At 41.5% G+C, this 115343-nt stretch carries 96 protein-coding genes, 2 tRNA genes and 4 pseudogenes (2 of these 102 cut by a window edge); 57 read left to right on the top strand and 45 right to left on the bottom strand.

All coding sequences use genetic code 11. From position 1 onward, the window contains the following. The 3 genes from NSTC731_RS30835 to NSTC731_RS30825 all read right to left on the bottom strand — a co-directional run. A protein-coding gene (locus NSTC731_RS30835; RefSeq protein WP_445628267.1) for a collagen-like protein crosses the window boundary here: on the bottom strand, nt 1–71 show its beginning. 1336 nt of this gene lie to the left of the window's left edge; the window shows 71 of its 1407 coding nt (coding positions 1–71); the start codon lies at nt 69–71; its stop codon lies beyond the left edge, outside the window. A gap of 111 nt (nt 72–182) precedes the next feature. Further along, a complete protein-coding gene (locus NSTC731_RS30830) occupies nt 183–866 on the bottom strand; it encodes a methyltransferase family protein (RefSeq protein ID WP_445628266.1) in 684 nt (227 codons plus the stop codon). Between the two features lie 287 nt (nt 867–1153). Then, a complete protein-coding gene (locus NSTC731_RS30825; protein WP_445628265.1) occupies nt 1154–1654 on the bottom strand; it encodes a hypothetical protein in 501 nt (166 codons plus the stop codon). Nucleotides 1655–1764: 110 nt separating this feature from the next. Here NSTC731_RS30825 and NSTC731_RS30820 point away from each other — a divergent pair, with 110 nt between their 5' ends. Beyond that, nucleotides 1765–1962 carry a hypothetical protein gene (locus NSTC731_RS30820; RefSeq protein WP_445628264.1) on the top strand — a complete coding sequence of 66 codons (198 nt, stop codon included), beginning with the start codon at nt 1765–1767 and terminating at the stop codon, nt 1960–1962. A gap of 60 nt (nt 1963–2022) precedes the next feature. Here NSTC731_RS30820 and NSTC731_RS30815 read toward each other — a convergent pair whose 3' ends face one another. Beyond that, a complete protein-coding gene (locus tag NSTC731_RS30815; protein ID WP_445628263.1) occupies nt 2023–2910 on the bottom strand; it encodes a pirin family protein in 888 nt (295 codons plus the stop codon). A gap of 178 nt (nt 2911–3088) precedes the next feature. On the opposite strand from NSTC731_RS30815, the gene NSTC731_RS30810 reads away from it, so the two are divergent. Beyond that, nucleotides 3089–3541, top strand: coding sequence for a rhodanese-like domain-containing protein (locus NSTC731_RS30810; RefSeq protein ID WP_445628262.1), 453 nt, complete (start codon nt 3089–3091; stop codon nt 3539–3541). 244 nt (nt 3542–3785) lie between these two features. Then, a complete protein-coding gene (locus NSTC731_RS30805; RefSeq protein ID WP_445628261.1) occupies nt 3786–4541 on the top strand; it encodes a TIGR04283 family arsenosugar biosynthesis glycosyltransferase in 756 nt (251 codons plus the stop codon). On the opposite strand, the gene NSTC731_RS30800 is transcribed toward NSTC731_RS30805, so the two are convergent. Next, nucleotides 4526–5227 carry a DUF547 domain-containing protein gene (locus NSTC731_RS30800; RefSeq protein WP_445628260.1) on the bottom strand — a complete coding sequence of 234 codons (702 nt, stop codon included), beginning with the start codon at nt 5225–5227 and terminating at the stop codon, nt 4526–4528. The genes NSTC731_RS30805 and NSTC731_RS30800 overlap by 16 nt on opposite strands. 228 nt (nt 5228–5455) lie before the next feature. Between NSTC731_RS30800 and NSTC731_RS30795 the strand changes: the two genes are divergently transcribed. Both NSTC731_RS30795 and NSTC731_RS30790 read left to right on the top strand, forming a co-directional pair. Continuing rightward, nucleotides 5456–5845, top strand: coding sequence for a hypothetical protein (locus tag NSTC731_RS30795; RefSeq protein ID WP_445628259.1), 390 nt, complete (start codon nt 5456–5458; stop codon nt 5843–5845). 272 nt (nt 5846–6117) lie between these two features. Continuing rightward, nucleotides 6118–7227, top strand: coding sequence for a DNA-methyltransferase (locus tag NSTC731_RS30790; protein ID WP_445628258.1), 1110 nt, complete (start codon nt 6118–6120; stop codon nt 7225–7227). A gap of 11 nt (nt 7228–7238) precedes the next feature. Here NSTC731_RS30790 and NSTC731_RS30785 read toward each other — a convergent pair whose 3' ends face one another. Continuing rightward, nucleotides 7239–7865 (bottom strand): BglII/BstYI family type II restriction endonuclease, encoded by a 627-nt coding sequence (locus NSTC731_RS30785; protein ID WP_445632215.1) that lies wholly within the window; start codon nt 7863–7865, stop codon nt 7239–7241. Between the two features lie 44 nt (nt 7866–7909). Further along, nucleotides 7910–8158 carry a helix-turn-helix domain-containing protein gene (locus tag NSTC731_RS30780; protein ID WP_099103407.1) on the bottom strand — a complete coding sequence of 83 codons (249 nt, stop codon included), beginning with the start codon at nt 8156–8158 and terminating at the stop codon, nt 7910–7912. A 184-nt stretch (nt 8159–8342) separates the two neighbouring features. Between NSTC731_RS30780 and cobJ the strand changes: the two genes are divergently transcribed. Next, complete coding sequence (gene cobJ, locus NSTC731_RS30775; protein ID WP_445628257.1) at nt 8343–10076, top strand: precorrin-3B C(17)-methyltransferase; 1734 nt, start codon at nt 8343–8345, stop codon at nt 10074–10076. A 521-nt stretch (nt 10077–10597) separates the two neighbouring features. After that, nucleotides 10598–11644 carry a glycosyltransferase family 2 protein gene (locus NSTC731_RS30770; RefSeq protein WP_445628256.1) on the top strand — a complete coding sequence of 349 codons (1047 nt, stop codon included), beginning with the start codon at nt 10598–10600 and terminating at the stop codon, nt 11642–11644. A gap of 288 nt (nt 11645–11932) precedes the next feature. On the opposite strand, the gene NSTC731_RS30765 is transcribed toward NSTC731_RS30770, so the two are convergent. Further along, nucleotides 11933–12295 carry a ribosomal maturation YjgA family protein gene (locus NSTC731_RS30765; RefSeq protein ID WP_445628255.1) on the bottom strand — a complete coding sequence of 121 codons (363 nt, stop codon included), beginning with the start codon at nt 12293–12295 and terminating at the stop codon, nt 11933–11935. Between the two features lie 866 nt (nt 12296–13161). Here NSTC731_RS30765 and NSTC731_RS30760 point away from each other — a divergent pair. Next, complete coding sequence (locus NSTC731_RS30760) at nt 13162–13518, top strand: hypothetical protein (RefSeq protein WP_445628254.1); 357 nt, start codon at nt 13162–13164, stop codon at nt 13516–13518. A gap of 267 nt (nt 13519–13785) precedes the next feature. Here the strand turns inward: NSTC731_RS30760 and NSTC731_RS30755 are convergent, their stop codons facing one another. Next, nucleotides 13786–14133, bottom strand: coding sequence for a cupin domain-containing protein (locus NSTC731_RS30755; protein ID WP_445628253.1), 348 nt, complete (start codon nt 14131–14133; stop codon nt 13786–13788). After that, nucleotides 14130–17024 (bottom strand): glycerol-3-phosphate acyltransferase, encoded by a 2895-nt coding sequence (locus tag NSTC731_RS30750; protein ID WP_445628252.1) that lies wholly within the window; start codon nt 17022–17024, stop codon nt 14130–14132. Before NSTC731_RS30750 ends, NSTC731_RS30755 begins: the two co-directional genes overlap by 4 nt. A 570-nt stretch (nt 17025–17594) precedes the next feature. Here NSTC731_RS30750 and NSTC731_RS30745 point away from each other — a divergent pair. After that, the gene (locus NSTC731_RS30745; protein ID WP_445628251.1) at nt 17595–18560 is read left to right on the top strand and encodes an SGNH/GDSL hydrolase family protein; all 966 of its coding nucleotides are present in this window, start codon (nt 17595–17597) and stop codon (nt 18558–18560) included. Nucleotides 18561–18739: 179 nt separating this feature from the next. On the opposite strand, the gene NSTC731_RS30740 is transcribed toward NSTC731_RS30745, so the two are convergent. From NSTC731_RS30740 to NSTC731_RS30720, 5 genes are all read right to left on the bottom strand, one after another. Further along, complete coding sequence (locus tag NSTC731_RS30740) at nt 18740–19633, bottom strand: lysophospholipid acyltransferase family protein (protein WP_445628250.1); 894 nt, start codon at nt 19631–19633, stop codon at nt 18740–18742. A 76-nt stretch (nt 19634–19709) separates the two neighbouring features. Next, nucleotides 19710–20333 carry a class I SAM-dependent methyltransferase gene (locus NSTC731_RS30735; RefSeq protein ID WP_445628249.1) on the bottom strand — a complete coding sequence of 208 codons (624 nt, stop codon included), beginning with the start codon at nt 20331–20333 and terminating at the stop codon, nt 19710–19712. Nucleotides 20334–20380: 47 nt separating this feature from the next. Then, nucleotides 20381–20875, bottom strand: coding sequence for an anthrone oxygenase family protein (locus tag NSTC731_RS30730; RefSeq protein ID WP_445628248.1), 495 nt, complete (start codon nt 20873–20875; stop codon nt 20381–20383). A 319-nt stretch (nt 20876–21194) separates the two neighbouring features. Then, nucleotides 21195–22871, bottom strand: coding sequence for an alpha-amylase family glycosyl hydrolase (locus NSTC731_RS30725; protein WP_445628247.1), 1677 nt, complete (start codon nt 22869–22871; stop codon nt 21195–21197). A gap of 684 nt (nt 22872–23555) precedes the next feature. Next, nucleotides 23556–23987: a nucleoside deaminase gene (locus NSTC731_RS30720; RefSeq protein WP_445628246.1), complete on the bottom strand. Its 432-nt coding sequence runs from the start codon at nt 23985–23987 to the stop codon at nt 23556–23558. A 14-nt stretch (nt 23988–24001) separates the two neighbouring features. Here NSTC731_RS30720 and NSTC731_RS30715 point away from each other — a divergent pair, with 14 nt between their 5' ends. Further along, nucleotides 24002–24925 (top strand): nucleoside hydrolase, encoded by a 924-nt coding sequence (locus NSTC731_RS30715; RefSeq protein WP_445628245.1) that lies wholly within the window; start codon nt 24002–24004, stop codon nt 24923–24925. A gap of 75 nt (nt 24926–25000) precedes the next feature. Here NSTC731_RS30715 and NSTC731_RS30710 read toward each other — a convergent pair whose 3' ends face one another. Beyond that, on the bottom strand, nt 25001–26440 hold the full coding sequence (locus NSTC731_RS30710) for a toll/interleukin-1 receptor domain-containing protein (RefSeq protein ID WP_445628244.1): 1440 nt from the start codon (nt 26438–26440) through the stop codon (nt 25001–25003). Between the two features lie 22 nt (nt 26441–26462). Beyond that, complete coding sequence (locus NSTC731_RS30705) at nt 26463–27014, bottom strand: NUDIX hydrolase (protein WP_445628243.1); 552 nt, start codon at nt 27012–27014, stop codon at nt 26463–26465. Between the two features lie 131 nt (nt 27015–27145). On the opposite strand from NSTC731_RS30705, the gene NSTC731_RS30700 reads away from it, so the two are divergent. The 4 genes and pseudogenes from NSTC731_RS30700 to NSTC731_RS30685 form a co-directional block, all read left to right on the top strand. Continuing rightward, complete coding sequence (locus NSTC731_RS30700) at nt 27146–28198, top strand: dipeptide epimerase (protein ID WP_445628242.1); 1053 nt, start codon at nt 27146–27148, stop codon at nt 28196–28198. After that, nucleotides 28182–29228, top strand: coding sequence for a DUF1611 domain-containing protein (locus tag NSTC731_RS30695; protein ID WP_445628241.1), 1047 nt, complete (start codon nt 28182–28184; stop codon nt 29226–29228). The genes NSTC731_RS30700 and NSTC731_RS30695 overlap by 17 nt, the downstream gene beginning before the upstream one ends. An 89-nt stretch (nt 29229–29317) precedes the next feature. Next, nucleotides 29318–29467, top strand: coding sequence for a hypothetical protein (locus NSTC731_RS30690; RefSeq protein WP_445628240.1), 150 nt, complete (start codon nt 29318–29320; stop codon nt 29465–29467). Nucleotides 29468–29625: 158 nt separating this feature from the next. Further along, nucleotides 29626–29916: pseudogene (locus NSTC731_RS30685) on the top strand (Uma2 family endonuclease); the annotation flags it as partial. A gap of 38 nt (nt 29917–29954) precedes the next feature. Here NSTC731_RS30685 and NSTC731_RS30680 read toward each other — a convergent pair. Next, nucleotides 29955–30155, bottom strand: a complete 201-nt coding sequence (locus NSTC731_RS30680; RefSeq protein WP_445628239.1) for a hypothetical protein — start codon at nt 30153–30155, stop codon at nt 29955–29957. A 377-nt stretch (nt 30156–30532) separates the two neighbouring features. Here NSTC731_RS30680 and mnmE point away from each other — a divergent pair, with 377 nt between their 5' ends. The 5 genes and pseudogenes from mnmE (at nt 30533) to NSTC731_RS30655 (ending at nt 33801) form a co-directional block, all read left to right on the top strand. Beyond that, on the top strand, nt 30533–31975 hold the full coding sequence (gene mnmE / locus NSTC731_RS30675; RefSeq protein ID WP_445628238.1) for a tRNA uridine-5-carboxymethylaminomethyl(34) synthesis GTPase MnmE: 1443 nt from the start codon (nt 30533–30535) through the stop codon (nt 31973–31975). Between the two features lie 57 nt (nt 31976–32032). Further along, nucleotides 32033–32539 carry a GNAT family N-acetyltransferase gene (locus NSTC731_RS30670; RefSeq protein WP_445628237.1) on the top strand — a complete coding sequence of 169 codons (507 nt, stop codon included), beginning with the start codon at nt 32033–32035 and terminating at the stop codon, nt 32537–32539. 137 nt (nt 32540–32676) lie between these two features. Next, complete coding sequence (locus NSTC731_RS30665; RefSeq protein ID WP_445628236.1) at nt 32677–32919, top strand: hypothetical protein; 243 nt, start codon at nt 32677–32679, stop codon at nt 32917–32919. 148 nt (nt 32920–33067) lie between these two features. Then, a pseudogene (locus tag NSTC731_RS30660) lies at nt 33068–33484 on the top strand (XisH family protein). After that, on the top strand, nt 33472–33801 hold the full coding sequence (locus tag NSTC731_RS30655; protein ID WP_445628235.1) for a XisI protein: 330 nt from the start codon (nt 33472–33474) through the stop codon (nt 33799–33801). Before NSTC731_RS30660 ends, NSTC731_RS30655 begins: the two are co-directional and overlap by 13 nt. A gap of 75 nt (nt 33802–33876) precedes the next feature. Here the strand turns inward: NSTC731_RS30655 and NSTC731_RS30650 are convergent, their stop codons facing one another. From NSTC731_RS30650 to NSTC731_RS30640, 3 genes are all read right to left on the bottom strand, one after another. Beyond that, nucleotides 33877–35379, bottom strand: a complete 1503-nt coding sequence (locus NSTC731_RS30650) for a DICT sensory domain-containing protein (protein WP_445628234.1) — start codon at nt 35377–35379, stop codon at nt 33877–33879. 223 nt (nt 35380–35602) lie between these two features. Further along, a complete protein-coding gene (locus tag NSTC731_RS30645; RefSeq protein ID WP_445628233.1) occupies nt 35603–37105 on the bottom strand; it encodes a UDP-N-acetylmuramoyl-L-alanyl-D-glutamate--2,6-diaminopimelate ligase in 1503 nt (500 codons plus the stop codon). Between the two features lie 53 nt (nt 37106–37158). Beyond that, complete coding sequence (locus tag NSTC731_RS30640) at nt 37159–37431, bottom strand: glutaredoxin family protein (protein ID WP_445628232.1); 273 nt, start codon at nt 37429–37431, stop codon at nt 37159–37161. Between the two features lie 185 nt (nt 37432–37616). On the opposite strand from NSTC731_RS30640, the gene NSTC731_RS30635 reads away from it, so the two are divergent. From NSTC731_RS30635 to psb35, 11 genes are all read left to right on the top strand, one after another. After that, a complete protein-coding gene (locus NSTC731_RS30635) occupies nt 37617–38630 on the top strand; it encodes a homogentisate phytyltransferase (protein WP_445628231.1) in 1014 nt (337 codons plus the stop codon). 3 nt (nt 38631–38633) lie between these two features. Next, a complete protein-coding gene (locus NSTC731_RS30630; protein WP_335059250.1) occupies nt 38634–39107 on the top strand; it encodes a tetratricopeptide repeat protein in 474 nt (157 codons plus the stop codon). 563 nt (nt 39108–39670) lie between these two features. Continuing rightward, the gene (locus tag NSTC731_RS30625; protein ID WP_445628230.1) at nt 39671–41824 is read left to right on the top strand and encodes an ATP-binding protein; all 2154 of its coding nucleotides are present in this window, start codon (nt 39671–39673) and stop codon (nt 41822–41824) included. 467 nt (nt 41825–42291) lie between these two features. After that, nucleotides 42292–43521, top strand: a complete 1230-nt coding sequence (locus NSTC731_RS30620) for a tetratricopeptide repeat protein (RefSeq protein ID WP_445628229.1) — start codon at nt 42292–42294, stop codon at nt 43519–43521. Between the two features lie 74 nt (nt 43522–43595). Then, on the top strand, nt 43596–45185 hold the full coding sequence (cobA, locus tag NSTC731_RS30615; RefSeq protein ID WP_445628228.1) for a uroporphyrinogen-III C-methyltransferase: 1590 nt from the start codon (nt 43596–43598) through the stop codon (nt 45183–45185). 82 nt (nt 45186–45267) lie between these two features. Continuing rightward, nucleotides 45268–45864 (top strand): dephospho-CoA kinase, encoded by a 597-nt coding sequence (gene coaE, locus NSTC731_RS30610; protein WP_445628227.1) that lies wholly within the window; start codon nt 45268–45270, stop codon nt 45862–45864. Nucleotides 45865–46232: 368 nt separating this feature from the next. Further along, nucleotides 46233–46538: a hypothetical protein gene (locus NSTC731_RS30605; protein ID WP_445628226.1), complete on the top strand. Its 306-nt coding sequence runs from the start codon at nt 46233–46235 to the stop codon at nt 46536–46538. A 579-nt stretch (nt 46539–47117) separates the two neighbouring features. Further along, a complete protein-coding gene (locus tag NSTC731_RS30600) occupies nt 47118–48272 on the top strand; it encodes a KamA family radical SAM protein (protein WP_445628225.1) in 1155 nt (384 codons plus the stop codon). A 112-nt stretch (nt 48273–48384) separates the two neighbouring features. Further along, a complete protein-coding gene (locus tag NSTC731_RS30595; RefSeq protein ID WP_445628224.1) occupies nt 48385–48771 on the top strand; it encodes an SET domain-containing protein in 387 nt (128 codons plus the stop codon). Nucleotides 48772–48861: 90 nt separating this feature from the next. Then, a complete protein-coding gene (locus NSTC731_RS30590; RefSeq protein WP_445628223.1) occupies nt 48862–49851 on the top strand; it encodes a D-alanine--D-alanine ligase family protein in 990 nt (329 codons plus the stop codon). 476 nt (nt 49852–50327) lie between these two features. Then, a complete protein-coding gene (gene psb35, locus NSTC731_RS30585) occupies nt 50328–50555 on the top strand; it encodes a photosystem II assembly protein Psb35 (protein ID WP_445628222.1) in 228 nt (75 codons plus the stop codon). A gap of 126 nt (nt 50556–50681) precedes the next feature. Here the strand turns inward: psb35 and NSTC731_RS30580 are convergent, their stop codons facing one another. After that, nucleotides 50682–51122 (bottom strand): Crp/Fnr family transcriptional regulator, encoded by a 441-nt coding sequence (locus NSTC731_RS30580; RefSeq protein WP_322696418.1) that lies wholly within the window; start codon nt 51120–51122, stop codon nt 50682–50684. Between the two features lie 683 nt (nt 51123–51805). Here NSTC731_RS30580 and NSTC731_RS30575 point away from each other — a divergent pair. Both NSTC731_RS30575 and NSTC731_RS30570 read left to right on the top strand, forming a co-directional pair. Next, the gene (locus NSTC731_RS30575; protein WP_445628221.1) at nt 51806–52480 is read left to right on the top strand and encodes a cadmium resistance transporter; all 675 of its coding nucleotides are present in this window, start codon (nt 51806–51808) and stop codon (nt 52478–52480) included. Nucleotides 52481–52724: 244 nt separating this feature from the next. Continuing rightward, a complete protein-coding gene (locus tag NSTC731_RS30570) occupies nt 52725–53384 on the top strand; it encodes a pentapeptide repeat-containing protein (protein WP_445628220.1) in 660 nt (219 codons plus the stop codon). Between the two features lie 511 nt (nt 53385–53895). On the opposite strand, the gene NSTC731_RS30565 is transcribed toward NSTC731_RS30570, so the two are convergent. Continuing rightward, the gene (locus tag NSTC731_RS30565) at nt 53896–55581 is read right to left on the bottom strand and encodes a SulP family inorganic anion transporter (protein WP_445628219.1); all 1686 of its coding nucleotides are present in this window, start codon (nt 55579–55581) and stop codon (nt 53896–53898) included. 340 nt (nt 55582–55921) lie between these two features. Between NSTC731_RS30565 and NSTC731_RS30560 the strand changes: the two genes are divergently transcribed. From NSTC731_RS30560 to NSTC731_RS30520, 9 genes and pseudogenes are all read left to right on the top strand, one after another. Then, complete coding sequence (locus NSTC731_RS30560; RefSeq protein WP_069074678.1) at nt 55922–56122, top strand: hypothetical protein; 201 nt, start codon at nt 55922–55924, stop codon at nt 56120–56122. Continuing rightward, nucleotides 56122–56371, top strand: a pseudogene (locus tag NSTC731_RS30555) (ParE family toxin-like protein). Before NSTC731_RS30560 ends, NSTC731_RS30555 begins: the two are co-directional and overlap by 1 nt. A gap of 254 nt (nt 56372–56625) precedes the next feature. Beyond that, a complete protein-coding gene (locus NSTC731_RS30550) occupies nt 56626–56832 on the top strand; it encodes a type II toxin-antitoxin system HicB family antitoxin (protein ID WP_445628218.1) in 207 nt (68 codons plus the stop codon). A gap of 112 nt (nt 56833–56944) precedes the next feature. Then, the gene (locus tag NSTC731_RS30545; RefSeq protein WP_445628217.1) at nt 56945–57541 is read left to right on the top strand and encodes a hypothetical protein; all 597 of its coding nucleotides are present in this window, start codon (nt 56945–56947) and stop codon (nt 57539–57541) included. Then, the gene (locus NSTC731_RS30540) at nt 57525–59264 is read left to right on the top strand and encodes a DnaJ domain-containing protein (RefSeq protein ID WP_445628216.1); all 1740 of its coding nucleotides are present in this window, start codon (nt 57525–57527) and stop codon (nt 59262–59264) included. The genes NSTC731_RS30545 and NSTC731_RS30540 overlap by 17 nt, the downstream gene beginning before the upstream one ends. 57 nt (nt 59265–59321) lie before the next feature. After that, nucleotides 59322–60006: pseudogene (locus NSTC731_RS30535) on the top strand (Uma2 family endonuclease). 663 nt (nt 60007–60669) lie between these two features. Continuing rightward, entirely contained in the window at nt 60670–62121 is a 1452-nt protein-coding gene (locus NSTC731_RS30530) for a glycoside hydrolase 100 family protein (protein WP_445632214.1), read from the top strand. Between the two features lie 140 nt (nt 62122–62261). After that, entirely contained in the window at nt 62262–63809 is a 1548-nt protein-coding gene (gene rsmB, locus NSTC731_RS30525; RefSeq protein ID WP_445628215.1) for a 16S rRNA (cytosine(967)-C(5))-methyltransferase RsmB, read from the top strand. A gap of 57 nt (nt 63810–63866) precedes the next feature. Continuing rightward, nucleotides 63867–64289, top strand: a complete 423-nt coding sequence (locus NSTC731_RS30520; protein ID WP_194043291.1) for a tellurite resistance TerB family protein — start codon at nt 63867–63869, stop codon at nt 64287–64289. Between the two features lie 117 nt (nt 64290–64406). On the opposite strand, the gene NSTC731_RS30515 is transcribed toward NSTC731_RS30520, so the two are convergent. Further along, nucleotides 64407–65942 carry a cobyrinate a,c-diamide synthase gene (locus NSTC731_RS30515; RefSeq protein ID WP_445628214.1) on the bottom strand — a complete coding sequence of 512 codons (1536 nt, stop codon included), beginning with the start codon at nt 65940–65942 and terminating at the stop codon, nt 64407–64409. A gap of 236 nt (nt 65943–66178) precedes the next feature. Between NSTC731_RS30515 and NSTC731_RS30510 the strand changes: the two genes are divergently transcribed. The 3 genes from NSTC731_RS30510 to NSTC731_RS30500 all read left to right on the top strand — a co-directional run bounded on the left by NSTC731_RS30510 (nt 66179) and on the right by NSTC731_RS30500 (nt 68540). After that, nucleotides 66179–66814 (top strand): glutathione S-transferase family protein, encoded by a 636-nt coding sequence (locus NSTC731_RS30510; RefSeq protein ID WP_445628213.1) that lies wholly within the window; start codon nt 66179–66181, stop codon nt 66812–66814. 782 nt (nt 66815–67596) lie between these two features. Then, complete coding sequence (locus NSTC731_RS30505; RefSeq protein ID WP_445628212.1) at nt 67597–67986, top strand: helix-turn-helix domain-containing protein; 390 nt, start codon at nt 67597–67599, stop codon at nt 67984–67986. After that, the gene (locus tag NSTC731_RS30500; RefSeq protein WP_445632213.1) at nt 67983–68540 is read left to right on the top strand and encodes a transposase; all 558 of its coding nucleotides are present in this window, start codon (nt 67983–67985) and stop codon (nt 68538–68540) included. Before NSTC731_RS30505 ends, NSTC731_RS30500 begins: the two co-directional genes overlap by 4 nt. 589 nt (nt 68541–69129) lie before the next feature. Here NSTC731_RS30500 and opcA read toward each other — a convergent pair. The 5 genes from opcA to NSTC731_RS30475 form a co-directional block, all read right to left on the bottom strand. Continuing rightward, complete coding sequence (opcA, locus tag NSTC731_RS30495) at nt 69130–70512, bottom strand: glucose-6-phosphate dehydrogenase assembly protein OpcA (protein ID WP_445628211.1); 1383 nt, start codon at nt 70510–70512, stop codon at nt 69130–69132. 169 nt (nt 70513–70681) lie between these two features. Beyond that, nucleotides 70682–72211: a glucose-6-phosphate dehydrogenase gene (zwf, locus tag NSTC731_RS30490; protein ID WP_445628210.1), complete on the bottom strand. Its 1530-nt coding sequence runs from the start codon at nt 72209–72211 to the stop codon at nt 70682–70684. Nucleotides 72212–72517: 306 nt separating this feature from the next. Beyond that, nucleotides 72518–73663, bottom strand: a complete 1146-nt coding sequence (tal, locus tag NSTC731_RS30485) for a transaldolase (RefSeq protein ID WP_445628209.1) — start codon at nt 73661–73663, stop codon at nt 72518–72520. A gap of 287 nt (nt 73664–73950) precedes the next feature. Then, entirely contained in the window at nt 73951–75000 is a 1050-nt protein-coding gene (fbp, locus tag NSTC731_RS30480; protein WP_194043026.1) for a class 1 fructose-bisphosphatase, read from the bottom strand. A gap of 589 nt (nt 75001–75589) precedes the next feature. Then, complete coding sequence (locus NSTC731_RS30475; RefSeq protein WP_322674816.1) at nt 75590–75853, bottom strand: hypothetical protein; 264 nt, start codon at nt 75851–75853, stop codon at nt 75590–75592. A 288-nt stretch (nt 75854–76141) separates the two neighbouring features. On the opposite strand from NSTC731_RS30475, the gene NSTC731_RS30470 reads away from it, so the two are divergent. Beyond that, nucleotides 76142–76630, top strand: a complete 489-nt coding sequence (locus NSTC731_RS30470; RefSeq protein WP_445628208.1) for a DUF1499 domain-containing protein — start codon at nt 76142–76144, stop codon at nt 76628–76630. A 324-nt stretch (nt 76631–76954) separates the two neighbouring features. After that, nucleotides 76955–77026: transfer RNA gene (locus NSTC731_RS30465), tRNA-Val, on the top strand. 286 nt (nt 77027–77312) lie between these two features. Here the strand turns inward: NSTC731_RS30465 and NSTC731_RS30460 are convergent. From NSTC731_RS30460 to NSTC731_RS30450, 3 genes are all read right to left on the bottom strand, one after another. Further along, nucleotides 77313–78719: a lysophospholipid acyltransferase family protein gene (locus tag NSTC731_RS30460; protein ID WP_445628207.1), complete on the bottom strand. Its 1407-nt coding sequence runs from the start codon at nt 78717–78719 to the stop codon at nt 77313–77315. A gap of 167 nt (nt 78720–78886) precedes the next feature. After that, the gene (locus NSTC731_RS30455) at nt 78887–79333 is read right to left on the bottom strand and encodes a DUF2127 domain-containing protein (RefSeq protein ID WP_445628206.1); all 447 of its coding nucleotides are present in this window, start codon (nt 79331–79333) and stop codon (nt 78887–78889) included. A gap of 277 nt (nt 79334–79610) precedes the next feature. After that, nucleotides 79611–79683: transfer RNA gene (locus NSTC731_RS30450), tRNA-Ala, on the bottom strand. Between the two features lie 68 nt (nt 79684–79751). On the opposite strand from NSTC731_RS30450, the gene trhO reads away from it, so the two are divergent. Further along, nucleotides 79752–80666: an oxygen-dependent tRNA uridine(34) hydroxylase TrhO gene (trhO, locus tag NSTC731_RS30445; RefSeq protein ID WP_445628205.1), complete on the top strand. Its 915-nt coding sequence runs from the start codon at nt 79752–79754 to the stop codon at nt 80664–80666. A gap of 15 nt (nt 80667–80681) precedes the next feature. On the opposite strand, the gene NSTC731_RS30440 is transcribed toward trhO, so the two are convergent. From NSTC731_RS30440 to psbA, 3 genes are all read right to left on the bottom strand, one after another. Then, entirely contained in the window at nt 80682–82181 is a 1500-nt protein-coding gene (locus tag NSTC731_RS30440) for an ATP-binding protein (protein WP_445628204.1), read from the bottom strand. A gap of 7 nt (nt 82182–82188) precedes the next feature. Continuing rightward, nucleotides 82189–84516: a PAS domain S-box protein gene (locus tag NSTC731_RS30435; RefSeq protein ID WP_445628203.1), complete on the bottom strand. Its 2328-nt coding sequence runs from the start codon at nt 84514–84516 to the stop codon at nt 82189–82191. Nucleotides 84517–85192: 676 nt separating this feature from the next. Beyond that, nucleotides 85193–86275, bottom strand: coding sequence for a photosystem II q(b) protein (gene psbA, locus NSTC731_RS30430; RefSeq protein WP_445628202.1), 1083 nt, complete (start codon nt 86273–86275; stop codon nt 85193–85195). Between the two features lie 1179 nt (nt 86276–87454). Between psbA and NSTC731_RS30425 the strand changes: the two genes are divergently transcribed. After that, nucleotides 87455–87826 (top strand): DUF2237 family protein, encoded by a 372-nt coding sequence (locus NSTC731_RS30425; protein ID WP_322666773.1) that lies wholly within the window; start codon nt 87455–87457, stop codon nt 87824–87826. Between the two features lie 132 nt (nt 87827–87958). Here the strand turns inward: NSTC731_RS30425 and NSTC731_RS30420 are convergent, their stop codons facing one another. From NSTC731_RS30420 to NSTC731_RS30400, 5 genes are all read right to left on the bottom strand, one after another. After that, entirely contained in the window at nt 87959–90112 is a 2154-nt protein-coding gene (locus NSTC731_RS30420) for a hybrid sensor histidine kinase/response regulator (RefSeq protein WP_445628201.1), read from the bottom strand. Between the two features lie 4 nt (nt 90113–90116). Further along, the gene (locus NSTC731_RS30415) at nt 90117–90689 is read right to left on the bottom strand and encodes a chemotaxis protein CheB (protein WP_445628200.1); all 573 of its coding nucleotides are present in this window, start codon (nt 90687–90689) and stop codon (nt 90117–90119) included. A gap of 64 nt (nt 90690–90753) precedes the next feature. Continuing rightward, nucleotides 90754–91617, bottom strand: coding sequence for a metal ABC transporter permease (locus NSTC731_RS30410; RefSeq protein WP_445628199.1), 864 nt, complete (start codon nt 91615–91617; stop codon nt 90754–90756). Nucleotides 91618–91662: 45 nt separating this feature from the next. Continuing rightward, on the bottom strand, nt 91663–92442 hold the full coding sequence (locus NSTC731_RS30405; RefSeq protein ID WP_445628198.1) for a metal ABC transporter ATP-binding protein: 780 nt from the start codon (nt 92440–92442) through the stop codon (nt 91663–91665). A 150-nt stretch (nt 92443–92592) separates the two neighbouring features. After that, complete coding sequence (locus NSTC731_RS30400) at nt 92593–93588, bottom strand: metal ABC transporter substrate-binding protein (protein WP_445628197.1); 996 nt, start codon at nt 93586–93588, stop codon at nt 92593–92595. A gap of 260 nt (nt 93589–93848) precedes the next feature. Between NSTC731_RS30400 and NSTC731_RS30395 the strand changes: the two genes are divergently transcribed. From NSTC731_RS30395 to NSTC731_RS30370, 6 genes are all read left to right on the top strand, one after another. Further along, nucleotides 93849–95071, top strand: a protein-coding gene (locus NSTC731_RS30395) for an ISAzo13 family transposase (protein WP_445632172.1) whose coding sequence is annotated in 2 segments (ribosomal slippage) — nt 93849–94329 and nt 94329–95071 — 1224 coding nt in all. Because the reading frame shifts where the segments join, the coding sequence is not laid out codon by codon here. Between the two features lie 899 nt (nt 95072–95970). Continuing rightward, the gene (locus NSTC731_RS30390) at nt 95971–96471 is read left to right on the top strand and encodes a DUF2231 domain-containing protein (protein ID WP_322681949.1); all 501 of its coding nucleotides are present in this window, start codon (nt 95971–95973) and stop codon (nt 96469–96471) included. Beyond that, nucleotides 96468–97085, top strand: coding sequence for a DUF2231 domain-containing protein (locus NSTC731_RS30385; RefSeq protein WP_445628196.1), 618 nt, complete (start codon nt 96468–96470; stop codon nt 97083–97085). Before NSTC731_RS30390 ends, NSTC731_RS30385 begins: the two co-directional genes overlap by 4 nt. Before the next feature lie 139 nt (nt 97086–97224). Further along, on the top strand, nt 97225–98139 hold the full coding sequence (locus NSTC731_RS30380) for a cytochrome c oxidase subunit II (protein ID WP_445632212.1): 915 nt from the start codon (nt 97225–97227) through the stop codon (nt 98137–98139). A gap of 13 nt (nt 98140–98152) precedes the next feature. Continuing rightward, nucleotides 98153–99814, top strand: coding sequence for a cytochrome c oxidase subunit I (gene ctaD, locus NSTC731_RS30375; protein WP_445628195.1), 1662 nt, complete (start codon nt 98153–98155; stop codon nt 99812–99814). A gap of 117 nt (nt 99815–99931) precedes the next feature. Beyond that, nucleotides 99932–100534, top strand: coding sequence for a cytochrome c oxidase subunit 3 (locus tag NSTC731_RS30370; protein WP_445628194.1), 603 nt, complete (start codon nt 99932–99934; stop codon nt 100532–100534). Nucleotides 100535–100649: 115 nt separating this feature from the next. Here the strand turns inward: NSTC731_RS30370 and NSTC731_RS30365 are convergent, their stop codons facing one another. Together NSTC731_RS30365 and NSTC731_RS30360 are read right to left on the bottom strand one after the other, a co-directional pair. Next, nucleotides 100650–101246 carry a hypothetical protein gene (locus NSTC731_RS30365; RefSeq protein ID WP_445628193.1) on the bottom strand — a complete coding sequence of 199 codons (597 nt, stop codon included), beginning with the start codon at nt 101244–101246 and terminating at the stop codon, nt 100650–100652. 202 nt (nt 101247–101448) lie between these two features. Next, entirely contained in the window at nt 101449–102801 is a 1353-nt protein-coding gene (locus NSTC731_RS30360; protein WP_445628192.1) for a helix-hairpin-helix domain-containing protein, read from the bottom strand. Nucleotides 102802–103290: 489 nt separating this feature from the next. On the opposite strand from NSTC731_RS30360, the gene gatA reads away from it, so the two are divergent. Then, a complete protein-coding gene (gene gatA, locus NSTC731_RS30355) occupies nt 103291–104751 on the top strand; it encodes an Asp-tRNA(Asn)/Glu-tRNA(Gln) amidotransferase subunit GatA (RefSeq protein WP_445628191.1) in 1461 nt (486 codons plus the stop codon). Between the two features lie 172 nt (nt 104752–104923). Here the strand turns inward: gatA and NSTC731_RS30350 are convergent, their stop codons facing one another. Further along, on the bottom strand, nt 104924–105385 hold the full coding sequence (locus NSTC731_RS30350) for a helix-turn-helix domain-containing protein (protein WP_445628190.1): 462 nt from the start codon (nt 105383–105385) through the stop codon (nt 104924–104926). Between the two features lie 293 nt (nt 105386–105678). After that, nucleotides 105679–111147: a Calx-beta domain-containing protein gene (locus NSTC731_RS30345; protein WP_445628189.1), complete on the bottom strand. Its 5469-nt coding sequence runs from the start codon at nt 111145–111147 to the stop codon at nt 105679–105681. 509 nt (nt 111148–111656) lie between these two features. Between NSTC731_RS30345 and NSTC731_RS30340 the strand changes: the two genes are divergently transcribed. Next, nucleotides 111657–112784, top strand: a complete 1128-nt coding sequence (locus NSTC731_RS30340) for an acyltransferase family protein (protein ID WP_445628188.1) — start codon at nt 111657–111659, stop codon at nt 112782–112784. Between the two features lie 264 nt (nt 112785–113048). Then, nucleotides 113049–113753 (top strand): CAP domain-containing protein, encoded by a 705-nt coding sequence (locus NSTC731_RS30335; RefSeq protein WP_445628187.1) that lies wholly within the window; start codon nt 113049–113051, stop codon nt 113751–113753. 347 nt (nt 113754–114100) lie between these two features. On the opposite strand, the gene NSTC731_RS30330 is transcribed toward NSTC731_RS30335, so the two are convergent. Beyond that, nucleotides 114101–115343, bottom strand: partial view of a carotenoid oxygenase family protein gene (locus NSTC731_RS30330; protein ID WP_445628186.1) — the 3' portion only. It continues 140 nt past the right edge of the window; only the last 1243 of its 1383 coding nucleotides appear in the window; the start codon falls outside the window, past its right edge — the gene reads right to left on this strand; the stop codon is at nt 114101–114103.

The following is a 115343-nucleotide window of genomic DNA, read 5'->3' as shown; positions in this document are numbered from 1 at the left end:
GCAGGCAAAAAGCTAGTAAATAAGCAGAATGTCAGCAGTAGTGGCAGTTTACTCCTAAAACCATTGTGCATCTATTTACACCTAAAACTTTAGTTGAATTATCTACTGCTGACGCTGACTTTCAACAATTTGCTCCCTCTTGTCCAGTGACTTTACACTCACGATGCACCTTAAATTCTGAGTTACCAGAGGTACGGTAACAGCCTGTATCGAACTTTTTCGGTGTAAGCGTCGTAGTCCTTGAGTTCTTGCTTCAAAAATTGTTCTTCAAAGGCAATCCGCACAACTAGTAAACTAATGGGAACGATCGCTAGCAATGCCGCAGCGTAAGACTCCAGCCACAGAGACATCCCAATCATGTCCAGAGTTACCCCTGCATACATCGGATGCCGTACAATGCTATAGACTCCCGTATCGATGACCGTTTGTTGCCTATCTACCTGATGCTTCACCACAGGGATCGCGAATGTATTAGCTTTGAAGGAAGCAGAGATAATCCACCAACCTGCAATAAAAAAGATCAATCCCACAGCCGAAGCGATCGCTCCTGGCTTCACCAGCAGCTGAAATCGAAACACATCTAAAGGAATGAAGGCAACCAAACCGAGGAACGCGATCAGCAACAAACTGGTGATAATCTTGTCGGTAAGTGGTTGTTCCTTTTGGATAGGAGGCTTGAACCGTTCATCGAGCAAGTCTTGATTCTCTCGGAAAACACCAATCATCGTGGCGATCGTCGCAATTTCGACAACGCCGAGGAATAACCAAGCACGCCACCAGTCGAATGTTCCTGCTGGCAAGAATAGTAAACCACCAAAGATAGCAATGTTCCAAACAATTGCGATCAGTACCTTTAAAATAAACATCTCTGATTTACCTAATGGCTAGGCTTTTACTTTCTATTTTTAGCAATTGGATTTGCGATCGCTACAGTCACCTACAAGTGATTCTAGCAATGCCCGAGCTAGTGGGCTATTTCCCAATACGGTTCGGTTAAAGGGGAATTAAAAACCTTTAACCGCAAACCCATTTCCCTTTTCCCCAAACCCTATTCTGAGTTCAAAATGCTTATCCGAACCCTATTGGGCTATCTCCTTGATTTGTGAGGTTAACTTGCAAGTGCTATCTAAAATAATCACCAACTTGAACTTTCTTACAAGTGATTAGAATGAACAATCTTTCGTTTTGCTGTTTCAACCAGCACAGAAATTACTAGCGAACTGAAGCCAATTATTTTGAGCAAGGCATTGACTGCATGTGTATACTCCCATTGGTTACGATATCGCGTCCAGTTTGACGGGACGCGATTAGTCAGCCACGTTGCAAATTCCGCGTTCATGGGGGCTACAAATATTACCCAACTCACAAGAGCCAGCACTAAAAAAATCGCTCCTACTAACGTCCAATAAAATGTTGAGCCACGTTTACGGACGAGGAACGCCAACACAATTGCTGCTAGAACTGAGCCAATTTCAAATGCGGCGCCAACTGAGCCAAAATACCGATAAACATTTTCAAAAACGGTCACTTTTACCCAGAGTTGTTGGTCAAATTGTATTCTTCGCGGTAGTTCTAGCAAATGAGCCATAGACAAGCCTAGACTGAAGGAAGCCAGCATCATTGTGATAAATCGCCACAATTGTATAAGTGTCATTTGGCTTTGCCTCACAGCAGTTGCTACCATGTTTCACCATATAATATGCAGATGAAACTCTATACACCTATCAAGTGGTATAACTGTCAATACTACTCAGGTTTTGGATTTTGAACTCAGAATTGGGGAAAGGGGAAAAGGTTAAAGGGGAAAGGTTAAAGCTTTTTTCTTTGCCTTTTCCCCAAAACCCGACAAGTATTGAAACCACATCTGTTGTAGAAGCGCAAGGTCTTGCGCCCCTACTGTATGGTCTTTTACTTGAAAATAGCTGTAACTATCTCAAAGCGATCGCCCATAAGAGTAACTAGCAACTTGGGTTAAAATCGGCCATTTTAAAGCAAGATAGTAAATGTCCAAGTGTGACACACTTATGAAAAAGGATTAGCTTCTGTCACCACTTCTGGCAGTGGAATAAACTCTGTTTCATCTGGCACGCTAGCAAAACGAGAGTCGCGCCAATCAGCTTTAGCTTGCTCTATTCGCTCTGGTCGGCTAGAGACAAAATTCCACCATTTGTAGCGTGTACCTAACGGCTCACCGCCAATAACAATACATCGAGCAGCAGTTGTAGCAGAAACTTCAACCCGATCGCCTGGCTCTAGAATAGCGAGACGATATTGCTCCATCGGTTCATCATTAATCCTCAATCCCTCTGTGACACTATATACTGCCCTTTGTGAATAATCTGTAGGGATAGTAAAGTGGGTGTTAGCAGACAACACCGCATCTAAATAGAGAATAGGTGAGAGAACTTTCACTGGTGAGGTGTAGCCAAATGCTTGCCCAGCAATAAGTTTGATGATAACGCCATTCTCTTCCCAGGTGGGAAGGATTTCAGCCGGATAGTGAATGAAAGTTGGCTCGGTTTCTTCGTGTTCAACAGGCAGGGCAACCCAGGTTTGAATGCCATGAATAGTAGCTTCTTGGCGACGGTCAAAGTCAGGCGAGCGTTCTGAATGGACAATCCCTTTTCCCGCCGTCATCCAGTTAACTGCACCTGGTTGGATTTCCTGTACAGTACCCAAACTATCGCGATGCATCAAAGCACCATCAAATAAATAAGTTACCGTTGCCAGATTAATATGAGGATGTGGTCGGACATCGATGCCTTGATTGGGGGGCATAATGGACGGGCCAAGATGATCGAAAAAAATAAACGGCCCAACCGTTTGGCGATTAGGATATGGCAAACTGCGGCGGGCAGAAAAACCACCCAGATTTTTAACTTCAGGTTCAATCAGTTGAAGAATTGCCATAAATCATCGCAGGTGATTAGTAAATGCTGTAATTATTATAAGTATATTTACTTGGAAATCGGCTAATCTTGATAAGTTATCTGTTTGTTTTGTAGACTTGAGTTTTTCCGATTAAGTATTTAAACATTAAACATAGCCCCCGTCAGTATTGTTTCTCAACCAGAGAGTCTTTTGACAAGTGCGATCGCTCACATTTAACTTTCTTAAACTTCTGATTGGATTTCAGTTTCCTACTATTGAGGAAATTAATTGTAACCAATTAGCTCAATTACTATTAGATTCTGCAAAACCCCGTCCATTATTACTAGATGCACGGAGTCAAGCTGAGTATGCAGTAAGCCATATCGAAACAGCAGTACGCATAGATCCTCTCACAGATGACTTAACAGCAGTTGCAACAGTTTCCCAAGATAGACCAATTGTTGTGTACTGTGCTGTTGGCTACCGGAGCGCAAAATTAGCCCAAAAACTGGATGAAGCCGGGATTAAGTGCATTTATAACTTGAGTGGTGGAATTTTTCAGTGGGCAAACGAAGGCAGGCCGATCTTTCAAAATGGTCATCCAACAAAGGTTGTACATCCTTACAATGCAATCTGGGGAAAACTGCTAAAAGCTACTTACCATGCTTAGAAGTGTTGACCTTTGGACTAAGAGGTTCTTTGAAAAGTAGTTAGCTGTGATTTTAGGCACTTGTTGATCCCCCCTAACCCCCCTTTTTAAGGGGGGAACCAGAATTAAAGTCCCCCTTTTTAAGGGGGATTTAGGGGGATCTAGAACCTTTTGCTAGCAACAAGAGGACTTTTCAAACATCCTCTAACAGCTTGTCAACATTAAGCAAGTAGAATAAAAGCAACGATAAAACTACTTATACTGCATGTCTCAAGTTTCGATTGTCATTCCTACTTTAAACGAAGCAGTTAGCTTAGAGCGGACATTGCGGCAATTGACTTTACTTAATCCGCCTGCTTTTGAAGTGATAGTAGTAGATGGTGGCAGTGATGATGAGACAGTGGCAGTTGCAAAACAATGCTTTAGGTCATTCAATCAGTCGCTAGGCGTACAAGTTATTTCATCTGAGCGACGTGGGCGTTCTATTCAGATGAATTACGGAGCATCGGCTGCAACTGGAGATATTCTTTGCTTTCTTCATGCAGATACTTGGGTGCCGGATGACCTAATCGCTGTAATCGAGCAAACTCTAGCAGAGTCAACCATTGCCTGTGGGGGGTTCATTTCTCTGATGAGTGGATCTCAAACGACTCGCTGGGGCATCTCTCTACATAATTATTTAAAAACCTTCTATGCACCACTGCTATTTAAGCCTCACCTGTTTTTTCGAGGATTGCGCCTGTTGTTCGGAGATCAGGTAATGTTTTGTCGTCGCACTGACTTTTGGGATTGCGGCGGATTTGATGAAGCATTACCGATTATGGAAGATGGAGATTTATGCCTGAGATTGGTTAAAAAAGGACGTATTTATCTAGTGAACCGCATTGTTCACTCTTCCGATCGCCGCGTCGCAAAATGGGGTAGCTGGAAAGCAAACGCAATCTACCTTTATATCGGTTTTTTGTGGGGCATTGGCGTTGATGCAAATTATCTCAAACAATTTTATCAAGATATTCGCTGATTCAGACTCCAGTCATAGTAGAGATAGGAAATCGGCGTTGAGGCATTTATTGGCAGGTCTATTTCTAGGTAGGAGCGGATATATTCTGGAATAGAGGATTTGACCTTAAGAAAATCTTGACGATACCATTTAAAGATTTTGCTACAGTAGAGCGTTTTACTATCTGAGTCATAACGGACTTTTTCAGGATTGTTAATAAAGCGACGGGTATCTTCATCTAACTGCTGAGTAACTTGTTGAGGAAAATAAGCTCCAGCCCGCAGTAACGGGCAACCAACCGAAGCGCAGACAATTGCAAAATGAATTCGTGGCTCCTGCAATTGATTCCGCAGAATTTGGTTCTCTATTTGGGCTAAACTGTAATGCTTGTCAAATATATAATAAGCACGACGTTGGAAGAACCACAAAAAAGCCAACCAGTTGGGAATGCCTAAGATGCGCGGACGAATTGATTCAAGCGGGTATCTTTCTAAAATTGTCGAAATGGTGAACGCATTGTAAAGGTTGATCCACAATGCCAATTGCTCAGAAGTGTTGCTATTAGATGTAAAAGCCAGATTTTTTTGACTCGACAACCAATCTGCGATCGCTTCAGGTTGCTCAGTTTTCCAAGCAATATAGTTTACACGACCTTGGCGATCGACATACTGACGCAACAACCTGTCCCAAGGTTCAAAATCAATCATTATTGCTGTGTTTATATGTTGTCCGTTGTTTTTACTTATACCTATACCAATTAAATCCTCAAAATAGAATGAAATAGCCCCAATTTAAAGCTAAAAGAATTTTTTGGTTTCGCGATCGCAACGTAGAGTTGAATTTGTACAAGTATTTATTTAACGAATTATAACAATACTATCTTTGGCAACTTGAAATCAGCGATACACTGAGAAAAATTCCTTGAGGAAGCGTTGATGGCACGGTCAAACGGGGTTACAAGTGAAACGTCTGTAGAGGAATTGCCTACAGCTTCAGACAAAAATACGATCGCAATTGAAAATCCGCCTGAACCAGTGGAGGATGCCCAGGATATTGATGACATATTGAACTCACTAAAAACCTTACTGAGTTCTCTAGAAAAGCTCCAAAAAGTCCGGCAGGAAGTGGGCGATATCAAACCGTTGATTGGGCGGATGCTTGATGGAGAACTAGTTGCTGGTGAAGAACTGGAGCAACTCAAGACAGGTGTGAGCGGTCTTTCTCGCCTTGTTCGTGCTTATAATGACCATCAAGTAGCGTTGGCTAAAGCACAACCTGCTAGAGACTTGCTAGATCAAGTGCTGAAAGAACGTAAAGCTAATTGAGTTGGGATTGGGGATTGGGAAAGAAATTCTTTAGATATTTGGTTGGAGTCCCAATCTCTAATTTAATAAGCGATCGCACTTTTTTGAGAGAATTAGGAGTGCGATCGCCTTTACATCGCCTTTTGGTATGTCTACGGTAGCAAGGTAAAGCCCTAAAGGAAGTATGCTACTATACTCTACTTATTATTGATATTTTTCTTAATAATTTGCTAATAACCTAAAATAGGTTATGATGACAAAAGCCTAGTATTACTTGCGAGGTAGGTATCGTAATGAAGATTAATAGAGAGAATCTACCCTTAGACCAGATTCTCTTAGAGGATAGCTTACAACTGCTGAGTAATCTGCCAGATGAATGTGTTGACTTAGTTATATCTTCTCCACCTTATAATCTAGGCAAAGAATACGAATCAAGACAGGCTCTTGAGATTTATTTGGCAGAACAAACAGCCGTTCTGCTTGAGTGTAGCCGGATTCTCAAAAATACAGGTTCGCTATTTTGGCAAGTTGGTGCTTTTTCTGACCGAGGAATGCTAATTCCTTTGGATATTCGCTTTTTTCCGATTTTAGAGTCATGCAGATTAATTCCTCGCAACCGGATTATATGGGCTAGGCAACATGGTCTTCATGCCCAAAAAAAGTTTTCTTGTAGACATGAAACTATTCTTTGGTTTACTAAATCAGATAACTATAAATTTAATCTAGATGCTATTAGAGTTCCCCAAAAGTATCAAAATAAGAAACATTATCGGGGAAATCGGAAGGGGGAACTTTCATGCAATCCAGACGGAAAAAATCCTGGTGATATTTGGCTATTTCGGAATGTGAAACACAACCATGAAGAACAAACTATACATCCCTGTCAATTTCCAGAAGACTTGGTAGCTAGAATTATCTTAGCTACAACTAACAAAAATGATCTTGTTCTAGATCCATTTATGGGATCTGGTACTGCGGCAGTGGTTGCCAGAAACCATGAACGCCATTTTATCGGCTCAGAAATTGAACCAAAGTATCATCAAGTTGCGTTGCGTCGTCTCAGTGGTAATCCAGATAAAAATGGTTGTTTTCCAAATTTAAAAACATTACGCGATTATGTTGAAAAAACTGGTCAATCTATTGATAAATTTAAATTTGATGTGCAAGTAGGAAATAAAGCTTCAGAACGCAGCAAAGCAAAAATTTCTCCAGAAGAGTATCACTTGCAAGAAATGGAAGATAGATTAATCTATGAAGAATCTGCTTTTGCAGCTAATCTAAGAGGTGAAGAGATTCCAATAGATCCAAAGCTTAATGGTAACGGTCAAAAGACCTCTTTGCAAAATCCAATATTAAAAAAAATAGAAGAAGTAGAACAAACTGAACTGAGATTATGGAGTTAATAGAGAAATTATTACAATAAGCGAAGCAGACAACGACTACGGGCTGAACGTCCAGCAATGATTTGGCATTGGCGACTAACTCTAGTATTCACAGTTCTAGAATATCTTTTAGATGAATACTCAGTCCAGATGATGGGTACTATTGTATTTTGTTGTTCAAATAATCCAACCAATCTGATTGGTACATCAAAAACTTGGTATTTAGTCAAAGCTTTTAACTGATTAAGAGCTTGCTCGTAATAAAGAGTGCTATTAGAAGCAGGAAACATCAGAGCCTTTGTTACTATAATTACCAAATTAGTCGGGTATCCAACAAATTCAGTTTTAGCTTTGAAAAACAATTCTGAACGCAAAGTGTTATTGAGTAAATAGGCATAGTGAGAAAATTGAATTTCAATGATGATGCCAGATTTGGCCAAATCAACATCTGTACCTAAAAATTTATAAGGTGCTGGAATGAAAATATTTGATTGCCAACCATCATGAATAAAAGCAGCTTTAATATATTCGTTCGTACCTACTGGATCAAATATTGTATTACCCTGAATTCCAGCTTGATCTGAAGCCTTGATGTGCAAAGGCATTCTAGTAAGAGTATTACTAATCTCATGCCATTCGTTCTGGTATTGGGTATTAATGATTGTATCTGCTGCGTTAAAGTCAACATACTGAATAATGATTATTATGTCTCCTTTTGGTATTTCAACAGTTCTTTAATAAAAGCAAGCGGATCGATTTCCAGAACTTGGGCAACTTGTAAAAATTCAATCACGTCAAGACGACGTTCTCCACGTTCATACTTTGATACATAAGATTGTGGAAGCTCTAGCTTGGCTGACAACTCTGTTTGAGTAAGCTTGGCAGCTTTCCGAGCTTCTATAAGTAACTGGCGAAACCGATTGTAATCTTCACTGAAAACTGATTTAGGCACCTTAGCTCGCCTTTTTTCTGGCGATGGTTTGTTCGATCTCGATAAAAGTTAGTAGATATTGCTAAACTCTGTTAAATTCTAAAACCTAATATGGGATAAACCCAAAATAGGTTTAAAAAAGCTACTATATGACTAAATCTGTGGTTTCATTTGAAGGATATCAAATTTTGCAAGATATCTACTTATGATAATGAATGTTGCACCCGCCATTTTAATACTAGGTCAAAATAGCGTGACAGTAGCACGCAAAATAATCACTGTCCTACCAGGGGCAACGCTATACGGTTTAGAGGGTCGCACATCTGGGGTTGATATTAGCTTTACGAATTTTGGCGAGACGCTGCGCGAGTTATTTGTGCAGGGAAGGCCGTTGATTGGCATTTGTGCTGCCGGCATTTTAATTAGGACGTTAGCTCCAGTAATCTCGGATAAACGACAGGAACCACCAGTGCTAGCTGTGGCTGAAGATGGTAGTGCTGTTGTCCCTCTTTTGGGCGGACTTGGTGGAGTAAACGATTTAGCGCGTCGCATTGCCGAAGCCTTTGATGTCAAACCAGCAATTACGACCACAGGCGATTTGCGTTTAGGCACAACGCTGTTATCTCCTCCCCCTGGATACCATTTAGCAAACCCAGACGATGCGAAGAAATTTATTTCAGATGTGCTAGCTGGGGCGCAAGTTAATCTCGAAGGAATAGCACCTTGGTTAAGCGATAGTAAATTACCGATAGATCCCAAGGGAGATTTGACCATCCAAGTTACAGAACATTTGGTGGCTCCTACAGCCAACTGCCTTGTCTACCATCCAGCAACGATCGCGATCGCAATTAGTGGCATGATTGATGATGCAGTAGCTTTAGTACCACAGCTACTAGCTGATGCCAAACTAGAAAAAGCATCAGTCGCCGGGATATTTGCACCCATCACCGCCGCAGTCGATCCCGCAATCCACGCCGTAGCTAGCGCCTTGAAAGTGCCCACCCGCTTTTTTACCCCAAATCAGCTAGAAAGTCTACTTTCACAAGGTTATAGCCCCGCCCAAGCCGCAGCGATCGCCGCCACAGGTACATCCCCTTTATCTTCTCCTTCTGCTAACATTGCGATCGCTATTGCCCCTCAAGTAATTGACCCCAATACCATCGGTCAGCCACGCGGACGGTTAGCGATTATTGGCACGGGCCCTGGTGGTTCGCCGTGGATGTCTCCCGAAGTGAAGGAGATACTCAAGTCGGCAACTGACCTAGTGGGTTATAAAACTTATTTAGATTTAATTGGTTCTCTGGCTGATGGCAAGCAACGGCATGAATCTGACAACCGCGAAGAAGAAGCACGAGCCAAGATGGCCCTTGATTTGGCTGCATCTGGGCGATATGTAGCTGTAGTTTCATCTGGCGATCCCGGTATCTATGCAATGGCAACAGCGGTTTTTGAGGTATGCGATCGCTATGCTAAACCCGAATGGGACAGTATCGACATTCATGTGGCCCCAGGCATCTCTGCAATGCAGGCAGCAGCAGCAGCCATTGGTGCGCCCCTTGGGCATGACTTCTGTGCTATTTCCCTTTCTGATATCTTGAAACCTTGGTCTGCGATCGCCCAACGAATTACGGCTGCTGCTGAGGCTGATTTCGTTATTGCTTTCTACAATCCTGTTTCCAAAGAGCGTACTTGGCAACTGGCAGAAGCGAGAAATATTTTGCTGCGACATCGAACACCAGATACACCAGTAGTATTGGCCCGGAATCTCGGCCGCCCAGGACAAACGGTAAAAGCGATCGCACTTGAGCAGTTAACGCCAGCAAGCGCTGATATGCGGACAATTATTCTCGTTGGTTCCACAAAAACCCGAACTATCAAGCGCCGTGATGGTAATATCTGGGTTTATACGCCGCGTCGCTATACACACAAGAAAATCTGAGGAACATGCATAAAAGTTCCCAAAAACGTGCAACAGCAACTGGTACATCATCAAAATTTTGAATTTTTACAACAGCAGTCACAGTTGTGCTACTATACAACTCGTGTATGTAGTTCATACAAACAAAAATTCCAATAAGTCTCACTTATCTGGAATATAAATAAGTAAAAATCATTGATGATTACGCTATGAAAAAATAAATTATTATCAAACAAAATACATTTCTCAAAATTCATAATTTATTCTGAATTCTGGACAATTAGCAAAGAAATCATCAGCTTTAAGAACCTCACAAAACAAGAAAATTTGGTGATATAAGAATTCATTAATGGGTCTAAGTTCCCGATTGAGAGCGAAGCTCCTTCTCTACCAAAGGCTTCTCTTGCAGTGACGCTAACGCTAACGCTAAGGAATCCTTAAGTGTCTTGATTTTGACTTCTGAATTTTTACTTCAACAAATTTTCATTGGAATTTTAACATTCTAATCTAAACATATAGCGATTAGTCAGGAGTTTAGTTTGATGAATCCTAAAGTCTCTGTAATTATCCCTGCCTACAATACTGAAGTTTATATTAAGGAGGCAATAGAGTCAGTCTTAAATCAAACACTCGCTGAACTTGAAGTTATCGTTGTCGATGATGGGTCAACTGATAAAACTGTAGAAGTTGCCAAGAGTTTTACCGATGAACGTCTCAAAGTGATAGTTAATCCACAAAACCTTGGGGTTTCTGCTGCGCGTAATCTTGCTATCAAAGCAGCCCAAGGAGAATGGATTGCTGTTCTGGATTCAGATGACTGGTATGCTCATGAAAGATTAGAAAAGCTTGTGTTGCTGGCAGAACAAGCAAATGCAGATATGATTGCAGACGATGTTTATTTTATCAAAGATGGTGCAACATCTCCTTGGAGTACATTGATTCAAGAAAGTGGAGAACATATAGATAAAATTCTCCAAATTGATATCGTTTATTTCGTAGAGACAGATGTCTATGGAAAACCAGGGCTACATCTTGGTTTAAGTAAGCCTATGTTCAAACGAGAATTTTTGGTTAAACACAGCATTGAGTACGATGAAACCCTAAGCATAGCTGAGGACTTTTGGCTTGACATGAAATGCTTAATTAATGGCGCTCGCTTTTTTCTAGTGCCAGAAGCCTATTATTTCTACCGTTCACGCACTTCTTCTCTTGTACGTGAAAGCCGATTAAAACGTCTAAATCAATCTTGCATAGCTACTTATTCTTTCATGCAGCAAAAAGTTGTGAAAAAAAATCTAGCTTTAATGCGTGCTCTGTCTTATAATCTTGCAGTTTATAACAAAAATTTAGCTTACAATCAAGTTTTATTGCCTCTCAAACAAGGAAATTGGTTATTAGCGTTGAGAGAATTCCGAAAAAATCCGATCATTTTTTATGATTTTCTTTCTAGATTTAACGATATTATCAAACGTCGATTTCAATACTATGTGATGGGTAATAAATTAGTTTTTGAAATGCCTTATAATCTTCAAGTAAAACGAAGAAAACTAATGCATCCCAGTTTATATTCTCCCAAAAATAATAAATAAGTAAAACCAAAATATTGTTATAAAAATATGAGAGAAGTGAGTAATCGGACAACCCTGTGATTGGAAAGATGATAAAGCTGTACGTCTTCACAACTTGGTTGCGATGCCTACGGCGGGCTGCGCCTACGCAGCCTCATTCCAAGAAAATAATCTTGTAATCTAATTGGGTTAACAGCCAAATCATAGCTCTTATACTGACTTGTATTGGAGATAGATATGATGGAATTTAGAATATTTTTCGTGAATTTACTCCCCCTATTGAACGCCGCAAAATACTCGATCGAGTAATCATGTTCTATTTTCCAACCATAGGACTATTATGATACCTATTGCATAAGCAATAATATCTTTCCAATCAAATACACTTCCCAAAGCAACAGCCAAAACCTTGTATTTGTGTAATCCTAAATTATTTACAAAATTAAAATATTGCAGAATCTCGATTGCACAAGCAAAGGCAAAAACTGATAAAGCGACTATGGATGAATGTATATTCCAAAAAGCTTTGACAAAGCAATAAATTAATATAACTACTAAAACATCACCGATAAAAGGACGAATAAAACTATCATTTATAAAAACTGCAATACATACCTCTATTAAAAATAGTAAAAGTGTGAGATAAAAATATTTTTTATTGAAGATAAACATGGCAATCAATAGCGCTCAAAAAATACCTACTTTGACTATCAACCTCTTTAATTTTTGATAAAGTCTGTTGAAAATCCTATTATAGGACTTACGCAAGTGTCACAGAAAAATCGGATTTGTAGTTTGTAGTAAGCGGCTCTAGCCCTTATTTTGAGTATTAAAGTCCTCGTATAACAATAAACTTCTCTGTTTTGCCTTCCCTTTAGCAACTTCTGCTTTAACACTTTTGTGTTTCGCGCAGCCTGTAGCAACTTTCGTCTTCTCTGTAAGAGCTTCTGTCTTCACGTTTCGGTGTTTCGCGCAGCCTGTAACAACTTCCGTCTTCTCTGTAAGAGCTTCTGCCTTCACGTTTCGGTGTTTCGCGCAGCCTGTAAGAGCTTCTGCCTTCACGTTTCGGTGTTTCGCGCAGCCTGTAAGAGCTTCTGCCTTCGCGTTTCCGTGTTTTGCGCAGCTTGTAGCAACTTCTACTTTGACTGAAGCGTCCGCCCACCGTTAAAACGGCAGTCTAATAACCCAAGTCCATTAAAATGGACTGTAATCTTCAGTCCTCTGAGTGAGGACTTTTGCTATGAGACAGGGATTTTAATCCCTAGCGGACGTTCGGTTTCACGTTAATTTGACACCAATGGCGAGACGCCCACCTTACAAGAAAAGTTGTATATTTTTTTATTTGTCAGCCCCTAACGCCAAAAAATCCAACATCGGGGTAAGGGATAAAGGTAAATTCAAACCTTTTCCCTTTCCCCTTTAACCGAAAAGTATTGTCTTTACATCTGAATTTTGGGCTATTCCTGATACACATTTACTTGCACTGTAAGATTTAATCGGATAATCTGAGCAATCGAGATTGTTTTTCAAGAAAACCAATGAACAAATTCATACTGAGTTTGCTTTCTTCTCCAGTGCTGATTAGCTCTCTTCTCTCTATGGGAGTAATGCTGAATCACGCACAAGCTATGGAGCCAGAACCAGGAGTCAAAAGCACAGATCGTCTATCTTGTATACGCAATAAACATAAAGTGGGTTTAGTATGTGCCAGGGCTTCTGTATTGGCTCAAATTCCTAACTATCAACGTGAAATAGAGTTTTCTCAAGAAGATGCTCCCATGCTGGAGTTTAATGATGAAGAAAGCAATGTGGCAATCGACTTATTTGGTTGTGATTGTCCTGCTTGTATAAATTCTTTGCGTCAGATGCGCGGGGCGACACCCTTGGTATATTAACGTGAGTTCGATGAACCTCTCCCGGACAGCCTCCCTCTCCCACGGCGAAAGGGATGAGCAACGAGAAATTAGGGTTTTGACTTTCCTCTCCGTGTCCAAGAGGGGTCAATACGGTTCGGATAAGCATTTTTCACTTTCCTTGTGGTCTGGGGAAAGGATAAGGAGTAAAGGGGAAAGGATGTATTCAAAACCTTTCCCCTTTCCCCTTTCACCTTTCCCCATTTCCCGACCTCTTGCAAAAGGCACAAATGCCAAGAGGTCTAATGATTAGCTCGATTTTTCGACTCGCAAACCAAAGTATGTCAAAACAAGTTCGGTTGAGCCACTATTGACAACTTCGTGTACTTCTCCCGGTTCAATGGCTACGCAGTTTCCCGGAAGCAAGGGGTATTCTGTATCATCAATGTGAATTACTCCTGAACCAGCTTCTACAAAGAATACCTCGCACATATCTTGATGCGCGTGTGCTGGTGCGGTTTGTCCAGGAGCAAAACGTGCTTGAGAAAAGTTAGTTAGGTGAGGTAAATCGCCGAAGCGTAACATCACTTTTTTCTTGATTTCGGCATTGTGAGAAACCGATTCTTCAGGCAAGTCTTTCAGGGAAGTGGTAATCATTCGGGTCTTAAATCGTTAGATAATTCCACAATACCCCTAGACCCATCAATCCTGACTCGTTGACCATCTTGCAAGATCCATGTAGCACCGCGAACATCCATGACGGCGGGAATTCCATACTCACGAGCAACGATCGCACCGTGAGAAAGTCTTCCTCCAGCTTCGGCAATTAATCCTCCAGCCCTTAATAATAATGGTGCCCAGCCGGAATCTGTATAAGGTACTACCAGAATCGTATCTCGATCGACTTCTGGGACTTCTTGTAAATTTCGCAACACTTTCACCCTACCTTCGGCTTGCCCGTGACTGGCTCCAATACCTTGTAAAATTTGGTCAGAGTAGAGTTCAGAGGGAGCTAAGGGGTGAGGAGGTGTATTGCCGTAGACTAAAACAGGTACTTGAATAATCTCGCTATCTTGCAGGAATTGCGATCGCCTAAATTCCACTAACTCATTTAACTGTTCGATTAAGCTGGAATCTTCATCTCCAATTAAACGCCGCACTTCATCAAAATTGAGAAAAAAGATATCGCCTGTTTGCCTAAGTAAACCAGACTCTAACCAAATTTTCTCTAAAGCCACAAAACTCCAACGCAATTCAGCTAAAAGCCGGGAATAAACTTCGGTGACTCGTCCTTTGATATCCACGCGGCGTTGCACAAAAGAGCGTTTGCGCTTACTGGCAAAGATACTATTAATTGCGTCTTTAGCACCTGCTTGTGGTTCGTTCCCCTGCATTAACTGCACAAACATTTGCTGAATCATTTGGGGATTTTCCCGCCAAGTGGGAACGGAGATATCGGTTCCTACTTCGCTTAAGTAGCCGTAATCTTGCAGCAATTCGTTAAATTCTTGGAGGATCTTTTCTCCTTCGGGGGTTTGCTTTAATTGCTCAAATACTTGCTGTGGCTCAAACTCAACCAATATCTGCTTGGCATCTGTTGCGATCGCACTGAGCGATCGCAATGCCGCTACTTCTGGGGTGACGCTATGATCGATTTGCCCATCTTTTACCCGAAAAATCGCCTGTCTCAGAGCGGCACTCAAGGGAGCTAAAATGCTGTAATACGTTCCATAACGCAGCAACTCCAGAATAAAATCAACTCTTGCCAACAACGCGGGTGGTTCCAAGCTATCGATATCTGACTGCGCCAACTGCGACAACCCAGGAATGAATCGTTTGTGATAATCTTCCTTGAAGTCCTTTTCTAAACTTAATTCCCGCTTCAGCAACTTTCCTAGTCCTGGCAAATTTTCCCAAGTTGACTGCAAGGAAGGTTTACTTAATTTAGCTCCTCTGGTTAAAAATTCCAGACTTTCCGGCGGTAGTCCCATTCTGAGAAAAATATCTCCTAAGAGGGACGCATTAAAGTAGGCTCTGGAATAGTGCAGAGTTGCTGTTTTGGTGAAATCTAACCCCAAAGCGCGATCGCCTAAAACTAAAGTAAAAAATTCTCCCCAAACTCCACAAGTTAAAGGACGATTGATTGACCACGTTAAGGGGTGAATTACTCCAGGAATCACTTCCGCAGCGATTTTGCGTGTCCAGATGGGCAACAGAGTGGTGATTGGTCGAGATTGCAACACCCAAAGCGTTTGCCCATCATAACTCCACTCGATATCTTGAGGAGTGCCATGATAACGTTTTTCGAGTCGGTAAGTAAGGTAAGCAACTTGCTTAATTAATGATTGCGGGACTCGTCCTTGACCCTCTAATTGTACAGAGTAAGAATTTTCTGTTTCAACGACAAAAGCGCGATATTGTTCTGGTGTGATTTTTCCCGAAACGACTTGCGTCGCGCTGCCTGGAAGGGCTTCAATGATGATTGCATCGCCTTGCTGGGTAATGGGATCGCGGCTGAAAGCAACACCAGAATATACACTCTGGACTTGTTGCTGAATCAACACAGCCATTGCTGTATCATTTAAGCCGCGATCGCGTCGATATTGGACAGCGGAGGGATGATTGTAGGAAGCTTGAACTTGAGCGATCGCTTCTTGTAATGCCTCTTGGCTAGTAACATTTACAACTGTTTCATACTGTCCAGCAGCAGAAGCGTATTCTGAGTCTTCTCCAATAGCGGAGGAACGCACCACCAAAGGAGATAATTCTGATGGCTGGAGAAATTCTGTTAACCCTTCTGGATTGTCGATAGGTGCTAGCACCCATCCTTTCGGCACTGGATAGCCCCAGCGCTTAATTTGAGATAATGTTGCTGCCTTTTCTCCGACAATGGCAGCATTCAACTCTTCATCTAGAGAAACCATTGTGCGTTCGCCGCGTAAAAACTCCAACATCGCAAGAGATTCTGTTTGTGCCTCTTGGGCTGGCAGTTTCATATCATCAGCAATTTTGGTGTAAATCCAGCCCATTAAACCAGCTAAGGCCACAGCAGCAAGTATTCTGGGAATATCGCTAAAGTGCAGAAGTGCCACAAACAAAGGAAAAAGTAGCAAAACCCCAAATTTGACTAACTTTCTTGATTGCAGAATTGTAAAAGTAATACCTGCGAAGAAAGATACAAATATCGCTACCAGTGGATCGTGTACGACAAATCCCCAGACAACATTTGTCGTACCTGCTCCTCTGCCTATCCAATATCTACCGATTACCAGAGCGATTAGGGCAAGCAATTCCCAAGACGATCCATCTGGGAAGAAAATGCGGGTGAGTAAGACTGCCGCAACTCCTTTAAATGCTTCTGACAAGACTGCCAGAATTCCGACAATTTTACCCCCATGATAAAAGGCAGCTGATACACTAATATTTCCTGTACCAACTTGTGATAACTGCTTCCGTTTGAGGGCGTAAGTTATCCATGCAATCAGGGGTAATCCGCCCAAAAGGGGGCAGACAATTAAAATAACTAAGATACCCCAAGGTTCAAACATTCTGGATTTTGGATTTTAGATTTAAATTTTCCATCTAAAACCTCAAATCTAAAATCTAAAGTTTTTCTGAAATTTTTGATGGTTATTAGGGGGGTTTATTTATTAGTTGCTAAATGGACACTTGGCTAAGACGGAAACCGTTTAAGACAAGTGTCCTTCTAGACTACTAATGGTTTTAGTTTAGCGCATAGGCAGCTTGCAGCGCCCAGATTACGAGAGCAGCGATCGATCCCAGAAGCAACACGGTAGAGATAGTGACTACTTTAGGGGAATCTGCACCCTTAAATTTCATAATTCCGCGATTTAAGTCGGACACAGCTTTGTAATCCTCTGTTGTTGGAGCATGAAATATTTGTCCGTTTTGATTGTAGTCCTTCTATTTGCGGATGATGTTAAATTCACTTTAAAAATTTAGAAGTGGGGAGTGGGGATAAGGGGATAAGGGGACAAGGGGGACAAGGAGACAAGGGGACAATGAAAATAACATTGCCCAATGCCCAATGCCCAATGCCCAATCCCCAATCCCCCAGTATCATTGAAAAGCAACTCAGTATCAGAGGGTGTGAGTAGGTGAAAATAGCACTGAGCGTAATTTTGGCGGTGGTTGTGGGATTGTTTGTGGTAATTGAGGTTGGATTGCGATCGCTGTTTGGTTTTGGTAATCCCCTGATTTATATTGGCGATGAGCAAATTGGTTATTTGTTGGCTCCTAACCAACGTACTCGTCGTTTTGGGAATCGCATTGAAATTAATGAATATTCTATGCGAGGTAGTCCGATAAAAAAGATACCTGCACCTTCTGGGCTGCGAATTCTCCTCTTAGGTGATTCTATTGCTAATGGTGGCTGGTGGACAGATCAGACTAATACAATATCTAGTTTGATGATCCGTTCTCTAGCATCATCCACTAATAGTAATTATCAGGAAGTAGAAGTGCTAAATGCTTCCGCTAACTCTTGGGGGCCAAGAAATGAATTAGCTTATTTGGAGAAGTTTGGCAATTTTAACGCGCAAGCAGTGGTGTTATTAATTAATACTGATGATTTGTTTGCAACTCCTCCGACTTCATTACCAGTAGGACGCGATCGCAATTATCCAGATCGTAAACCTCCTCTGGCATTAGTGGAAGTGTGGCAGCGTTATATCGTCAAGCAAAAGCCGATTCCAGAACTGCAAGCCGTGCAAAATGAATCAGGCGATCGCGTGGGGATTAATTTGGAAGCGATCGCTAAAATTCAAGCCTTGACTCGCCAATCCAACAGCAAATTTCTGCTGGTGATGACTCCTTTACTACGAGAAATTGGTGAACCAGGCCCCCGCGATTACGAAATTAAAGCACGTCAGCGCTTGAGCGATTTTACCAAAGCACAGCAAATTAACTATATAGACTTTTTACCGAATTTTAATTCAACTACCAACCCCCAAGGTTTGTTTCACGACCACATTCACCTCAACTTGCAAGGAAATAAATTTGTCAGTGAAGTTATGGAGCGATCGCTTTTGGAAATACTGGGTGAGAAGTCACTTCATCACTAATATTCGTGTTTTAAAGCTCATCTATATTGAAACCTAGAGTTTTTTAAAAAATATTAAAAGATATATTTATGTAGGTTGGGTGGAGTGAAACGCAACCCAACATTACCACCTTATTTATATTAGGTTACGCTATCGCTGCACCCAACCTACAAAACTACGGTTTTCAAGGTAGACGAGGTTTAATTAGATTTCTGAGTATCTCTAACCAAATTATTTAACTCTTCCTGCATTTGACTTTGAACTATTTCATAACAAGCATTCACATAGTTACGATCTCTAGCTGCATCTTGACCATATCTTTCAAAAATAATTGGATGACAGATACGAGTGTGAATTTGCACAGGTAAAGGAATATTTGGCAGAGGGCCAATAGACAAGCCCCAAGGCAAACCTAAGTAAATTGGGAAAACACCAGGGTCTAATTCATATAACCACGGCAATCCCCACTGATGCAATTGTTTGACGAAATCATAGCAATCACATAATACGATCAAGCTATCATGAGCGCCTACGGAAATTACAGGAATAATTGGAACTTCTTGTTTTAAAGCTAGCTTGACAAACCCTTGATGACCGGCAAAATGAATTTTATAACGTTGGCTATGAGGACGAAACATATCATATTGTCCACCAGGATATACCAGAACGCTAGCACCTCGATCGAAAGCCGCGCTAGCCATTTTGGGATGTGCAACAATTGCTCCGAATTTCTGAGCTAATCCTGCTATTTCTGGACTCACTTTCCAAGCGTAAGGGTGCATTAGACCATACACCAAACGCTCGGTTCCAAATCTCGAAAACCAATCGTACATCATCATTATTAAATCTGGAGAAGCCATTCCCCCATTGTGAGAGCCAACCAGTAGTACTTTCCCTGTTGTTGGGATGTGATGCCATCCATCAGTTTTTACTTGAAAGTAATAACGGTAAAACCATGACCATATAGGCATCAATGATTCAATAAACTGAGGATCTCGCTGTGTTAATGAGTGATGAATCTTTTTCGAGAATTCTGATGTTAAAGTATTGTCAGCGCTGACAGAAATATTCTCTACCTGTTTTGGAAATTCCATAATTAATCGCTCATCTTCCATTAATCTTGCAAGTATCTCTGCAATTACTCTAAATTTCAATGCACCAAAATTGTCTTCACTTTTTCAGCAAGATTGATACAAGCCTTGGTGGTTTATTTTTATCTTGTTCATGGCACCATTCTTTGAAGTCTTCAAGTTGGAAGCCATGAACTTTTGCTGTGTTAAAAAAGTCTGATAAATGATGCACAAATGCCGGAATTTCAACGGACTCTTGCTGTCTTTGAAAATTAGCTTTTGTTCCTTGATATTGCTTGAATGGATGAAGCTCACAGATGAAAAAGTGTCCTCCTTTGACTAATACACGAGATGCTTCTGAAAATATCAAGCTGAGGTCTTCGATGTGTTCTAAAACCAGATTACAAGTAACTAAATCGGCAGACTCATTATCACAAGTCCATTGCTTGGTAATGTCTTCGGTAATAAACACTACATTCGCAGACCTCACTTTCTCTTTTGCCTTTTCGATCATCTGTGCTGAAAAATCGATCGCACAAACTTTCAGAGCAATCTGTGAAAGCAAAAGCGTATTTTTACCTGTGCCACAGCCAATTTCTACGACTGATTTACACTTCAAACCCATCAAGGTTTCTCTGGTGACGATTCGATCGAGATCGCGCGTCAGATTTTCGTCAGCATCGTATGTGGCTGACCAATTATCGTATGCTGCTTGAATACTCATATAGCTTCATTTTGCCAAGCAAAGGGTATCATACATATTCATCATTTCTATTTCACCGTGCGATCGCATAGTCCAAGTACAAGTGCTGCTGCCAGTGCTGCTATTGTGCGAACGTGGTTCCAGAACGTCCAATTGGTAAGATATCTAGCCCATAGGTTCGCGCCTTCAGTACTATCCGGTTTGGCGATCGCTAAGGCATCATTCAGCGGCACATTGAAGGCGATCGTCACTAGAACGGTGCCAATGAGATACAGGAGGCTACCGATAAGCAAATAGGCAGCACCAGGTTGATGCCACTTTAACACCGAGGAAATCGCTAAAAAAATGCAAGCCACAGCCGTTCCGAAGAGTGCCAACATAAACAACGGATTGATCGCACTGATATTGATGGATTGCATGGCGATAATGCCTTCCTTTGGCTGGAGTCGTGCAAGGGCATTCATGACAAAAGTCGAGAAGGCAAAGAAGACGCCAGCCACCAGCCCGCAGCCTAGTGCTGTCAAAAGCGTCAAAGAGAAGCGTAAATTATCAAAAATTACCATAAAGCCTCCTGTTAATTACTGCCCAATGCCTTATTCACAGATGGTGTTATGTCACACACAATACGCTTGGGTTAAGGGTTATTGGTGTAGATGATAGGTCTTTCAAGACGCGATAAATCGCGTCTCTACAATCTGGGTTTTGGGCCGATCCGATCGGACACGATATTATTTTATTTGCTGTTGCTCCCATCGCTAGTCTTATTACTGTGTTGCGACGCAAGCAGTTTGTTTGACGAGCGATGGCTGCGCCAACACCTCCGGTGAACGCACTGCTTGCATGTATTTACAACCTTTTGACATTAACGAGCTACAGACGACATTACTGTGAATTTGAAACAAATATTTTAGCTGTATAGCTTGGTAAGTCAGTAACTAAACCATCCTCTCCAGGTTTCACTTCTTGATTGCTAACCCAATCTCGCCAATACTCAGCAGTTGGGAAGTCTGAAATTTTATATTGATTTAGATTTTGGTCGGAGAAATTTACCACGACAATGATATGAGAATTCTGCTCATCCCAACGGGTGTAAGCCAGCACTTTATTATCTGCATTTTCGTAGAAAAACTTAATATTATCACTTTGCAAAGCTGGATTTTGCTGGCGTAGAGCAATCAACTTTTGATAATACTCAAATAAATCATGATTCTGAGCGTTTGACAATAAAGACCAATTAATCTTTTGCGGTTTGGTCACATCTTCGCTTTTTTGCTGATATTCGCCAAACTCTTCTCCCATCCACAGCATCGGTATACCCATCGCTGTCATTAACACAGCAGCAGCTAACTTAGCTCGTTCAAATGCGGCGGCGTCAAAGATGCCGCAATTGCCTAATTCTCGTAATACACGTTCGCGATCGTGGGTTGCCAAATAATTAATTACATTGGTAGCGATCGCATAACCCTGCTGTTTGGGATCTAAAATCTGCTTGAGTTGTTCTAATTCAAATGATTTCCCACAAATATATGGAATTATAAAGTAGCGAAAACTTTCATGCCAACAAGCATCTAATGGGCCATCTGGCTTGACTACAGTGTTTGTATCGGGAATGTGTTCAGCAATGTTGTAAAACTCTTTAGGTGCAGCATAACTTTTCGCTTCCTTAGTCAGCCAGTTGAAAAATTCAAAGTTAGCCAATTGCCGCACGGCATCAAAGCGAATTCCATCAATGTGATATTCCTGAATCCAAAATTTTACCACATCGCCGATGTATTCCCATGCAGGTTTAATATTTAAGTTTTTGTCGTAATTATCATAGTTAAACTCTGGTCCCCAATAATTATTTGGGTCTTCAGGATAATGTTTGTGTTCGTAGTACCAGTAATTTCGGTCAATTAGTATTAAAGGGCATTCTTCATCTGTATGGTTATAAATTCCATCCATAAAAACGCGAATGCCTCTACCATGACACTCGTCAATCAACCGCTTTAAATCTTCTGTTGAACCGTAACTAGATTCTGTAGCAAAGAAGTGGCGAATTTTATAGCCCCAGTTATAATCACCAGGGTACTCATTAACTGGCATTAATTCAATTGCATTAATTCCCAATTCGCAAAGATAATCTAACTTAGCAATTATCCCTAAATATTTGCCTTGCTCGTTAGAATCAACTTCATCACCAGTAAAATCGGCAACGTGCATTTCATATATAACTAATTCTCGGTTATCAGGCAACGGCGTTTCATCATTTTGCCAAAGGTAATTATCAACAATGCGTTGCCCATCTTGAATGCGTACTATGCCGTATTTTTCTGTTTCATTAACATCTGTCGCTTTGGGGTCAATGATATCTATCCATTGATCAAGTGCAAAATTTGGGCTTTTGGTTTGAATGCGAAATTTATATTGATAAACACCGTCTTCCAATTGGATTTTCGTGCGAAAATAACCATCTTCATCTTTTGACATGGGAATTTCTTTCCAATCTGAAAAAGACCCAATTAAAGCTGCTCCTTTGTTGCGAGGAGCAAATAATGAAAATTCAGTTAAATTTGCCATTTTCACACTTTTAAATTTTAGCTAATTACAGTAACTAAAATTATTGTGTAATATAAAATAATCAGCAGCTTCTTTCTTAAGTATTATCAATATTTTCCTAATCTGCTGAACTTCGGACAGATATTGCGATCGCTATGATTTTAAGGGTGCAATAGCTATCTAAATCATAACTAATTATGCGGACATGATATGATAGTTTTGCTCAATTGCCTCTGGGGTTTATTTCTCAAATTTGATTCCATACCTTCTGGAATTAAATGTCTATTTCAAGACAGTAAACGCAGTGACTATTTCCTGGCATCACATTACTCTTTATACTAGCTGATTTTAAAATATCTATCCTTAAAAGATGGATAGTGGGTAGTAGGAAGCAGGGGAGCATACTTCGACTCATTTCGGCTACGCGGTAGTTGAGCGCAGTCGAAACTCAATGACCAACGCTCAGTAACCGGGGGAGCAGAGGAGGATAGATAATTAATGACCAATACAACTCTTAGAGAGGCTGCACTTCGACTACGCTCAGTGACCACGCCAACGACTACGCGGTAGTTGAATCTCGACTTCGCTCGATTACCGCGCAGTCGAAACTCAGTACAAGTGACCAATGACCAATGACCAATGACAAATACTTCGACTCCCTTCGACTACGCTCAGGACAAGTCGCTCAGTACAAGTGACAAATGACTATTTACCAATATCTTCATTCCAAAGTTCGGGGTTAGTTTCAATAAACTCACTCATCATTTGTTCGCATTCGTCAAGATTAAGATCGATAACGTCCACACCGTGAGATACCATAAATTCTTTAGCACCAGGAAAAGTTCTAGATTCTCCAGCGATGACTTTTTTAATACCAAATTGTACCACTGCCCCAGCGCATAGGTAACACGGCATTAAAGTTGAATAGAGTGTTGTCCCTCTATAACTGCCAACTCTCCCAGCATTGCGGAGACAATCGATTTCGGCGTGGGTAACAGGATCGCCATCTTGCACGCGTTTATTGTGTCCTCTGCCGAGAATTTTGCCATCCTTGACAAGAACCGAACCAATAGGAATTCCCCCTTCTTGTCTGCCTTGTTTTGCTTCTTGAATTGCAGCTTTCATAAACTCATCCATATAGTTCTCCTTTTATGACAAAACAACTTGTATTAATGGATCACGATGGCGGTGTAGATGATTATCTGGCAACTATGCTGCTGTTGACGATGGATAGTATTGAACTCCTTGGTGTTGTTGTCACTCCAGCAGATTGCTACGTTCAACCGGCTGTTAGCGCCACACGTAAAATTATAGATTTGATGGGATTTTCTCATATCCCGGTAGCAAAAAGCACTGTGCGCGGGATCAATCCATTTCCTACTCTCTATCGCCGTGATTCGTTTATCGTTGACCATCTCCCCATTCTCAATCAAAGGGAAACCATTACTACGCCATTGGTTGCCGAAACAGGTCAAGATTTCATGATACAGGTGTTACGCGGCGCATCAAGTCCCGTAACGTTGATGGTCACTGGGCCGTTGACAACGGTAGCAGTGGCTTTAGACAAAGCACCAGACATTGAAGCCAAGATTCACAAAATTGTGTGGATGGGGGGTGCGTTAAATGTTGGTGGGAATGTGGAAAAAAGTCTGGAACCTGGACAAGATGGTTCTGCCGAATGGAATGTTTATTGGGATGCGGTTTCAGCAGCGCGGGTATGGCAAACCAAAATTGAAATTATTATGTGTCCTTTGGATTTAACTAACAATGTCCCGGTCACATCGGAGCTAGTATACAAAATGGGACGACAACGCCACTATCCCATCTCTGATTTAGCCGGACAATGTTATGCACTAGTTATTCCTCAAGATTATTATTTTTGGGATGTGTTGGCAACGGCTTATCTAGGACATCCAGAATTTTATCAATTGCGCGAATGGGAAACAGAAATTATCACCACTGGTATTAGTCAAGGGCGGACTAAAGTAGTTCCTGGTGGTCGGAAAATCTATGCAATGGATAAGGTAGATAAAGAGGCTTTTTATGATTATATTTTGCGGCAATGGGCAAGATAAAAAACTGAAAATAATCGCCTACCAACAACGAGCTTTTAATAGTGCACTTCAAGTGAATTGTTCGATTACTGTCTGCTATTTAGGTGTCGCTATCAAGTAAAGAAGTTTGTCATTAAAATGGAGATTCTGCAATTCAGGAGGTGGGGGAACAGGCGGTGGCCCTTCTATGATTACAGGAATAATTTCGGGGGAACGCAATCCATCAGAACCTTGTCTCTCAAGAGCATACAAGACTTCTTTAAGTACCCACGGTGATTCTTTCGCAGCAGTAGACCAAAATAGTAGAAACAAATCGCACTCATCAATGTTGCGATAAAGTTCTTGCTCCCAGCGATCGCCAGGTTCTAAATTAAGGATATCTTGAAAAACTGTAATACCACTTACAGCTAGTCCCTGCACCCTTTTAAGAACTTCTATCCGATCTTTAGAAGAGTAAGATACGAATGCTTTTCTATAATGTCGAGCAACTTCTCCTACTAGATGAGGGTCTTTGGATGTAGAAGATGCAGAAGGAATAATCGATAACTTGAATTTTAGATGACCAAGGGGAATTGTATTTTGACTTACAGTAACAGTTCCAATGACTGTTTTCTGAGTGATATCAGCAGGAACCGTGACCCCAAATTGAATAGAATCTGCTCTACCATTCCAACTCAACTTTTGAACTGGCTCATCTACTTCTAGTTTTGGAATGGACAGGTTAAAAGTTAATTCACTTCCCCGTTGAATAGGTAATCCTAAACTTCTTGCTCCTAACTGTTTAGCATCAGGATCAAATTGTTGAGCATTCTGTTTGGCAAATTCAACTTGTTCAGGAAGATGAACAAATACTTGGACGAGGAACATATCGTTTGGAGTTACAGAAGAAGGACTGAACACACTGCAATCCACCAAATCTTTCGTTATATCAGCAGGTTGTGGAGATCGTTCTTGAATAGTTGGGGTTTTTTGTAGTTGCGCTTTTAACTGCTTAATAACTTCTTCTTCATCCTTGATATCGCTACTATCCCAACCCAACTCATTTACTGGAACATTACTATTTGCTCCTACCTTTAACTCAATGGGTTTACTATCCAAATCGTCACCCAAAAATTTCAAGGCTTTACGAATATTTTCTAAGTTGATATTAGCCGATAACAGCTTCTTCCAAAAACTTGTAGAGCCTTGAGTCTCTACCAAGTCTGTCAGGCTTTTAGGTCTAGCTTGTTGGCTTGTAGGTCTAGGTTGGTATAGTAACACGTCTGGTGGTGCATCAGATGTCACGGGTTTTGGAGTGTATTCAGATAAATCCTGTAAAACAGATATTTTAATATACTTCTTACGGATAAACCATGTATCTTTCCCATTGATAGAGTTTTTCAAGATAATTCTGTAATATTCTTCCTCCTCAACATAAGAAATAACCTCTAATGTACTTTTGACTTGAATGAGAAGTTTTTCATCTTCAGCTAGTTCCGCTAACTCACTTGGACGAACTTTCAGGAAAGTATCAGCAGTTACTGTAAAGATAAACATAATAATTACTTTTAGATGATTATTAATAATTTAGCAAGTTTAAACCTAATAAGAGAGCCGCAATAGTTCCGGCAACAGAAATTTCACCTTGGGCAATTTTATCTAAAACTGATTCTACAGGAATAAGTACAACTTCAATCTCTTCTGTAATATCTAGTTGCTGCTCTCCGTCTTTGCTCACATTTTCTGCTAAAAATAAATGTATTTGATTGGTATCTTTGCTCGGCTTATCGTATAAAGTTCCAATTTTTTTAAATTCTTGGGGAATATAACCAGTCTCTTCTCTCAGTTCTCTAATCGCCGCTACCTCTGCACTTTCTTTTGTAGGATCGAAATTCCCTGCTGGCAGTTCCAAGAAAAATTCACCTACGGCGTGTCTATATTGCCGGACAAAAATAATTTCTTTATTACTCGTGATAGGTAAAACCATCGCAACGTCAGGCTTAATACTGACAAAATAATCATCTATAATTTTACCATTCGGTAATTCTATTTCATCTTGCCTTACCTGACACCAAAGATTATCTAAAACCATTTTTGATTTTAAAATCTTCCATTTTTTTAAGTTGTTCATAAACTAAGTAACAAATAAAATGTATGTATAAAAAGTTTGCAATGAATGTAAAAAAGTATAACAGATGTATCCGATAATTTAAATTTTGAACTTACACTGGCTTTTGCAATAACATAATATGCAGAATAAGTATGCAAATAAATGTAAATTTATTTACAGTAAACAAGAGATTTCCCTTGACCATTAGTCGGGGTACAACGGCACAAACAACGAATGTGTGGGTGAAGATTTTATATGATGATATCGTAGGCTGGGGGGAAGCATCGCCGTTTGGTGTGGGTAATCATCGGCAATCAACTGATGCAATCAAAGATACTCTAGAGCAAGTTGTGCCTCTGTTACAAGCATTCAGTCCCTTACAACGTCAGGAAATTGAGCAAGTTTTAACACAAAACCAAATTCCTTCTGCTGCAAGAGCTGCCTTGGATATGGCAATGCATGACTGGTTGGGTAAGCGCGTAGGTTTACCTTTGTGGCAACTTTGGGGACTCGATCGCAATCAAATAGTCCCGACTTCAGTCACAATTGGGATTAATTCAGCTGAAGGCGCTAGGGCGAGAGCGCGAGACTGGTTACAATTTACAGATGTCCGTCTTTTTAAGGTGAAGCTAGGTAGCCCAGATGGCATAGATGCAGATCAAAAAATGCTCTTAGCAGTACGAGAAGAAGCGCCAGAACTAAAGTTTTTTGTTGACGCCAACGGGGGTTGGAGTTTAGAAGATGCGATCGCCATGTGCAATTGGCTGGCTGATTTGGGTATAAAGTATGTAGAACAGCCATTGCCACGGGGAGAAGAAAAAAGTTTAGCAAAACTCAAACAACACTCTCCTTTACCTATCTTTGTCGATGAAAGTTGTTTCACCAGCGCTGATATTCCCAATTTGGCAAATTACGTGGATGGCATTAATATCAAACTAATGAAATCAGGGGGGCTAACAGAGGCAATGCGAATGGTACATACAGCACGAGCATATCGCTTGCAAGTAATGTTCGGTTGCTATTCTGACAGTTCGCTAGCTAATACAGCAGCATTACAGCTAGCACCACTAGCTGATTATTTAGATTTAGACAGTCACCTGAACTTAATTGATGACCCTTTTACAGGTGCATTACTAAAACAAGGAAAAGTTTTGCCAAACGATTTACCAGGTTTGGGAGTACAACACAGTGCGTTTACCATTTAATCAACGAGTAGCTATCTTGCTACATGAAGGGACTATTGGGACTCATGGCAAAACAGGGCTAGCAATTTTACGTTACAGTGAAGCCCCAATTGTAGCCGTAATCGATCGCGAGTGTGCTGGTAAATCCCTACCAGAATTAACAGGTATCAAGCGTGATGTGCCGATTGTGGCATCGGTAGCCGCAGCCCTAGAGTACAAACCGGAAGTTTTAGTAATTGGTATTGCTCCAGGAGGTGGTGCTGTACCAGATGATTACTGGCTAGAAATCAAAGACGCTTTAGAAGCGGGAATGTCTTTGGTGAATGGTTTACATACATCAATGGCAAGTATCCCAGAATTAAATGCACTGCTCAAACCAGGGCAACTAATTTGGGATGTCCGAAAAGAACCATCTAATATCAGCGTTGCTAGTGGAATGGCACGTACTCTTCCGTGCCGGCGGGTGTTGACAGTGGGAACCGACATGGCGATTGGTAAAATGTCAACTAGCCTAGAGTTACATTGGGCGTCAAAATTGCGGGGCTGGCGTTCTAAATTCCTCGCCACAGGGCAAACTGGGATGATGTTAGAAGGAGACGGTGTGCCTTTAGATGCCGTGCGGGTAGACTTTGCCGCCGGTGCTGTGGAACAGATTGTTATGCGCTATGGCAAAAACTACGACATCTTGCACATTGAAGGACAAGGTTCGCTGCTACACCCTGGTTCAACAGCAACTCTACCCCTAATCCGTGGTTCGCAACCAACCCAACTGCTGTTAGTACATCGGGCGGGACAAGTCCATGTCCGCAATCATCCCCATGTCATCATTCCACCTTTACCAGAGGTGATTCGGCTGTATGAAGCTGTTGCTAATGCTGGTGGTGCTTTTGGAAGTGTATCTGTAGCGGGTATAGCATTGAACACAGCCCATTTAGATGAATCTGCGGCTCAGGAAAGCATCGCTCAAACAATAGCAGAAACGGGGCTACCTTGCACCGATGTAGTCCGCTTTGATGCGAATGTGCTTTTAGATGCGGTGATGAATAATTAACGTGAGTTCGACGAGTGCTATTTTGACCTCTCCCCCAGTCGGGTAAAACTAAAGCTAAAACCTTAGTAAATCAGGTTTGGGGGGAGGTTTTGAGAATTTATGCAATAAATATATTAAATTCGGGCGATCGTTTGTTGAATTCGGGCGATCGTTTGTTGAATTCGGGCGGTCGTTTGTTGAATTCGGGCGATCGTTTGTTGAATTCGGGCGATCGTTTGTTGAATTCGGGCAATGGTTAGGGTGGGGTAAAACCCAGATTATTGAACAACTTCAGACTTGTGTGTACACCGTAGCGCCTTTTAGGAGAGGGAGGCTGTCCGGGAGAGGTCTGTGGAACTCACGTAATAATTAGGTGCTGTGGAATGCTTTAACCCTAACCAGTTTTGAATTTTAAATAGATATATTTCGCACACCAGATTACTTCTGGTTTGACCCAGAAACGTTAGAATTTTCAGGGTTCCATTTGCTGGATGGTAAATATCAACCGCTAGAACAAAATCCCCAAGGCTGGTTATGGAGTCAACAGCTAGGTTTATATTTAGGGGTTGTTCAAGAAAAATTACGCTTTTACACTCGTGAAGGAGAACTGATTCCCACACCGGAAGAAGTGGCACAACACCAGAAACAACGTAGCGATCGCTTGGCAGCAAAACTGCGAGAATTAAATATAGATCCAGATACAATTTAACTTCCACGCTGTTTTGCTTGTGTCTGTTGCCCCAAATACTATGGATCTTCAGGCAATACCCATTTTGGCGGTTCCGTCATTTTTTTCCGCAGACGTTCTTGTGCCAACTCCAGCATTTTCTCTAAGGGAGTCTCTTCAATAAATTTTGCGGCTGACTCTTTAAACTCGGTATTGGGGCATTTATCCCCTAAAACACACCCATTAACACAGGCTACAGCGCAGTTAATCTTTTGCTCCACAGTACATTCCTCTCTCTAAAAGTTATAAGTTATAAGTTGTGAGTTATGATTTTCATCTCTAACTCTTCACTGATAACTCTTTACTATCAGGCATGACCTACAGGTAAATTTTACCTTGCCAGTTGGTATCTCATTAGTCTAAATACTCACTATTTAGAAAGTTATGAGTTATGAGTTATGGTTTTTACTCCTAATACCAAGCGTGAAAAATGATTGCGACAGATGGAAAACTGAAACATTTATCCAATGGATGTTTCACAATCCAAAATCGTTCGACTGAGCGACTTGCCTTGAGCGAAGTCGAAAGGAGCCGAAGTCTAAAATCTAAAATCCAAAATGGTATAACTCCTCACTTCTCACTTTTATAAAGGGCGCTCATGTCAGAACTGTTTGCTACTACTGGAACTATAGCCGCGATCGCCACTGCTGTTGTCCCCCAACAGGGTAGTGTTGGGATTGTGCGGGTATCCGGTTCTCAAGCAATGGCAATCGCCCAAAGTCTCTTTCATGCACCAGGGCGACAAGTTTGGGAAAGTCACCGGATTCTCTACGGTTACATTCGCCATCCCCAGACGCAACAAATAGTGGATGAAGCTTTGTTGCTGATTATGAAAGCACCCCGTTCTTATACCCGTGAAGATGTTGTAGAATTCCATTGCCACGGGGGAATTATCGCAGTGCAGCAGGTATTACAACTGTGTTTGGAAAATGGCGCTAGACTAGCGCAACCGGGAGAATTTACTCTCCGCGCCTTTTTGAATGGACGATTGGATTTAACTCAAGCCGAAGGTATTGCTGATTTAGTCGGAGCTAAATCGCCCCAAGCGGCTCAAAGTGCTTTAGCTGGTTTACAAGGAAAATTAGCTCATCCGATTCGGCAGTTACGCGCTAACTGTTTAGATATCTTGGCAGAAATTGAAGCTCGGATTGATTTTGAGGAAGACTTACCGCCGTTGGATGATAAAGGGATTATATCAGAAATTGATAAAATTGCCGCAGAAATAACTAGGTTATTGGAAACCAAAGACAAAGGTGAGTTGCTACGCACTGGTTTAAAAGTGGCAATTGTCGGGCGTCCGAATGTGGGTAAGTCGAGTTTATTGAACGCTTGGAGCCGCAGCGATCGCGCCATTGTGACTGATTTACCTGGTACAACCCGCGATGTTGTCGAATCTCAGTTAGTTGTTGGGGGAATTCCCATACAAGTGCTAGATACAGCCGGGATTCGGGAAACAACAGACCAAGTGGAAAAAATTGGCGTCGAGCGATCGCGCCGTGCCGCAAATGCAGCTGATTTAGTCTTGCTGACCATCGATGCTTCCGCAGGCTGGACAGAAGGTGATGAAGAAATTTATCAAAAGGTACAACACCGTCCGTTGATTATAGTAATTAACAAAATCGATTTAGTAGAAGAAAGCGATCGGAAAATTTTTCAATCAAAAATCCCAAATTGTTCGACTGAGCGACTTGCCTTGAGCGAAGTCGAGAGGAGCCGAAGTCCAAAATCTAAAATTGTCACAGCCGCAGCCCAAAATCAAGGAATCGATGCTTTAGAAACAGCAATTTTAGAAATAGTTCAATCTGGAAAAGTGCAAGCTGCTGATATGGATTTAGCTATTAATCAAAGGCAAGCAGCAGCCTTAACTCAAGCTAAAATGTCTTTGGAACAGGTACAAGCAACAATTACCCAGCAGTTACCTCTTGATTTTTGGACAATTGACTTACGAGGTGCGATTCAAGCTTTAGGAGAAATCACTGGAGAAGAAGTAACAGAATCAGTTTTAGAGAGGATTTTTAGTAGATTTTGTATTGGTAAATAAACTCAAAAATTATATTTTTAATTTTTTTGTATAATTTAACCTACTATTGATAACTAAATGTACATCTCAATTCGTCAAGCAACCATACAAGATACGGCGATCGTTTCGGATGTGTTATTAGAAGCAGCTTTGTGGCTCCAGCAGAATGGTAGGCCTCTGTGGCATGAGAGTGAGGTTTCGCCAGAAAGTATCTCTAAAGATGTTGCTAACGGCTTATTTTTTATTGCTGACTGTGCAGGTGAACCAGTTGGTACAATCAAGTTTCAACTAGAAGATTTACTTTTCTGGCCCGATATTTCTCAGGAAGAGTCAGCATTTGTACATCGTCTTGCAGTTCGACGGCATTACTCTGGCGGTAAAGTCTCTTCAGCACTTCTAGCTTGGGCTGTTGAACAAGCACAAAAACTTGGTAGACATTATTTACGTTTAGATTGTGATGCTTCACGTCCACGCCTTAGAGCAGTATATGAAAGTTTTGGTTTCCGTCATCACAGTGACAAACAAGTTGGTGCTTATTTTGTCTCTCGCTACGAATATAAAATATCTCCACAAGCTATCTTCTAATTTTTGAACCAATTAAAGAAGAGGTTTTGCTATAGAAAGAATAAACTACCGTGAATTAGTGCAGACAATCCTGAAACGTCATTCAATTCACCACTCAAATGATGATATAGAAGTACAGTTAATTTACGATCTAGAGCGTGACAATTATATTTATAATGCTTGATAAAATTCCAGTTCAAGTTCTTGGTTGTCTTAGACCAAGCATAATCACGGTTATCGCCTTTCCTGGTGCAGGAATGTTAGATGGTGGGTTACTCATGGAGTTACCAACCGAAATAATTCCAGTAGAGCTACGAATGCCAAATAGTGAATTTATAGTAGTTCGCAATAAACAAAGTGGAGAGTTTACACAGGTGTTGCCAAAAGACTCATCCAAATAACATTATGTCTTTTATCAATAAGATTAATTCTGTAAACGCATTGATTTGGAGAGCTAATCTAGGTAAAATTCCAGTACTATTTGCTTTGATAGAATTTTTATAAGTGCTGCCAATAAAAACTGCCAGTGAATATATTTATAATTAAACTATGTCAGCTAAAGATATTTTTCATCTTGCTGTTTGTTCAGCTTTAAAAAAGGATGGGTGGACTATTACCCATGACCCTCTATAAGTTAAAGTTGATGAAATTGAATTTTATGTAGACTTAGGGGCAGAAAGAATCTTAGCAGCTCAAAAAGCTGGTCAAAAAATCGCAGTTGAGATTAAATCTTTTATAGGTGCATCGGAAATTAGTGATTTTTATGTCGCTCTAGGTCAGACGCTCACCTACCGTTCAGCATTACGGAAAAAGTATCCTGAACGAATTCTATACTTAGCTATCTCTGAAGATGTTTATCAAGACTTTTTTATTCGGGCATTTATTCAAGAAATAATTGCTGAACATCGGCTGAAGCTTCTGATTTTTGAACCAATTAAAGAAGAGGTTTTACTATGGAAAGAATAAACTACCGTGAATTAGTGCAGACAATCCTGAAACGTCATTCAATTCACCACTCAAATGATGATACAGAAGTACAGTTAATTTTTGATACAGAACGCGACCATTATCAAGTTCTTCATTTGGGATGGGAAGAACTGAGGCGAGTTTATGGTTGCATCATTCATATTGATATTAAGGACGGCAAAATTTGGATTCAGCGCGATGGAACTGAGATCGGAGTAGCAAATGAGTTAGTAACTGCTGGAGTGCCAAAACAAGATATTATTTTGGGTTTTCATGCTCCTTACAAGCGGAAGTTTACTGAGTTTGCAGCAGGTTAAGCAAAAGAACTGTAGGAGTTATAAGTGATGAGTGATGAGTTATGAATTTTTAACTCATCACTTATAACTCATAACTCATAACTCATTTTCTGTCGCGATCGCTCTTGGGATATTACCAGCAGTTGCCAGTTGCACTGTAAAGGTAGAACCTTCAGATAATTTACTTTTTACAGAAATAGATCCACCACAGCGCAGCAGCAATTGCTGTACTATCGTTAACCCTAATCCAGCACCACCATAATCTTCGGTTGCTCCTGTACGCACGCGATAAAAGCGATCGAAGATTTTGGGAATTTCGTTTTCCGCAATACCGATACCTGTGTCGCGGAATTCTAATTGGACATAATCGCCTTGATTACGGGCACGCACCCATACTTGACCTCCATTAGGGGTAAACTTAAGACTGTTGTGCAGTAGATTAATTACAATTTGTCTTAGCTTACCAGTCATGCACCAAACAGATGGGAGTTCAGTCGGTACGGTGTAGGCTAGCATAATTCCTTTTTCTTGGGCTACAGGTTGGTAGGTACTGACTACTCCAGGTACTATATCTGAGAGACGCACCAACTCCAAAGTCGTCCCGTCCAAATTTTGTTCTAGCTGCACCAGTTCCAAAAAACCAGTAATCAGGGAGTTTTGCCGATCGCATTGGGTATTTAACATCTGTAAATAACGTTGCCGTTGCGGGGGTTTAAGATTAGGGGAATTTAATAATGAAAGTGCTGTTTTCATGTGCGTCAAAGGTATACGCAGTTCCTGACAGACATTTTTCAGGTATTCATCTTTGAGTTGCTCTTTGTTGTGCAGTTCTTGATTTTGTTGCTCTAACTTATTAGTGCGTACTGTGATGATTTGACGATTAATTTCATCTTGTCGGAGGAGTTGTTTTGCCAACAGTTGATTCATTAGTATAGGTTGGGGCACGGTTGGACAAATAAAATCAGTAGGTATTGAAGATGATTCTGGTGCAATCGCTTGTTGGATACTATTTAATACTTGCTGAATTACTCTCCCCTCAACAGTAGTTACAATCAGCAACGGCTGGTTTTTATTAGTATTTACCTTCCCCAATGTCTTATTTTTACGTTTTTTAAGTGGTCGATGAGCCAAAATTAAACTGCAAAACTGTGGCGATAACACCATCAGAAAGTTTTCCCGTCGCATTTGGCTATCTGGTGGTAGGTGAACGGGGACATAATGAGATGATGGGGATGAGGGAGATGAGGAAGAGGGGGAAGACTTGGGAGAGCCTTGTCCCCCTGCTTCCCTTGTCCCCTTGTCCCCCTGCTCCCCTGCTTCCCCTGCTTCCCTTTTCCTACCCTCGTCAATCTGGCAACTATAAATGAGACTAGACGCACCTACCGAGGATTGATAACGCGCTAATTCTGATTGCCAAATTTTATCTGGTGGTAGCTTCACCCAGAGAGTGGCTGCAATTTGCTGCTCAATGAGTAAGTCAATTTGCGCTCTCACCAGTGATAGCAGAGTAGCAGGACTGAGGGACAATGGTTTAGGAGGCGTTTGCACTCCCATAACCAGTTGATAAACAGACAGATCCTTAACCAGAGAAACATTCATGAGTTAAGCACAACTTGGATGAAGCAAGAAATAATTCTGTCTTCGATTTTCACCTTTATATGTGCATTTTTTACAAAATCACCACGGAAAGAAACATTAACTATAAAAAACTCCACTCACGAGGGAGCAGGGGAGCAGGGGAGCAGGGGAGCAGGGAAGAAGTTGCAGTAAGTTTTTCCCCTCTGCCCCTTTGCACCTCTGCCTTTTTTGCCTAATGCCCAAATTAAGCTTGTACGTTAAGTCTTTCGTATAAAGCGTCGCGGGCGTGTTCTCGGTCGTCAAAATGTATTTTTTCGGTGCCGAGAATTTGGTAATCTTCGTGACCTTTACCAGCAAGCAATACTCCATCACCGGATTGTGCTTGTAAAATAGCGGTACGAATTGCGATCGCCCGATCGCAAATCACTGTTGGCTGCACTGTGTCAGCGATTCCCGCCAAAATATCTTGCAAAATCCTTTCTGGGTCTTCAGTTCGAGGATTATCTGATGTCACCACTGCCACATCAGCTAACTCAGCAGCGATTTTACCCATTTTTGGGCGCTTGGTGCGATCGCGATCGCCTCCACAACCAAATACGCAAATCACTTTCCCAGGTATAAACGGACGTGCAGCTTTCAGTAAATTTTCCAAGCTATCAGGCGTGTGGGCATAATCCACAATCACGCTAATATCTTGCTCAGTATTAATTTGTACCCGTTCCATCCGTCCGGGAACTCCGGGAAACTCAGGTATCACAGCTGCCACTAACTGCAAATCTAGCCCTAAGTGCAAAACTGCTCCGACGGCTGCTAAAAGATTTTCTAAATTATATTGTCCGACTAGGGGCGATCGAAAAGCCACGTCACCTTTTGGTGTGTGTAATGTCCCACTAACACCATTTGGCTGGTAACTTAAATCGCTCATCCATAAATCAGCGCTGTTATCGTTGACGCTGTAACTCCAAACCCGTTCGGAATCCAATGACGCAATTAACCGCTTTCCGTAGGAATCATCAGCATTAATTATTGCCCGTCCCTTGAGATAAGTAGGGCTAAATAACAACGCTTTGGCAGCAAAGTAATCTTCCATATCGCTGTGATAGTCGAGATGGTCTTGAGTAAGATTACTAAATACCGCCACTTCAAATTCACAACCCAACACTCTACCTTGAGCTAAAGCGTGAGAACTGACTTCCATCACCCCGAACTCACTACCAGCCTTCACCGCCTCTGCAAGTTGCTGTTGTAGTTCTACAGCAAAGGGCGTAGTGTGGGCAGCAGTTTGCTCAAAACCTGCCCAACGAGTGTAGAGAGTTCCCATCAAAGCTGTAGCTAAATTAGCTTTGGTGAGGAGAAATTCAATCAGATGAGTAGTTGTAGTTTTGCCATTTGTACCAGTTACGCCTACCAGCTTGAGTTTTCGCCCCGGATAACCGTAAAAAGCACTGGCTATTTGGGCACAAGCTTGAGTAATATTACTTGCACTAATGACCACAGCCTGATTTGTGGGAGGATTTTTTTGTGCAGCTTCAGGAGAAACGATCGCCGCTACAGCCCCCGATGCGATCGCACTTTGCCAAAATTCCCCACCATCAACCCGCGTTCCTGGCATCCCAATAAACAAATCACCCACACGACAAGCATGGGAATTCGTCTTTAAACCCCTAACTTCCACATCCTCTAAAGTTGGATAACTAGGCAATTGCTCAACACTGTCTACCGCTGTTAGTAATTCCCGCAATTTCATTTTGTGAACCTCGTCACGTTCTCGATCTTGCGCTTATTCTGCATTATTTTTTTCTAATTGGCTAAATATTTACGCAACATTTGCTCTAACTGCTGCACGCTAGCACGAGGAGAAGGACGCGGCAATGGTTTCTCACTTCCCTCTGCGTCTCTGTGGTTCGATAAATAAAGCACCGGCACTTCATACTCATACGCAGCAAACCAATCTTCACGAGTCGTAATATCCCTAACTTCCAACTCGAAACTGAGATTTTGGATTTGTTCTAGCTTTTCTTGCAAGCCTTCACATAAATGACAGCCGGGTTTACTGTATAAAATTAATCGCATTCTTGATATGAGTTGGCGCAAGAAGTTATAAGTTTAGAATAACGTAGACGCTTCGCCTTGTCGCAGGCTACCGCAGAGGGCACAAAGGAGAAGGGTGAAAGCTCTTTGATTCATGAAAGAAGTCTAATGACCAAATTCTGTGACAATGATTAACAACCAACCAGAATACTGTATTTAAGCTACTCATGAGCCAAAGTTCTCAAAACAGCCCTTTACCAGGCAAACCTGCTCAATCATATTTCCAGTGGTTATACGCCTTCTGGAAATTCTCTCGTCCTCACACAATTATTGGTACAAGTCTGAGTGTTTTGGGTTTATATTTAATTGCCATTGCCATCAGTAGAGACGCGATTAATCATATCTCTACAGACGCGATTCATCGCGTCTCTACAAACGTGATGAATCTTGTCTCTACGTATTCCCTATTCCCTGTTTTTGGTGCATGGATTGGTTGTCTGTGTGGCAATGTTTATATTGTGGGGCTGAATCAATTAGAAGATGTAGAAATTGACAAGATTAATAAGCCTCATTTACCCTTAGCGTCTGGTGAGTTTTCCCAGCAAACTGGGCAATTAATTGTCGCTTCTACTGGGATTTTGGCGCTGGTTGTGGCGTGGCTAACTGGCCCGTTTTTATTGGGCATGGTAGCAATTAGTTTGGCCATTGGTACTGCTTATTCTTTACCACCAATTCGCTTAAAACAGTTTCCCATTTGGGCGGCGCTGTGTATTTTTTCGGTGCGCGGTACGATTGTTAACTTAGGTTTATATCTGCATTACAGTTGGGCGTTGCAACAAAGCCAAACAATTCCGCCTGTGGTGTGGGTGCTGACGTTATTTATTTTGGTGTTTACCTTTGCGATCGCTATCTTTAAAGATATCCCCGATATGGAAGGCGATCGCCTCTACAATATTACTACTTTCACCATCAAACTCGGGCCACAAGCTGTGTTCAATCTGTCTCTTTGGGTAATAACTGCCTGTTATTTGGGAATAATTCTGGTTGGGGTGCTAAACGTCGCCTCAGTTAACGCCATATTTTTAGTAGTTACTCATTTGGGACTGTTGGCTTGGCTGTGGTTGCGGAGTTTGACGGTAGACTTACAAGAGAAAAGTGCGATCGCTCAATTCTATCAATTTATCTGGAAACTCTTTTTTATGGAATATCTGATTTTTCCTATCGCCTGTCTTTTGGCTTAAACAATGCTAGAAACCTTTCCCACTAGTTCGATTATCGCTGCTGTTGTAGTTGTTCTGAGTCTGTCCATCCTTGGCTATTTTGCCTGGAAAACTTTGATTACCTCAGACTTGTTTCAAAAAGGTATCAATCTTGCCCAAGCAAAAGATTACCAAGGTGCAGAAGCGGCCTTTCGCAAAGTAATTTCCATCAACTCTACTAATGACGTAGTGCGCTTGTTTTTGGGAGATGTTTTAAACCAGCAAGGACAAGTAGAAGAAGCAACAGAATTATTTCGGGAAGTAATTCGCCGCAGTCCGAAAAATCCTGATGCTTACTTGCGTCTGGCAAATATCCTCATGCAGCAAGAGCGGGAAGAAGAAGCTAAAACTAACCTGCAACAAGCTAAAGATTTATTACAAAAACAGCGCCAACCCGAAAAAGCTAAAAAAATCACTCAACTGTTAGATAAAATGAGTGCTAAGTCAAGCGAATCTTAAGTTCAATGAGAATTGCAGAGATTAAGTTTTCCTGTTGTGTCTCCTAATTTTTGCCATTCCCATCATTATGGTGAGAATGGTTTTTATTTGGTAATTCACTGTTGTATACCATAATTATGTCTGCAATTTCCACAAGTTTGACCGCTCTCTTCATAGCCGTTACAATTGCGATCGGATGCGCTTCAAGCTCCATAATCACAATTAATTCATTTAGGCTTTAGAAGAGAAAATATTAGTAATTTTAAATGATTGATTTTTGCAAAACAGCGATGATACTAACAGCCTTTTTGTTTTCTAAAGACATATTGTAGTCTTTTTACCTTAAGCAGTGCAGAAATTAGATACACTGGATCGCTAATATTTGAGTAAGTATCTAGGCATAATAAATTTAAAGTTTGTAGTAAGGACTTTAGTCTTAATAATCCTTGCTCTGAGCGATAAACCACTCACTAAAAAATAGAAGTTTATTGTATATTTAATTATGGCTACCTACTTACTAGAATATTATTAAGTAAGGGTAGATATTTAGTAGTAGATTTTATAGATTAAACAATCTAGTCTTTATGTCAAATATAATATCAGAATTGTGGGCTAGCTTTTTGACATCAGAATCATTTATTCCACATGGACATTGCTATCTATGGCAAACGAATTTAGTTTGGTTACACATATTATCTGACGCATTCATTGCACTAGCTTATTACTCGATTCCAGCTACACTCTTCTACTTTGTCCGCAAGCGACAAGATTTGCCCTTTGACTGGATTTTTTTGCTGTTTTGTGGATTTATCGTAGCTTGCGGCACTACTCATTTAATGGATATTTGGACACTTTGGCATCCAACTTATTGGGTGTCGGGGTTTCTCAAAGCAGTAACTGCCACAATATCTGTAATTACAGCATTAGAGCTTATGCCTTTAGTTCCTCAAGCATTGGCACTTCCTAGCCCTACTCAATTAGAACAAACAAATCAAGAACTTCAAACACAAATCAGCGAACGCTTATGGGTAGAAGAGGAACTGCGAAAATACCAGAATCATCTTGAAGAAATGGTTACTGTTCGCACCAATGAAATTACTCAGACTAACGAACAATTACAACAAGAAATTCTTGAACGCCAACGCATCTTAGAAATTCTCCGACAAAGCGAAGAACGTTACCGTTACTTAGCTGAGGCAATTCCTCAGCTTGTATGGACAACTAAACCTAACGGTGAATGCGATTATTTTAATCAAAATTGGTGCGAATACACTGGGCTAACATTAGAGCAATCTTTGGGTTCTGGTTGGTTGGCTGCATTGCATCCAGATGATGTTCAAAGAGCTGATAAAGTGTGGTCTGATGCTGTCAAAAATAGCACTATATATAACAATGAATATCGCTTTAAACGAGCTGCTGATGGCTCTTATCGTTGGCAGCTAGCGCGAGGTTTACCACTCAAAGATGAGCAAGGTTTTGTAGTCAAGTGGTTTGGAACCTGTACGGATATCCACGAACAAAAACAAATACTTGAAGAACGAGCGCACCTACTGGAATTAGAACAAGTAGCACGAGCAAAAGCAGAAACAGCCAATCGAATTAAAGATGAATTTTTAGCCGTCCTTTCTCACGAACTACGCACTCCACTCAACGCAATTCTTGGCTGGTCAAGGTTGTTGCAAACCCGCAGATTAGACCAAACAAAGACATCTGAAGCCCTAGCCACAATCGAGCGAAATGCTACCTTACAAGTTCAACTCATTGAGGACTTGCTGGATATTTCCAGAATTTTACAAGGTAAACTGACGCTGAATATCACAAAGATTAATCTCAAGTCCACGGTATTGTCGGCATTACAGACAATGCAGTTAGCAGCAGAAACAAAGTTGATTGAGGTGAATACAGTATTGGAACCGGGTGTGGGACAAATTATGGGCGACTCGACTCGTTTGCAGCAAGTCGTCTGGAATCTCCTTTCTAACGCAATCAAATTTACACCCAGAGGAGGAAAGGTAGAAGTGCGACTCCAAGAGACTGATGGCTATGCTCAAATAATCGTTAGCGATACGGGTAAGGGAATTAGCGCTGACTTTTTGCCATTCGTATTTGATTACTTCCGCCAAGCAGATAGCACCTCTACGAGAAATTTTGGTGGATTAGGACTGGGATTAGCAATTGTGCGTAATATCATCGAAATGCATGGCGGCATCGTCAAAGCAGATAGCCACGGTGAAGGTCAAGGGGCAATATTTACTGTTAGCTTACCGCTTCTGCCAGATGAAAGTTCAAGGCTGACGGATGGACAAAATTACCCTGCATTCTTAGCTTCTAACTCCTCAACTCTGAATGGCATCAAGGTTTTAGTTGTTGATGATGATACTGATTCACGAGATTTTGTTGCTTTTGTATTAGAGCAAGATGGGGCTTTTGTGATGGCAGTATCTTCTGCTGAAGAAGCATTACAAACTTTAGCAGATGTCAAGCTAGATGTGTTGGTAAGCGATATTAGTATGCCCGATATGGATGGTTATATGTTAATACATGAAGTGAGAACTCGGACACCAGAACACGGTGGGCAAATTCCAGCAATTGCCTTGACTGCCTTTGCGAGAAACGATGACCGCGAAAAAGCCCTAAAAGCTGGGTTTCAGATGCATTTATCTAAACCTCTTAACCCAGAAAAATTAATTGCAGCCATTGTTAAATTGATGGAAACAAAAGTGTCAATAATTACTTAAAAACAACTTTTTAGTTTTAATAAAGCACTATCTATAGTGGGGAAAAGGGTAAGGGTTAAAAGGTAAAGGTATGAAATTTTCCCTTACTTTTTAACACGCACCTCAACATCTTGGCATTTGTTACTTTTGCAAGATGTCTATTGTGTACAAATAGACATTAGACCTCTTGGCATTTGTGCTTTTTGCACTTTCGTGGGAAAAGGTTTTGGTTAAAGGGGAAGGGAAAATACAAAACCTTTACCCTTTCCCCCTTTCCCTTTTACCGACAAATGCCAAGAAGTCTATTTATATGAGATTACACTTGTATCAAGTTAGCTTAATCACTTATAATTCCTGCTATAACTCCGCCAAAGCTACGCTTTTGCTTCCCGAATAGTAAGTAAGGAAGGGCTGAGATGGGGGATTTTGATGATGGCAATTAACCGAACTTGATATTAGATGTAAACCAAGCAGGTAAGGTAAGAAAAATGCTGAAAAACAAGAATCTACTGGTAGCAGCTATTATCTGCTTGTGTTTGAGTAATGGGAATACTGCCTTTGGTCAAAATGTTGGCGTGATTTTAGCAAAAATTCACAACTATACTCAGTCCGCAGTTATTCGCAACAAAAACGCAGTTGCTAACTTCGAGCAAGGAAACAATCTCTATAAACAGGGAGATTTGAAAGGAGCGGAGGCGGCTTTTCGGAAGGCAATTGAACTCGAACCCAATTTTGCACAAGCTTATATTGCCTTGGGAAATACTCTCGACGATCGAGGTAAACCACAAGAAGCGATCGCTCAATACAATAAAGCCATTAGCCTCGATCCTCAAGACTCTAGAGCATATTTTAATCTAGGTTTGACTTTAGCAAGACTGAATCAGTTAGAACCTGCGATCGCCCAATATCAGAAAGCCATCAGCCTTGAACCCAAGTATGCCGAAGCTCACTATAACTTAGGAAATGCTCTCTACGCTCAAGGCAAGTTAAAAGAAGCAGTTACCGAATATACAGCAGCTATTAGCCTCAAACCAGACTATGCGCCGACTTACACCCGTTTAGGAAATGTTCTCTACGATCGAGGTGAGCTAGCAGAAGCAGTTACTCAGTATAAAAAATCTATTAGCTTCGATCCTAACTATGCAGACGCTCACTATTACTTAGGAAACGCCTTATACGCTCAAGGAAAGCCAGCAGAAGCAATCGGCAACTATACCGAAGCCATTCGCCTAGCTCCGAAAAATCCAGCAGGTTATAATGCCTTGGGAAATACTCTGTACGCTCAAGGCAAACTAGAAGAAGCGATCGCACATTACAAAAAAGCCATCAGCTTCGCTCCCAACTATGCAGACGCTCACTATAATTTAGCAAGTGCTTTTTACGCTCAAGGCAAGCTCACAGAAGCAATCGCTGGCTATACCGAAGCGATTCGTCTCGATCCCAAACACGCACAAGCTTACACAGGTTTGGGAAATGCAATGGACGATCGAGGTAAACCTCAAGAAGCGATCGCACATTACAAAAAAGCCATTAGCCTCGTCCCCAACGATGCATTCACTTACTATAATTTGGGAATCACTTTAGGAAGACAACAACAGTCAAAAGAAGCGATCGTTAATCTCAAAAAAGCCAGAGAATTATTCCAAGCTGAGAAAAACAAGGAGATGGTTGAGCAAGTCGATCGGCTAATCCAAAAAATTAATACCCAGACGAATTGAATAAAGGGCATGGGGCATGGGGCATGGGGTATGGGGCATGGGGCATGGGGAGAATAACTACTGACAAATGACAAATGACAAATGACAAAGGCAAAGTCTACCTCGTAGGTGCTGGGCCTGGAGATGTAGCATACCTAACAGTAAAAGCTTACAATCTCTTAGCTGCTGCTCAGGTGTTAGTTTACGATGCTTTAGTAGATGCTCAATTATTGCAGTGCGTACCAGATGATTGCCTGAAGTTGGATGTCGGAAAACGCGGTGGCAAACCCAGTACAAGCCAAGCCCAGATTAACAAGTTACTGGTAAAACACTGTCTCTTAGGAAAACAAGTTATACGGCTAAAATCAGGCGATCCGTTGATTTTTGGGCGTTGCAGTTCCGAAATTGAAGCGTTGAAAGCATCCGGTTGTGATTTTGAACTAGTACCAGGAATTTCCTCAGCCCTCGCCGCACCTTTATTGGCAGGAATTCCCCTAACAGATCCGGTGTTAAGCCGCACTTTTGCAGTACTTACAGCTCACGAACCAGAGGTTTTAGATTGGGAAGCGCTGTCACGCTTAGAGACACTGGTAATTTTGATGGGAGGGCGACATCTACGAGAGATTGTAGATCGACTGGTGCAGCATGGGCGATCGCACTTAACACCCATTGCCATCATCCGTTGGGCAGGAACTCCCGAACAACAAATTTGGACGGCGCAACTGGGCAATATTCTAGAACTTACCGCCGGATTATCCCTTTCCCCGGCGGTAATTGTGATTGGCGAAGTTGTTGGGCTACGCAAGTACTTACAACCTGAGAAAATAGATTGTCAGGTTTCTACTACAGGCAAAACTTTTAGCCCCCCTGCTATGTCAAGCAATTTCCCCCTATCTCCCCTTACTGGTAAAATGATCTTGGTAACACGTTCAATTGGGCAATCGAGTCAATTTAGCGATCGCCTCATTGCATCAGGTGCAACAGTCATCGAAATGCCTACCTTAGAAATCGGCCCCCCCTCCAGTTGGGAAGCTTTGGATTGTGCGATCGCTCATTTATCTGACTTCGACTGGTTAATTCTTACTTCTACCAATGGCATAGACTACTTTTTTGAAAGGCTAACTACCCAAGGTAAAGATAGCCGTGCCTTAGCTGGCATCAAAATTGCCGTCGTTGGTGAGAAAACAGCCCAAAGTCTCAAACAACGCTCTCTGCAAGCAGATTTTATTCCCCCCAACTTTGTTGCCGATTCTTTAGTGGAAAATTTCCCAGATAAATTAGATGGTAAAAAGGTGTTATTTCCCAGAGTTGAAAGCGGCGGCAGAGAAGTTTTAGTTAAGGAATTAACTCTCAAGGGAGCAAAGGTGATAGAAGTTGCGGCATATCAATCTTGTTGTCCTAGTAGTATTCCACCTGCGGCAAAGTTAGCTCTCCAAAACCGCAAGGTAGATGCAATCACCTTTGCCAGTTCTAAAACTGTACAATTTTTCTGTCAACTTACTAATAGTATATTTTCCAACAACTCTAATGCTAGCCAATTATTAGAGGGAGTTTGTATTGCCTCTATCGGCCCCCAAACCTCTAAAACTTGCCATGATTTATTCGGACGTGTGGATGTAGAAGCCGAAGAATACACTTTAGATGGTTTAACCCAAGCACTGATCGCATGGGCGACAAATTCGTAGATGAGGAAGCAGGGGGCAGGGGGCAGGGGGCAGGGGGCAGGGAGAGAATAACTAATGACAAATGACTAATGACAAATGACTAATGACAAAACGTATAATCGGCTTAACTGGTGGTATCGCCACAGGCAAAACCACTGTCACTAATTATTTAGCTAGCACTTATAACTTGCCGATTTTGGATGCAGATATTTATGCTAGAGAGGCAGTATCTTTAGGTTCGCCGATTTTGGGTGCGATCGCCGGGCGTTATGGCGAACAAATTTTACTACCAGATGGCAGCCTCAACCGCCAAAAGCTAGGTGAAATTATCTTTAATCGTCAAGATGAACGCAACTGGATAGACAATTTGATTCATCCTGATGTACGCGATCGCTTTCTCAAAGCCATTGCTCAGTCTTCGTCACAAATACTGGTGTTAGTAGTGCCTCTATTATTTGAAGCTGGGATGACTGATTTGGTAACAGAAATCTGGGTAGTGCGTTGTTCTCAAGAGCAACAACTACAAAGATTGATACAACGAAACCATTTAAATACAGAACAGGCACGAGCCAGGATTAACAGCCAATTATCCATTGAAGAAAAAGTGGCTCATGCAGATGTCGTTTTAGATAACTCTTCTACCCTAGAAGTACTACTGAAGCAGATAGATGTAGCTCTAGCTACGACAAGTAGTGACTAAATTAGATTAATATTAAAATATATACATATATGACATTTTCAAGACATAAAAAGCTTATTAATTAATACTAGATAGTTAAGCAAAAAACTTATATAGGACTCATATTTTATTTCTGAAAAAACTCAGTACACCCCTAAATCCCTTTTTTCCTGTTCCCCGTTCCCTATTTCCTGTTCCCTCCCTACGCAAATATGTTCATTAATCAAATCGGATTCTTATATTTCACCAAATATTGTCCAACAGTTAGGTGATTTTACAGTTGAATCTGCGGTTAATAGTACTGTAAATTTAAAAGAATGGCTTTTAAATAAATTATAAGTTCTATTTTTGAAATGTTTTTAAGTGCCTTCTCTTCAATCATAACAGGTATGAATTTAAGTTCTAGTTTTTTAAATAAATTAGCTCTGGTTATCTCTCCAGTCACAGAATTAAAACAAAAAAATAAAATCCATGATTACAGACAACAAGTTTGTGGAGGCGACTACATATTTGAGCGTCTCAATGAAGGAACAATCGGCTACATGACTGGAGTAGGGAAAAGCGTTAAAGCTTGCGATCGCATTATTTTACGAGAAGGTTGTGAATCTTATCAATATCAAGTTGAAGAAATTGATTATTACTCCGCTCCATCTGATATGTGGATAGCTTTACTCAAGCAAATACCGAATGACTAAATATTAAAGTTAACCGATTGCTTCAATTCTAGACTTCAATACAGTTCAGAATTTCGAGTATATAGGACTCATATTTGATTGGGTGAAAAAACTCAGTACACCTTAGAAAGCTTTCTTTCCTGTTCCCTGCCTATCGCGCTTGCGCTGCGCTTCTCTGCGAGACGCTTTGCGAACGCGCACCACACAAGTAAATTTTCCGAATCAAACCGGATTTCTATATTATCTTCTTGGCACAATCGCGATCGCCCAACAGTAATCAAATGTGACGTAGCTGGCTGCACGATCTACACAAGTTGTAGATTGAGCGATCGTAGCGATCGCAGCAGCAATATATTTAGTATATAATAATACTTATTGTGAACTTGAAAGTAATTTTTTTTATTTTATCTAAAAATCTAAGTAAACATACTAATACACTGTGAGATAAATTTGCTTACCTTTAACAAGGGACTTGAGTAGGGGAAATTCATGAATTGCCCTTACTTGTCTGCTTGCTTAATTGAGATGGTAGCTCGATTTGCGCCGCACTCTATTAGGCTGTGATTGGTTTATTATTCTCAGCTTAATTTCGGTCTAATCATGATCAAAAACATTACTCTAGATCCTCTAGTAACTGATATTCGGTGTGAAGAAATTTGTCAGATTTTGGGAGAGACTTACAACCAGGAACACTGGAATGATTGGCGCTGGCAAATGCGGCATCGGTTGACTAAGCTGGAACACTTTCAGAAGTTATTCAGGCTTAGTGCTACTGAAGAACAGGGACTTTTAATTGCACCAGAGAAGTTTGCTGTAGCGGTAACTCCATATTTTGCATCACTACTCGATCCAGAAGATCCCCTTTGTCCACTACGGTTACAAGTGATACCACGGCAAGAAGAACTAATAGTTAGTCCAGCAGACATGGTAGATCCATGCGGTGAGGATGGCGACACTCCAGTACCAGGACTCGTACACCGCTATCCTGACCGAGTATTGCTGCTTGCCTTAGACAGCTGCGCTGCTTATTGTCGTTACTGCACCCGCTCTCGTTTGGTGAGCCAAGGTGAGATGTACCCAGTAACGCGGCGGTTGGATGCGATCGCCGCTTACCTGGAGGAACACACCGAGATCCGTGATGTGCTAATTTCCGGTGGCGATCCTCTATTGATGGCTGATGAACCTTTAGACAATTTGCTGAGGCGGCTGCGTGCTATTAAGCATATTGAATTTATCCGCATTGGTTCCCGCGTGCCGAGTTTTTTACCGCAGCGAATTACACCAGAACTGGTTGCCTTGCTACGTAAACATCGTGTGTGGCTATCTTTGCACTTTTGTCATGTGCAGGAACTTACCCCAGAAGTGGCACAAGCTTGCGATCGCCTCGCTGATGGCGGCATTCCTTTAGGTAGTCAAACCGTGCTGTTAAAAGGTGTGAATGATTCTGAAAAAGCCCTGAAGAATCTGTTTCACGGTCTTCTCAAGCTGCGTGTGCGACCTTATTATCTTTATCAATGCGACCCAGTTGTTGGTACTGCACATCTGCGAACGAGTGTGCAAACTGGGCTTGATTTAATTTCTAAATTACGCGGTCATACTACTGGTTACGCTGTACCAACTTATGTAATTGATGCCCCTGGTGGTGGTGGCAAAGTCCCAATTCAAGCTGAGACTCTAGTTGCTTATGAGAATGGTACAGCTACAGTGCAAAATTGGGCAGGTAAAACGTACACCTATGTAGATCCAGTAAAGTAGGTTTAACCTTATATAGAAGTTGCTTGCCATCATTAAAAAGGGTCAGTTGGAATAGGTTCTGTTGAGTTCTTGGCAAACCAAAAAACTAAGTAATTGCAGGAGATTAGTTGGAATGTTGATTGTTGGTAATACAAACCTAAAAGGTCGAGGTGTCTTCGCACAGAAGCACTTTTTGAAAGGAGAACTCATTGAGAGAGTGCCAGTTGTGGTTATACCCGCAGAACAGGTTGAATTCCTAGATAAAACAATTTTGGGCAACTATTACTACGATTGGGAAGATAAAGCTGCGGCGATCGCTCTAGGTTTATCTTCCTTAATCAACCATTCCTACAATCCCAATACTTATTATGTGAAAAAATTCGCTGACCGAGAGTTGGATCTGATTGCCTACCGAGATATAGAAGTGGGAGAAGAAATTACTGCTAACTACAACGGTTCTCCTGATGATAAATCTCCTATATGGTTTGATGTTGTTGATGAGATATTTTCACTTAATTAAGGATTTAATAATCGGAATTCCTTAATTAAGATATTTGATTTGTACGTTAAAGCTAACAGAGAAAGTTTTCTCACTGGGAATTATCGGGCTATGGGGTTATTCATTGGTCTGTGTTATGACCTGAAGGCAGATTACCTTCAGGCTGGTTTCAATGCTTCTGAGGTGATGGAGTTCGACGATGAAGAAACTATCATCGGGCTGGAAACTGCACTATTGCAGTTAGGTCATCAGGTTGAACGTGTCGGTAATGGTAAAGAACTTGCTCGGCGTTTAGCAAAAGGCGATCGCTGGGATCTGGTTTTCAATATTGCTGAGGGTTTAAAGGGTCGTTCTCGCGAAGCTCAAGTCCCGGCAATCTGCGAATTATTCGCTCAAGCTTACACCTTTTCCGATCCGCTTACCTGCGCCCTGACGTTAGACAAGGCACTAACTAAGAGAGTAGTGCGCGATCGCGGTTTGCCGACAGCCCCCTTTCAGGTCGTGAATACTACCGCAGAGGCAACGGCTGTGTCGCTGCCAATGCCACTTTTCCTTAAACCTATGGCGGAAGGCAGTTCTAAAGGGGTAACTGGGCGTTCTCTTGTCAAAGAACATCAGGAGCTAGTAAATGCTTATCAAGTGTTACACGAACTTTTTGAGCAACCAATACTCGTGGAAACCTTTCTTCCTGGTAGAGAAGTAACAGTAGGCATTATTGGCAACGATAGCAACTCACGGGTAGTAGGTGTGATGGAAGTAATTTTTACAGGCCAAGTGGAAGCTTTCGCCTACACCACCCTCAATAAAGATGAGTATTTGGAACGGGTATCTTATCGTTTGCTCATAGATCCCGAACCACTGGCAGCACAGGCAAGGCAACTGGCGCTGGATGCATACCATACTCTTGGTTGCCGTGATGCTGCCCGCGTGGATCTGCGCTGCGATCCTAGCGGTGTGTTGCAGTTTATGGAGGTTAACCCATTGCCAGGGCTACATCATATCCGCTCAGACTTGCCAATGATAGGACGTTTGGGTGGTATGACATATACAGAAATCATTGCTGAAATAGTCGAGTCTGCATGGCAAAGATATAAATGTTGAACAAAAGGCAGGGGAAAGGCTGACAGGTACAACTAGTAGTTCGCTCTCGTGAACTTGGCAAGAAAAAGGGGAAGGTGGGTTCGCTCTAGGGATAAGGGGCGGGGGAACGCGGAAATCCCTTACCATGAATTCCCTTTCACTTTTCCCCAGCCCTCACAAGCGCATTTTTGGGTTGGCAGACCACTAGGTGCAACAAACCTACACCTGCAATACTTTTCGGATAAGCCTAACAATCTCTCTTTTGGTCTGGGAAAAGGTTAAAGGGCAAAGGGGAAAAGGTAAATTCAAACCCTTTCCCTTTCCCTTTTCCCCCAAAACCCGAAAAGCATTGCCTACACCTGTCAGCGACTTCCCCCTCCCCTCTGCCTTTTTTATGCAATATGAAGTTGCTCAAACTAAACTACAGAGGGATGTTAGGTGATACGCTCATCTTATAGGGTGTTCAATAGTGTTACCTGACTGTGGAGAATATACTCATGAATTTATTATTTATGCAAACAGCAGCACCAGCTATAGATGCTGCCCCTCATTTTCCTGTTGCTTTTACCTTGGTGTATGTCGTTGGTTTTGTTGCTGCTGTCACCATTGGCTCAATAGCTTGGTACAACTCAAAACGCCCCGCAGGTTGGGAAAGCAAAGAACGTCCTGATTTTGTGCCTAAAGTTGAAAAAGAAGAAACTCCGGGTCTGGGTGAACCTAAATAATAAGCAGTGATGAGTGCTGAGTTTAATAATTAAACTTACAGCAGTTTTCATTTATTTTGAACCACATTTTACATTATTTAGAAGCCTTGTAGAGACGTAGCAGTGCTACGTCTCTACATTTGCCTATTAACTCCGCAAAGAGCTTACATTCATATCGTCGTTCAATCTGCGAATCAAACGGGATAACTCACGAATGATATTCACCGCAATTTCGGGAGTTTCTTCGATCGCATCATATAGTTGCTCTTGCGTCAGTTCTAAAAATTCACAAGGTTCCAGAGTCGTGGCAGTGGCAGATCGAGGTTGAGTATCGAATACTGCCATCTCACCAAAATATTTTCCCTGTTCCACCTCTGCCAACTGTTTATTCCCAATGTGAACTTTAACTCGACCGGAGACGACAATATAGAGCGATCGCCCTTCTTCTCCTTGTCGAAAGATGGTGTAATTAGCTGGGAATGACAATTCGTTCATCACTGAAGTGAGCCGCACAATAAAATCATCCCGCAATTCCTTAAAAATCGGGACTCGCCGGACAAATAATAAACGGTCAACACTGGTTAGCATAATTACAAGTTAAAAATTCAACATTACTGAACATCTCAAAACTGAAGTCAGAGGGCGATTAGTCATATTACCGATGTTGAATGCTAGCCGTCAAGGATATCCGAGCCTTTATCATCTGACAAGGGTTCTCTTCAATCAGAGCGATTGCATAGAAGTTTCTCAAACAATAGCTCAGTATTCAATACTACTCGTTTTGTGCATTTTGAACTCAGATTTAGTTTAGGGAAAAGGTTATACCATTTTAGATTTTGGATTTTGGATTGGGAATTGCCTTGGTACGTCTGGCTTGATGTGAATCCATCTGTCGCAATCATTTTTCAAATTGGTATTAGAGGTTTTTCTTTCCGTTTTTCTCTCATGAGTGTCAATGGGTACAAAGCCCGAAACATCTAGTAATTTTGTCAATCACTTTTATTTATCATTTTAAAAAACAAGAGTATTTGCTCTTATTTGGCTGCAAGCCATAATATTGACTTCATGAGCTCCCAAGGTACCTTGCTGAGAAAAAAATCACCAATTTGATTGGAGGCAATGCCTCTAAAAATTGGGTCATTGGCTGATAAATAACGAATATCGCTCGGTTGTCGTTAGAAAAACAGTCACAAAATCTCCTAACCTGCCCTCACATCGAGAAGCAGAGAGGATTAAGACAAACAGCATTAGAATTACTGTGAGCAACAATTATGGCTTGGCTAATTAGTACATTATTGATTGGAATTTCTGCCGCTTTTGCAACTACCTTTGATGACAACTTATATTTGACAGCTTTTTTCGGGAAAGTCAATCGTAGCTTTCGTCCTAAGCATATTGTTATCGGTGAATTCCTGGGATTTACTACCTTAGTGTTTGCTAGTCTGCCTGGTTTCTTTGGCGGTCTGATTATTCCAACCACCTGGATTGGTTTGCTAGGTTTGCTTCCCGTCGCCATTGGTATCAGTAATCTCATCAGTCGAGAAGAGGAAGGAGAGACAGTGCAAGCTGTGTCAGTTGACTTAACCTCTCCGGTAAAATCTGCACGCCAGAAGAAATCACTATTAGCAACCATCCGCGATCCGCAAACTTACCGTGTTTCTGCTGTCACCATTGCCAATGGAGGAAACAACATTGGAATTTATGTACCATTGTTTGCCAGTAGCAATCTTCCAAGTTTGGGTGTAATTCTGTGTGTTTGCTATTGCACTGTTGGGGTGTGGTGTTTCCTCTCTTACAACCTGACTCGTAATCCTCTGATGACTCCCGTTTTAACTCGCTATGGTCGCAAAATCTTCCCCTTTGTCTTAATTTACTTAGGACTGTCTATCTTAATTAAAAGTGAAACATATCGTCTTTTACCTAGTCTGGCAATGCTTGGGAATTAGGTATCAGGCGATCGCTTCCCCTTGAGTGGACGCTCCACGCGATCGCAATTCTTGATGATGTCAGCAAACAAATCAGCAATCGTTTCCCATCCAAAAAGATTTTTTAATCACTTGAATTTATCAATATGAATAACAATAATATTTGCTCTTATCATTCAACTTATCTAAAGTGAGAATAAAGCACATTATCGATGGCTCTTATAAAAGCAAGTCCACCAATAGGAATCAGATTATGAAGTTCCCAATGAATCAATCCAACTCTAAAAAATTAACTCAGTGGCTCGTAAAAGCAGTGTTTCTGGTAGTTGTAGCGGGATTTACTCTGCTTATCCAGCCCAGCGCTAGAGCACAAACACTAGCTCCATCCATACCTACGGAATCTGAACTAGCTCCAGTTGAATCATCAATGGAGCCTGTAACACCAGCAGCTGTATCACCAATGGAGCCTGTAACACCACCAGTAATATCTCCGGTTGTACCGCCAATAGTGTCTGTAGCAGATAACGTTAGACATTTATTACAAACCAATGAATGTGTCGGTTGTAACCTTGCTGGAGCAATCTTAAAGGATGTAAACTTGCAAGCAGCAAACTTGGAAGGTGCTAACTTACAAAATGCAGACTTAGAAAGAGCTAACTTGCAGCAAACAAACTTACAAAGGGCTAACTTTCAAGGAGCAGATTTAGGCAAGGTAAACCTTTGGGGAGCAAACCTGGCGGGAGCAAACCTATTTGATGCAGACTTAGAGAAAGCCAACCTACTGGGAGCAAACCTGCAAACCGCTAACCTACAAAACGCAGACTTTGAGAAGACAAATCTGACAAATGCAAACATCCAGGGAGCTAACCTGATGGGCGTTGATTTGGAAGATGCAATCAGACCGGAAGGATTTGCTATTCGGTAATTAAACTGAAGTTCTCCGTGCGAGTTGAATAAAAAATATCAAAAGCCTGATTCAGCAATGAATACAGGCTTTAATTAATTCGTAATTCCTAATAAATAGACTTCTTGGCATTTGTAGGGAATTGGGTTTGGGGGAAAAGGAAAAGGATTAACAATTCAAAATTCAAAACTTGTACTGAGCTTGTCGAAGTATTCAAAATTCAAAATTAAAGACATTTCAGATGGGGATTTAAACCCTTGAACTTACGATAAAAAACCTTTCCCCTTTAACCTTTCCCCTTTTCCCGCCTCTTGCAAAAGTAACTTTTGCAAGAGGTCTAATGTAGATGCAAAGGGGCTTGCCGTTGGTTAGTACAGAGACGCAGAGAACGCAGAGAGAAGAGAAATAGAGAGGATGTTTAAAAAGTTTTTTTGGTAACATCAAACCCTTTTCTCAGAAGGAAAGAGGTTTCGAGAGGGCTTTCTAGGATATTTTGTGACTTTTCAAACATTCTCTGAATGGCAAAATATTTTCAGTCAATTAATTCCAGTAATTCTTTTGTTTTCAAATCAGCTGCTACAGGTTGAGAACATGCAATCTGAGGAGAGATAGAGCAAATCGCCTCTGTGGTTGTTTCAAAACAATTTGACAAACCAATTGTATTTAACAATCCTGTACGTTCCAGTAGTTGTTGGACTTCAGGTTGTAAACCTGTGAGAATTAAGCGGCAATTGTGCCGTTCCAAGTCATGATAAATATCCTCTAAGGCTACTAATCCAGTTGTGTCCATATTTGGTACAAACCGCAACCGGAGAATTAAATACTTGACTTCCGGTTCATCGCGGAGGAAAGTAGCAAACCGTTCAGCAGCACCAAAAAATACGGGGCCATCTACCCGATAAACGGCAATTTCTTTACCTAATTCCAGAGGCGTACCAGGGGGAAATACTTCGGTTTCAGGTATTTTGGCTAGGCTCAATTCGCTCATGCGTTTGATGAACAAGGCTCCAGCTGCAATCAATCCCACTTCGACAGCGAGAACTAAGTCAAACAAGATTGTCACTAGCCAGGTGAGAATCATTACCGCAAAGTCGGAGTAGGTAGCACGCATCAATAAACCAATAGCTTCCCACTCAACCATTCGCAGGCTAACCACCATCAAAATCCCAGCCAGTGCTGCTAAAGGAATCTGTGCTGCTAAGGGTGCTAAAGTTAAAACAATTATGGCTAAGACAACACCGTGAATTACGCCAGATAGTCGGGTTTTGCCGCCAGAACGGACATTTACAGCAGTTCGAGCGATCGCACCTGTGGCAGGAATACCACCAAAAAATGGCACAATCATATTAGCCAAACCTTGACCAATTAATTCGCGATCGCTATTATGTTTCTCGCTGACTGTCATCCCATCAGCCACTACCGCCGATAGCAACGATTCAATACTCCCCAGTGCAGCTAAAGCTAAAGCCGGGTTAATTAGTTCTCGAATCAGACTAAAATCATTCCAGTGGGGAATACCTTGAGGCATCGGTAAAGATTGAGGAATCGTGCCAATTGTTGGTACATTTAAATGGAAAACAGAAGCGATCGCAGTTGCTAACACCAGTCCCACTAAAGAACCTGGTATTGTTGTATTAATCCTCGGCCACAAAAGATTGGTGGCAATCACCACAACTGCCAAGTCAACTGCTGCCCAATTTAGAGCTTCTACATGAGTTAGACTTTGCCAAAGTCCGGGCAAAAAATGTTCGCTACGTGATAATTTTAAACCGAAGAAATTATTTAACTGACCACAAAAAATAATCACGGCAATACCATTAGTAAAACCTGCCGTCACCGGATAAGGAATAAATTTTACTAACTGTCCAAGTTTGGCAACCCCCAAGGCAATTTGGATAATTCCAGCCATCACCCCAGCAATCCAAACTTTCTCAAGCCCGTACTTGGCGACAATTCCCACCAAAACTACAGCCATTGCACCTGTTGGGCCTGTAATCTGTACTGACGAACCACCAAAAATTGCGGCGACAATTCCCGCCACAATCGCGGTGTAAAGTCCCGCCTTTGGTTCCACACCACTGGCTACCGCAAAGGCTAAAGCTAAAGGCAATGCTACCACTGCTGCTGTTAGTCCTCCCGTAAAGTCGCCACGCAGTCCACCAAACAAGCGATTCAGACGTAAAAGCTGTGGTTCTTTGAAGATATTAGATGTTGCCATATCGTCATTTTCAATTCTTATACACAATTTGTTGAAGCACACACAAATGTTATTCCATCTTTTCGGTAGATTTCATCAGGGTTGTCGAAAATCCCGCAATTGTGTATGGGTTTTGGTTCAAGTTCGCCTATTTGCTGATTAATAAAAGCGCAGGTTTGCTTGACATATTGGGTATAGTGTGTGTATGAAGGTTGGCGATCGCTACCTAAAGTCTCAGTTACAGAGATACCTTAATCGAAACACAGGCGAATTTAAGATCGGGATGCAAAGCATACAAGCACGGTCGAGATCATTAGTCGAGAAAGCTATAATTTGCTTGGAATAAAGGTGATGTATCCTTATGCTGACGCTTGAGCAAATTGAGTCCGCGATTCTTCAACTGCCACCCAACGAGTATGAGAAGCTCATTCAATGGTTTGCTGATTTAGACTATCAACGGTGGGATGAACAATTGGAGAAAGACATTGCTGATGGCAAACTGGAAGCTTTTGCACAAGAAGCGATTGCTGAGTTCGAGGCGGGGAACTATCGAACAATTTGATGCATTACACAACTCATCGATTTTGGGAACGTTACAATGTTCCGCCTGAAGAGGTTCAGCAAATAGCCGATCAGTGTTACGAACCACTCAAGTCTGAATCCCTCCCATCCATCACTGCATTTTAAGAAGGTTGGTAAATACTGGTCAGTCCGCGCAGGGCGAAACTATAGGGCATTGGGTGTAGAAGTTAAGGATGGTATTTTGTGGTTTTGGATCGGGACTCACGCAGAGTACAACAAGCTTAATTGAGATGTAACGCTCTTCCATCACTCTGGTCAAAGAAAATTATAATTTATATGAGTACAAATTTGGTAAATACCAATGTTGCAATCCATCAAAGGAGTGTATAGGAACGGTAATATACAACTTTCAGAATTACCATCTGATGTATCAGAAAGCCGTGTCATTGTAACTTTTTTAGAACCCAAACAAGCTCCAATCCAAAAGCAGATAATGCGGTTTGGTATGTTTTCTGGAAATAAACAATCAACAGAAAAAACGCTATGAACTTTATGATAGAGATTGAACAAGAAGAGGATGGACGCTTGATAGCAGAAGTGATTGATTTTCCTGGTGTACTGGCTTATGGGCAGACACGAGAAGAAGCGGTTGCTAGAGTTCAAGCATTAGCTCTGCGTATCTTGGCAGATAAATTGGAACATAGAGAAGTAACTCCAGAGCTAGTAAGTGTTGTAGCTGCTTTACAATAGGATATTGCTACTTCATAATATTTAATTAGTACAATTTTCTGTTAAGTGTTTTTTCGGAACTCACGTTGATTGATTGAGCAGTAAAATATACTAATAATTTTATTGCTTATATATGGAAACTTATCCTCCCATAGAATTGGTAAATACAAAACTCAATCCTTCTGAACTACACTATCATTCTTATACAATTAGTCCCTTAAGACAGTTATTCAATAGTTATTATCGCTTTGTAGAATATTATACTTTGCATTTTACAAGTGAAAGGATAATAATAGAACCTTATATAAATTATGATATTTTAATTAGATTTTATAAACTTTACGGTTATTTACCATTACCAGAAAACTTATTATCAATCGTAAATAAAAGCCGAATTAATAAAGCTAAAAATAGTGTAGAACTAATTAAATACAAGTCGATTTCTTTGCTTTATACAATGATTGAGAGTATTGATATTATTAAAGTCAATGGTAATAAACCAGTTAAAATAAGATTAAAAGAATTAGAAGATAATTACGAAATTAAAGCTTTTAAAATGCTTGATTTTGATGTTTTTGATATGTATAAAGTTCAGAAATTAACCTTTGAATCTTTTAAAAATATTTTTGATACTCCTGATTATAATAATGCTAATTCTGATTTTTCATTTGGAGCATCTTTGTTTGTAAAAGTTTTCTCTAAAGAAATTTCAAGTGACACAAAACTCTAAAACAGGCGCAGCATTTATTGCAGGCGGAACCATAACAGGTGCTGGTATTTCCGCAACAGTAGGCGGGATGGGACTAGCAGGCGGATTTGGTGCAATCGGTATTGGTGCAACTCCTGTAGTCGGTGCTGGCGCTGTAGCTGGTGCAGCTGCTTATGGCGCTTTTAAAGCGATCGCAGAAAAAGATGCTGTTGCGATCACTACAATGGGAATTGGCGCAGTCGGCGGTGCTGGTGTTTATAGCGTCGTCGGTGGTATGGGTTTAGTCGCACCGAAAGTAGGGCTAGCATTTGGGATTGGTGCAGCACCGATGGCAGGAATTGGTGCAGTAGTCGGACTCGCCGCCTATGGTATTGCCAAACTTTTAGATGAATCGGAAATTAGCGAAACTCCAGCACAGCTTTTTGCGCGGATGGAAGAGAAAGTTTTACAGATGGGCTACTATTCCGAAGCAGTGATGGAATTAGAAGCATTTTTATCGGGTGACGATCTCAACCAAAAATTTGCTGTTTTGGAAATTGAAGATGAGTTGCAAGCACTTAAGACTGAATTAAAGAAAAAATCAGAATTTGCTATGCCTAAAGCTTCTACTCCCAATATTGAAGCAGAAAAAATATCTCCGACAACCCAGCTACCTGAAACTTGGAAATGTTTACGCACACTCAAAGGACACTTAGCGGCAGTTAATGCGATCGCAATCAGTCCTGATGGTACTACCTTAATCAGTGGCAGTAATGACAGACAAGTTAATTTGTGGAACTTGAAAACCGGAAAATGGCTGTACACATTCTCTGGACAAGCAGAAGCAGTTTTATCTGTTGCGATCAGTCCTGATGGACAGCAGATTGCAAGCGGTAGTGTAGATCGCAAAATCAGCAGTTGGCAGATAGATACAAAAAAATTTCTCCAGACATTCTTTTATTTAAACTCTGCTTATAGTCATAATGGTTTTGTTAACTCGATTGCCTACAGTCCTGATGGAGCAATTCTTGCTAGTGGTGCTGCCGATAAAACGATTAGAATTTGGGGACGCTACACGGGAACCGTAAAACGCACCTTGAATGGACACTCAGATGCAGTTTTATCTGTCGCCATTAGTCCCGATGGTAAAATCCTTGCCAGTGGTAGCGCCGATAAAACTATTAGACTTTGGGATGTCAAAACTTGGGAACAGCGCTATATTCTTACTGAACATTTGGGAGCGGTGAATACAGTTGCTATCAGTCCTAACAGTCAAACTCTTATTAGTGGTAGCACAGACACTACAATTAAGCTGTGGAATCTCCAAACTGGAGAATTAATTTCTACTTTGACTGGACACTCAACGGCGGTTTTGTCTGTTGCCATCAGCCCCGATGGAAAAACCCTCGCCAGTGCCAGCCGAGACGGTACAATCAAACTTTGGAAGCTCCCCACTAGGGAACTACTACAAAATCTTTCCGGGTGTAATCCCGTTGCTTTCAGCCCTGATGGTAAAACGCTGGTAAGCGGCGGTAATGGCGGAAGCATCAAGATTTGGAGTCAATTTACTCTTGACTCTGAATTATCGGGGGAATGGTGGGAAGTCTTGGGCGTAAATCAGAGCGATCGCCCCAATGTTGTTAAACTTGCCTACCGTCGATTAGCAAGATTGTATCATCCTGATGTTAATAGTTCTACAATTGCCAAAGCCTCAATGCAAGCAATTAATCGAGCTTATAAAGAATTTCAGCAGCAGGTAACATAAAGTTAGTAGTTTATCGATGCTAATCAAAATATGAATAATATCTGAGGAAATAGTCTTATGGTTCAAAATTTAGTCGAAGCCATAAATTTTGAAGAATTTGTCGAATGGAAACCGGAGAATGGCAAATATGAATTACATAAAAGAATAATAGTTTAAATGCAGCCGACAGGGGAACATGAGTTAGTCAGAACATTTCTAATTAGAGAACTCAATTTTGAAATTCGGAGATTTAATCTAGCTTATTCGATTCCTGCTCAAGCATTAATCAAATCTGTCGATCAAAAATCTGGTTATTTTCCAGATGTGCTGGTATTGAATATCCCTAACTTAATTAATGAACCACTTTGGAAAAAATCATCAACAGTTACTCAAGCCCCATCAATTCCATTGGTAGTAGAAGTTGTGAGTACAAATTGGCGAGATGATTACTTTCTCAAATTCGCTGAATATGTTCGCGTAGCGTCTCGTAAAGCCTGCGGCATAGCTACGCTTAGGGCGAAGCCTCTCGTAGAGAAGAGAAGAAATTGGGATTTCAGAATATTGGATTGTTGACTATGCTGCTCTTGGTGGAAAACGGTTTATCGGCAATCCCAAGCAACCGACAATATCAGTTTATACATTAGTGGAAGGCGAGTACCAAGTAACTCAGTTTTGTGGTAACGATCGCATTCAATCACCAACTTTAACTGAGCTAAATCTAACTGCCGAACAAGTGTTTAAGGCTGCTTCGGGAGAACAGTAAAGAACATCACTTTGCTAATACTCCGTACTTATATACTTGCTACATACCCATCTATTGTGAGTGGTCTTTCGACTCAGTACTCTTCATTGTTTTTAGCCATACTTCCATAAACTCCCAGTTTCATCTGTCAGTAGGGTAAGATATTTAACCCTTGAGAAGTATTGACATATTAAAATTTTCTAGCCTTCATCTTGCATATTCAGAAAAAACGTTATAAATTATTAGATAATAGGGGAATAATCGACTTCTTAATGTCAAAAACTAATCTTGCTCAAGTAAATATACTGCAACCAGTTTTAACTTCACACAACTCATAAACAGCACTAAAGATATGTTTTTGTTTGGTAAAGCAAAGATTCTGAACAGACAACAGAACAATAAATAATCTAAAAGTATATCTTATGTGACTGTTTTTAGGAATTATCTTACTATTTGCGGTGGAAAACAACAGCTATAATTCACCAAAACAGTAATAGATTACAAGCAATTAACTAACAATAAAGTTGCAAAAAGGTCAGCAATTTTATTCCTTGTTAGTTGATTATTTTTCGCTCAATTATTTTTGCTATTCAAAGAATATTTTTTGTTATGCTGAGAAGAGCAAAAATAATAAATGAAGACCATCTACCACAAATTCACAATACTTATGGAGTTATTTTGGCAATGCACTTAAACGAATTGGAAACTACTGAAAATTTAAAAGAAGTGGAAGAAGCATGGCTAGCACTAGAAAAATCAATTCTCTATTATCAAGGTCGCCCTGTTGGGACAGTAGCCGCTTATGATGTTTCTGTAGAGGCACTCAATTACGATCAGTGCTTTATTCGAGATTTTGTCTCTTCAGCTCTAATTTTTCTGATTAAAGGTAGAACAGATATTGTTCGTAATTTCTTAGAAGAAACTTTAAAGTTACAGCCTAAAGAAAGGGCATTAGATGCTTATAAGCCAGGAAGAGGATTAATCCCGGCTAGCTTTAAAGTGGTATCAGAAAATGGGCAAGAATATTTAGAAGCCGACTTTGGCGAACATGCGATCGCTAGAGTTACGCCTGTAGATTCTTGCTTATGGTGGATTATTTTGTTGCGCGCTTATATAGTCGCCACAAAAGATTTTTCTCTCGCTTATCAACCTGAATTCCAAAATGGGATCAGGTTAATCATGGAAATCTGCTTGGCGAATCGTTTTGATATGTACCCAACGCTATTGGTTCCAGATGGCGCTTGTATGATTGACCGTCGTATGGGCATTTATGGGCATCCTTTAGAATTACAAGTCCTCTTTTACACGGCATTGCGTGCATCTCGCGAACTACTAATTTGTCAAGGTAATTCTGATATTGTTGAAGCCATTGATAACCGTTTGCCTCTTTTATGCGCTCATATTCGCCAGCATTATTGGATAGATATTAATCGTCTGAATGCAATTTATCGCTTCAAAAGTGAAGAATATGGTAAAGCTGCTGTTAATCTGTTCAACATATATGTAGATTCTGTTCCTTATTATGAATTGGACAAGTGGCTACCAAGAAAAGGTGGTTATCTAGCAGGTAATGTTGGCCCGTCGCAGCTAGATACTCGCTTCTTTTCACTGGGAAATTTAATGGCAATCATTTCAGACTTAGCCACCGAAGAACAGTCACAAGCGATTATGACTCTGATTGAGGAACGCTGGGATGATTTGGTGGGAGATATGCCAATGAAAATTTGTTTCCCAGCTTTGGAACATGAAGAATACAGAATTGTAACTGGATGTGACCCCAAAAATATCCCCTGGTCTTATCATAATGCTGGTAGTTGGCCAGTTTTAATGTGGATGTTGGCAGCGGCGGCTGTAAAAACTAATAGAACAAATCTCGCACAAAAGGCGATTGAAACTGCCCAAGGACGCCTCAGTACAGATGAATGGCCAGAGTATTACGATGGCAAAAAAGGGCGACTGATTGGAAAACAAGCTAGGAAATATCAAACTTGGACAATCACTGGGTTCTTATTAGCAAAAGAACTGATAGCAGACCCCACTTCTTTACCATTAATCAGCTTTGGAAAATTGCCAGCAGAACAGGTTTCTAGAGCGTGTGAGTTTGAAATTGCCAGTGTAGACCCCTATATGTCTTAATAGGTGAGTTGGGAGTTATTTAATTTTGGATTTTAGATTTTAGATTTTTACTTCAATCCAAAATCCAAAATTCAAAATCTAAAATTGGCAGAGTTGGGAGTTAGAATACAAAAGCCTCCTGACTCCTGAATCGTGTTTTCATGACAAACCCCCGTCAATTAGCTTTTATCGCCCTACGAGATGTTCATCAGGGGGCTTATGCTGATGTTGCCCTAGATAGAGTGCTGCAAAAAGTTAATTTGCCTGATTGCGATCGCCGCTTGGTGACAGAATTGGTTTATGGGAGCGTCAGAAGGCAGCGCACCCTCGATACTCTCATCGATCGACTCGCTAAAAAGAAATCTCATCAACAACCACCAGACCTCCGCACCATCTTACATCTGGGCTTTTATCAACTGCGTTATCAAGAGCGTATTCCTGCTTCAGCTGCTGTTAATACCACAGTCCAACTCGCGAAAGAAAACGGTTTTTCTGGACTCACGGGTTTTGTTAACGGTTTATTACGACAATACATCCGCCTTGCAGAGAAGATAAAGGGCGATCCGTTACAGCTTCCAGAAAATCCAGTAGAATTCTCTGACTTTTCACCGGATCTGCAAAACCTCTCTCCAAACCTCTCCCCTACAAGGGGAGAGGCTTTGAATTCTCCCCCTTCCCTAGTAGAGAAGGGAGAGGCTTTGAATTCTCCCCCTTCCCTAGTAGGGAAGGGGGCTGGGGGGTTAGGTTTCGCGTTAATTCCAAATAATGTGAAAAGTCAGGTGGAACGCTTGGGTATTTTACACAGCTTTCCTGATTGGATTATTCAAGTTTGGTTAGAACAACTGGGTTTGGCTGAGACAGAACAACTGTGTGAATGGATGAACCAATCACCAACGATTGACTTACGCATCAACCCACTTCGCGCTTCCATTGAGGAAGTTGAGGCGGCTTTGCAATCTGCTGGTGTTTTGGTAAGACGGATTCCTCATTTACCCCAAGCTTTACGATTTATTGGTAATACCGGGTCAATTCAAAAACTACCGGGTTTTAAAGAAGGTTGGTGGACTGTACAAGATGCTAGCGCTCAATTAGTAAGTCATTTGCTCGACCCCCAACCAGGTGAGGTAGTAATTGATGCCTGTGCTGCACCAGGGGGGAAAACAACCCACATCGCTGAATTAATGGCAGATGAGGGTAAAATTTGGGCTTGCGATCGCACTCCTTCTCGTCTTCGCAAACTCCAAGAAAATTCTCAACGGCTAAATTTACAATCTATTCAAATTTACACTGGCGACAGCCGCCACTTCAAGCAATTTCAAAACACCGCAGACCGCGTATTACTTGATGCTCCATGTTCTGGTTTGGGAACTATGCACCGTCATGCTGATGCGCGTTGGCGACAGACACCAGAATCCGTCCGAGAACTTTCGGTGCTGCAACGAGAATTGTTGACACATACATCAACTTTTGTCAAATCTGGTGGTGTATTAGTTTATGCCACCTGTACATTGCATCCGGCGGAAAATGAACAAGTGATTTCGGCGTTTTTAGCTGAGTCACCTGATTGGCAAATTGAGTCTCCTATTGGCGTTGAGTTACCTGATTCTACCGATATTACGCCTCAAGGTTGGTTTAAACTTTGGCCCCATCGACAGGACATAGATGGTTTTTTTATGGTGCGCTTAAGAAAAACCAATAATTCCGAATGAATACTGTTTAGGATTGTACGATTTGGTGGAGGCCTGAATCTACCAGAGGAGGCAGCAATGGTTTCCCCTTCCAATGTGAAAAACTTAGTTAAAATCCTGATTGGAGCTGCCTGGATCGATGGCAGAATCCAGCCAGAAGAACGGCAATATCTCCGCGAAATAGCTCAAGCCAAAGGTTTAGCTAACGACCCAGAAATTAAGCCTTGGCTGTACGAATTAGTTCCTGTACAGCCAAAAGAATGCTACGACTGGGTGCGGGAGTATCTAGGCGATCGCCCCAGTCTTGAAGATTGCGAAAATCTGATTGAAGCCATCAGTGGTTTAATTTATAGCGATGGTGAAGTTGCCGTCGAAGAAGCTAGACTCCTGACGCAATTGCAAGATATGGCGAAGCCGAATGAGTCAAATCAACCAGCTCACACTGCGCTTCTCAAACAAATTCAAAAGCTTTACCGCCGTTGGGTTGAAGTCCAAAACTAACATGGAACTATGAGTTGATCCAAGAGGAGGCGGTGAATTATCTCACTGCCTTTTTGTGTAAGACGCGATAAATCGCGTCTCTACATGAAGGCTTTGGGTTATCTCAACTGTATTGGCTTAAATCCACGTTTTTGAAGATGCTACTTTTAGACATTCTTTAAGAAACTGCTGGGGAATTTCTCTACTTTCTCCCCAATGCTGATGAACATAAGAAGCATGAATATTTGCAGGTAAACCCCATCCTTCGCATCCCATATTTTCGTCACAATCGTAGCGAGAGGTTTCAAATAGGGGTTGAGTGGGAGTTAAGGTTAAATGGGAACGATGAAACTCATGTCCGTAAACAGTTGTATTTGCCTTAACTAACAAATTATCTTGCAAAGCGACTGCACGACGATAACCCAAAGTTAAACGTCCACCCATCACAGCAGATGTTGGTAGCACTCCCGCCATTGACCAAGGTTTACCTTCAAAATCGATAATTTGCTCGCACAAATACATTAATCCGCCGCATTCGGCGATTGTAGGCATTCCTTTAAGTATTGCCGTTTTCACTGCATCACGAACGCTAGAATTTTTTGCTAATTGCTGGGCAAAAACTTCCGGGAAACCACCGCCAAAATACATTCCCTGAATATCTTTTGGTATACCAGCATCTTCTAACGGACTCCAGAAAACCAATTCTGCACCAAGTTGTTGCAGCAAATCGAGATTGTCTTGGTAGTAAAAATTAAAAGCGCGATCGCGGGCTACTGCAATCCTAACTGGGAATGAGGCAGATAAGCAAGATGAAGCAAAACCAGAAAGGGGTTCTGATTTTAACAAAGGTAATAAGCGTTGCCAGTCAAAGCAAGTATCTCCTAAATCGGCGAGGCGATCGATTAAAGCATTGAGTTCGGGAAGTTCGGCTGTGGGTACTAAACCCAAATGGCGATCGGGAATTGTGATGTTATCTTGACGGCGCATTACGCCGAGAATGGGTAATTGTAAGGGTTCTAGGGAATCTTTGAGCAAACAGAGATGGCGATCGCTCCCGACGCGATTTAATACTACCCCAGCTATTTTAATTCGGGAATCAAAAGATCGATAGCCGTGCGCGATCGCAGCCACAGAACCAGATAGACGACTGCAATCAATGACCAACACCACAGGTAAATCTAACAGCCGTGCGATGTGTGCGGTACTCGCAAAATCAGTGGGGGATTGGGCATGGGGCATTGAGCATTGGGCATGATTATTCTCCTTGTCCCCTTGTCCCTTTGTCCCCTTGTCCCCTTGTCCCCTTGTCCCCTTGTCCCCTTGTCCCCTTGTCCCCTTGTCCCCTTGTCCCCTTGTCCCCTTGTTTCCCTTGTTTCCCTTGTCCCGATGCCCAATTCCATCAAACAACCCCATCACCCCTTCTACTAGGGCATATTCACTCAGTTGACTATGACGGGCAAAACATTGCTGAACGTAGGCTTCAGAAGTCAATACGGGGTCTAAATTGCGACAAGCACGACCAGTTACGTGTTGATGAAACATCGGGTCGATGTAGTCTGGCCCCACCTTAAAAGATTGTACCAAGCGATCGCGACGGCGTAAAGATGCTAAAAGGGTGAGCGTGACTGTTGTCTTACCCACCCCACTACGTTCCCCAGCAATGACTAAAGCCATAAATGAAACAAATTAATAATATGCAGCAACTATTTTGGCTATTGGCTGTGTGTCTATCGTCGCTTTTTGCAAAAGCAGATGCACCAGTTTCTCCAACCAACTAACTCAAACTTATACCAATTAGAAACCAGAAAACTACCCAATTAGGGGAGTTGGGTTGAAAACGTCTGTTTAATAATACAGTTGGAGATTAGCCGAGATCGGATAATAATCAGCTACCAAAAGAGGAAAGTTTTATGATTACAGTGCATCATCTTAACAACTCGCGATCGCAGCGTGTGCTGTGGCTGCTTGAAGAATTAGGTATCGAATACGACATCAAATTCTATGAACGCGATGCCAAAACGATGATGGCACCGGAATCGCTACGCCAAGTTCATCCCCTCGGCAAATCACCAGTAATCACAGATGCAGACTTGACGCTTGCTGAATCGGGTGCAATTATCGAATACCTAGTCGAGCGCTACGGTAATGGTCAGTTAGTGCCAGCATCCGGTACGCCAGAGTATCTGCGCTACAAGTATTGGCTGCATTACGCCGAAGGTTCTGCAATGCCACTGTTGGTGATGCGGCTGATATTGAACAATTTCGGGGCAGGCGACAGCAGCGCGGTTAGCGGATTCGTCGCGCCCCAGATCAAACTTCACTTTGACTACATAGAAGACGAACTCCGTAAAAATACGTGGTTTGTAGGCAATGAATTTACCGCCGCCGATATCCAAATGAGCTTTCCCCTAGAAGTAATCGCTGCACTCCCCGAAGAGGTCGAGAACCGGCCAAAGCTGAAAGAATTTGTCGAGCGCATTCATGAACGACCTGCTTACAAACGCGCCCTAGAGCGTGGAGGTAAATACGAGTTATCCTTTCAATAGACTTCTTGGATGAATCAATGAGCTTTCACCCTAAATCCCTCTCCCAAGCAAGGCTACGGTGTACACAAAAGTCTTCTAAAGCTGTCCTACATCTTGACCTGCAATGCTAATGCATCGGCTTGTTATGCCAATGCATCGACCTGCTATGTTAATACATCGACTTGTTATGTTAATACATCGACCTGTTATGCCAATACATCGACCTGCTATGCCAATACATCGACCTGCTATGTTAATACATCGACTTGTTATGCCAATGCATCGACTTGCTATGTTAATGCATCGACCTGCAAAGATTAGCCCATCCTAAGTTATACCGTTTCACCATAAATTTGATAAAGATGGCAAGCAGGGGAAGCAGAAGGAGTAGGGGAGGCAAGAAACGTGATTTGTATCAAAAATTTAGTGAAATGGTATTACCCCTGACTTTTCACTTTATGTGGAAAAGCTAACGATTGATCTAACCCCCTAACCCTTTCTGGGGCAGGTTTTTTTGATTAGACAAATTTTTGGGATTTTAAAACCAAAACCATTGTCTGAGAACTTAAAACTACGTTCAATAATTGAGAACATTCTCAACTATTTATCGAAAGCCTAAAAGCCTGCCCTTGAAAGACCCCCTAACCCCCTTCCCTCGCAGGGAAGGGGGAAAATTCAAAGTGTCTCTCCTAAAAGGAAGAGAGAAATAGAAGAGAGGTTTTCCAGATACCGTGAAAAGTCAGAAGTTACAGCACTTTCGAGGTAAATGAGGTACACATAATATTGGTGTATCAAGACTTAAAATGAAAGCATACTCAATCGATTTACGAGAAAAAATAGTAAATACTTACGAAAAGGGTGGTACTTCAATAAGAAAGGTTGCTGTGCAATTTGGTGTAGCAAAAAGCTATGTGCAAAAGCTAATCCAACTTCATAGAGTGCAAGGACATCTAGAACCTAAAAAGCAAGGTGGAGCCATGAAGGGTAGGTTAGATGATTTCGTGAGCGAATTAGCCGAAATGGTTCAAATTTACCCAGACGCAACTTTATTGGAATATTGCGAATATTTTGGAGAAAAATACAACGTTTGGGTGTGTGCAAGTGTGATGTGTTGTGCATTACAAAAACAAAAATTAACGCGAAAAAAAAGTGAAAGTGCAGCCAAGGAAAAACAGAAAGAGTCCAAAAACTGAGAATAGAGTATTGGGAGAAAGTAAAGCAAGTAGACCCAGAAGACCTTGTATTTATAGATGAAATGGGTGTTTTACTTGGCTTAACTAGAACTCATCAAAGAAGCGAGCGCGGTACTAGAACGTATAATTTTAAACCATATTACCGGGGAGCAAAAATAAGTGTAATCGGAGGAATTAGCTTAAAGAAGGTTTTAGCCGTGATGACTTTAAACGGCTCAATGGATGGAGATGCATATAAAGTTTTTGTAGAACATTTTTTACTTCCGCAATTATGGGTTGGTGCAGTCGTTGTAATGGATAATCTACCTGCTCATAAAGTCGAAGAGATTAAGCTTTTGATTGAAGGAGTGGGAGCAAGTGTTCTTTATCTATCTCCTTATTCTCCTGAATTCAATCCAATTGAACATTGGTGGTCACAATTAAAAGCTTTTCTGAAACAATTTTCTCCCAAGAGTGCATCTGTCGTTGATGGTTTAATTAAAATTGCGCTGAAACTAGTTGATCCAAAGCATCTAAAAAATTGGTTTACTAATTGCTGCTACTGTACCTCATGAACCTCAAATTTGCTGTATACCAATTTGAAAAAAGAATGCGACAAATAGATCATTTGTAGAGACGCGATAAATCGCGTCTTCAACCAAGGATGTGTTGCAACCATTAATTGAATTGGTATTACACAGCAACTCTAAAAGACTTATGTGTACAGCGTAGCCCAAGCTTGGGAGAAAGTTGGGACAATACTGGTTCGGTTAAGATTTTGTGATAAAAATTATGGCTCGCCAAAGACGCGATACGCCGTCAAGACAAAAGATTAATTATTGTAGAGACGGCGATTCATCGCGTCTCTTGCCTTAACCGAACAGTATTGATTTAACGTGAGTTCGACGGCTCTAAAAACCCCATTTCCATTCCTCTCCCCCACTCTTCGAGAGGCTTTGAAACCCTAATTTTTTCGTTGTCAACTAAGAATATTTCTGCCCCTCTCCGCCTCCAAGAGGGGTTGGGGAGAGGTTCATCGAACTCACGTTGATTTAACACCAAGGAAAATAGAAAAACCCTCCAGATTATTGAAATATCCAAAAATCTGAAGAGTTTGTGTTTGATTTTCGCAATTTTGGTAACTTTTATTGTTTCCAGGCGCAACTAACTATTTGTTTCCAATTTGAAAATATTCGCACTCACTCCCAGACTTTCTTCAAAAAGTGACTCGCGACCCCAGCGTTGTACCTGCTGACTCAGCAATGCTTCCGCCTTTTGTTCAGAAAGTGAAGTCACCTGTTGAAACAGACCAGCAGATTGAGCGCCGCCGTGGGTTTCCATCCGCATACAACCACCAGTTTCCGAGCAAATTACTGTACCACAGTCTGCCTTTGGATTGGTCGAACTGAGGCGCAAAGCAATCAAGTCGCCAGCAATTTCACCCACATCAGCAAGGGGAACACCCGCTAATTCGGTTTCTACTTGGCGTTGGTCTTGGGCAATAAAGTTAATCCGAGTGATGTCATAATCTCCGGTTTCCTTTTTATAGGAAACTGGCTGCCATCCTAGACGACTTGCCAACCAACCCAAAAACAGCAGTGCTTGTGCGGGGTTGCCTTTTTCGTAATCAATAGTTACTCGGTCAACTTCCCCAAGGGCGGCCCGACGATGAGGTGAGTCGTAAGCTTCAGCTGTCAATTCCTGCCATGCTGATAGGCGACGCCAGTTGAGGTCAGCCAAAGGAACCCCACTTTCCACCAATTCTTGGAGGCGGAGTAAGTCACTTTCTGGCTCGTTAAAGCGGCAAGAATCCACAATCACATTATTGCAAACGGCTGCCAACCGCTTGAATAGGGCATTATTGGGGTCTGGTGTTGCTTTCCACCAGAGAAACTTTGGTAAGCCGCCAATCAACAATGCTGGAAGCATACCACCGATGCGTTCTAAGGCAGCAGCAGTTCCACTGAGAGTGATGTATTCGCAGCAAATTAGTGTGCTTGACGATTGCTTTTGGATTGGGCAATAGGCAGAAACCTGAGCCTTAACCCCTTCATCTTCGCCAGTAATGGGAAATAGCGCGATGATGCGGCAGGGGTTGCGGAGGGCGATTTCATCAGCAATTCTGGGGCTTGGGGCATTTAAACTTAAGCTGGGAAGTTCAATAGAACCATTGTCTCCCGTAGCACCGTTTCCTTGACGTTTGATGAATTCTTCTCTCAAGATAGCCAGGGTTTCAGGTGTTGCTGTTCCCGTATCGGGCAAGGCATATTTTGTCTGTACTTGCCGCAAGGCAGCTACCATCTGAGGCCCTAAAATCCCGTCAAGCGGGCCGTTGTAAAATCCCAAAGTAGCCAAAAGATATTGGGTTTCTTCGGGTTCGTAAACCACTAAAGTAAATGTTGTGGCGCGGGTGGCAGCAGGAAGCCCACCGTCCTCGCCAGTAATGCCATAACTTTGCCAAATTTGATGAAGTTCCGCTTCTATTTCGTTAAGCGAAATATCTTTTGGCGCCTGAAGTGAATAAATTGTAGAAGCTTGGGGAGCCATAGTAGTTTTGAGTTGTCAGCTTTGTTTGGTGAATCAGTTAGGAGTTAAAAGTTAGAAGTTAGGAGTTAAAAGTTGGGAGTTAGGAGTTAGGAGTTAGAATAACTGAAATTATTAACTCAAAAACTCATAATTTATTACTCCTAACTATTAATTCATCACTCCTAAGTTTTTACAGTCTGCGCCAGCGGCGGCCATCCTGGTTAATTAAGAATTCTGCTTCTGTTGGTTCCCAGGTTCCAGCTTCATACTGGGGAATAGTATTGGCGTCGGCGGGTGCATCCCAAACGGAAAGGGCTGGCGTTACGACCTGCCAAGCGGCTTCTACTTCATCCGCGCGGGTGAACAATGTTTGATCGCCCATCATACAATCAAGGAATAAGCGATCGTAGGCATCAGATGTAGCTTGGATGCCAAAGGAACCATAACTAAAGTCCATGTCAACTGAACGGGTACGGAATTCTGCCCCTGGCATTTTCACATCAAAACGCAGGGAAATACCTTCATTCGGCTGAATCCGCATCGTCAAAATATTGGCGTTTGTCTGTTGGGCAGCTGATTGGAACATCCGAGACGGAACTTCGCGGAAGTGAATTGAAATCTCACTGACTTTTTTCGGCATCCGCTTTCCGGTACGCAAGTAGAAAGGAACACCTTTCCAGCGCCAGTTATCTACCAAAAACTTCATAGCGACGTAGGTTGGTGTGGTGGAGTTGGGATTAACGCCTGGTTCTGTCCGATACCCTGGCACTTCTTGGCCCTTCATCCAGCCAGCACTATACTGACCGCGTACTGCTGACCGCGACAGATTGTGAACATCAGCTAAACGAGTAGCTTGGAGTACCTTCACTTTTTCTGTGCGGATGCTGTCGGCATCCATTGCGTTAGGCGCTTCCATCGCTGTTAGGCAGTAAAGTTGCATGAGGTGATTTTGCAACATATCCCGTAGTGCGCCGGCGCTTTCATAATAACCAGCCCGGTCTTCTACTCCCACGGTTTCTGCCACGGTAATTTGCACGTGGTCAACAAATTGACGATTCCACAACGGCTCAAAAATCGCATTGGCAAAGCGAAACACCAGCAAATTCTGGACTGTTTCTTTACCCAAGTAATGGTCAATGCGGTATACTTGGTTTTCTTTACAAAATTTCTGTACCACTTGGTTAAGACTCTGGGCAGAAGCCAAGTCTCGACCAAAGGGTTTTTCAATTACTAGACGATGTTTGTAGGCATCTTCTAGCATTCCGGCGCTTCCTAGCTGCTTAATCGCTTCAGGGAAGAATGAAGGGGCAACCGAGAGGTAGAACATGCGATTACCTCGCGTGCCCCGTTTTTCGTCTAATTCAGTCAATAAGTTTTTCAGTTTCTGGTAGCCTTCGGGGTTGTCTATATCCCCAGGGCTATAGAACAGACCTTGAGAGAAATCTTGCCAGAGTTCCCCTAAATCAACATCAGGATGTGCTTCTTCCATCCCCTTTTGCATTTGTTCGCGGAAGTACTCATGGCTCCATTCTCGACGTGCCACACCAACAATGGTCGTTTCTGGGGGAATACGCCGTTCTCGCCGCAATTTGAAAAGTGCTGGTACTAGTTTGCGCCAAGTGAGGTCACCGGAAGCGCCAAAGATAACTATAATTTGGGGTTCGGGCATCCCTTGTTGTTGCAGACCAACGCGCAAGGGATTTTCTAGCAGACTAACCATAGAAGTTTTGGATTTTAGATTGGGTACTAGGATTGGCGAAAGGGAAAGGGGGAAAGGGGAAGGCTTTCTGGGGCAGGTTTTTTTGATTAGACAAATTTTTGGGATTTTAAAACCAAAACCATTGTCTGAGAACTTAAAACTACGTTCAATAATTGAGAACATTCTCAACTATTTATCGAAAGCCTAAAAGCCTGCCCTTGAAAGAAAGGGGAAGGTGGGGCCCCCTCTGAGGATAAGGGGCAGGGGGAAAGGGGAAGAACTATACCTTTACCCTTTACCCTTTAACCTTTTCCCCTCTTCTGTTCCCTACACTGGTGACAATACCTTGATCTTGTCTTCTAAAGAGTTCATCAAGGACTGGAAGGGCTTGATAAACTTGTCAATACCATCGACTAACAGTTCATCCATGACGTTATCGAGATCGATGTTGATGTCGGGATCTTTGAGGTTTTCGATCAGCGTGTAAGCATTATCTAAATCTGTTTCTAAGCGATCGCCTACGTTACAATGATCGGCACAAGCTTTAATGGTCGCTGGTGGTACGGTGTTGACGGTATCATGGCCAATCAACTCTTCGATATACATCACGTCTCTGTAGTTGGGGTCTTTGGTGCTGGTGCTAGCCCAAAGTAGCCGTTGTTGTGTAGCTCCTTTTGCTGCCAAATCTTGCCAACGCTCACTTCTAATGATTTTCTTGTATTCTTGATACGCAATCTTAGCGTTAGCGATCGCTATTTTCCCTTTAACAGCTCTTAGCTTTGCTTCCACAGCAATATCATCAACGCCTTTTTTCAACTTAGCATCAATTTTGCCGTCAATGTTGCTATCGATCCGGCTGAGGAAGAAACTCGCGACTGAAGCAATTTTACTGATGTCCTTCCCTTCAGCCACTCGTTTTTCTAAGCCCCGAATATAAGCCATTGCTGTGTTTACATAGCTTTCTACAGAAAACAGCAGCGTAATATTAACATTCATCCCTTCGGATATTACCTGTTCTACTGCTGGCAACCCATGTTCTGTACCAGGAATTTTAATCATCAGATTTTCCCGCCCAATTTCTTGGAAATAGCGGCGGGCTTCGGTTATGGTTGCTTCAGTATCATGGGCAATGGTTGGCGGTACTTCAATACTCACATAACCATCTAATCTATTCGAGGCTTCATAAACAGGGCGTAAAATATCACAGGCATTACGGATATCTGCAAAAACTAGGGATTCGTAAATTTTGTCTATGGGTAAGTTAGCCCGAACTCCGGCTTCGATATCGGCATCATAAATAACGTTACCAGCGATCGCTTTTTCAAAGATCGCTGGATTAGAGGTAATCCCAGAGATTCCTTGATTTTCAACTAGTTCTTTCAGTTCCCCTGATTGAATAATGTCACGGGTCAAATTATCCATCCAGATACTTTGACCGTATTGGTTAATTTCTAGTAGATGATTGGTAGACATAGCTCTAATTTTCACTCCTGTATAGTGATGTTTCTAAGTAAGTTGACAAAACCGATCAAAATTTGATGCTTACTTTTGAATTGTGGCGTTGCCAATCACTTATTGCATCGGCCAGCTGAGATAATCTTTAATACATCTTCAAGAAGTGCTATTCTGCATTCCTAATCCTAAATCACCATGATTAACTTTTAATTAATGCCAAAGAGTACAGCACAAAGAAAATAAGTCACTCTTATCAAACGTCTAAAATCCTTACGTAACAGTAATTACGAATTACGAATTGTCTTCTAGTGTCCGTTTTGAATAAAAGACTCTACCTTGGCTACATCCTCTTTGCTACCAATGATTAAAGGCGTGCGCTGATGCAGTTTTTTTGGCACCACATCCAAAATATTTACTAGTCCTGTAGTAGCACGGCCGCCTGCTTGCTCAATCAAAAAGGCGAGAGGAGCCGTTTCATAAAGCAAGCGTAATTTTCCTTCTGGATTTTGAATTGTGCCTGGGTAGAGAAACACGCCGCCTTGAACCAAAATTCTATGGATGTCGCTCACCATTGCGCCGCTATAACGAGCGCTGTAGCCTTCTGTGCGATGAACGTAGCGAATGTATTCTCGAATTGATTCTTCCCACTGCCAGAAGTTACCTTCATTCACGCTGTAAACAGACCCGTGGTTAGGAATGCGAATATTTTCTTCTGTGAGAATAAACTCTCCTAAGCTGGGATCGAGAACAAAGGAATGAACGCCCTTACCTATAGTATAAACCAGCATCGTGCAGGGTCCATATAGGATGTATCCGGCAGCGAGTTGCTTACGTCCGTTGGCGAGTAGGTCAGTTGCCTTACCATCGCTATCAGTTCCTTCTTGTTGGCGAATGGCGAAAATGGAACCTAAGCTGAGATTATTATCAGTGTTGGATGAGCCATCAATTGGGTCATACAGCAGGGTATAGCGCCCAATGGGACAATTTTCCGGGATGTAGTAAGGATTTTCCATTTCCTCAGACGCGAGGCGACAGACTAAGCCACTTTGCTTAAACACTGAGATAAATACATCATTGGCATAAACATCCATCTTTTTGACGGATTCGCCTTGGACATTAACTTCTCCAGTAAATCCAAGAACGCCTTCCATTAAACCAGCGCGACTCATGCGACGAGCCACCAGTTTTCCAGCCAGGGCGATGCGATTCATCAGCGCACTTAAATCCTGTGCATCTGGCGAAAAACTCTGAAGTTGTTGGAGGACGTGACGCGATAAAGTTGTACAGTCACGATCTAAAGCTCTGTCTGTAGCATCGTAGGCAGATAAGTCTAAAGATTCCGGCGCTTTAGTCATTTTTATGTTCTCCGCAGCAACTAGCTGTTAATTGGGTTTTAGTCATCTGTAGCAACTTATAGTTGCTGCTTCTATCTTAGAAAGGTAATTTGATAACTTAGATGCGACTTTAGATAAACTAAAGAAATGAATCTTCAGTGACCCCTGCACCAAGATCCTAGCTACTTCGACTTAACATGAATTTCTCAAGCGGGCGGGACTGCCTTCTGCCTTTCTTTGTAAAATCCCCACATTTGCGGCAGGGACTATAGCTTTACTCTGAAACATTAATACGAAACTAGTATCAGATTTGCCCAAGGCAAGCAATCTGCCTGGTTAACTAAGTACAGCTTTGCTTAAAAGCGTAGCGTTTTTAATGCAAACCCATGCATTAACAAGGCGGCCACCGCATTAACAATACAAGCCCATGCATTAACAAGGCGGCCACCGCATTAACAATACAAGCCTATGCATTAACAAGGCGGCCACCGCATTAACAATACAAGCCTATGCATTAACAAGGCGGCCACCGCATTAACAATACAAGCCCATGCATTAACATTGTCATGTATTGTCAATTTAATTCGGTACGAATTAATGAAATGCTGTACTAAGATACTTTTGGTTGCTGCCATAGGATGAGTTTCAATTCAGAGCAGTAGTAAGCCTCATCACTGATTTGGTGTTCGTGGTCAGCTATCCAATCATAAATTTGTGTTGCTTTTGCTAATGCCACTTTTTCTGAACGATAAAGCTGAGGAGTAGGACAGTAGGCTTGGCCATTGATGTGTATAGCTGCAATCTGCCAATAATCGCTCTCTGGTACAACTTCTAAAAACCCGTTACTGTAAGGCTGGATTATTCCTATATTCATCTACAACCATCAAACTTTCTAACATTGGCCACAACAAAGCCGATACCAGCTAATTCAAGCGAGTCAAAGCTGGAATCACCAGGGAATGCAATCGCAACCCCTGCTAATGATTTTGGGTTCGTAGTCAATGGAAATCTGAATTATTGGTCACTTTTTTGGCTTGATTCCCTTATTGGCAATTGTGATTGCCCAAACTCAGAGTGTGCCTGGATAGATGATAATCTGTAGAGCGAACCAGCAATTCGCAGTAGCCACTCAAAATAACCGCACAAAAGGAGTAAATTTATTATGTCCCGTTTGCTAACAGCATTCCGGCAGCGATTCTTACGGAATGTCGCTTTTGCAATACTTTTAACTTTGATTAGTAGTTTAATACTTCCTGGGGCTACTTGGGCTGCTTCTAGTTTGGGAGTTGATAATGGTCATCTTAGTTCTTGTCCGGCTTCAAACAACTGTGTTGTCAGTCAAAACGCAGATGAAAAACACGCCATCGACCCGATTCCTTACCATGTAGACCGTAATGCAGCTAGAGAAATCTTACTAAAAGTTATCAGTGTTGTTCCGCGTACAGAAATTGTAGAACAAACAGATAATTACATCCACGCTCTTTCTAAAAGCCGTATCTTCAAATTTGTTGATGATGTAGAGTTTTATTTACCTCTTAATGAGTCAGTAATTCATCTGCGATCGGCTTCTCGCGTGGGAGAGTCCGATCTCGGTGTCAACCGCAGACGAGCCGAACAAATTCGTCTGGCTCTACGCGATTTAAATATTTGATTTTGTCCCTACTTGTTCTCATTTAACTGATAGAAGTGCGATCGCAATACCATTACAAAATTTATACTTAATGGATAAATGTCAGACTATCTGCAATGATTGTGCTTTCCATACCTTAGTGGAAGAAGCGATAACGTGCATTCATCCTGACGAATTTGGGGTTAATTGTTCTACCGTCATTTTCTGCGATTCATTTGAGCCAGCACTCATCATTGACAGTCCTTGCGTGACATACGGGAACGATGAAGAATAACGTCAATTGCAAAGGCGTAGCATTTCAATTTACGTCGCTCTTTAATAAGTTATGGTAATATAAAAGGTCTTGGGCGATTAGCACAGTGGTAGCGCACATCCTTCACACGGATGGGGTCACTGGTTCAAATCCAGTATCGCCCACTTAATACTGTAGAACGACAAATTATTTGTCAAATGTACATTCGCAAATTAGTGTCGCCCGAAAGCAGAATTATCTTTACACCCCAGAGTCGCAACGAGAGTTTACCAAATTAGGATTTTGTCCTATTGACTTGACTGTTACAAAAGAAATGGAAGGCAAATTTCCTAAAATTCAAAGGATCTTCAAAGCTCAAAATTTAGGAGGATGGGACGAAATTCAAAAAAAAATCTTTGATGAAAGTGCAATCTTGGACAAAATTCGAGCGAAACAATCTGAGAATTTCTATTATTTAATCATCTTTTCTAAAGCGATTTGCAAATCTTTTGTCAAATCGCTCACAGCTTGTTTAGACGCTTGGCGATCGCCTTGACAATTTTTGAAGCGTTCTGTAACTGAAATTGGCTCCCCCACAGTGATTTGTGTCTGTCGCAAACCTAACCGAGGTCGCCCCGGAAGTGTTGTATCCTGAATTCGAGAAAGCATATCGAATACAAGCAAAGCTGTTTCTGCAAACCGATCCGCTGTAGGTTGTTCCTGAATATAAGTAGCTGTGACTGCAACAAAACTTTCCACTATCCGCATGTGTCGCATTCGCAAGTCGGCTTCTTCTGCAATCCAGTCTGCCAAACCGCGTTTGAAAGGTGCTAAAGCATTAATATCTGGCAAATCGTCTCGGTAAATGTAACTCCAGCCAGCTTCTTCCAAGCGGCGACAACGGTCAATAAAATTACCCTGCGCTTGAACTCCAAAATATTGCTCGGCAACTTGTAATGCCTTATCTAGTAGGCGATGGAGTCGGGCAATTAATACCTGATTAACACTCTTCAATTCATCAGTTGAAATGGTTTTGGGGATATCTTGATGATAGAAGCGACGATAAAACTCTTCCATCTCGGTAATCAGATATTCAGCCAACCGACAGAGGCGTTGATAATAAATCTCTTCGCTATTACCCGAATCAATTTCCAAAACTTTCAAGCCACTATCAGCTTCCAACTTACTCAACAACCAATCGAGTTTAGACCAAGGTGGCTCAACGTAACTATACTGGATGGCGATCGGTACAACGATCGCAGTCTCAGAACGGTTAGCTTTTTCTAAGTCTTCTACACACCAGAACGCCATTTGAGCAACACCAGGTTCTAAGGGGCTAACAATGCCACTATGACCATTAGTACCGCCTTCCGGTGCCACTGCGATCGGTAGCGCGCCATTAGCAAACAACTCCCGTGCATTTTGGATAGCTTGCCGATCTAGTCGCCTACCACGCCGAACCGGTACACCCCCCAGCAGAGAGAACAGCCAACCTAGCCACTTTCCAGCCCAAACTGTCATACCTCGATCATAAAGAAAATAGCTGTGAACCAGGGATTTTAATGTAATACCTTTTTGACGAGCAACTTGTGGCACAATCCGAGAAAGCAAATACAGCATACAGAGCGGATCTTCCACCTCTGGATGGCGAAATGCCAACAAAAAGCGAATTTTTCCAGCCTGAAATTGTTGATAGAGTTCAGCTAATACTTCAACATTTGTGGCTTCAATTTTGACAATCCCAGCTGGTAGCCAAGGACGAGTGCGAAATCGTAGTGCGATCGGCAGTAACCACCGAAAAATATGAAGTACCAGCGGATTCAGCCGTTGGGGAATAAATTTCAGTGGTGGTTGAGTAGACTGAATCGATCTAGGCAAGTCGCTCTCCAGATTATATTTCTAGCGATTGTACAACGTGGGGGTCTTGGTTTTGCGTAAACCTTGAGCTTTTGACGGTCAAGCTTTTTAATCACTACCTTTGGCTCTTTTGGTTACTCAGCACTCCTAAACTTTTCAACCATAGACCCTAAGTATCGAATCAAAAATTAGTTTGGATGTTTAGGAAAGTTTCGGAGTAAATAGCCAAACACAGCTAAATTTAACACAAAAACTAATGTTTTAATCGGAGATATTCCTCGAATCAATTCATAAATCTCTGGTGGAATACTGATACCGACAAGTCCCAATACTAAGACATGTGCCCAACGCTTTTCGTACCATAAACCAACGGCTTCAATAGTGGTAACAATAGCATATATTCCGGTTCCGATGCCGCTAAATGCTAGAGTTCTAGGATTTAAGTTAATAACTTTCTTTAAAAGCCAATCAATAACGATCGACTTACCTTCTAAAACATAATTTTCTGAAAGCGCCTCTAGAGTTTGATAATTTTTTAATGTCAATAATAAAGCGATCGAAGTAACCATAAGCAGCAAGGCGGTAAATGTTTTGTAGAGAACAATTGCCACTAACCCCAATGGACGCTTTTCCAAAGAACCCCCTAAGTATAGATAAGTCAACTTTTGATCGTCAAAATTACCTGAGTGCTGTCAAGTTAGAGTTCACCTCCCGATCCAGAGATTCTTCTAACTAAGTCCGGCTTTGAATCGGTGCAATGAATGCAATACTATAATTTCCTCTCCCCGTACCCCCTGCCTAACAAGGAAAAATAATCCCATTTTTTGAAAATGAATGGGGTTTTAATTGATTTGAATGTGCGTAGACTAGCAAAAACAGCAGGCATCACGCATTTCAATCAAAAATTTTCAATGGAGGTTAGCGGACTCGAACCGCTGACATCCTGCTTGCAAAGCAGGCGCTCTACCAACTGAGCTAAACCCCCATACTAAAATAGTAGATAACTTTGATTACCGTTGTTATTGTAACTTATATCGTTCTATTACCAAAGGGATGAAGCCAGAAAATATCCAAGTTGTCGCAACATTGTATAAATTTGTTAAGCTGCCAGATTTTGCCGAGAAACGAGATCCTCTGCTGTCTTACTGCCAAACGCAAGGTGTCAAGGGGACTATTTTGCTGGCACTTGAAGGGATTAACGGTACAATTGCTGGTTCGCGTCAGGCGATTGACTCAGTTCTCTGGTTTCTGCGTTCTGACCCCCGTCTAGCAGACTTAGAATCCAAAGAGTCCTATACCGAAACCCCACCTTTTGAGCGGATGAAGGTGCGGTTAAAGCAAGAAATTGTCACTTTGGGGTTGCCAGAAATTGACCCAAACGAACAAGTTGGTATCTATGTCAATCCTGAAGAATGGAATGATTTAATTTCCAATCCAGAAGTAACCGTGATTGACACCCGCAATGATTATGAGGTGAGTATCGGTACTTTCCAAGGGGCAGAAAATCCCCAAACTGAATCATTCCGCGAATTTCCCGATTATGTGCGCCACCATCTTGACCCAATTAAACACAAAAAGGTTGCTCTTTTTTGTACAGGCGGCATTCGCTGTGAAAAAGCTTCATCCTTCATGCTTGCACAAGGCTTTGCAGAAGTCTATCATCTCAAAGGCGGCATTCTTAAGTATTTGCAAGAAGTTCCAGCACAAGAAAGTTTATGGGAAGGAGAATGTTTTGTTTTTGATGAGCGGGTAGCCGTTAGTCATAAATTGGAGAAAGGAAGTTATGAGTTGTGCCTCTGTTGTGGGCGCCCGATTTCAGAAGAAGATAAACTGTCTCCCAAATATGAGCAAGGTATCTCTTGTCCCTATTGTTTTGATAGCCTCACGGAGCAGAAAAGAGCGCGTCAGCAAGAAAAATGGCGCCACTACCGAACCCAAGTTGGCAACAAAAATCAGGATGTGAGTTGAAGAATAATTTATAACTCATGATTCAGAATTTAATGGCAAAATTACTGTAAATTTAGTACCAATTCCAACTTCACTTGTGACACTGATTTGACCCTGATGAGCATCAACGCATCTTTTAACAATTACTAACCCCAATCCAGTACCCTGAATTGATTTAACATTTGAGGCTCGGTAGAATGATTCAAACAGTCGAGCCTGGTCTGGTTCGGGAATACCCATACCTCGATCTTGAATGTAAAAAGTTGCTACTTTCTCAACTGGGTCGCATATTAAATCAAACTTAATCTTGCCACCTTGGGGAGAATATTTAACCGCATTTGAGAGAAGATTTGCAAATAGGTAATGTAAGAGTCCTTCATCCATGACAGCGGACGTATTCTCACTATGACACGTAAAAACAATTTCACAAGCGCTGCTTTTAACAATCAAAAAATCTTCGATTAACTCTTGACAAAATTGCTCTAGGTTAAGGGGAGCAGGGTTGAATATGAGTTTTTCTGCTTCTGCTCGACCCATAAACAACACTTCTTCCATGAGTTTTTCCATAGATTGGACAGCACCTTGAATTCGCTTTAAATAGATGCCTCTTTTTGTATCTGTCAAATTTGCTCCTTGCATTTCCATGAGTTCTACTGCGGTTTGAACAACAGTTAGGGGATTACGGAACTCATGAGATACAGTAGAGATAAATAGGGATTTGAGACGGTTAAGTTCTTGCTCCTTCTCTAATGCTTGCTCTAGCAATTTTGTTTGATGTCGTTCGCTAAGATCCCAAAAAACAACTACTACACCATTTATCTGGCCAGTTCCTCGCTTCAGTGGAGAAGCACTATCGCCAATGGGAACTCTTTTGCCATTTTTTGTAATCAGAGATGTGAATTCCCCTAAATAAACAGCCTGTTGCTCGCGCAGCACTTTTGTCACAGGGTTTTCTAATGTTGTTTCTGTCACTTCATCGACAATATGAAAAATTTTTGCTGCTTCATTTCCTAAAGCATCTTTTTGCTGCCACCCGGTCAGTGCTTCAGCTGCGGGATTCATGAATGTCATCTTTCCCTGTTCATTAGTAGCGATTACAGCATCACTCATTGAGTTTAAAAGGGTTGCTAACTGATCTCGATTCTCCCGCAGTTCGCGTTCTAACCGATGTTTTAACAAACCAATCTCGATCGCGATTTTTAAATCTTTTGTAGTAAATGGTTTAACGATGTATCCGAAAGGTTGGGTAATTTTGGCTCTTTCTAAAGTATGATCGTCCCCATAAGCGGTTAAATAAATTACAGGTACATCTAACTGTTCGCGAATCTGAATAGCGGTAGCAATACCGTCCATCTCACCTTTAAGAATAATATCCATTAATACTAGTTCTGGTTGAGTTTCCGATGCCTTGGCAATGGCAACTTTTCCAGATGAAGCTGTACCCGTAACAATGTATCCTAGTTGACTGAGTTGACTAGCAATAGTTCTAGCCACAATCACTTCATCTTCAACGACTAAAATCTTAGCTTGACCCATTTGATATTTACTGATGCAAAGTTAACTGCGTAAATTTTATTTTGAATACTGTTCCACGATCGCTCTCTAGAGTAATATCGCCTTCTAGTTGTTCTGTAACCAAGTCATGTACTAACGATAGACCCAAAGAATCAGTATTTCTCCAATCTAAATTATCTGGTAAACCAATCCCATTATCTCGGATAATCATCTCGATACTGTTGTCAATATTGTGTAAAGCAATACTGATTGTGCCTACTTGTTGATTGGGAAAAGCGTGTTTGAGGGCATTGGAGATTAATTCGTTAATCACCAATCCACAGGCAATAGCTTGATCGACATTCAAGCTTACTGAATCTATATCAGTTTCTAGAGAAATTTTACCAGGGGATATTTGATAGGAAATTAGTAAGCTAGCTGCTAAATTATTGATATAGTCAGCAACATCAATTTGTCCGATATTAGCGGAAGTATATAAATTTTTGTGAATTAGAGATATTGACTCAATTCGATTTTGACTTTCTCGAAGAACTTTGATTATTTCTGGATCTTTGAGTGTTTGAGACTGAAGTTGTAATAAACTGGAGACAATTTGCAAATTGTTTTTAACGCGATGATGAACTTCTTTTAAAAGAACTTCTTTTTCAGCTAAGGCTGTTTTTAACTTTATTTGCGCTTTTTGTCTTTGAACAAGTTCCGTTTGAGCTTGCGCTAAGATGCTGGATTGTTGAATTGCGATCGCTAATTGGACTGTCACTTGATCGAGCAAATCTAATTGATTTTCTTCCCACTCTCGAAAACTAGAGCATTGGTGAGCAATCAGTAAACCCCAAATGTGAGAGCCAGGGTTTTGAGAGCTTACTTCTAGTAAAATCGGCACAACTAAATTTGCCTTCACCTCAAACTGTTCTAACAGGCGAATATGGCAATCAGTTAGTCCCGCTTCGTAAATATTAGCGATCGCTCGTTTGCGTCCCTGATAATATTCTACTCCTGAGCCTGTTTGAAAACACGTATCATGAATTTCTACACCCAAAGAAACCGTCCATCCAGGTTCCACTGATTCTGCCATAATTGTGCCGATCATTTCTGAGTCAAACTGATAGACTATTACTCGATCGACCCCAAGTAAATCTCGCACTTCTTGAACTGTTGCATTTAGAATATCTTGAAGATTTAAAGATTGACGAATCCGTTGAGCAACAGTTCGCATCAATTGCTCCCGCTCGGCTTGAGCTTTTAGAGCTAGTTCAGTTTGCTTACGTTCTGTGATATCTTGCCCAATACCAATAATTTGACCATTTGAAAGATAAACATTAGTCCAAGAGGTATCCAGTAAACGACCATCGCGCACCTGAGTTTTAAAGTCACCCCAAATGCGTTGTGCAGACTGAATAAAATTAATTACATCCTGTCGATATTCAGGATTAGGAAATAGCACTTCCAAGACATCACGAGTTTGGAAATCTTGAAATTTCCAACCGAGAATATTTTCCCATTCTTGGTTCACCCACTGGAGTTCACCATTGGTATCGATCAGGGCAATCATTAATGGTATGCTTTCAAAAATTATCCGCAAAAACTCATTTTGTTCTTGAAGTTTTGTTTCGGCATTTTTGCGGTCATTAATATCATTAAATACTGTTAAAATGGCTGATTCATTATTAAAAACTAAATATTGTAAAGAAGCGATCGCCCAAAAACGAGTTCCATCTGCTTTTTTTAATTGCAGTTCATAATTATGAATAAACCCTTGTTGATTAAGATTTGCTAACAACTCTTCTAAATCTGTCAAATTCTGATATAAATCTACAATTGTTTTGCGATTAACTAAATACTCTGGAGAAAACTGAAATGTTTGAAGCAATTCTGTATTAGCGTATAAAACCAACCCATCAGACACACGCGAAATAATGAATGGAACAGGAATAGCTTCAGAAATAACTCGAAATCTAGCTTCACTTTGTTGAAGAGTTTTTTCTATTTGTTTGTGTTCTGTGATGTCTCGTATATGAACTAAGCGAGCCTTATAATTGCCATAGTCTATTGTCTGTGTGAAAATTTCAACATCAATAATCTGTCCGTCTTTTAGCTGATGTCGCCATCGTCCAGTAAAGTCCAAGCTCGAATGCTTTTGTCGTAAATATTCAAGTAAGAGAGGCACATCTTCTGAAGGGCGAACGTCAGTTATTCGCATTCGCAAGAACTCTTCTCGTGAGTAGCCGTAGTGAACAACAGCAGCTTCATTTACATCTAAGAATTGCAGATTATTCTGGTTATATACCCACATAGGATTGGGATTTTTAGAGAAAAGGAAATTAAAACTCCTTTGGCTTTCATTTTCAGAAAATAGCATTAGTGGTTTTGTGATAAAAGTTTTTATTATGTACTAAAATTTAATTATTTGTTTTTAATCTAAAATGATTATTAATTTTTTTTGCAAAATTTGTTTTTTTACGATCCAATCTTTTACTGATTCAGAATTTGATGTATAAGCTCTTTAATATTTAGGGATAAAAAATTGGTCTGTACTCAAAAAGACTTCCTACAGAAGTATATGTCGGTTCAATATTTATGCAAATCTTGCAGTGTGAAATATGTCTGATAGTTTACACTAAGAAAATATCACTTGCACATAAGAAAATATCACTTGCCCAGCTAGGAGGAAGATAAAATAGCCTGAAATGCCTACATACTAAAGAATGTGGCAATTTATGATAAAACAACAAATAGCATTTATTCTCAATAAGCATGATTTAATGATAAAGTTGCCTGAATTCTACGAAAAACACCTGAAACAGGAACTTGGACTTGCGGAATATTTAATACTAAAAATCCTGAGTAATTTATTACAATCTATAAAAGAACTAATTAAGGATGCGTCAATTTATTATTGATAAGTGATGTCTATTCCCATATATTTATAAATTGTTAGGAAAAGTGGGTTAAAGCAATTTGTAATTCATATACATTAAAACAAAAAGCGCCCTCCGTAAAAGGAGAGCGCTTTTTGATTTAGCTAAACTTCAGAATTAACCGTTGATCGCAGGAGCAGTCAGAGCAACAGGAGCGGAATCACCAGCAGCCAAATCCAGAGGGAAGTTGTGAGCGTTACGCTCGTGCATTACTTCCATACCCAGGTTAGCGCGGTTGATTACATCCGCCCAAGTTGAAATCACACGACCTTCAGAATCAATTACTGATTGGTTGAAGTTGAAACCGTTCAAGTTGAACGCCATTGTGCTTACACCCAAGGCGGTGAACCAGATTCCGATTACAGGCCATGCTGCGAGGAAGAAGTGCAGCGAACGGCTGTTGTTGAAGGAAGCGTATTGGAAGATTAACCGACCGAAGTAGCCGTGGGCTGCAACGATGTTGTAGGTTTCTTCTTCTTGACCGAATTTGTAACCGTAGTTTTGAGATTCGGTTTCGGTGGTTTCACGAACCAAGGAAGAAGTTACAAGAGAACCGTGCATCGCAGAGAACAAGCTGCCGCCGAATACACCTGCTACACCTAACTGGTGGAAGGGGTGCATCAAGATGTTGTGTTCTGCTTGGAAGACGATCATGAAGTTGAAGGTTCCACTTATACCCAAGGGCATACCATCAGAGAAAGAACCTTGTCCGATCGGGTATACCAAGAATACTGCACTTGCTGCTGCAACAGGTGCTGAGTAGGCAATAGCAATCCAAGGACGCATTCCTAAGCGGTAGGATAGTTCCCATTCACGACCCATGTAGCAGAATACGCCAATCAAAAAGTGGAATATTACTAGTTGGTAGGGACCGCCGTTGTACAACCACTCATCAAGGGATGCTGCTTCCCAAATTGGGTAGAAGTGCAAACCGATGGCGTTGGAGGAAGGTACTACTGCACCAGAGATGATGTTGTTTCCGTAAATCAAGGAACCTGCTACTGGTTCGCGGATTCCATCGATGTCTACTGGAGGTGCGGCGATGAAGGCGATGATGAAGCACGCGGTGGCGGCTAGCAAGGTGGGGATCATGACTACGCCGAACCAACCGATGTAGATCCGGTTATTGGTGCTGGTGATCCATTCGCAGAATCGATCCCATACATTGGCGCTTGAGCGCTGTTGTAAGGTTGTTGTCATGGTTTTATGATTGCGGTTATTTATGAATCAGGCAACTTTGTCTTTGCCTGTGAAACTACTTTACACTGCTTTACAAAATTTAATCAAGTTTTATTACTTCAGGAAACCTGATATGAGTTATCAGGTTTGCTTATTTAAAACCAAACAACGAGGCAAGAATACGCCAAAGTCATCTTTATATATAGTGGTGCGCAGTTGAGTGAGATACAAAAACTTTGCTGAAATGATTTGACAGCAAGAACTTTGGTGTTCTCATTCAATCAATAACCGCTATATGACATTACATATCTGGTTATATGGCTCTATGTTTACGATTGCTCAACGGAAGTAACCCTCTGTTCGCATAGCCTTTCGTAGAAAAGGGAACAAAAAATTCTGATGGTCAGAAGCACTTTGATTTGTAAAGACTGGCTCCTCTATTACACTAAGAGACTTCTAACAAATAAATTATCCAATCTTGTAGGGTGGACATCTTGTCCGCCCAAGGCTTAGAGCGCTCGTGTCGCCATTGGTGTCAACTTAACGTGAGAGCCAGCCTAGAGCAAGCTTTGAGATATTGTCTCGTTTTTCTGCTCCGACTGGGAGTGCTGTCAAGGAGGCTTTGCCTCTCTTGCTGGCGGCAGCAGCCCAATTGAAGTGCATTTCCAGCCAGAGGCTGGAAACGAGGTTCTAAAGAAGTTTCAGCTTAAGTTGACACCAATGGCGAGACGCTCACCCCACAAAAAGTAGTTGAGTATTTTTTTATTTGGAGTTTCCCAATGAAAAATGACTACAAGTATTATTTGCTTACTTCTTTGGGAATAATAAGTTTGTATATTACCGCTATTCTAAAAAATTAACCCTCAGCTTACCACTGAGGGCTTTTTTTGTTTGGCAAAATGGCATATCTGTAAAATAGAAGGTTGCTATGGTATTTGAGTAGGATACATTCCATGCGAAAAGTACTGACTTGCATTACCCCTGGTTAATTAGCCAGGGGTTTTTATTTCTATTTAAAATGAGAGCGATTGCTCTTAGATATTCTGCTGAAAAATTTATTTTTAACGATTTTGAGTAAATAATTTTAGCATTCCCTGGCTTTTGGGAATTAATTAGCGATCGCGATTTTTCTTGAACCAGGAAATTGACAATAAATATAAGCTTATATTAAGTGGAAAAATCAAGTACAACGAATTAACGATGACAGACGCTAAAAATGTAATCGATGGAAACCTAGAGGTTTGCTGTACTTCTCCCGTGACTGGGTTTTACCGCGACGGCTTTTGTCGTACAGGTGGTCAAGATTTCGGATCGCACGTTGTATGTGCCCAAGTGACATCAGAATTCCTAGAGTTTACCAAATCACAAGGGAACGATCTCAGCACACCTGTTCCTGACTTTAATTTTCCTGGATTGAAACCTGGCGATCGCTGGTGTTTGTGTGCTTCTCGCTGGCAAGAAGCTCTAGAAGCTGGCGTTGCTCCACCCGTAATACTTTCAGCAACCCATGCTAGAGCTTTAGAAGTGGTTTCTCTAGACGAACTGAAAAAACATGCTCTAAGTTCGTCTTGATTGGGCATTGGGCAGAGGGGCAGAGGGGCAGAGGGGAAAGACTTACTGCAACTTCTTTGTTGCTCCCCTGCTCCCCTGCTCCCCTGCTCCCCTGCTCCCCTGCTCCCCTGCTCCCCTCTTCCCAATTCCAAATCAACTCACTCGAACTTCAATAGGCAGTTCTAAGATATTGGCAACCGCAGAAATCAACTTATTGGGGTCAATTGGCTTAGATAAATGCTGCTGAAACCCAGCTTTTAGGGCTTTTAAGCGGTCTTCCTCTCGCGTGTATGCTGTTAAAGCGATCGCGGGGATGCGTCCACCTTTTTCTGGTTCTAAAGAGCGCAGTTTCCTAATCAGTGTATAACCATCTTGCTCTGACATACCGATGTCGCTAATCAAGATATCTGGTTTTGCTTGTTCAACTACTACTAGCGCTTCATCAACTGATGCTACCGCACTGGCAAAAGCCCCATACTCCTCAAACATAAAACTGAGAAAGTTACGGGTATCTGCTTCATCATCTACAACTAAAACTCTTAATCCAGCAAGGGGTGTCGATGCCACAGGGGAAGAAATTTCTCCTGTAGCTTCTCTACTCACCCTACTACCCTTATTGTCTTGTAGAAGTGGTAGTCTTACTGTAAAGGTTGCTCCTTGTCCAGTACCTAAACTTTCGGCAAAGATTGCACCTTTGTGCAGTTCCACTAGATGACGGACGATCGCTAATCCTAGTCCTAATCCATTGTGCGATCGCGTTGTGGTACTGTCTGCTTGGCGAAAACGCTCAAATACTTTGGGTAAAAACTCGGAACTGATACCAACGCCTGTATCGATAACTTCAATTTGGGCGTACTGAGATTCTAAATTTTGAATTTTGGATTGTATATTACTGCTTTCATCAGTGTTTGAAGAGGCTAAATTCCCATCAGATCCCAATCCAAAATCCTTCGACTGAGCGCTCACGCTGAAGTCTGAAATCGAAAATCCAAAATGCTTTGATAGCCTAACCTCTACCCTGCCACCTTTAGGGGTAAATTTTATTGCATTAGTTAGTAGGTTCCAGACAATTTGCTGTAAACGGGCTGGATCGCCATAGACCGATCCTATGGAAGTATCCAGCAGAGTATTTAATTGAATCTCTTTTGGCTCTGCTAGAGGACGCACTGCCTCTAAAGCTGCCTCCATCACCGAGATTAGATTGACTGCCGATACGTTTAACCGCAACTGACCGCGGATAATCCGGGATACATCCAAAATATCCTCAATTAGTTGCATCTGAGATATGGCGTTGCGTTCGATCGCTTCCAAGGCGCGAGAAGTGGCTTTTTCGTCAAGTTTCTTGGTGCGGAGGATTTTTGACCAGCCTAGCATTGAGGTTAGAGGCGTGCGCAGTTCGTGGGAGAGAACTGCTAGAAACTCATCTTTCATCCGATTCGCAGCTTCTGCTTCGTGTCTTGCCGTTTGTTCGCGAATCACTTGAGCGCGGACTTCTTCTGCTTGCTTGCGTTCGGTAATGTCTTCAAGAGTGCCTACATAACCCAACAAGTCTCCTTGACTGGAAAGCATCGGTGATGAGCGGACTTGAACCCAACGAATATTACCGTGAGCAGCTTGAAAGCGAAATTCTTCTGAGTATTCCCGACCTTCACAAATGTAAGCAGACCAACTAGCGATCGCTCGTTCTCTATCTTCTGGATGAACAGATTCTAGCCATCTTTTCTCTAAACTCTCTGCGGCTTTCAGACCACAAATTATCTGATATCGGGGATTAGTATATTTACAGTTACCTTCAGTATCAGTTTCAAAAATCCCAACGGGTGAGCAGGTACTTAGCGATCGGAATCGTTCTTCACTTTGCCTGAGTTCGGTATTCACAGCTACCAGTTGCGCTGTTTGTTGCTTGATGGCTTCTGTTTTCTTAAACAGTTCTACGAATACTGTGACTTTGGAAGTCAAAATATTGGGGTCTAGTGGTTTAAGCAGATAATCAACAGCACCCAAGGCATAGCCTTTAAACAGCATTTGGTCGCTGGTGCTAAAGGCGGTAAGAAAGATAATTGGAGTGTGACGCGATCGCCCTCGATTGCGAATTAAGGTAGCAGTTTCAAAACCGTCCATCCCTGGCATTTGCACATCCAGCAAAATCACTGCAAAGTCTTGATGCAGCAGACACCTCAAAGCTTCTTCCCCGGAAGTAGCTCTCACGAGATTCTCCCCTAGTTTTTCTAGGATTGCTTCTAGTGCCAGCAAATTTTCTAGTTTATCATCTACTAGGAGGATGTTGACTTTGGATTCCATCTGCATCGGTTTATTTCGGTGATGATTGACAAAGCTTGACCATCTGGGAAGCAATGTTTGAGAGTGTCAAAATCCAGTCTACTTCAATAGCAGAAATTGCTGCCTCTGGCATAATGTCGCTTTCAGCTGTGGCAGGTTCTTGTACAATAGTAATTCCTCCCCGCGCTTTTATTTTCTTAAGACCTTGCATACCATCTTGGTTTGCTCCTGTCAATATTACACCAATAACTTCTTCTGTGTAGACATCAGCTGCCGACTCAAACAGCACATCAATAGATGGTCTTGCATAAGAAACAGGCTCATCAGTCGAAAGAGCAAAGTGACCTGGTTCAACCAGTAAATGATAATCTGCTGGGGCGATGTAGATATATCCCGGTAGTATTTCGTCCTTGTCTTCCACTTCGCGAATTTTCAACAAAGTGGATTCTTGTAATAAATTCTGGAGTGTGTTGCTAGATTCTTTATGACGGTGTTGTACGATCGCGATCGGTACAGGGAAGTCCGCTGGTAAATTACCCAAGACGATTTTCAGTGCTGATAATCCGCCTAAAGAAGTACCAATTACCACAATTTTAAACGACACTTATTTCGCCCTCACACCTACAGAATGCGAATTAGGTAAATAGCAAAGAGTATTTCATACTGAATCAGTCAGTGTTTTCTTGCTTCTTTGCTCTTCCCAGTAACCCATGCTTAGGTGCAAAAATCATTGCTACGATAAACAACAAGGTTTGCAACACAACTATGCAACCCCCCGTTGCACCATCGATATGATAGCTGATGTAAGTCCCCATGACACTAGAAAATACGCCCGATGCCATTGCAATTAGTATCATGTGGTCGAAACGGTCTGTTAATAAATAAGCTGTTGCTCCCGGAGTAACCAACATCGCTACAACCAGAATAATTCCCACTGTCTGGAGTCCGGCGACAGCAGTTAGCGAGAGTAATGATAGTAAAATATAGTGTAGCGTTGCTGTATTTAAACCGATAGAACGTGCATGAGTGGGGTCAAAACAAAATAATAGTAAGTCTTTGCGTAAAACAGCTATTGTTACTAAAGTAATTACGCTAATAATCACCGTTTGGATAATATCTTCATTAGAAATACCCAAGACATTTCCAAACAAGATGTGCGTCAAGTCTACGCTGCTGGGAGTTTTGGAAACTAGTACCAAACCCAGAGCAAAAAATCCTGTAAATACAAGTCCAATGACAGTATCTTCTTTAATTCTCGTCTTCGCTTTGATATAACCGATCGCAATAACTGAACCCACTCCAAAGACAAAAGCGCCTACAGCAAAAGGAATATTTAAAACATAAGCAATTACTACCCCAGGCATTACCGCATGGGAAACAGCATCTCCCATTAATGCCCAACCTTTTAGGGTCATAAAACAAGATAAAACAGAACAAACCACCCCAACTAAGGCACTTACACAAATTGCCTTCACCATGAATTCATGCTGTAGGGGTGTAGTGAACCAGTCTAAGAATGCAAGAGTATTCATATTTGTATAACTTTAATCCAAGCAATATTAACTAAAAATTCTCAATCAATCAGATTCACCTTGATTTCCACGGATTATCTGACTTTTGTTGAGAGATAAATCTCCAAGAGAACCACCAAAAGTCCGTGAGAGATTCTCTTCTGTGAAAACTTCGGATGTATCACCATAAGCTAAAATAGTACGATTAATGAGTACTACTTGGTCGCAGAAAGTAGTGATAGACGCTAAGTCATGAGTAGAAATCAAAATTGTATGACCTTCTTCTCGCAATTCCAGCAATAAGTCAATCATCGCTTTTTCTGTTTTGATATCTACCCCGGTGAAAGGTTCATCTAATAGTAAAACTGTTCCCTGTTGTGCTAAAGCACGGGCGAGAAAGGCACGTTTTTTTTGTCCGCCAGAGAGTTCTCCAATTTGGCGATCGCGCATCGACCACATTTGCATCCTTTCCAAACTCTCCCTCACCACTCTTCGATCGTTCGCCGACGGAATTCGCAGTATATTCATGTATCCGTAGCGCCCCATCATCACCACATCATGGACACTTACTGGAAAATTCCAGTCCACCTCTTCTGACTGTGGTACATAAGCAACCAAGCTTTTTTTCTGTACAGTTTTTATCGGTAAACCATTAATCAAAACCCTTCCTGTAACTGGCTTCAAAAAACCCATAATTGCCTTAAATAGGGTTGATTTACCACTACCATTCATCCCTACTAAACCACTAATTGAACCTGCTTGAATTTGCAAAGAAGCACCATGTAAAGCAACTTTGCCGTGGTAAGCAACTGTCAAATTTTCGACATCAATACTAATAGATTTCACAAAAAATAACCTCTAAAATTAATCAGTAGTTTGTAATGAGCGGCTTTAGCTCTCTTTGCAAACACGTAACGTTTTCCAGAGAACAAAGCAAGACTAAAGCCCTTAATACCAGCTTATTTTCAATAGTTAGATTTATTCTTGCATACTTGCTCACTTTTCCTCTAATCCCTGAGTTAGAGTATTAATATTACCTTCTAGCAACTTGAGATAAGTTGGTGCTGGCCCGTTTGCTGGAGATAGGGAATCAACGTAAAATACTCCACCAAACCTTGCTCCCGATTCTCTCGCTACCTGACGTTGCGCTCCATCGTTAACTGTACTTTCACAGAAAACTACAGGTATTTTATTTTTTTTAACTATATCAATGACTTTTTCTAGCTGTTTGGGAGTAGCTTGTTGTTCAGAGTTAACCGCCCAGAGATAAGCTTCTTTCAAGCCATAATCGCGGGTGACGTATGAGAAAGCGCCTTCACAGCTTACCATGTAACGCTTGTCTGCTGGAACTACTGACACGGCTTTTCGCAGTTTCTCATCAACTTCCTTAATCTTTTGGCTGTATGCTTTGGCATTGGTGTTATAAGTCTCTGCATTCGCTGAGTCCAAATTAACCAATGCCTTACGAATATTCTCTACGTAAATCAAGGCGTTTTCTGGTGACATCCAAGCATGGGGATTAGGTTTCCCTTTGTAGGCATCCTCAGCAATTTCGACAGGCTTAATTCCCTCACTTAGGGTAACGTGAGGGACATTAGGAACGCTGTTATACAATTTCTGTGCCCAACGCTCTAAATTCAGACCATTATTCAAAATTAGGTCTGCTTTTTGCGCCCTCACCAAATCGCTAGGAGTTGGTTCATAACCATGAATTTCCGCCCCTGGTTTGGTCAAGGATTCAACAATCGCCTTGTCTCCTGCGACGTTTTGCGCCATATCTGCAATGACTGTAAAGGTGGTAAGAACTACTTTTTTACCTTTTTTATCTAGGTTGGTGTTAGTTGTGCCTGGGTTTGGACTTAACTGTGGTTGAGAATTGGAAATTGACGGGCTACACCCACTCAAACATAGCCACAATAGCAGCCCAGACGCTAAAGCCAATTTTTGCCCGTGCTGCGGTAGTTGCATCTGGTTATTGACATTAAATCTCATTATAGCAATTTCATAATCTTCTCACTTTTGTTTCACTTTAGCAGAAGTAAGAGAAAAATGAAAGAATTATGAAAATAATATTAGAGTAAAAAAGCGAACCTGTTGCAATAATGGGACTTCCAAAAAATAAAACATCCCATTTAAGATAATGATAATCATTTTAGGGGGGGAGAAAGCGGCAGCCGATGGCTGCCGCTTTCTCCCCTCCTTTTTGTAGTAAATTCAGTAATGATGAATTTTTGGGTGCAGCAGAGGTGTCTATAGTATTAACTTCTTCACTGAAACAACTATTAAAACAAACAGCATCTCAATTAAAAGGTGCTGCAAAACGTAAGTTTATAGCGTCAACAGTCCAAGGTTTGGGTGTAGGTGGACAGAGACTTGCAGAATCGGAATTAGGATGGAATCGAGGTACTATCCGTAAAGGGATGAAAGAATTAACTAGTGGTGTTACCTGTATTGACAATATGAGCGCAAAAGGTCGCTATAAAGCAGAATTACATTTACCAAATCTCCTAGAAGATATCAAAAATTTAGTAGATTCCCAAAGCCAGACAGACCCAACTTTTAAAAGTCAAAGACTATATACTCGTCTCTGTGCTACCGAAGTGAGAAAGCAATTAATAGAAAAGTATGATTATAGGAATGAAGATTTACCTACGTCAGAAACGATTCGTCTGAAACTGAACCTCTTAGGCTATAACTTGAGACGAGTAGCTAAAGTTCAACCTCAAAAAAAATTCCCCAAACCGACGCAATCTTTGAGCAACTAGATATAGTAAATCAAAATGCATCTTCTGACGGAAGTGTCTTGCGTCTGTCGCTGGATGGAAAAGCTCGCGTCAAAATTAGCTCATTTGACCGAGGAGGTAAAAGCCGGGCTAAGGTCGAAGCTGATGACCATGATTATCATCCTAAAACAACCGTAACTCCTTATGGGATATTCCTTCCAGAGCTTGATGAACTTTTTTTATATTTTACGGAATCGAAAGTTACAAGCGATTTTATAGTTGATATTTTAGAGGATTTTTGGATGAGTGAGAAACATCGTTTTTCTCACGTTGAAACATTACTGCTCAATCAAGATAATGGGCCAGAGAATAGTTCTCGACGCACCCAGTTTATGAAACGTATAGTAGAGTTTGCCCAGAAATACTCATTGAATATACGTTTAGCTTACTATCCGCCTTACCATAGCAAATATAATCCCATAGAAAGAACATGGGCAGTATTAGAAAATCATTGGAACGGCAGCATCTTAGATGAAATAGAAACGGCTTTAAACTTGGCTGCTAGTATGACATGGAAGGGTAAACATCCAATTGTTAAGTTAGTTACTCAAACTTACGCCACCGGAGTGAAACTCACAAAAAAAGCTATGTCGGAAATTGAGAAACAAATTGAGCGTTTGACTCATTCTCAAAACGAATTTTTTCCCAATCTGGGTAATTGGTTTATTGATATTAATTTTGCCAAAACGTAAGTTATAAATAGTAATTTACAGCTTTATAGTCTTAAATAAACATAACTTCACTTTGCGGCTTGCTCGTGCGAGTGTAGATTTTTTCATGCTTACAAAGGGGGGAAGAGAGCGGCAGCCGACGGCTGCCGCTCTCTTCCCCTTAATAATGATTATCATTATTGAGTAACTGCCAAAAGATTAATTTTTGGGACAATTTATTCTTTGGAAGTCCCTTAAAGTGTATTTCTGAGTTCTGGCTTAACCATGATTCCTTACTTTTATCTTTTTAAAGGTTTTTTTGAGTGATTCAAATATTTTTGTTATTTACATCACAAACACATATTTTACTATTGTGAAATACCTTACAGACAAATATAATATTTCCACGTTTTTATATTTTATAAATTGCAAAAATAAATACATTGTAAAAATATTTTTTTGTTAAAACACTAACTTTTAAAAGTTTAATATTTATTGTTTTGACAATTCATAAAAATTTACTTAAGCTAAAGGATAGGTTAAGCAAATCAACAAACGACAGCGATTTGATTTAGCTACATCAAAAATTGCTGTTGCAGACTATTGGCATAAGGAAATGAATCAAAACAAAAATTATTCCATGTAGGCAATTTAATCAAATTTGGCTACAAAAAGCTAAGACATGATTAAGCGTATTGTACCGCGCAGATATTGAACAGAATCCGATCAATTATGAATGGATACTTGTGGTGAAGTTAGTGAGTGTCCATCAATTATTGAAGCTTGACTAGCGATTTGAGATTTTTGATTAGGGTCTTCTAGTTTATATCTCGTCTGGGACGGAATAAATCTAAAAGACGCTCGCTAAGACTGCGCGATCGCCAATTCAAAAATCCAAAATTTATTGACCAAAGTGCGGTAGATATGTCCAGGAGAAGACGATGCTTGAGTATTTGACATCTTTGAACGACCACAATTTGCCCTATCCAGATACGATTCATCCCATCGTTGTCCACTTCGTAATTGCGATGGTGTTGTTTTCCTTCTTCTGCGATGTAATCGGCTATTTTACTGGTAAATCCGGTCTTTTTGAGGTGAGTTGGTGGAATATGTTAGTTGCCACGATCGCCATCTTCGTCGCGATTATTTTTGGTCAGTTTGAAGCGGGATTAGCACAGCCTTACAGTTTAGCGAAATCGGTGCTGAATTTGCATACGCTAATTGGCTGGTCGCTTTCAGGAATTATCACAGCGATTACAGCTTGGCGCTATGTAATTCGTGCCCGCAATCCGCAAAAAGTATCGATTTATTATTTGGGAGCCGGACTAATTTTAACCTTAATAGTTGGCTTGCAGGTATATCTCGGAGATGAACTTGTTTGGGTGTATGGATTGCATACCGTGCCAGTTGTGGAAGCAGTAAAGGATGGTGTGTTGCGATGAACTCAGAATTAATTGACCAATTGAACGGCTCTTTAGGTGCAAACGGATTACCTTACACAATTCCCATCCATCCCAACTTAGTCCATCTGACAATAGGTTTGTTCATCATTGCGATGACCTTTGATATTGTTGGTGTTTTGTTCCCCTTTGAAAAATGGGTCTTCAAATTTTTGGCAATTACTGTCGAACGTGACAACTTATTTACTGTTGGCTGGTACAACATGTTAGCTGCCAGCATCATCACATTTTTCACAGTGGGAGCAGGCTTTTACGAAATGCTGTTGGCAACACCACCAGCAGATATAAAGAGTGCCTGGGGATTGCAGGCAATGGAAACTATGCTTTGGCATGGTGTGGGTGGTGTGTTCTTATTAGCACTGATTGTTAGCATGACCGTCTGGAGAGCATGGCAGCGCTTCGTTTGGGGCAAACAAGAATATAAACAGACAGATAGAGAAGTGCAATGGATCTATCTGTTCGCAGGCATTGCAATCATGTTCGTTATGTACATCCACGGCACACTAGGAGCGCAACTAGCCGCCGAGTTTGGCGTACACAATACAGCAGATAATTTGCTGCGATTAGGCCAAGACCTCAACACAACACTCAAGTAAGTCATTTGTCATTTGTCCTTTGTCCTACCCTGCGGGAAGCCGCAGAAGCGTCTATGTCATTTGTTTAAAGTTACTAACGATCGACCAATGACCAATAACTAATGACTAATGACCAATAACCAATGACCAATAACCAATGATGAAAATCCAGAAGATTTTAAATATTTTGACGCTGCTTACAGGCGCGATCGCAGTGACTGTTACGAGTCTCTGGATCGGCAAGCAGGCTTACTCCTGGCTTCCTCCGCAAGCAGCAGCCGAATCCCTACTCATTGATGATTTAATTAGCTTCTTAGTAACCCTCGGTGCCTTCATCTTCTTGGGAGTAACAAGTACTCTGATGTATTCTGTAATCTTCCATCGGGTAGTCAAAGATGACTTCACTGACGGCCCTGCGATTGAAGGTAATATCACCCTAGAAATTGTCTGGACAGCAATTCCAATTCTTTTGGTATTTTGGATTGCAGGCTACAGCTACCAAGTTTACGAACAAATGGGGATTCAAGGCCCATCAGAACTAGTTCATCTGCATAATCCCCTGGCAATGGAATCAGCTTATGCAGCACCAGCTAAGGACTTAGCAGAACCTGTAGAAAAAATCGATGTCCTAGCTAAACAGTGGGCATGGGTTTTTCATTACCCAGAGAGAGATATTACCAGTACCGAATTGCATTTACCAAGCGATCGCCGGATACGTTTAGCACTGCGATCGCAGGATGTTTTGCACGGCTTCTATATACCTGCGTTCCGCCTCAAGCAGGATATTATTCCTAACCACGCGATCGACTTTGAATTTACTCCCATCCGCCCCGGACAATACCGATTAACCGATTCCCAATATAGCGGCACATACTTTGCGACGATGCAGGCAAATGTAGTCGTCGAATCTCCTGAAGATTATCAGCATTGGCTGGCACAAGCTGCAACCCAAAAGCCATCCCTAGCAAATAATCAGGCAGCTTCTGAGTATGCCCAAACATCCAATCAATCAGTCCAAACTGGTTGGGTTACAGTTCCACCTGCTGCACCTCCTCTAGTCAATTCACCTGGTTGAAAGGAAAGTAATCATGACTAATGTTCCTATTGAAGGTATTCTTCTCCCTAATGAGAAGCATAACCACGAATCTCCAAGTAGCTGGAAAGAATACTTCAGCTTTAGTACCGACCACAAGGTAATTGGTATCCAGTATCTCGTTACCTCATTCTTCTTCTTTCTCGTCGGCGGTATCTTTGCGATGGTGATGCGGGGAGAACTGATGACACCCGAATCAGATTTAGTCGATCGCACCGTCTATAACGGGATGTTCACCATGCACGGCACTGTGATGCTGTTCTTGTGGACATTTCCCTCACTGGTTGGCTTTGCCAACTATCTAGTGCCCCTGATGATTGGGGCGCGAGATATGGCATTTCCCCGCCTCAACGCCGTCGCCTTTTGGATGGTGCCAGTAGTTGGGATTTTGATGATGGGTAGTTTCTTTGTACCTGGTGGCCCAGCTCAAGCCGGTTGGTGGTCTTACCCACCAGTCAGTCTCCAGAATCCCACAGGTAACTTGATTAATGGTCAAGTTCTCTGGCTCTTAGCCGTGGCAATATCCGGCGTATCCTCAATTATGGGGGCAGTGAACTTTGTCACTACAATCGTGAAGATGCGGGCCCCAGGAATGGGCTTCTTTCGGATGCCCTTGTTTGTCTGGGGAGTATTTAGCGCCCAAATCATCCAACTATTCGGACTACCTGCATTGACAGCTGGTGCGGTGATGCTGCTACTTGACCTCACAGCTGGCACCGCCTTTTTTGACCCTAGCAAGGGTGGGAATCCAGTTATGTTCCAGCACTACTTCTGGTTCTACTCCCACCCCGCCGTTTACGTGATTATTTTGCCCGTCTTTGCGATTTTCTCAGAAATCTTCCCAGTTTATTCACGTAAACCTCTATTTGGTTACAAAGTAGTTGCTATTTCATCCATCTTGATTGCAGGAGTAAGCGGCATTGTTTGGGTACACCATATGTACGTCAGTGGTACATCAGGCTGGATGCGGTTGATTTTCATGCTGACGACAATGTGTGTGTCTGTACCCACAGGAATTAAAGTATTTGCTTGGGTAGCAACTATTTGGGGCGGTAAACTGCGACTAAATACCCCCATGTTATTTGCTCTGGGTGGATTAATCATGTTTGTGTTCGCCGGCATCACAGGCATCATGCTTTCTTCCGTGCCCGTTGATGTCCACGTTAACAATACTTACTTTGTAGTCGGACACTTCCACTACGTCCTCTACGGCACCGTGACGATGGGCTTATTTGCAGCCATTTATCACTGGTTCCCCAAAATGACTGGGCGGATGTACTCCGAAAGCTGGGGTAAAATCCACTTCTGGTTAGCCTTCATCGGCACCAACCTCAACTTTTTGCCCATGCACCCATTAGGATTGCAAGGAATGCTACGCCGAGTCGCTTCCTACGCCCCAGAGTATCAATTCTGGAATATCATCGCTAGCCTCGGCGGATTTCTCTTAGGAATGTCTACCTTGCCCTTCATCTTCAACATGGTGATTTCTTGGATGCAAGGCGAGAAAGCACCCGCTAACCCTTGGAGAGCGATCGGACTAGAGTGGTTAGTTTCTTCACCCCCCCCAGTAGAAAACTTTGAAGAAACTCCCATCATCATCTCCGAACCCTACGGCTACGGCAAATCAGAACCCTTAACAGCCAACCTCCCAGAATAACGCCAACCATCGGGAAGACGCAAAAACCCTCCGCGTACCTCTGCGCTTCCCTCCGCGTACCTACCCTGCGGGAAGGCAAAGCCTATGCGTTTCAAACTCCCCCTCTCAAAAACCAACATGGACAGCTATATCAATTCCCACGAATTGCCCCATACAACCGCAGAACACAGTCACGACGAAGAAGGCAACAAAATGTTTGGCTTCATTGTCTTCCTCCTCTCAGAAAGCGTCATTTTCTTGAGTTTTTTCGCCGGATATGCCATCTACAAAACAACAACCCCTAACTGGCTACCAGCAGGTGTTTCTGGACTAGAAGTAAAAGAACCGGCAATCAACACAGTAATTCTTGTCGCTAGTAGCTTTGTAATTTACTTAGCAGAACGCGCCCTTCAACGCCATGACTTAGTGAAATTTCGCCTGTTTCTCTTAGCAACAATGGCAATGGGAACTTACTTTTTAGTTGGACAGGCGATTGAATGGAACGGCCTCGCCTTTGGTTTCACCTCCGGGGTATTTGGTGGAACCTTCTATCTACTTACAGGCTTCCACGGTTTGCACGTTTTCACTGGTATTCTGTTGCAGTTGATAATTTTGGTACGTTCTTTTCTACCTGGCAACTACGATACAGGTCACTTCGGCGTCAATGCAACTTCATTGTTTTGGCATTTCGTCGATGTTATCTGGATTATTTTGTTTGTCCTTATCTATGTTTGGCAGTAAAGATTGCTGGGAAGGAAAACCCAGATAAACTCTCTGGGTTGGTGTATGTGGCATTGTTAATTACTTTTATGCCCCATACACCATTCACTGTAATAACTATAATTTGGATCTTAGTTCAACCTTTCAAATTAACCTTCTCTTCAAATTTTGAGCCATCTTGATGAGATAAAAATTTTTGACTACTGTGATAACTTCTTCGCCATTGTTCGAGCTTATCTATAGATATTGATTTAGATGTAACATTCACACCATTTCCTCGCCAAGCAACTTCTGAATCTGTTGTGAAAACCCCGCACTCTAATTGGTCTAGCCTCATATTCCAATATTCGCTAAATCGACCTTTTAAAGTAATGACTTGCTCAAATACCTTGTTTCTATGCTTATTTCTCCTTTTTCGTTCTGTTGCTCCAGTTGCTTCTGTATCAATAAACTTAGTTTCAATTAAAAACAGACTACCTTTAAAGGTCAGGAAGACAAAATCACACTTTCCTAAATCTGTATAATCTGAAATTGGAGATTTTTCAAACAATAGCAATTCAGCGCACGAGGGAAACAATTCTTTAATATTTAGAAATAAATAAGCTTGCAATAGAAGTTCCTTATCATAAGGAAACAAGATTACTCCTTCAAAAAATTTTTGAATGTCATCGTGAGTTTGGGGTTGAATTTTTTTACAGTATGAAACAAATCTATGTAGCTCATTGACAATCATCAAGTTTTAACTCCTTCCCCCGGTCGCAGCCTTAAGGGTATTAGCATCAAAAGATACCATTCTCTCAAGGAAATTATCATCCGCATAAGTAACTAAAAAAACGATGAAAATCCTAGATACTTAAGGCAATTTACTGTTGACAGTTCAATAAAACGAATTTTTAAGTTGCTTTTTAGTATTGGTGGATTTTTCACACCTGACCTCAGCTACCAGTCAGCGATTTTATATGAGCAGGAAAACTGGCATTTTGCAAAGCTTGAACAGTTATTCGAGAATCTTGTACGCAAAATTGCCAACCTAAGCGAACAAGTTTACGAGAAGTTTCAGTTTGAATAATTCCAATCACTGGCATTTTTGCCTTTTCTTTGTCTACTGAATGGTCTTGTAAAATCGTTTTCAAGCGATGTAAATCTTCCATATTACCTGCTTGCTGGGGATTTAATTCCACCATTACCATTTGTACTGTTTCCACTGGTTCTGCATCTTCAAGAATAAATTGAGTTTGCTCGTCACGTCGGTCTACTTTTCCCCAAATAATCAATCTAGTATCAACTTGGAGTAGGGAACTTATGCGTTCATAAGTTTTCGGAAAAACTACAGCTTCTAATTGTGTAGTTAGGTCTTCTACTTGCAAGATCGCCATCTGATCGCCTTTTTTAGTCACTACTTTTTTGACGTTATTTAACATCACAACTGCACAAAGCCGTGTATCTTCTCTTTGTTCTCCTAGTTGCGAAAGGTTAATTGGTGTCAAAAGTGGTGCTATTTGCCGTAAGGATTTCAGTGGATGATCTGATACATAAAAGCCTAATAATTCTTTCTCCATCTGCAACTTTTTCTGTGGGGGTAAATCTGTCACAGGTTTAGATTTGGGAGCAGTTTCAAAGGCATTATTTGCTCTTTGATTCTGAGTCGAAGAAAAACCGTCGCCCAATAAATCAAATAGATTCCCTTGACCACTAGCTCTATCTTTCGCACGAGATTGTGCCCAATCATACACTAATTCTGAGTCGTTAATTAACTGTTGGCGGTTGGATTCAATTTTGTCAAAGGCTCCACAGTAAATCAGCGACTCCAGAGTTCGGCGATTAACAGCACGCAAATCCACGCGATCGCAAAAATCAGCGAGTGATTTAAACTCTCCTGTCTCACTTCTCGCTGACAAAATAGAAGCGATCGCATTTTGTCCCACGTTACGCACTGCCGAAAATCCAAACAGAATCTTGCCTGCCGTTGGCGTAAAATCAACACCAGAACGATTAATATCTGGTGGATCTATGGATATCCCCATATTTGTACAGTTAGTAATGTATCTCTGTACCTTATCGGTATCACCACTGTTAGCTGTTAACAGCGCCGCCATATATTCCAATGGGTAATTAGCTTTTAAATATGCTGTTTGATATGTTACATAACCATAGGCTGTCGAATGGGATTTATTGAAACAATTAGCAGCTATTAAGCCATTTTTTATTGTAAAATTATGGTCACACTCCACCCCAATGTCATAAACATTTTGTTTGCCTAAATATTTACGTGTGGCTATTTTTATCATCCTACCTTACCTAGAAAAATTTTGTGGAGTTAAATAAAATTATGAAGTTTGTAGTATTAATAAGGTTGTAATACAAAATTATATCATTAGAAAACACTGCTATACTCTTACACAAAAGCAGCCAATATATATGAAAACTTTGGCAAACTATTCAAGAGATGGTTGATAGCCATGTATTTGCTGTTTTTAAAAACATATTAAACCCATTTCAATACATATTAATCCGCTTAGTCAGATGAATGGGGAATGGCAAGCAGAGGAGAATAAGCAATAGACCTCTTGGCATTTGTACCTTTTGCACTCTTGTAGGGAAAGGGGGAAAGGTTAAAGGTAGGGAAAGGGGGAAAGGTTAAAGGGAAATGTTAATTCTATCCCTTTCCTGTTTACCCTTTACCCAACTTCTGCAAGAAGTCTAATGCCCAATAACCAATACCCAATTTTGACCAATATGTACTAGAATCAATGACTTGAGTCACAAAGAGAGCAATCATGGCATCCATCCGCGAGTTGCACCAACAGCTAGTTAAAAAAGAACGTTCTGCCGTTGAAATTACCCAAGAAGCTTTAGAGCGCATTCAAGCGTTAGAGCCGAAATTGCACAGCTTTCTATGTGTCACGGCAAATCGGGCATTAGAGCAGGCGGGTGCTGTGGATGCCAAAATTGCCGCAGGAGAAGAAATTGGGCTGCTAGCGGGCATTCCTGTGGGTATCAAGGACAATATGTGTACCAAGGGGATTCCTACCACCTGCGCCTCTCGGATTTTGGAAAATTTTATGCCGCCTTATGAATCAACAGCGACGCAAAAATTGGCAGATGCTGGGGCGGTAATGGTAGGTAAAACCAACTTGGATGAGTTTGCAATGGGTAGTTCCACTGAAAACTCTGCTTATCAAGTCACGGCTAATCCTTGGGATTTGTCACGAGTTCCAGGTGGTTCTTCTGGGGGGTCGGCGGCGGCAGTGGCGGCTCAAGAATGTGTAGTTGCTCTCGGTTCTGATACTGGCGGTTCGATTCGCCAACCTGCGTCTTTCTGCGGTGTTGTGGGGATGAAACCAACTTATGGTTTGGTTTCCCGTTATGGTTTGGTGGCTTACGCTTCATCTTTGGATCAAATTGGGCCATTTGGAAATACGGTAGAAGATGCGGCAATATTATTAGGTGCGATCGCAGGTTACGATCCCAAAGACTCTACCAGCCTGAAAGTTCCCATTCCCAACTATGCTGCTAGCTTAAAACCAAACTTCAAACCCAGAGGTCAGCTAAGAATTGGTATCATTAAAGAAACTTTTGGTGAAGGTTTAGACTCTGTTGTGGAACAAGCTGTTACCAAAGCAGTAGATCAACTACAAAGTTTGGGAGCCGAAATTCATATAATTTCCTGTCCCCGCTTTCGCTATGGCTTACCCACCTACTACATCATCGCCCCATCAGAAGCATCAGCAAACCTGGCTCGTTACGATGGCGTTAAATATGGGTATCGCGCTCCTGATGCAGATAATCTGTTATCAATGTATACTCGTACCCGTGCCGCTGGTTTTGGCACAGAAGTCAAACGCCGGATTATGATTGGCACTTACGCTCTTTCGGCTGGCTATTATGACGCTTACTATCTGAAAGCGCAAAAAGTCCGTACTTTAATTAAGCAAGACTTTGAAAAGGCTTTTGGCGCGGTTGATGTGTTAGTTTGTCCCACATCTCCCACTACAGCATTTAAAGCAGGGGAAAAAACTACTGACCCCTTGAGTATGTATTTAAATGACTTAATGACTATTCCTGTAAATCTTGCTGGTTTACCTAGTTTGAGTTTGCCATGTGGTTTTGACGAGCAAGGGCTACCGATAGGATTACAGCTAATTGGCAATGTGCTACGAGAAGACCAACTGTTTCAGGTAGCTTACGCTTATGAACAATCTACCGCTTGGCATCTGCGTAAACCTCAAATATCTTGAAAATTGTCATTTGTCGCTTGTACTGAGTTTCGACTGCGCTCAACTACCGCGTAGTCGTTGGCGCAGCCTCTCGTAGAGAAGTATTGGTCATTTGTCATTGGTTATTAATTCTGTTTTTTGACTCGGTACAGACGCGATTAATCGCGTCTTTCCGCTCCCTCTATGTTTTTGGTCATTTGTTAGTCTGATTACTGACTATTGACTGTTGATTATTATTTTCTGAAGTCAGAGATTCAGCTGTCAGTTGTGGATTAAGTATATGAAGAAGACCAGCAGATGCACTAACCAATAATAAAATATAGGTCAGAACAAGAGGTATGTATGTATTTTGTTTATTGTCTGAGTGGTGAGCATTTTTAGAATCTTTACAGACAACATTGGTTATAAGGCTGTACGATAAAGCATTTCCATCTAGGCCTAAAGCATCTCCATAACGACGGATGAATCCTTGGAGAAAAATCGGCTCAGGCAATTCTTCAAATCGATCTTCTTCTAACGCTTGCAAAATACCTACTCGAAGCATTGTCTGAGAGGCTATTTCTTCTATGCGGATAGATTTTTCTTGTCTTACTTGTCGCAAGCGTGTGGTTATTTCCTTTAGTTGCTCTACTTGAGCTTCATTTAAGAGCGTCACAGTCTTCTCCTGTATGGGCTAATTCTACTATTCATTGAGAAGACTTCGATCCGCATACGTAATTTTACTGAATATTTGATTTTCGGATAAATTTTTTTGATAATGGCTTAATCCTGGATTTTAAAATGCTAATCGAACTTTGACTACGTATAGTTTTAGTTATATTTAGTACTTTAATCTATAAAAATTTGGGCGGATAAATCAAAAAATGTAATTTATAGCACAAGTATTTACCCACGGCTACTCTGGGCTGGGATAATTGCAGCGATCGCTAATGTTCTGTTCAATAACGATTAGTCATCATTCTTGATTGTGCCAACTCCTTGGTTATTATTAAATGTGGCATTTGCTGCACCATAGATATTGACAAAAAATGTTTCATTGGATTCAACTTTATTATCACCTCTTATGCCAATACTAATAACTTTGCTAGTTTCGCCAGGGTTGAAAACAATTGTCCCTAAACCAAAATTATAATCCGAGTCAGATTCTTTAGCGGTACCATCACTCGTACTGTAATTTACGGCTATCGGTTGATAGAATTCATTTGAGAGAGTGACGACAAAATTAGCATTAGTTGTCATTCCTGTTGTGCCTTCTTTGACTGATACATCTGCAATGCTGATGGCTGGGGGTTGATCGTCATTTATGATAGTAGCCACTCCCAAGCTATCAGTAATCGTGGTGTTTGTAGCACCGAAAAGATTGACAGAAAATGTCTCGTTGGTTTCAGCTTTGTTATCACCTATGACACCAATAGCAATAGTTTTGGTGGTTTCGCCAGGATTGAAAACGATTGTCCCGGAAGCAGGGTTGTAATCAGAGTCAGAAACTTTAGCAGTGCCATCACTAGTGTTGTAATTTACAGTAACCTGCTGTAAACTCGCTGCGGAGAGAGTGACGATAAAGTTAGCATTAGTTGTTGTGCCTGTGTTACCTTCAGCAATTGAGACATCGGAGATACTGACAGTTGTTGGGTTGTCATCATCAATGATGGTAGCCACTCCTAAATTATCTGCGATCGTGCCATTTGTCGCGCCTGAAAGATTGACAGAAAATGTTTCGTTGGCTTCAGTTTGGTTATCGCCTAAAACACCAATGCTAAGAGTTTTGCTAGTTTCACCAGGAGCGAAAATAATTGTTCCTGAATCATAATTGTAATCAGAGTTAGAAACTTGAGCAGTGCCATCAGTGGTGTTGTAATTTACAGTAACCTGCTGATAACTAGGATTAGAAAGACTGATAGTAAAGTTAGCATTACTTGTTGTGCCTGTATTGCCTTCAGAAACTGAGACATCCGAAATGCTGATAGTTGGTTGGTTATCATCGTTGATAATAGTACCAACTCCCAAGCTATCAGTAATTGCGGCATTTGTCGCACCCAAAAGATTGACAGAAAATGTCTCGTCAGTTTCAAATTTGTTATCGCCTACAACACCAACGCTAAGGATTTTACTGGTTTCGCCAGGATTGAAAGTAATAGTTCCAGAAGCAGAGTTGTAATCAGAGTCACCAACTTGAGCAGTGCCATCAGTGGTATTGTAATTTACAGTAATCTGTTGAGAACTAGGATTAGAAAGACTGATAATAAAGTTAGCATTACTTGTTGTGCCTGTGTTGCCTTCAGAAACTGAAACATCCGAAATGTTGATAGTTGGTTGGTTATCATCGTTGATAATAGTACCAACTCCTAAACTATCTGCGATCGCGGCATTTGTTGCAGCCGAAAGATTAACAGAAAATGTCTCGTCAGTTTCAGTTTGGTTATCGCCGATGACGCCAATACTAATAACTTTGCTCGTTTCCCCAGGATTGAAAGTAATAGTTCCAGAAGCAGAGTTGTAATCAGAGTCAGCAACTTGAGCAGTACCATCAGTGGTGTTGTAATTTACAGTAATCTGTTGATAACTAGGATTAGAAAGACTGATAGTAAAGTTAGCATTAGTTGTTGTACCTGTATTGTCTTCAATAACTGAGACATCTGAGATACTGATAGTCGGTTGGTTGTCATCATCAATGATGTTAGCCACTCCTAAACTATCTGCGATCGCGGCATTTGTTGCACCCAAAAGATTAACAGAAAATGTCTCGTTGGTTTCAGCTTTGTTATCACCGATGACACCAATACTAATAACTTTGCTAGTTTCCCCTGGATTGAAAGTAATAGTTCCAGAAGCAGAGTTGTAATCAGAATCAGCAACTTGAGCAGTACCATCAATGGTATTGTAATTTACAGTAACTTGCTGATAACTGGCATTGGAAAGAGTGATAGTAAAGTTAGCATTAGTTGTTGTACCTGTGTTGCCTTCAGCAATTGAGACATCCGAGATGCTGATAGTTGGTTGGCTATCATCGTTGGTGATGGTAGCAACTGCTAAATTATCTGCGATCGTGGCATTTGTCGCACCCAAAAGATTGACGGAAAATGTCTCGTCGGTTTCAAATTTGTTATCGCCTAAAACACCAATGCTAAGGGTTTTACTAGTTTCACCAGGATTGAAAGTAATCGTCCCGGAAGCAGAGTTGTAATCAGAGTCAGCAGCTTGTGCTGTACCATCACTCGTGTTGTAATTTACACTAATTTGTTGAGAACTGGGATTGGAGAGACTGATAGTAAAGCTAGCATTAGTTGTTGTGCCTGTACCTTCAGTCACAAAGACATCCGAGATGCTAATAGTTGGTTGGCTATCATCGTTGATGATGTTTACTGTAGCCGAACTGTTAGTAATTGTGGAATTTGCCGGCGCAGTTGTGAGGTTGGGATTGCTCAGAATAAGAGCAATGTCTTCATTGAGTTCAAATGTGTTGTCACCCAAAACATCAGCTGTAATTGTCTTTGTGGTTTCCCCAACAGCGAAGCTTAAAGTCCCAGATGCAGCAGTTCCTCCACCCGTCACTTGAATATTGTTATAGTCACTGCCAAAAATTGCCGCACCGCCAAAAGCATAATTTACGGTGCTAGCTACGCCAATACCACCACTGCGAGTAACCGTGAAGGTAACAGCTTGAGTACCGCTATTACCTTCAGTCAAATTTGAAGTGGTGCTGGAAATTGCATATTGAATGGAATCATTAGCAGCAATATTCAGAGTAGTTTCAGTTATTGTCCCTAAATCAGCTCCTGTTAGCGTGCCGAAGTTGAGTACAACTGTTTCTGCATTCTCAGGTAAATCGTCTGGGTTTATAGTAAAAGTAATTAGCTGTGTTAAATTTGCGCCTGTTGCCCCAGCAGTAAAGGAGATGGTAGCGGGGGAAAAAGTGTAATCGTTGCCATTACTAGCCGTGCTAGTGTTTTTGACGACAATAGGAACTGTGACAGCGTTTTCAGGAGAGGCATCTAAGGTAACAGAAATAGTTACTGTAGTGGCGGTACTATCTTCTGTTGTATTGTACGTAGCAGCACCAAAGTTGACTTTTGGAAGCACATATTCAAATGCTCCAATGTCAATTCTGCCGCTTTCAATACGGTTAAAATCCGTGCCACGCTGATCCGTAGTTAAGCCACCATTGTAAGCGGGATCGCCAGCATTCCTGGCAGGGCTGCTAAAGTATAAAGCATGAGTTTGTGTAGAACCACCGTAATCTCCTAGCGGTTTGAGTCCGGGATTGGGGTTAATAATATCTGTACCTGTGCCCAGAGTCCCGGATGATTTACCAGCAAGATTGCCAATCAGGTTGTAAGCATTACCATTAAAGTTGATCCCAGAGATATCTGGCGCTTGATTACCTCGGTCAATATTGCCAGCAATGATGCTATTGCTGATGCTTACCGTACCGCCAGACCTAAAAATGCCGCCACCATTACCTGTGCCATTGTTATCACTATCAGCAGTGTTTTGAAAAATAGTGCTATTACTCACCGTGGCATTGCTGGTGTAGATGCCACCACCAGAAATTTTTGCTGTATTGCTAGAAATAGTGCTATTGCTTATGGTGAGAAGAGTACTACTGAAGATACCACCGCCGTTATCGTTGGCAGTGTTGCCGGAAAAAGTACTATTGCTAATAGTAGTATTGCTACTGTAGATGCCGCCGCCCCTGTAGCTGGCGGTGTTGCCAGAAAGAGTACTATTGCTGACTGTCGCACTAGTGGTACTGTAAATGCCACCGCCGCTACTGTTGGCGGTGTTGCCAGAAATGATACTATTGCTAATAGTGGTATTGCTACTGTAAATGCCACCGCCGCTACTGTTGGTGGTGTTGCCAGAAATGATGCTATTGCTGACTGTGACACTATTGGTACTGTAAATGCCGCCACCGTTGTTATTGCCTGCATTTCCCCCAGTTATATGTAACCCATCAATTAAGAGGGATGCACTGGCATTAAAAATACGGGAAGCATTGTTACCACTAATGACGAGTTTATTAGCCCCAGTTCCTTGAATTATGACTCCTTCGGTAATATTCAATTCCCCAGAAGTGAGGGTAATAGTGTCGGGGGTCGCATCACCAAATATCCCAGTCGTATCAAAGACGATTGTCTCAATCCCTGGATCGTTATTGGCATTGATAATAGCTTGCCTCAACGAGCCAGCACCGCTATCATTAGTGTTAGTTACTACATAAGTAGTGTTATTTAGTTTGACAGATACATCGTCAATCGCTAAACCATGATCGTTGCTTCCATCATCTATGTCTTCCCAACGCAATATAATCTCTTCACCGTTAGCGATTGGGGTAGGTAGGTTAAATATTACAGGTGCTATGACAATTCGATTGACACTTTGATTGCCATCTATGGCACCTGCGGTTGCAGTTGCAATTGGCCCGGTGAAATCTAGCGATGTGACAGATGTCCATGTCCCTGTTGTCAAACTTGTGAGAGTTGACCCTGTTTGATAACTAAATTTCAGCTGTTGCGGCGATGTATTACCACCATTACGCCATTGCTCACCCGTGTAACCTACTTGCAAGTTAGTAATTGTTGAACCTGTGTTGTTTTGGAGGCGCAACCCATAATAAATAGTCCCTGTAGTACCAGAAGCTACAGAACCAAGTGCCCGGTCTGCATTATTAGCACTACCAAAACTGTACAATCCACCTGTGTTATTACTGCCAGTACCAGTGATGTAATTTGTTCTTGTGGAATACCAGCCCAAAATGGTTGAATCATTAGTCCAAGCAATAGATGTTCCGGAAGCAGCTAATGTGTTGAAGTTTTGAGAGTATGTGCCAGTAAAACTAGCTGGCAAAATCGATTGGTAAGCCTGTATTACTTCAGGTTTAAATGCCAGGGAAGCCTCAATTTTCCCTGTTTTCACTTCTAAATCCCAGTCGCCACCTAAAGCTGTACTTCCGGTTTTGTCAGTGGAAGCGGCAACATCCGCTCCAGTAATTTGGCTAATCTGCCGTACAAATTTTGTGCCTTCACCACTGGCTACATCACAGCCATAAATTAGGATGTCAGCTTTATCAGTTAAAGCACTTGCCCACTTTTGTAACTGATTTTTGTAGCTATCCAGATTGCTAAGGTTGAAGTTAATTGATCCTAGCTGCAAACTCCCCACACTTCCGTGGGAAACAATGTGAATTGATTGAACTGAATTGGATTTACGTTTTGCGAGAAACTCGGTAATTTGTGCTAAACCGTCTCTATTGGCATCAAGAATAACAACTTCACTGCCAAGTGTAATACCAGCCACCAAGCTTTGATAATCTATAACTTTTGGATCTATAAAAACAATATTTGTGCTTGCATCTATTAATTTAATAGTAGACTTATTTATACTTTTAGAGCGATGATTTTCTGGCACTTTTATCATAATTATTCCTTAAATATAATTTATTAGCTTTAGCTTAGTAAGATTTAGCGTGCATAACAAAATAGAAAGTGAATGACTCTGCATTCGCTTTCATTTCCAAATGAAATCGGTAATTACTTTTATTTAATGAGACAAAACCGCAATATTTTTAGTTGTTATATAAGCACGCCTTGAATAAAGTTAGCTGTTTTTTCGTCACAGCTTTTGTTTATAGCAATTTATACTAAGTCTAGTGACAATACAACTGCATTTTCACTTAAATAACGATTGATTGATTGAAATTTGAGTATATCTAGCTTTATTAACAGTTCTGGTACTACCAATCCTTTTTGAATAGCTAAACTAAAACTGTGGTCTAGGTGCGATCGCGTACTTCTAGTTTCATACAAGATAGTATGGGCAGGAACCTTGATGAAAAACTATATTTGGTAAGTAAACCTATAAATTTTGCTTGCTTACCTGCATCAAGCGGAGTACTTTAGATACTCATGTAAGATAAAATTCCGCTTATGCGCCTGACTTCACTGGATGTTTTTCGCGGCATTACCATCGCTGGAATGATTCTCGTTAATATGGCGGGTGTCGCAGATGATGTATATCCTCCCTTAGCTCACGCCGATTGGCACGGCTGCACACCAACGGACTTGGTATTTCCTTTCTTTCTCTTCATTGTTGGTGTAGCGATGACTTTCTCGCTGTCAAAATACACCGAGGGCAATAAACCAACCTCAGCTGTTTACTGGCGGATATTGCGCCGCGCCGCTATTCTCTTTGCCTTGGGATTACTACTAAATGGCTTTTGGAATCAAGGTATTTGGACTTTTGATTTCAGTAGTATCCGCATTATGGGAGTATTGCAGCGCATCAGCCTTACCTATCTGCTGGCTTCCCTAGCTGTTCTCAACCTTCCACGCAAAGGTCAATGGATACTAGCAGCAGTGCTACTCATTGGCTACTGGCTAACGATGATGTATACAGCAGTGCCAGAATTTGGTGCAGGAGTTTTGACGCGAGAGGGTAATTTTGGCGCTTATGTTGACCGCCTGATTATTCCTAAAACACATTTATATAAGGGTGATGGTTTCAACTTTATGGGAGATCCAGAAGGGCTTTTCAGTACTATTCCCGCGATAGTAAGTGTCCTTGCTGGCTACTTCACAGGTCAATGGATACGCAGTCAACCTGTACAGTCACGCACAAGTATCGGTTTAGGATTATTTGGAGTCGGTTGCTTAATTATCGGTTTGGCGTGGGGGTGGACATTCCCAATTAACAAAAAGCTGTGGACAAGCTCTTATGTAGTATTTACAACAGGTTGGGCGTTATTATTACTAACAGCTTGTTATGAACTTATTGAAGTACGGCTGATGCGTCGCTGGAGCAAACCTTTTGAAATTATGGGCTTAAATGCGATCGCTCTTTTCGTTGCATCGGTTTTGTTAATTAAAATTTTAGTCAAAACCACTGTTGGCACTGGCAAAGACGCTCCTAGTACCTACAATTGGATTTACCAGAATTTTTTCGCATCTTGGGCGGGTGTGCTGAATGGTTCCTTGTTCTTTGCTTTAGTCACCGTGTTGTTGTGGTGGGCTGTTGGTTTTCTGATGTATCGGCAACGCTGGTTTCTGAAAGTGTAAAAAAGATTTTTGTTATTATTTACGTTTTAGTGTTTTCAATGTTACAACAGGTGTTAAGTGATGGATTGTAACACTTTAGGAACAAAGGCAATCGTAACTTTATCAATATTATTGGCGCGTTAATCTGCGCTTTCTTTAGCAAACTTACTTAAGCCCTGATATCGTTTCTCACGGCAGAAGCGTATACAGACTTATCTGTGCGTTGAAAATTCATATTTCTTCTAATTCACTAAATTAATCCATAGAAAAATTGTGAGGTAATCGATGCGTCGCATGAATTTTTGGGTATTTTTGCCAATTACCTTGGTATTGGGCTGCTCAAATCAACTGCTTCAATCTAACCCGTCTATAGCCAAGCCTAACCCAGCAGTAGTTAAACAAAGTAGTCCAACTTTATTAGCAAAGGCGAGTTACCTTTCACCCTTGGAACAACAGGTAATTGTTGAAACCAATAAGGTAAGAACAAATCCTAAAGCATACCTCCCGATTTTGGAAAACTATAGAAAGCGCTTTGAGGGGAACCGAGTCAAAATTTCTAATAATACTTATCTACGAACTCAAGAAGGAGTCAAAGCAGTTGACGAAGCGATCGCATTTCTCAAATCAGCACGTCCTGTAGGAACCTTGAGTGTATCTAAGGGTATGTCTTTAGGAGCAAAAGATCACGTAAAAGACCAAGGCCCAAAAGGTGCTTTAGGTCATGATGGTAGCGATGGTAGCAACCCTTTTACTCGCATCAACCGCTATGGGAAATGGCAAACAACCGCAGGTGAAAATATCAGTTATGGGCCAAACAGCGCTCAAGATATTGTCATGCAGTTAATTATTGATGATGGTGTGAGCGATCGCGGCCATCGAAAAAACATTTTTAATGGTGCTTTTAAGGTCTCTGGTGTTGCTTATGGAACTCACAAATTATATAGAACAATCTGCGTGATTGACTACGCTGGCGGATATAGGGAAAAATAATTTGCGGGGGAGTTCATATAAGCCCAGAATCCTAGTGTAGAGACGCGATCGATCGCGTCTTGAAAGACCAATTATTTACACTAATAACTCTTAACCCAAGCGTATTGGGAATTAATACTTCTTGGGTTTTGGGGAAAAGGGAAAGAAAAAACCTTTAACCCTTACCCTTTACCCCAAACTAGATTCCGAGTTAAAAATGCACAAAGTGAGAAGTATTGTATTGGGGATAACCTGGCGATTAGAAATCATGTTTACACAAGCCAAGTCCGCTGCGCTGACTCAAAGAATTTGAAACCCGCCTAAGCGGGTTTTGTCTGTGTAAACAAGGTTTCTAACTGCCCATTTAGCTATTTTGCAGCAAACCAAGCACCATGAAAGCCATAAGGCACTCGCTGAGGAATTATCACCCGCGCTACAGGTTCAGCTGTTATATCTTGGGCATTCACTACTACTAATTCTGAAGTATCTGAACCCTCATCATGGACGAAAGTCATCAGCCAACCATCATCCTCAGCCGTTGCACCAGGACGCGGCGCAAACACTGTTTCACCGTTATAGCGCCCTTGCCCAAATTCATGTATTTGGGATTTTCCACTATTGAAGTCGTATTTGATGATACCGTCAAATAAAGGTACGGGACTGTTTACCGCTTTGTTAGTGTAGCCATATCGGTTTTGTCGCCCCAATTGGTTTTCGTTGACGCGGGGAAATTCCGAAGCTACATCATCCAACATTTCTTCACGTACTGAACCAGTATTGAGGTTAAATCGCCAGCGATGCAAACGGGGAATATTTGCGTTTGGATCGGGTTGCGAATCATCAGAACTCAAAACAGTTGTAGAACTCATGCGACAGGCGATTAGCACTACTTCGTCTCCCTCTTCGTAAGCGTTGAGGGTATGGAAGACGTAGCAAGAGGGACTTTCAAACCAGCGGATATTACTGTTGTCACCGTGACGTGGTAAAATGCCAAAACGACTGGGGCGATCGCGCTCAAACATCATTACAGGTTCTCCCCGTTGCGCTCTTTCAGGGTTAAAAGTCAGCGGCAAATCCATGAAAATTGTGTAGTTTTCCGTGATGGCAAAATCGTGCATCATCACGCCTATTGGCAGTTCAATTGGCACTGTCCGCAACAGTTCGCCTTCTGCTGAGACCACACTATATTGCAGGTATGGTGGCGCAAACAGAGAATAGCCAAAGAAGATCATTTCCCCTGTAACGGGGTCTACCTTGGGATGGGCTGTGAAGGCAGAAACCAGTTTACCATTGTAGGTGTACTCGCCAATGGTTTCTAATTCAGGCAGCTTGATGGCGTGAGGTTTACCCCCTTCATTCAGCGCCAACATTTGACCAGCGTGCCACACTAAGGCAGTATTGGCAGTATTTTTGTAGCGGCCGTGGGGATTATCCATCTGTGGTGGTTCTAACAATCCACTCCAGATAGCTTTACCCGCTTCTCGTTCTTTTTTCCATCCGAAAGTCTGGACGTAGCGGTTACGATAAGTGGCTATGCCGTTGCTAATTTGCACACCATGCAACATCCCATCTCCATCAAACCAATGATATTGACCGATAGGCGTCCATTGA

The sequence above is a fragment of the Nostoc sp. DSM 114167 genome (assembly GCF_052692655.1).
This window is presented reverse-complemented; position numbering and strand designations above follow the sequence as displayed.

Excerpts from the sequence above, each read along its gene's own strand:
- NSTC731_RS30725 (WP_445628247.1), bottom strand. The coding sequence starts at position 22,871 with ATGGCAAATTTAACTGAATTTTCATTATTTGCTCCTCGCAACAAAGGA.
- NSTC731_RS30710 (WP_445628244.1), bottom strand. The coding sequence starts at position 26,440 with ATGTTTATCTTTACAGTAACTGCTGATACTTTCCTGAAAGTTCGTCCA.
- NSTC731_RS30635 (WP_445628231.1), top strand. The coding sequence starts at position 37,617 with ATGAGCCAAAGTTCTCAAAACAGCCCTTTACCAGGCAAACCTGCTCAA.
- NSTC731_RS30765 (WP_445628255.1), bottom strand. The coding sequence starts at position 12,295 with ATGTTTATCTTCAATAAAAAATATTTTTATCTCACACTTTTACTATTT.
- NSTC731_RS30655 (WP_445628235.1), top strand. The coding sequence starts at position 33,472 with ATGGAAAGAATAAACTACCGTGAATTAGTGCAGACAATCCTGAAACGT.
- NSTC731_RS30420 (WP_445628201.1), bottom strand. The coding sequence starts at position 90,112 with ATGCAGATGGAATCCAAAGTCAACATCCTCCTAGTAGATGATAAACTA.
- NSTC731_RS30425 (WP_322666773.1), top strand. The coding sequence starts at position 87,455 with ATGACAGACGCTAAAAATGTAATCGATGGAAACCTAGAGGTTTGCTGT.
- NSTC731_RS30815 (WP_445628263.1), bottom strand. The coding sequence starts at position 2,910 with ATGGCAATTCTTCAACTGATTGAACCTGAAGTTAAAAATCTGGGTGGT.
- NSTC731_RS30380 (WP_445632212.1), top strand. The coding sequence starts at position 97,225 with ATGAAAATCCAGAAGATTTTAAATATTTTGACGCTGCTTACAGGCGCG.
- NSTC731_RS30520 (WP_194043291.1), top strand. The coding sequence starts at position 63,867 with ATGGTTTCCCCTTCCAATGTGAAAAACTTAGTTAAAATCCTGATTGGA.
- NSTC731_RS30830 (WP_445628266.1), bottom strand. The coding sequence starts at position 866 with ATGTTTATTTTAAAGGTACTGATCGCAATTGTTTGGAACATTGCTATC.
- mnmE (WP_445628238.1), top strand. The coding sequence starts at position 30,533 with ATGTCAGAACTGTTTGCTACTACTGGAACTATAGCCGCGATCGCCACT.
- trhO (WP_445628205.1), top strand. The coding sequence starts at position 79,752 with ATGAAGCCAGAAAATATCCAAGTTGTCGCAACATTGTATAAATTTGTT.
- NSTC731_RS30700 (WP_445628242.1), top strand. The coding sequence starts at position 27,146 with ATGCAAATAAATGTAAATTTATTTACAGTAAACAAGAGATTTCCCTTG.
- NSTC731_RS30580 (WP_322696418.1), bottom strand. The coding sequence starts at position 51,122 with ATGCTAACCAGTGTTGACCGTTTATTATTTGTCCGGCGAGTCCCGATT.
- NSTC731_RS30510 (WP_445628213.1), top strand. The coding sequence starts at position 66,179 with ATGATTACAGTGCATCATCTTAACAACTCGCGATCGCAGCGTGTGCTG.
- NSTC731_RS30345 (WP_445628189.1), bottom strand. The coding sequence starts at position 111,147 with ATGATAAAAGTGCCAGAAAATCATCGCTCTAAAAGTATAAATAAGTCT.
- NSTC731_RS30340 (WP_445628188.1), top strand. The coding sequence starts at position 111,657 with ATGCGCCTGACTTCACTGGATGTTTTTCGCGGCATTACCATCGCTGGA.
- NSTC731_RS30515 (WP_445628214.1), bottom strand. The coding sequence starts at position 65,942 with ATGGCTTTAGTCATTGCTGGGGAACGTAGTGGGGTGGGTAAGACAACA.
- NSTC731_RS30800 (WP_445628260.1), bottom strand. The coding sequence starts at position 5,227 with ATGATTGATTTTGAACCTTGGGACAGGTTGTTGCGTCAGTATGTCGAT.
- NSTC731_RS30805 (WP_445628261.1), top strand. The coding sequence starts at position 3,786 with ATGTCTCAAGTTTCGATTGTCATTCCTACTTTAAACGAAGCAGTTAGC.
- NSTC731_RS30390 (WP_322681949.1), top strand. The coding sequence starts at position 95,971 with ATGCTTGAGTATTTGACATCTTTGAACGACCACAATTTGCCCTATCCA.
- cobJ (WP_445628257.1), top strand. The coding sequence starts at position 8,343 with ATGATAATGAATGTTGCACCCGCCATTTTAATACTAGGTCAAAATAGC.
- NSTC731_RS30620 (WP_445628229.1), top strand. The coding sequence starts at position 42,292 with ATGCTGAAAAACAAGAATCTACTGGTAGCAGCTATTATCTGCTTGTGT.
- NSTC731_RS30640 (WP_445628232.1), bottom strand. The coding sequence starts at position 37,431 with ATGCGATTAATTTTATACAGTAAACCCGGCTGTCATTTATGTGAAGGC.
- NSTC731_RS30825 (WP_445628265.1), bottom strand. The coding sequence starts at position 1,654 with ATGACACTTATACAATTGTGGCGATTTATCACAATGATGCTGGCTTCC.
- NSTC731_RS30590 (WP_445628223.1), top strand. The coding sequence starts at position 48,862 with ATGGGGTTATTCATTGGTCTGTGTTATGACCTGAAGGCAGATTACCTT.
- NSTC731_RS30505 (WP_445628212.1), top strand. The coding sequence starts at position 67,597 with ATGAAAGCATACTCAATCGATTTACGAGAAAAAATAGTAAATACTTAC.
- rsmB (WP_445628215.1), top strand. The coding sequence starts at position 62,262 with ATGACAAACCCCCGTCAATTAGCTTTTATCGCCCTACGAGATGTTCAT.
- NSTC731_RS30595 (WP_445628224.1), top strand. The coding sequence starts at position 48,385 with ATGTTGATTGTTGGTAATACAAACCTAAAAGGTCGAGGTGTCTTCGCA.
- NSTC731_RS30565 (WP_445628219.1), bottom strand. The coding sequence starts at position 55,581 with ATGGCAACATCTAATATCTTCAAAGAACCACAGCTTTTACGTCTGAAT.
- NSTC731_RS30735 (WP_445628249.1), bottom strand. The coding sequence starts at position 20,333 with ATGAGTATTCAAGCAGCATACGATAATTGGTCAGCCACATACGATGCT.
- cobA (WP_445628228.1), top strand. The coding sequence starts at position 43,596 with ATGACAAATGACAAAGGCAAAGTCTACCTCGTAGGTGCTGGGCCTGGA.
- NSTC731_RS30365 (WP_445628193.1), bottom strand. The coding sequence starts at position 101,246 with ATGATTGTCAATGAGCTACATAGATTTGTTTCATACTGTAAAAAAATT.
- NSTC731_RS30650 (WP_445628234.1), bottom strand. The coding sequence starts at position 35,379 with ATGAATGTTTCTCTGGTTAAGGATCTGTCTGTTTATCAACTGGTTATG.
- NSTC731_RS30755 (WP_445628253.1), bottom strand. The coding sequence starts at position 14,133 with ATGATTACCACTTCCCTGAAAGACTTGCCTGAAGAATCGGTTTCTCAC.
- NSTC731_RS30750 (WP_445628252.1), bottom strand. The coding sequence starts at position 17,024 with ATGTTTGAACCTTGGGGTATCTTAGTTATTTTAATTGTCTGCCCCCTT.
- NSTC731_RS30360 (WP_445628192.1), bottom strand. The coding sequence starts at position 102,801 with ATGATAAAAATAGCCACACGTAAATATTTAGGCAAACAAAATGTTTAT.
- zwf (WP_445628210.1), bottom strand. The coding sequence starts at position 72,211 with ATGGTTAGTCTGCTAGAAAATCCCTTGCGCGTTGGTCTGCAACAACAA.
- NSTC731_RS30575 (WP_445628221.1), top strand. The coding sequence starts at position 51,806 with ATGGCTTGGCTAATTAGTACATTATTGATTGGAATTTCTGCCGCTTTT.
- psbA (WP_445628202.1), bottom strand. The coding sequence starts at position 86,275 with ATGACAACAACCTTACAACAGCGCTCAAGCGCCAATGTATGGGATCGA.
- NSTC731_RS30475 (WP_322674816.1), bottom strand. The coding sequence starts at position 75,853 with ATGAATATAGGAATAATCCAGCCTTACAGTAACGGGTTTTTAGAAGTT.
- NSTC731_RS30400 (WP_445628197.1), bottom strand. The coding sequence starts at position 93,588 with ATGAGATTTAATGTCAATAACCAGATGCAACTACCGCAGCACGGGCAA.
- NSTC731_RS30605 (WP_445628226.1), top strand. The coding sequence starts at position 46,233 with ATGAATTTAAGTTCTAGTTTTTTAAATAAATTAGCTCTGGTTATCTCT.
- NSTC731_RS30705 (WP_445628243.1), bottom strand. The coding sequence starts at position 27,014 with ATGAACAACTTAAAAAAATGGAAGATTTTAAAATCAAAAATGGTTTTA.
- NSTC731_RS30440 (WP_445628204.1), bottom strand. The coding sequence starts at position 82,181 with ATGGGTCAAGCTAAGATTTTAGTCGTTGAAGATGAAGTGATTGTGGCT.
- NSTC731_RS30795 (WP_445628259.1), top strand. The coding sequence starts at position 5,456 with ATGGCACGGTCAAACGGGGTTACAAGTGAAACGTCTGTAGAGGAATTG.
- NSTC731_RS30335 (WP_445628187.1), top strand. The coding sequence starts at position 113,049 with ATGCGTCGCATGAATTTTTGGGTATTTTTGCCAATTACCTTGGTATTG.
- NSTC731_RS30600 (WP_445628225.1), top strand. The coding sequence starts at position 47,118 with ATGATCAAAAACATTACTCTAGATCCTCTAGTAACTGATATTCGGTGT.
- NSTC731_RS30435 (WP_445628203.1), bottom strand. The coding sequence starts at position 84,516 with ATGCTATTTTCTGAAAATGAAAGCCAAAGGAGTTTTAATTTCCTTTTC.
- gatA (WP_445628191.1), top strand. The coding sequence starts at position 103,291 with ATGGCATCCATCCGCGAGTTGCACCAACAGCTAGTTAAAAAAGAACGT.
- NSTC731_RS30730 (WP_445628248.1), bottom strand. The coding sequence starts at position 20,875 with ATGGTAATTTTTGATAATTTACGCTTCTCTTTGACGCTTTTGACAGCA.
- NSTC731_RS30670 (WP_445628237.1), top strand. The coding sequence starts at position 32,033 with ATGTACATCTCAATTCGTCAAGCAACCATACAAGATACGGCGATCGTT.
- NSTC731_RS30370 (WP_445628194.1), top strand. The coding sequence starts at position 99,932 with ATGGACAGCTATATCAATTCCCACGAATTGCCCCATACAACCGCAGAA.
- NSTC731_RS30630 (WP_335059250.1), top strand. The coding sequence starts at position 38,634 with ATGCTAGAAACCTTTCCCACTAGTTCGATTATCGCTGCTGTTGTAGTT.
- NSTC731_RS30545 (WP_445628217.1), top strand. The coding sequence starts at position 56,945 with ATGGAAACTTATCCTCCCATAGAATTGGTAAATACAAAACTCAATCCT.
- NSTC731_RS30790 (WP_445628258.1), top strand. The coding sequence starts at position 6,118 with ATGAAGATTAATAGAGAGAATCTACCCTTAGACCAGATTCTCTTAGAG.
- NSTC731_RS30625 (WP_445628230.1), top strand. The coding sequence starts at position 39,671 with ATGTCAAATATAATATCAGAATTGTGGGCTAGCTTTTTGACATCAGAA.
- fbp (WP_194043026.1), bottom strand. The coding sequence starts at position 75,000 with ATGACTAAAGCGCCGGAATCTTTAGACTTATCTGCCTACGATGCTACA.
- opcA (WP_445628211.1), bottom strand. The coding sequence starts at position 70,512 with ATGGCTCCCCAAGCTTCTACAATTTATTCACTTCAGGCGCCAAAAGAT.
- ctaD (WP_445628195.1), top strand. The coding sequence starts at position 98,153 with ATGACTAATGTTCCTATTGAAGGTATTCTTCTCCCTAATGAGAAGCAT.
- NSTC731_RS30645 (WP_445628233.1), bottom strand. The coding sequence starts at position 37,105 with ATGAAATTGCGGGAATTACTAACAGCGGTAGACAGTGTTGAGCAATTG.
- NSTC731_RS30410 (WP_445628199.1), bottom strand. The coding sequence starts at position 91,617 with ATGAATACTCTTGCATTCTTAGACTGGTTCACTACACCCCTACAGCAT.
- NSTC731_RS30720 (WP_445628246.1), bottom strand. The coding sequence starts at position 23,987 with ATGGATGAGTTTATGAAAGCTGCAATTCAAGAAGCAAAACAAGGCAGA.
- coaE (WP_445628227.1), top strand. The coding sequence starts at position 45,268 with ATGACAAAACGTATAATCGGCTTAACTGGTGGTATCGCCACAGGCAAA.
- NSTC731_RS30760 (WP_445628254.1), top strand. The coding sequence starts at position 13,162 with ATGAACAAATTCATACTGAGTTTGCTTTCTTCTCCAGTGCTGATTAGC.
- NSTC731_RS30550 (WP_445628218.1), top strand. The coding sequence starts at position 56,626 with ATGAACTTTATGATAGAGATTGAACAAGAAGAGGATGGACGCTTGATA.
- NSTC731_RS30570 (WP_445628220.1), top strand. The coding sequence starts at position 52,725 with ATGAATCAATCCAACTCTAAAAAATTAACTCAGTGGCTCGTAAAAGCA.
- NSTC731_RS30470 (WP_445628208.1), top strand. The coding sequence starts at position 76,142 with ATGTCCCGTTTGCTAACAGCATTCCGGCAGCGATTCTTACGGAATGTC.
- NSTC731_RS30530 (WP_445632214.1), top strand. The coding sequence starts at position 60,670 with ATGCACTTAAACGAATTGGAAACTACTGAAAATTTAAAAGAAGTGGAA.
- NSTC731_RS30560 (WP_069074678.1), top strand. The coding sequence starts at position 55,922 with ATGCTGACGCTTGAGCAAATTGAGTCCGCGATTCTTCAACTGCCACCC.
- tal (WP_445628209.1), bottom strand. The coding sequence starts at position 73,663 with ATGTCTACCAATCATCTACTAGAAATTAACCAATACGGTCAAAGTATC.
- NSTC731_RS30740 (WP_445628250.1), bottom strand. The coding sequence starts at position 19,633 with ATGGAATTTCCAAAACAGGTAGAGAATATTTCTGTCAGCGCTGACAAT.
- psb35 (WP_445628222.1), top strand. The coding sequence starts at position 50,328 with ATGAATTTATTATTTATGCAAACAGCAGCACCAGCTATAGATGCTGCC.
- NSTC731_RS30385 (WP_445628196.1), top strand. The coding sequence starts at position 96,468 with ATGAACTCAGAATTAATTGACCAATTGAACGGCTCTTTAGGTGCAAAC.
- NSTC731_RS30715 (WP_445628245.1), top strand. The coding sequence starts at position 24,002 with ATGACAAAACAACTTGTATTAATGGATCACGATGGCGGTGTAGATGAT.
- NSTC731_RS30770 (WP_445628256.1), top strand. The coding sequence starts at position 10,598 with ATGAATCCTAAAGTCTCTGTAATTATCCCTGCCTACAATACTGAAGTT.